The sequence below is a fragment of the Cytobacillus purgationiresistens genome (assembly GCF_030813235.1).
Taxonomy (GTDB): domain Bacteria; phylum Bacillota; class Bacilli; order Bacillales; family Cytobacillaceae; genus Cytobacillus; species Cytobacillus purgationiresistens.
Genome location: NZ_JAUSUB010000003.1, coordinates 1 through 115,343, shown reverse-complemented (window position 1 = coordinate 115,343; position 115,343 = coordinate 1). Strand labels below are relative to the sequence as shown.

Annotated in this window: 116 protein-coding genes, 1 tRNA gene, 3 pseudogenes and 1 riboswitch (1 of these 121 running past the window's edge); of the genes and pseudogenes, 102 read left to right on the top strand and 18 right to left on the bottom strand. The window is 39.4% G+C overall.

The window, feature by feature from the left end:
* The 6 genes and pseudogenes from J2S17_RS04775 to tagH form a co-directional block, all read left to right on the top strand.
* Positions 1–2,459, top strand: the 3' portion of a protein-coding gene (locus J2S17_RS04775; protein ID WP_307472437.1) for a bifunctional glycosyltransferase/CDP-glycerol:glycerophosphate glycerophosphotransferase. Its footprint begins 1,066 nt before the window's first position; only the last 2,459 of its 3,525 coding nucleotides appear in the window; its start codon lies off the left edge, out of view; the stop codon is at positions 2,457–2,459.
* A 380-nt stretch (positions 2,460–2,839) separates the two neighbouring features.
* Positions 2,840–3,238, top strand: a complete 399-nt coding sequence (gene tagD, locus J2S17_RS04770) for a glycerol-3-phosphate cytidylyltransferase (protein WP_307472433.1) — start codon at positions 2,840–2,842, stop codon at positions 3,236–3,238.
* Positions 3,231–4,400, top strand: a complete 1,170-nt coding sequence (locus J2S17_RS04765) for a CDP-glycerol glycerophosphotransferase family protein (protein ID WP_307472431.1) — start codon at positions 3,231–3,233, stop codon at positions 4,398–4,400. Before tagD ends, J2S17_RS04765 begins: the two co-directional genes overlap by 8 nt.
* A gap of 16 nt (positions 4,401–4,416) precedes the next feature.
* Positions 4,417–5,598: pseudogene (locus J2S17_RS04760) on the top strand (CDP-glycerol glycerophosphotransferase family protein); the annotation flags it as partial.
* A gap of 311 nt (positions 5,599–5,909) precedes the next feature.
* On the top strand, positions 5,910–6,716 hold the full coding sequence (locus tag J2S17_RS04755; protein WP_307472429.1) for an ABC transporter permease: 807 nt from the start codon (positions 5,910–5,912) through the stop codon (positions 6,714–6,716).
* A 13-nt stretch (positions 6,717–6,729) separates the two neighbouring features.
* Complete coding sequence (gene tagH, locus J2S17_RS04750; RefSeq protein WP_307472427.1) at positions 6,730–7,533, top strand: teichoic acids export ABC transporter ATP-binding subunit TagH; 804 nt, start codon at positions 6,730–6,732, stop codon at positions 7,531–7,533.
* A 50-nt stretch (positions 7,534–7,583) separates the two neighbouring features.
* On the opposite strand, the gene J2S17_RS04745 is transcribed toward tagH, so the two are convergent.
* Positions 7,584–9,692 carry a bifunctional glycosyltransferase/CDP-glycerol:glycerophosphate glycerophosphotransferase gene (locus J2S17_RS04745; protein WP_307472425.1) on the bottom strand — a complete coding sequence of 703 codons (2,109 nt, stop codon included), beginning with the start codon at positions 9,690–9,692 and terminating at the stop codon, positions 7,584–7,586.
* A 199-nt stretch (positions 9,693–9,891) separates the two neighbouring features.
* On the opposite strand from J2S17_RS04745, the gene J2S17_RS04740 reads away from it, so the two are divergent.
* Positions 9,892–11,214: an O-antigen ligase family protein gene (locus tag J2S17_RS04740; RefSeq protein ID WP_307472424.1), complete on the top strand. Its 1,323-nt coding sequence runs from the start codon at positions 9,892–9,894 to the stop codon at positions 11,212–11,214.
* Between the two features lie 16 nt (positions 11,215–11,230).
* Positions 11,231–13,285: an LTA synthase family protein gene (locus J2S17_RS04735; protein WP_307472422.1), complete on the top strand. Its 2,055-nt coding sequence runs from the start codon at positions 11,231–11,233 to the stop codon at positions 13,283–13,285.
* 17 nt (positions 13,286–13,302) lie between these two features.
* Here the strand turns inward: J2S17_RS04735 and J2S17_RS04730 are convergent, their stop codons facing one another.
* The gene (locus tag J2S17_RS04730; RefSeq protein ID WP_307472420.1) at positions 13,303–14,463 is read right to left on the bottom strand and encodes a glycosyltransferase; all 1,161 of its coding nucleotides are present in this window, start codon (positions 14,461–14,463) and stop codon (positions 13,303–13,305) included.
* On the bottom strand, positions 14,456–15,997 hold the full coding sequence (gene murJ / locus J2S17_RS04725; RefSeq protein WP_307472418.1) for a murein biosynthesis integral membrane protein MurJ: 1,542 nt from the start codon (positions 15,995–15,997) through the stop codon (positions 14,456–14,458). Before murJ ends, J2S17_RS04730 begins: the two co-directional genes overlap by 8 nt.
* 135 nt (positions 15,998–16,132) lie before the next feature.
* Between murJ and J2S17_RS04720 the strand changes: the two genes are divergently transcribed.
* From J2S17_RS04720 to J2S17_RS04710, 3 genes are all read left to right on the top strand, one after another.
* Entirely contained in the window at positions 16,133–16,852 is a 720-nt protein-coding gene (locus J2S17_RS04720) for a WecB/TagA/CpsF family glycosyltransferase (RefSeq protein WP_307472416.1), read from the top strand.
* 78 nt (positions 16,853–16,930) lie between these two features.
* Positions 16,931–18,037 (top strand): glycosyltransferase, encoded by a 1,107-nt coding sequence (locus J2S17_RS04715; RefSeq protein ID WP_307472414.1) that lies wholly within the window; start codon positions 16,931–16,933, stop codon positions 18,035–18,037.
* Between the two features lie 154 nt (positions 18,038–18,191).
* Positions 18,192–19,241: an MraY family glycosyltransferase gene (locus J2S17_RS04710; RefSeq protein WP_307472412.1), complete on the top strand. Its 1,050-nt coding sequence runs from the start codon at positions 18,192–18,194 to the stop codon at positions 19,239–19,241.
* Positions 19,242–19,376: 135 nt separating this feature from the next.
* On the opposite strand, the gene J2S17_RS04705 is transcribed toward J2S17_RS04710, so the two are convergent.
* Both J2S17_RS04705 and J2S17_RS04700 read right to left on the bottom strand, forming a co-directional pair.
* Positions 19,377–20,438 carry an LCP family protein gene (locus J2S17_RS04705; RefSeq protein ID WP_307472410.1) on the bottom strand — a complete coding sequence of 354 codons (1,062 nt, stop codon included), beginning with the start codon at positions 20,436–20,438 and terminating at the stop codon, positions 19,377–19,379.
* Positions 20,439–20,535: 97 nt separating this feature from the next.
* Complete coding sequence (locus J2S17_RS04700) at positions 20,536–21,171, bottom strand: YigZ family protein (protein WP_307472741.1); 636 nt, start codon at positions 21,169–21,171, stop codon at positions 20,536–20,538.
* Between the two features lie 344 nt (positions 21,172–21,515).
* Between J2S17_RS04700 and J2S17_RS04695 the strand changes: the two genes are divergently transcribed.
* From J2S17_RS04695 to hpf, 23 genes are all read left to right on the top strand, one after another.
* Positions 21,516–22,658 (top strand): sensor histidine kinase, encoded by a 1,143-nt coding sequence (locus J2S17_RS04695; protein WP_307472408.1) that lies wholly within the window; start codon positions 21,516–21,518, stop codon positions 22,656–22,658.
* A gap of 108 nt (positions 22,659–22,766) precedes the next feature.
* Positions 22,767–23,450: a response regulator gene (locus tag J2S17_RS04690; RefSeq protein WP_307472406.1), complete on the top strand. Its 684-nt coding sequence runs from the start codon at positions 22,767–22,769 to the stop codon at positions 23,448–23,450.
* A gap of 217 nt (positions 23,451–23,667) precedes the next feature.
* Positions 23,668–24,081, top strand: a complete 414-nt coding sequence (locus tag J2S17_RS04685) for an SRPBCC family protein (protein ID WP_307472404.1) — start codon at positions 23,668–23,670, stop codon at positions 24,079–24,081.
* A 1-nt stretch (position 24,082) separates the two neighbouring features.
* The gene (locus tag J2S17_RS04680; protein ID WP_307472402.1) at positions 24,083–24,406 is read left to right on the top strand and encodes an ArsR/SmtB family transcription factor; all 324 of its coding nucleotides are present in this window, start codon (positions 24,083–24,085) and stop codon (positions 24,404–24,406) included.
* A 273-nt stretch (positions 24,407–24,679) separates the two neighbouring features.
* Complete coding sequence (locus J2S17_RS04675) at positions 24,680–25,657, top strand: nuclease-related domain-containing protein (RefSeq protein ID WP_307472400.1); 978 nt, start codon at positions 24,680–24,682, stop codon at positions 25,655–25,657.
* A gap of 96 nt (positions 25,658–25,753) precedes the next feature.
* Positions 25,754–26,593, top strand: coding sequence for a DegV family protein (locus J2S17_RS04670; RefSeq protein ID WP_307472398.1), 840 nt, complete (start codon positions 25,754–25,756; stop codon positions 26,591–26,593).
* Positions 26,594–26,652: 59 nt separating this feature from the next.
* Entirely contained in the window at positions 26,653–28,146 is a 1,494-nt protein-coding gene (locus J2S17_RS04665) for an ATP-dependent helicase ComFA (RefSeq protein ID WP_307472397.1), read from the top strand.
* Positions 28,136–28,828 carry a ComFC family protein gene (locus J2S17_RS04660; protein ID WP_307472396.1) on the top strand — a complete coding sequence of 231 codons (693 nt, stop codon included), beginning with the start codon at positions 28,136–28,138 and terminating at the stop codon, positions 28,826–28,828. Before J2S17_RS04665 ends, J2S17_RS04660 begins: the two co-directional genes overlap by 11 nt.
* 86 nt (positions 28,829–28,914) lie before the next feature.
* Complete coding sequence (locus J2S17_RS04655; protein ID WP_307472395.1) at positions 28,915–29,316, top strand: TIGR03826 family flagellar region protein; 402 nt, start codon at positions 28,915–28,917, stop codon at positions 29,314–29,316.
* Between the two features lie 131 nt (positions 29,317–29,447).
* Positions 29,448–29,717, top strand: a complete 270-nt coding sequence (gene flgM, locus J2S17_RS04650; RefSeq protein WP_307472394.1) for a flagellar biosynthesis anti-sigma factor FlgM — start codon at positions 29,448–29,450, stop codon at positions 29,715–29,717.
* Positions 29,718–29,732: 15 nt separating this feature from the next.
* Positions 29,733–30,209 carry a flagellar protein FlgN gene (locus tag J2S17_RS04645; protein ID WP_307472393.1) on the top strand — a complete coding sequence of 159 codons (477 nt, stop codon included), beginning with the start codon at positions 29,733–29,735 and terminating at the stop codon, positions 30,207–30,209.
* Between the two features lie 24 nt (positions 30,210–30,233).
* A complete protein-coding gene (flgK, locus tag J2S17_RS04640) occupies positions 30,234–32,105 on the top strand; it encodes a flagellar hook-associated protein FlgK (RefSeq protein WP_307472392.1) in 1,872 nt (623 codons plus the stop codon).
* A 12-nt stretch (positions 32,106–32,117) separates the two neighbouring features.
* Complete coding sequence (gene flgL, locus J2S17_RS04635) at positions 32,118–33,170, top strand: flagellar hook-associated protein FlgL (protein WP_307472390.1); 1,053 nt, start codon at positions 32,118–32,120, stop codon at positions 33,168–33,170.
* A gap of 93 nt (positions 33,171–33,263) precedes the next feature.
* Complete coding sequence (locus J2S17_RS04630; RefSeq protein WP_307472388.1) at positions 33,264–33,842, top strand: DUF6470 family protein; 579 nt, start codon at positions 33,264–33,266, stop codon at positions 33,840–33,842.
* A gap of 16 nt (positions 33,843–33,858) precedes the next feature.
* A complete protein-coding gene (fliW, locus tag J2S17_RS04625) occupies positions 33,859–34,299 on the top strand; it encodes a flagellar assembly protein FliW (protein WP_307472386.1) in 441 nt (146 codons plus the stop codon).
* Positions 34,293–34,511: a carbon storage regulator CsrA gene (csrA, locus tag J2S17_RS04620; protein ID WP_307472383.1), complete on the top strand. Its 219-nt coding sequence runs from the start codon at positions 34,293–34,295 to the stop codon at positions 34,509–34,511. The genes fliW and csrA overlap by 7 nt, the downstream gene beginning before the upstream one ends.
* Before the next feature lie 142 nt (positions 34,512–34,653).
* Positions 34,654–35,622 (top strand): flagellin N-terminal helical domain-containing protein, encoded by a 969-nt coding sequence (locus J2S17_RS04615; protein ID WP_307472381.1) that lies wholly within the window; start codon positions 34,654–34,656, stop codon positions 35,620–35,622.
* A 185-nt stretch (positions 35,623–35,807) separates the two neighbouring features.
* Positions 35,808–36,158 carry a flagellar protein FlaG gene (locus tag J2S17_RS04610; RefSeq protein WP_307472379.1) on the top strand — a complete coding sequence of 117 codons (351 nt, stop codon included), beginning with the start codon at positions 35,808–35,810 and terminating at the stop codon, positions 36,156–36,158.
* A gap of 106 nt (positions 36,159–36,264) precedes the next feature.
* Positions 36,265–38,361, top strand: a complete 2,097-nt coding sequence (gene fliD / locus J2S17_RS04605; RefSeq protein WP_307472377.1) for a flagellar filament capping protein FliD — start codon at positions 36,265–36,267, stop codon at positions 38,359–38,361.
* Positions 38,362–38,377: 16 nt separating this feature from the next.
* The gene (fliS, locus tag J2S17_RS04600; protein WP_307472375.1) at positions 38,378–38,773 is read left to right on the top strand and encodes a flagellar export chaperone FliS; all 396 of its coding nucleotides are present in this window, start codon (positions 38,378–38,380) and stop codon (positions 38,771–38,773) included.
* Between the two features lie 17 nt (positions 38,774–38,790).
* Positions 38,791–39,123, top strand: coding sequence for a flagellar protein FliT (fliT, locus tag J2S17_RS04595; protein ID WP_307472374.1), 333 nt, complete (start codon positions 38,791–38,793; stop codon positions 39,121–39,123).
* Positions 39,124–39,132: 9 nt separating this feature from the next.
* Positions 39,133–39,513, top strand: coding sequence for a DUF8042 domain-containing protein (locus tag J2S17_RS04590; RefSeq protein WP_307472372.1), 381 nt, complete (start codon positions 39,133–39,135; stop codon positions 39,511–39,513).
* A gap of 237 nt (positions 39,514–39,750) precedes the next feature.
* Complete coding sequence (gene hpf / locus J2S17_RS04585; protein ID WP_307472369.1) at positions 39,751–40,302, top strand: ribosome hibernation-promoting factor, HPF/YfiA family; 552 nt, start codon at positions 39,751–39,753, stop codon at positions 40,300–40,302.
* A 52-nt stretch (positions 40,303–40,354) separates the two neighbouring features.
* On the opposite strand, the gene J2S17_RS04580 is transcribed toward hpf, so the two are convergent.
* Positions 40,355–40,636: a YkvA family protein gene (locus tag J2S17_RS04580; protein WP_307472367.1), complete on the bottom strand. Its 282-nt coding sequence runs from the start codon at positions 40,634–40,636 to the stop codon at positions 40,355–40,357.
* A gap of 257 nt (positions 40,637–40,893) precedes the next feature.
* Between J2S17_RS04580 and J2S17_RS04575 the strand changes: the two genes are divergently transcribed.
* The 25 genes from J2S17_RS04575 to uvrA all read left to right on the top strand — a co-directional run bounded on the left by J2S17_RS04575 (position 40,894) and on the right by uvrA (position 69,411).
* Complete coding sequence (locus tag J2S17_RS04575; RefSeq protein ID WP_307472365.1) at positions 40,894–41,958, top strand: YecA family protein; 1,065 nt, start codon at positions 40,894–40,896, stop codon at positions 41,956–41,958.
* Positions 41,959–42,128: 170 nt separating this feature from the next.
* The gene (locus tag J2S17_RS04570) at positions 42,129–42,356 is read left to right on the top strand and encodes a hypothetical protein (RefSeq protein ID WP_307472363.1); all 228 of its coding nucleotides are present in this window, start codon (positions 42,129–42,131) and stop codon (positions 42,354–42,356) included.
* A 368-nt stretch (positions 42,357–42,724) separates the two neighbouring features.
* On the top strand, positions 42,725–45,238 hold the full coding sequence (gene secA, locus J2S17_RS04565; protein WP_307472361.1) for a preprotein translocase subunit SecA: 2,514 nt from the start codon (positions 42,725–42,727) through the stop codon (positions 45,236–45,238).
* A 312-nt stretch (positions 45,239–45,550) separates the two neighbouring features.
* Positions 45,551–46,661 (top strand): peptide chain release factor 2 gene (gene prfB, locus J2S17_RS04560; protein ID WP_307472359.1). Its coding sequence is split into 2 segments (ribosomal slippage): positions 45,551–45,622 and positions 45,624–46,661, totalling 1,110 coding nucleotides; the frame shifts between segments, so codons are not numbered across the junction.
* Positions 46,662–47,095: 434 nt separating this feature from the next.
* Positions 47,096–47,929, top strand: coding sequence for a YitT family protein (locus J2S17_RS04555; protein ID WP_370874953.1), 834 nt, complete (start codon positions 47,096–47,098; stop codon positions 47,927–47,929).
* 54 nt (positions 47,930–47,983) lie between these two features.
* Positions 47,984–48,328, top strand: a complete 345-nt coding sequence (gene cccB / locus J2S17_RS04550; RefSeq protein WP_307472356.1) for a cytochrome c551 — start codon at positions 47,984–47,986, stop codon at positions 48,326–48,328.
* 481 nt (positions 48,329–48,809) lie between these two features.
* Complete coding sequence (gene ftsE / locus J2S17_RS04545; RefSeq protein ID WP_307472353.1) at positions 48,810–49,496, top strand: cell division ATP-binding protein FtsE; 687 nt, start codon at positions 48,810–48,812, stop codon at positions 49,494–49,496.
* Positions 49,486–50,379 carry a permease-like cell division protein FtsX gene (gene ftsX / locus J2S17_RS04540; RefSeq protein ID WP_307472351.1) on the top strand — a complete coding sequence of 298 codons (894 nt, stop codon included), beginning with the start codon at positions 49,486–49,488 and terminating at the stop codon, positions 50,377–50,379. Before ftsE ends, ftsX begins: the two co-directional genes overlap by 11 nt.
* A gap of 103 nt (positions 50,380–50,482) precedes the next feature.
* Positions 50,483–51,871, top strand: coding sequence for a murein hydrolase activator EnvC family protein (locus tag J2S17_RS04535; protein WP_307472349.1), 1,389 nt, complete (start codon positions 50,483–50,485; stop codon positions 51,869–51,871).
* 203 nt (positions 51,872–52,074) lie between these two features.
* Positions 52,075–53,523: a S41 family peptidase gene (locus tag J2S17_RS04530; protein ID WP_307472347.1), complete on the top strand. Its 1,449-nt coding sequence runs from the start codon at positions 52,075–52,077 to the stop codon at positions 53,521–53,523.
* 158 nt (positions 53,524–53,681) lie between these two features.
* A complete protein-coding gene (locus J2S17_RS04525; RefSeq protein ID WP_307472345.1) occupies positions 53,682–54,872 on the top strand; it encodes a PDZ domain-containing protein in 1,191 nt (396 codons plus the stop codon).
* A 234-nt stretch (positions 54,873–55,106) separates the two neighbouring features.
* Positions 55,107–55,751, top strand: coding sequence for an ABC transporter ATP-binding protein (locus tag J2S17_RS04520; protein ID WP_370874962.1), 645 nt, complete (start codon positions 55,107–55,109; stop codon positions 55,749–55,751).
* Positions 55,748–56,506 (top strand): ABC transporter permease, encoded by a 759-nt coding sequence (locus J2S17_RS04515; protein ID WP_307472341.1) that lies wholly within the window; start codon positions 55,748–55,750, stop codon positions 56,504–56,506. Before J2S17_RS04520 ends, J2S17_RS04515 begins: the two co-directional genes overlap by 4 nt.
* A 70-nt stretch (positions 56,507–56,576) precedes the next feature.
* Positions 56,577–57,110, top strand: coding sequence for a PadR family transcriptional regulator (locus tag J2S17_RS04510; RefSeq protein WP_307472339.1), 534 nt, complete (start codon positions 56,577–56,579; stop codon positions 57,108–57,110).
* A gap of 140 nt (positions 57,111–57,250) precedes the next feature.
* The gene (locus J2S17_RS04505) at positions 57,251–58,144 is read left to right on the top strand and encodes a ring-cleaving dioxygenase (protein WP_307472337.1); all 894 of its coding nucleotides are present in this window, start codon (positions 57,251–57,253) and stop codon (positions 58,142–58,144) included.
* Positions 58,145–58,217: 73 nt separating this feature from the next.
* Positions 58,218–58,640 carry a MarR family winged helix-turn-helix transcriptional regulator gene (locus J2S17_RS04500; RefSeq protein ID WP_307472335.1) on the top strand — a complete coding sequence of 141 codons (423 nt, stop codon included), beginning with the start codon at positions 58,218–58,220 and terminating at the stop codon, positions 58,638–58,640.
* Positions 58,641–58,711: 71 nt separating this feature from the next.
* Positions 58,712–59,647, top strand: a complete 936-nt coding sequence (locus J2S17_RS04495) for a ring-cleaving dioxygenase (protein ID WP_307472334.1) — start codon at positions 58,712–58,714, stop codon at positions 59,645–59,647.
* A 114-nt stretch (positions 59,648–59,761) separates the two neighbouring features.
* Positions 59,762–60,358 (top strand): flavin reductase family protein, encoded by a 597-nt coding sequence (locus J2S17_RS04490; protein ID WP_307472332.1) that lies wholly within the window; start codon positions 59,762–59,764, stop codon positions 60,356–60,358.
* 19 nt (positions 60,359–60,377) lie between these two features.
* Entirely contained in the window at positions 60,378–60,983 is a 606-nt protein-coding gene (locus J2S17_RS04485) for an alpha/beta hydrolase (protein ID WP_307472331.1), read from the top strand.
* 11 nt (positions 60,984–60,994) lie between these two features.
* Positions 60,995–61,606: an NADPH-dependent FMN reductase gene (locus tag J2S17_RS04480; protein WP_307472329.1), complete on the top strand. Its 612-nt coding sequence runs from the start codon at positions 60,995–60,997 to the stop codon at positions 61,604–61,606.
* A 64-nt stretch (positions 61,607–61,670) separates the two neighbouring features.
* Positions 61,671–62,279 carry an NAD(P)H:quinone oxidoreductase gene (wrbA, locus tag J2S17_RS04475; RefSeq protein ID WP_307472328.1) on the top strand — a complete coding sequence of 203 codons (609 nt, stop codon included), beginning with the start codon at positions 61,671–61,673 and terminating at the stop codon, positions 62,277–62,279.
* A gap of 266 nt (positions 62,280–62,545) precedes the next feature.
* On the top strand, positions 62,546–63,661 hold the full coding sequence (locus J2S17_RS04470) for an AI-2E family transporter (protein ID WP_307472326.1): 1,116 nt from the start codon (positions 62,546–62,548) through the stop codon (positions 63,659–63,661).
* 342 nt (positions 63,662–64,003) lie between these two features.
* Positions 64,004–64,237 (top strand): CsbA family protein, encoded by a 234-nt coding sequence (locus tag J2S17_RS04465; RefSeq protein ID WP_307472324.1) that lies wholly within the window; start codon positions 64,004–64,006, stop codon positions 64,235–64,237.
* A 305-nt stretch (positions 64,238–64,542) separates the two neighbouring features.
* Positions 64,543–66,522 (top strand): excinuclease ABC subunit UvrB, encoded by a 1,980-nt coding sequence (gene uvrB, locus J2S17_RS04460; RefSeq protein ID WP_307472322.1) that lies wholly within the window; start codon positions 64,543–64,545, stop codon positions 66,520–66,522.
* A gap of 9 nt (positions 66,523–66,531) precedes the next feature.
* On the top strand, positions 66,532–69,411 hold the full coding sequence (gene uvrA, locus J2S17_RS04455; RefSeq protein WP_307472319.1) for an excinuclease ABC subunit UvrA: 2,880 nt from the start codon (positions 66,532–66,534) through the stop codon (positions 69,409–69,411).
* Positions 69,412–69,456: 45 nt separating this feature from the next.
* Here the strand turns inward: uvrA and J2S17_RS04450 are convergent, their stop codons facing one another.
* The gene (locus J2S17_RS04450) at positions 69,457–69,621 is read right to left on the bottom strand and encodes a hypothetical protein (RefSeq protein ID WP_307472318.1); all 165 of its coding nucleotides are present in this window, start codon (positions 69,619–69,621) and stop codon (positions 69,457–69,459) included.
* A gap of 172 nt (positions 69,622–69,793) precedes the next feature.
* Between J2S17_RS04450 and J2S17_RS04445 the strand changes: the two genes are divergently transcribed.
* From J2S17_RS04445 to J2S17_RS04430, 4 genes are all read left to right on the top strand, one after another.
* On the top strand, positions 69,794–70,135 hold the full coding sequence (locus tag J2S17_RS04445) for a hypothetical protein (protein WP_307472316.1): 342 nt from the start codon (positions 69,794–69,796) through the stop codon (positions 70,133–70,135).
* 93 nt (positions 70,136–70,228) lie between these two features.
* Positions 70,229–70,540 (top strand): magnetosome magnetite crystal formation protein family, encoded by a 312-nt coding sequence (locus tag J2S17_RS04440; protein WP_307472315.1) that lies wholly within the window; start codon positions 70,229–70,231, stop codon positions 70,538–70,540.
* Between the two features lie 19 nt (positions 70,541–70,559).
* Positions 70,560–71,669 carry a DUF4097 family beta strand repeat-containing protein gene (locus J2S17_RS04435; RefSeq protein WP_307472312.1) on the top strand — a complete coding sequence of 370 codons (1,110 nt, stop codon included), beginning with the start codon at positions 70,560–70,562 and terminating at the stop codon, positions 71,667–71,669.
* 77 nt (positions 71,670–71,746) lie between these two features.
* Positions 71,747–72,091 (top strand): phage holin family protein, encoded by a 345-nt coding sequence (locus J2S17_RS04430; RefSeq protein WP_307472310.1) that lies wholly within the window; start codon positions 71,747–71,749, stop codon positions 72,089–72,091.
* Between the two features lie 47 nt (positions 72,092–72,138).
* On the opposite strand, the gene nagA is transcribed toward J2S17_RS04430, so the two are convergent.
* Positions 72,139–73,314, bottom strand: coding sequence for an N-acetylglucosamine-6-phosphate deacetylase (gene nagA / locus J2S17_RS04425; protein WP_307472308.1), 1,176 nt, complete (start codon positions 73,312–73,314; stop codon positions 72,139–72,141).
* A gap of 384 nt (positions 73,315–73,698) precedes the next feature.
* Between nagA and hprK the strand changes: the two genes are divergently transcribed.
* From hprK to J2S17_RS04325, 20 genes are all read left to right on the top strand, one after another.
* Entirely contained in the window at positions 73,699–74,634 is a 936-nt protein-coding gene (gene hprK / locus J2S17_RS04420; protein ID WP_307472306.1) for an HPr(Ser) kinase/phosphatase, read from the top strand.
* Positions 74,635–74,678: 44 nt separating this feature from the next.
* Positions 74,679–75,500: a prolipoprotein diacylglyceryl transferase gene (lgt, locus tag J2S17_RS04415; RefSeq protein ID WP_307472304.1), complete on the top strand. Its 822-nt coding sequence runs from the start codon at positions 74,679–74,681 to the stop codon at positions 75,498–75,500.
* Positions 75,501–75,527: 27 nt separating this feature from the next.
* Complete coding sequence (locus J2S17_RS04410; RefSeq protein ID WP_370874952.1) at positions 75,528–76,469, top strand: nucleoside recognition domain-containing protein; 942 nt, start codon at positions 75,528–75,530, stop codon at positions 76,467–76,469.
* Positions 76,462–77,112, top strand: a complete 651-nt coding sequence (gene ppaX, locus J2S17_RS04405; RefSeq protein ID WP_307472302.1) for a pyrophosphatase PpaX — start codon at positions 76,462–76,464, stop codon at positions 77,110–77,112. Before J2S17_RS04410 ends, ppaX begins: the two co-directional genes overlap by 8 nt.
* Entirely contained in the window at positions 77,109–77,654 is a 546-nt protein-coding gene (locus tag J2S17_RS04400; RefSeq protein ID WP_307472300.1) for an acyltransferase, read from the top strand. The genes ppaX and J2S17_RS04400 overlap by 4 nt, the downstream gene beginning before the upstream one ends.
* 329 nt (positions 77,655–77,983) lie before the next feature.
* Entirely contained in the window at positions 77,984–79,165 is a 1,182-nt protein-coding gene (locus J2S17_RS04395; protein WP_307472299.1) for an ATP phosphoribosyltransferase regulatory subunit, read from the top strand.
* Positions 79,162–79,812 (top strand): ATP phosphoribosyltransferase, encoded by a 651-nt coding sequence (hisG, locus tag J2S17_RS04390; RefSeq protein ID WP_307472297.1) that lies wholly within the window; start codon positions 79,162–79,164, stop codon positions 79,810–79,812. Before J2S17_RS04395 ends, hisG begins: the two co-directional genes overlap by 4 nt.
* A complete protein-coding gene (gene hisD / locus J2S17_RS04385) occupies positions 79,809–81,077 on the top strand; it encodes a histidinol dehydrogenase (RefSeq protein ID WP_307472295.1) in 1,269 nt (422 codons plus the stop codon). Before hisG ends, hisD begins: the two co-directional genes overlap by 4 nt.
* Before the next feature lie 15 nt (positions 81,078–81,092).
* Complete coding sequence (hisB, locus tag J2S17_RS04380) at positions 81,093–81,680, top strand: imidazoleglycerol-phosphate dehydratase HisB (RefSeq protein ID WP_307472294.1); 588 nt, start codon at positions 81,093–81,095, stop codon at positions 81,678–81,680.
* Complete coding sequence (hisH, locus tag J2S17_RS04375; RefSeq protein WP_307472292.1) at positions 81,681–82,319, top strand: imidazole glycerol phosphate synthase subunit HisH; 639 nt, start codon at positions 81,681–81,683, stop codon at positions 82,317–82,319.
* Positions 82,316–83,047: a 1-(5-phosphoribosyl)-5-[(5-phosphoribosylamino)methylideneamino]imidazole-4-carboxamide isomerase gene (hisA, locus tag J2S17_RS04370; RefSeq protein WP_307472289.1), complete on the top strand. Its 732-nt coding sequence runs from the start codon at positions 82,316–82,318 to the stop codon at positions 83,045–83,047. Before hisH ends, hisA begins: the two co-directional genes overlap by 4 nt.
* The gene (gene hisF / locus J2S17_RS04365; RefSeq protein ID WP_307472286.1) at positions 83,047–83,805 is read left to right on the top strand and encodes an imidazole glycerol phosphate synthase subunit HisF; all 759 of its coding nucleotides are present in this window, start codon (positions 83,047–83,049) and stop codon (positions 83,803–83,805) included. Before hisA ends, hisF begins: the two co-directional genes overlap by 1 nt.
* Positions 83,802–84,443 carry a bifunctional phosphoribosyl-AMP cyclohydrolase/phosphoribosyl-ATP diphosphatase HisIE gene (hisIE, locus tag J2S17_RS04360; RefSeq protein ID WP_307472284.1) on the top strand — a complete coding sequence of 214 codons (642 nt, stop codon included), beginning with the start codon at positions 83,802–83,804 and terminating at the stop codon, positions 84,441–84,443. Before hisF ends, hisIE begins: the two co-directional genes overlap by 4 nt.
* 1,109 nt (positions 84,444–85,552) lie before the next feature.
* Entirely contained in the window at positions 85,553–87,049 is a 1,497-nt protein-coding gene (locus J2S17_RS04355; protein ID WP_307472282.1) for a tetratricopeptide repeat protein, read from the top strand.
* 210 nt (positions 87,050–87,259) lie between these two features.
* Positions 87,260–88,213 (top strand): thioredoxin-disulfide reductase, encoded by a 954-nt coding sequence (trxB, locus tag J2S17_RS04350; RefSeq protein WP_307472280.1) that lies wholly within the window; start codon positions 87,260–87,262, stop codon positions 88,211–88,213.
* 365 nt (positions 88,214–88,578) lie between these two features.
* Positions 88,579–89,037 (top strand): NUDIX hydrolase, encoded by a 459-nt coding sequence (locus J2S17_RS04345; protein WP_307472278.1) that lies wholly within the window; start codon positions 88,579–88,581, stop codon positions 89,035–89,037.
* Positions 89,038–89,063: 26 nt separating this feature from the next.
* The gene (gene rapZ / locus J2S17_RS04340; protein WP_307472276.1) at positions 89,064–89,954 is read left to right on the top strand and encodes an RNase adapter RapZ; all 891 of its coding nucleotides are present in this window, start codon (positions 89,064–89,066) and stop codon (positions 89,952–89,954) included.
* Complete coding sequence (gene mgfK / locus J2S17_RS04335) at positions 89,951–90,922, top strand: gluconeogenesis morphogenetic factor MgfK (protein ID WP_307472274.1); 972 nt, start codon at positions 89,951–89,953, stop codon at positions 90,920–90,922. The genes rapZ and mgfK overlap by 4 nt, the downstream gene beginning before the upstream one ends.
* A 51-nt stretch (positions 90,923–90,973) precedes the next feature.
* Positions 90,974–91,921, top strand: coding sequence for a DNA-binding protein WhiA (whiA, locus tag J2S17_RS04330; RefSeq protein ID WP_307472273.1), 948 nt, complete (start codon positions 90,974–90,976; stop codon positions 91,919–91,921).
* Between the two features lie 21 nt (positions 91,922–91,942).
* Positions 91,943–92,200 carry an HPr family phosphocarrier protein gene (locus J2S17_RS04325; RefSeq protein ID WP_307472271.1) on the top strand — a complete coding sequence of 86 codons (258 nt, stop codon included), beginning with the start codon at positions 91,943–91,945 and terminating at the stop codon, positions 92,198–92,200.
* Positions 92,201–92,475: 275 nt separating this feature from the next.
* Here J2S17_RS04325 and clpP read toward each other — a convergent pair whose 3' ends face one another.
* Positions 92,476–93,075 (bottom strand): ATP-dependent Clp endopeptidase proteolytic subunit ClpP, encoded by a 600-nt coding sequence (clpP, locus tag J2S17_RS04320; RefSeq protein WP_307472269.1) that lies wholly within the window; start codon positions 93,073–93,075, stop codon positions 92,476–92,478.
* 367 nt (positions 93,076–93,442) lie between these two features.
* On the opposite strand from clpP, the gene J2S17_RS04315 reads away from it, so the two are divergent.
* A tRNA-Arg gene (locus J2S17_RS04315) sits at positions 93,443–93,514 on the top strand.
* Positions 93,515–93,743: 229 nt separating this feature from the next.
* Here J2S17_RS04315 and J2S17_RS28820 read toward each other — a convergent pair.
* The 3 genes from J2S17_RS28820 to J2S17_RS04305 form a co-directional block, all read right to left on the bottom strand.
* The gene (locus J2S17_RS28820; RefSeq protein ID WP_370874950.1) at positions 93,744–93,929 is read right to left on the bottom strand and encodes a hypothetical protein; all 186 of its coding nucleotides are present in this window, start codon (positions 93,927–93,929) and stop codon (positions 93,744–93,746) included.
* 10 nt (positions 93,930–93,939) lie between these two features.
* Positions 93,940–94,209, bottom strand: coding sequence for a tyrosine-type recombinase/integrase (locus J2S17_RS04310; RefSeq protein ID WP_307472267.1), 270 nt, complete (start codon positions 94,207–94,209; stop codon positions 93,940–93,942).
* Positions 94,210–94,429: 220 nt separating this feature from the next.
* Complete coding sequence (locus J2S17_RS04305; protein ID WP_307472265.1) at positions 94,430–94,573, bottom strand: hypothetical protein; 144 nt, start codon at positions 94,571–94,573, stop codon at positions 94,430–94,432.
* 29 nt (positions 94,574–94,602) lie between these two features.
* Between J2S17_RS04305 and J2S17_RS28815 the strand changes: the two are divergent.
* The 3 genes and pseudogenes from J2S17_RS28815 to J2S17_RS04295 form a co-directional block, all read left to right on the top strand.
* A pseudogene (locus J2S17_RS28815) lies at positions 94,603–94,971 on the top strand (dUTP diphosphatase); the annotation flags it as partial.
* A complete protein-coding gene (locus J2S17_RS28810; RefSeq protein WP_370874960.1) occupies positions 94,971–95,141 on the top strand; it encodes a hypothetical protein in 171 nt (56 codons plus the stop codon). The pseudogene J2S17_RS28815 and the gene J2S17_RS28810, both read left to right, overlap by 1 nt.
* A pseudogene (locus J2S17_RS04295) lies at positions 95,086–95,571 on the top strand (DUF1064 domain-containing protein). Before J2S17_RS28810 ends, J2S17_RS04295 begins: the two are co-directional and overlap by 56 nt.
* Before the next feature lie 161 nt (positions 95,572–95,732).
* Here J2S17_RS04295 and J2S17_RS04290 read toward each other — a convergent pair.
* The 4 genes from J2S17_RS04290 to J2S17_RS04275 form a co-directional block, all read right to left on the bottom strand.
* Positions 95,733–95,996 carry a hypothetical protein gene (locus tag J2S17_RS04290; RefSeq protein WP_307472264.1) on the bottom strand — a complete coding sequence of 88 codons (264 nt, stop codon included), beginning with the start codon at positions 95,994–95,996 and terminating at the stop codon, positions 95,733–95,735.
* 93 nt (positions 95,997–96,089) lie between these two features.
* Complete coding sequence (locus J2S17_RS04285; protein ID WP_307472262.1) at positions 96,090–96,224, bottom strand: YjcZ family sporulation protein; 135 nt, start codon at positions 96,222–96,224, stop codon at positions 96,090–96,092.
* Positions 96,225–96,796: 572 nt separating this feature from the next.
* On the bottom strand, positions 96,797–96,973 hold the full coding sequence (locus J2S17_RS04280) for an aspartyl-phosphate phosphatase Spo0E family protein (RefSeq protein ID WP_307472260.1): 177 nt from the start codon (positions 96,971–96,973) through the stop codon (positions 96,797–96,799).
* 703 nt (positions 96,974–97,676) lie between these two features.
* Positions 97,677–98,228, bottom strand: a complete 552-nt coding sequence (locus J2S17_RS04275) for a YhcN/YlaJ family sporulation lipoprotein (protein WP_307472259.1) — start codon at positions 98,226–98,228, stop codon at positions 97,677–97,679.
* A 285-nt stretch (positions 98,229–98,513) separates the two neighbouring features.
* Here J2S17_RS04275 and J2S17_RS04270 point away from each other — a divergent pair, with 285 nt between their 5' ends.
* Entirely contained in the window at positions 98,514–98,759 is a 246-nt protein-coding gene (locus tag J2S17_RS04270) for a hypothetical protein (RefSeq protein WP_307472257.1), read from the top strand.
* A 552-nt stretch (positions 98,760–99,311) separates the two neighbouring features.
* On the opposite strand, the gene J2S17_RS04265 is transcribed toward J2S17_RS04270, so the two are convergent.
* Both J2S17_RS04265 and J2S17_RS04260 read right to left on the bottom strand, forming a co-directional pair.
* A complete protein-coding gene (locus tag J2S17_RS04265) occupies positions 99,312–99,740 on the bottom strand; it encodes an ImmA/IrrE family metallo-endopeptidase (protein ID WP_307472255.1) in 429 nt (142 codons plus the stop codon).
* A gap of 8 nt (positions 99,741–99,748) precedes the next feature.
* Positions 99,749–100,213 (bottom strand): helix-turn-helix domain-containing protein, encoded by a 465-nt coding sequence (locus J2S17_RS04260; protein WP_370874949.1) that lies wholly within the window; start codon positions 100,211–100,213, stop codon positions 99,749–99,751.
* A 204-nt stretch (positions 100,214–100,417) separates the two neighbouring features.
* Here J2S17_RS04260 and J2S17_RS04255 point away from each other — a divergent pair, with 204 nt between their 5' ends.
* From J2S17_RS04255 to J2S17_RS04190, 14 genes are all read left to right on the top strand, one after another.
* Entirely contained in the window at positions 100,418–100,858 is a 441-nt protein-coding gene (locus tag J2S17_RS04255; RefSeq protein WP_307472250.1) for an ArpU family phage packaging/lysis transcriptional regulator, read from the top strand.
* Positions 100,859–101,353: 495 nt separating this feature from the next.
* Positions 101,354–101,656 carry a hypothetical protein gene (locus tag J2S17_RS04250; RefSeq protein ID WP_307472248.1) on the top strand — a complete coding sequence of 101 codons (303 nt, stop codon included), beginning with the start codon at positions 101,354–101,356 and terminating at the stop codon, positions 101,654–101,656.
* Between the two features lie 66 nt (positions 101,657–101,722).
* Positions 101,723–102,118, top strand: coding sequence for a DUF3168 domain-containing protein (locus J2S17_RS04245; protein WP_307472246.1), 396 nt, complete (start codon positions 101,723–101,725; stop codon positions 102,116–102,118).
* A gap of 6 nt (positions 102,119–102,124) precedes the next feature.
* Positions 102,125–102,547, top strand: coding sequence for a phage major tail protein, TP901-1 family (locus J2S17_RS04240; RefSeq protein ID WP_307472245.1), 423 nt, complete (start codon positions 102,125–102,127; stop codon positions 102,545–102,547).
* Between the two features lie 14 nt (positions 102,548–102,561).
* Complete coding sequence (locus J2S17_RS04235; protein WP_307472244.1) at positions 102,562–102,897, top strand: hypothetical protein; 336 nt, start codon at positions 102,562–102,564, stop codon at positions 102,895–102,897.
* Positions 102,898–102,971: 74 nt separating this feature from the next.
* Positions 102,972–103,166, top strand: coding sequence for a hypothetical protein (locus J2S17_RS04230; protein ID WP_307472242.1), 195 nt, complete (start codon positions 102,972–102,974; stop codon positions 103,164–103,166).
* A 39-nt stretch (positions 103,167–103,205) separates the two neighbouring features.
* Complete coding sequence (locus J2S17_RS04225) at positions 103,206–105,632, top strand: phage tail tape measure protein (protein ID WP_307472240.1); 2,427 nt, start codon at positions 103,206–103,208, stop codon at positions 105,630–105,632.
* Between the two features lie 2 nt (positions 105,633–105,634).
* Complete coding sequence (locus J2S17_RS04220; RefSeq protein ID WP_307472238.1) at positions 105,635–107,062, top strand: distal tail protein Dit; 1,428 nt, start codon at positions 105,635–105,637, stop codon at positions 107,060–107,062.
* Positions 107,059–110,745 (top strand): phage tail spike protein, encoded by a 3,687-nt coding sequence (locus J2S17_RS04215; protein WP_307472236.1) that lies wholly within the window; start codon positions 107,059–107,061, stop codon positions 110,743–110,745. The genes J2S17_RS04220 and J2S17_RS04215 overlap by 4 nt, the downstream gene beginning before the upstream one ends.
* A 13-nt stretch (positions 110,746–110,758) precedes the next feature.
* Complete coding sequence (locus tag J2S17_RS04210; RefSeq protein ID WP_307472234.1) at positions 110,759–111,184, top strand: hypothetical protein; 426 nt, start codon at positions 110,759–110,761, stop codon at positions 111,182–111,184.
* A gap of 159 nt (positions 111,185–111,343) precedes the next feature.
* Positions 111,344–111,739: a phage holin family protein gene (locus J2S17_RS04205; RefSeq protein WP_307472232.1), complete on the top strand. Its 396-nt coding sequence runs from the start codon at positions 111,344–111,346 to the stop codon at positions 111,737–111,739.
* A gap of 126 nt (positions 111,740–111,865) precedes the next feature.
* Positions 111,866–112,558 (top strand): N-acetylmuramoyl-L-alanine amidase, encoded by a 693-nt coding sequence (locus J2S17_RS04200; RefSeq protein ID WP_307472230.1) that lies wholly within the window; start codon positions 111,866–111,868, stop codon positions 112,556–112,558.
* Positions 112,559–112,840: 282 nt separating this feature from the next.
* Positions 112,841–113,854 (top strand): DUF3231 family protein, encoded by a 1,014-nt coding sequence (locus J2S17_RS04195; protein WP_307472228.1) that lies wholly within the window; start codon positions 112,841–112,843, stop codon positions 113,852–113,854.
* Between the two features lie 9 nt (positions 113,855–113,863).
* A complete protein-coding gene (locus J2S17_RS04190; protein WP_307472226.1) occupies positions 113,864–114,328 on the top strand; it encodes a hypothetical protein in 465 nt (154 codons plus the stop codon).
* A 414-nt stretch (positions 114,329–114,742) separates the two neighbouring features.
* A riboswitch (cyclic di-GMP riboswitch) is annotated at positions 114,743–114,829 on the bottom strand.
* Between the last annotated feature and the right edge of the window lie 514 nt (positions 114,830–115,343).

Sequence of the window (115,343 nt, the reverse complement as noted above, 5' to 3'; positions counted from 1 at the left end):
CTGAAGAGCTATATAAAATGACTGACGAGCTCCAGCCTGTAATGAAAATAGAATCAGTTCTGTGGCAAGACAGCAAACTGATCGTGAATGGTTATAATTATATCAGCAAGGTAGACATGAAGAAAAAAGGCTTAGTCAGCCTTAATGCATACCTATTAAATCCAGAAACAATGGAAAAGGTAGAAGTACCTGCTGAAATGGCTATGCGAAAAGATATTACCTTTAAAAAGGGGATTCGCATTAGTAAAAGAAGACCTTTAAAAAGATTATATAATTATGACTGGTCTGGCTATGAAGTAGAAATAGATTTCACAGACCCTAAGGTCATAGGGTTAGGCAAAGGCCGTCTAGAACTGTGGTTTACTTTAAAAGTAGATAATATCGAACGTGAATTCAGAGCAGGTAACCCTGTTGCCGGGAAGAAACCAAGACCTTCATACAATACAGGTCTAGGTCAAAGGATTTTCCCTAAATATAATCGTGCCTGGAATTTTGTCATTCAAGCAGATGTGCTATCTTCAGTTATCGATGAAGTTGCTACTAAAGGTAATTTATTAACCATAAAAGGTCAGTCGGTCTATGATTTAGCTGAGATTCAATTCGTCCTGGTCAATTATTCTAAAGGTGAAAAGAAATATTACCCTCTCTCGTCTTCATCTGTGAAGAAGCAAGGTATTGATTTAGTAGCGAATGAATTTGAAGTAACTGTTCCAATCGACTCTTTATATGATGAGGAAAGCAGGAATGAATGGATCAGTTATATTGAATTTGAAGAAGAGCTCATGCCATTGACGGTTCCGAATTATATCGAGAAAAGCAGCACACCATACGGTCAACGAGAGTTTCATATTCAAGCGAGTCCAGCAGGTAACTTAGCCCTGAACTTTAGACAAATTGCGCCTTATTTGGAAGAAACGCGTTTCATTGACAATCAGCTTTATTTAAAAACAAAAATAAACCAAAGCTTTTTTGGTGGTTTAGAGAAAATTGATGAAGTGAGATTGTATTTAAAGCACGCTTCAAATGGCAATGAATATGTCATACCATATAAAACGTATGATGATGAAGCAAGCTCCAACCGTTTCTTCGAAGGAAACGTAAACCTTCTTAGTGATACCGGCATTGCTTTGTTCGAAGTGGGTACATGGAGAGCTTATATGGAAATCTCAGGTTTCTGGGATGAAGAATTCCAAGTAATAAAGAAACGCGTGATGGTAGACAAAAGCAGATATGACTTTGAAGAAAATATTGCATCTGGCATTAAATTGGTTCCTTTTAGAACCACACATGACGGATTTTCGATTAAGTCAGTACTTCATTGGGATTGGATTGAACGGGGTCCAAGGAGACAAGAGATTATAAGAAAAGTTCTTTATCCTTTAATGAGATTGCTGCCAATGAATAAGAAGACTGTAGTTTTCGAAAGCTTCTGGAATAAATCGTATAGTGATAACCCGCGAGCGATTTATGAAGAGATGGAACAAAGCGGAATGGATTACAATTACGTATGGTTCTTCAATAATGAAAACACGGAAGTCAATGGTAGAGCCAAATCTATTCGGAAGAATTCCTGGAAGTACTATTACTATTTAGCAACTGCAAAGTACTTTGTTAATAACGTAAACTTCCCTGATTTCTATGAGAAGCGCAATGGAGCAGTCGAGGTGCAAACCCTTCACGGCACACCGCTTAAAACAATGGGAATCGATGTCCCTGGTGAAGTGGATACTGAAGCAAAAATGAATAATCTTTTGCGTAGATGCGGACGCTGGGATTATTTAATCTCAACAAGCGATTACGTAACAGATTTGACTAGGCGCTGCTTTGTATATAAAAATGAAATGCTCGAAGTAGGCTTCCCTAGAAATGATAAGCTGTTTAGAGAAGATAATGCAGACCGAATCACTCAGTTGAAAGTTGAGCTGGGTATTCCTTTAGATAAGAAAATTGTTCTGTATGCACCTACATGGAGAGTCAAGAAAAACTTTAAATTAGAGCTTGACTTGCAAAGAATGCAAGAGGAATTAAGAGAAGATTATGTCGTCTTGCTTAGACTCCACTATCTTGTTGGTAATTCAATTGATGTCTCTCTATTTAAAGGGTTTGCGTATAACTTCTCAACCTATAGTGATATTCAGGACTTATACTTGGTATCTGATGCATTAATCACAGATTATTCTTCTGTCATGTTCGACTATGCCATCTTAAATCGTCCGATGATATTCTTTACTTATGATTTAGAGCTATATCGCGATCAGCTGAGAGGAATGTATATTGATTTCGAAAAAGAAGCACCAGGTCCTTTGGATAGAACTACTGAGGATATTATCGAATCAATTAAAGGCTTGAATCAGCATCAAGAAAAATATGACGAAAAAATGGACAAGTTTAGACAAACCTATTGTCAGTTCGACGATGGTCAGGCAAGTAAAAATGTAATCAAACAAGTATTTAAATAAAATAGATCTCATTAGAAAAGGTAATCTCGCCTAAGGCGGATTACCTTTTTAATGTTTCACTGCCAATAAAAGAGGGTATATACTAGGTGGATTTAATCTTTGAAAAATAGTATAATAGTCTAAAATTGTTGAAATTTGTAGATATGGATTTGAACTTCCATTTATTATCAATATATGATGATTCCTTGAATGTACAGCTAAAAACCTATAAAATGAATTTTAGTTATACTTATAAAGTATTGTATAAAGGTTGAAAAGGATTTGTTACTAGTCTGTAATCAAAATTAGTTATGATAGAATATAAGAGTTTATTTATTTAATAATATAGAAAATGAAAAAAACATCACTCGTTGTTGATTATTTTCAGGAGGAGATATAGAATGCGTAAAGTTATTACTTATGGAACATTTGATTTACTCCACTGGGGTCATATTAATATTTTAAAGAGAGCTAAAGAACTTGGTGACTATGTAATTGTCGCGATCTCATCAGATGAATTTAATGAACTTAAAAATAAAAAAGCTTATCATAGCTTTGAAAACCGTAAAATGATTCTTGAGTCTATTAGATATGTGGATGAAGTCATTGCCGAGGAAAAATGGGAACAAAAAATTGATGATGTAATTAAGCATGATGTAGATGTATTTGTCATGGGAGATGATTGGGAAGGCAAGTTTGACTTCCTTAAAGATTACTGCGAAGTAGTATATCTTCCAAGAACTGTAGGTATATCAACATCTAAGATAAAAAAGGACCTTTTAAAAGTTAATAATGGCTAGAGAGTGTATCATAACGATTTACTTATTTGTTTTTAAGATCCTATTTAATATCTTTAAGCTGTTTCCGCTAAAGAATAAGACAACGTTTGTCGTATCCTTTGGGGACAATAGCTTGTACGTATATAAAGAGCTAAGAAAAAAAGAATATAGCGGTGATATAGTCTTTTTAAACAGTAAAGGTGTTAAATTCAAGGGATCTGATAAGGAAAACGTAAAGATATACCATTTTGAGACGTATCATGTATTTGATACGTTTTTCTCAATTTATCACCTTGCCACATCAAAGCATATTTTGATCGACAACTATTATGGCTTCCTTTCAACAGTAAAGTTTAAAGAGGGAGTAGTTTGCACACAATTGTGGCATGCGGCTGGAGCTATAAAAAAATTCGGCTTATTAGACCCTTCCAGTGAAACACGGTCAAAAAGGGCAAATAAACGGTTTCTAAAGGTGTACAATCAATTTGATAAAATAGTGGTTGGCTCTGACCAATTAGCCCAGATTTACTATGAAGCATTTGCTGCGTCAAAAGAGAGAATACTAAAAACAGGCATTCCTCGTACTGATTTATTATATGACCAAGCTAAAGGTGAAAAGAAAATGAATAAAATCATGAAGAAGTTTCCGGCATTGGAGAATAAGAAAATTATTCTGTATGCGCCGACTTATCGTGAATCAGACCTGCACTCCTTTGAATTGCACTTAGATATTTCCTTGATGGTGGAGCATTTGGGGGAGGAGTATGTCCTATTGCTGAAGCTTCACCCTGCTGTAAAAGGTCAGTATACGTTGCCCGAGCATTTGTCAGACTCTGTCATTGATTGCAGCGGTCTTTTTAAAGTCAATGACTTGCTTTTTGTAAGCGATTATTTGATAACTGATTATTCCTCTATTCCATTTGAATATGCGATTTTAGAAAAGCCAATGATCTTTTTCCCTTATGATATTGAATCATATGAAAAGGAAAGAGGGTTTTGGCAGGATTATACAGAATTTGTTCCAGGTCCAGTCGCATTTCATACGCAGGAAATCATTGATATTCTTCTTAATCAATCGTTTGATTATGAGGAAATCAGGAAATTTAAAGAAGAGTGGAATGAATATTCACAAGGCAAATCAAGTGAGAATTTAGTTAATACATTGTTCTTTAATGAAGACTAGGAGTACAAGTATGAACTTAGTGAGAAAATTGAAAAAGCATCCTATTATACATTTGATTTATAAGTGGTTGTTTATCTTTGTTGGCAAGTTGCCAGTAAATAAAAACCTGATTATATTTGAAAGCTTCTTAGGTAAGCAATATAGCTGTAACCCTCGTGCCATTTATGAATATATAGAGGCTCATCATCCAGAGTTCGAATTATATTGGAGTGTTGACCCGCATTATATAAAGGAATTTCAAGATGAAAATATTCCATACATTAAACGCTTCTCAGTTTCTTGGTTATTCATGCTGGCGCGGGCAAGATATTGGGTAACAAATAGCCGTATGCCCGTGTGGATTCCGAAGCCCAAGCATACTACCTATTTGCAAACGTGGCACGGCACTCCTTTGAAAAAGCTGGCTTTCGATTTGGACGAAATACAAATGGCAGGGACAGATACAGCTAAATATAAAAAAGAGTTTTATATTGAATCAAGAAATTGGGATTACTTAATATCGCCTAATCAATACTCAACAGAAATATTTAAGTCAGCTTTTAAGTATGACAAGGAAATGATTGAGTCTGGTTACCCAAGAAATGATATTCTACATGCAAATAATTTAGAAAACGTTTCTAATGATTTGAAAATGAAATATAATATCCCGTTGGATAAGAAGGTCATCCTTTATGCTCCTACGTGGCGAGATAATCAATTTCATGCTGTCGGCAAGTATAAATTCGATATGCAATTGGATTTGCAGAAGCTTCGTGAAGCCATCGGTGATGAGTATGTAATCATTTTAAGAATGCATTACCTCGTTGCAGAGAATTTTGATTTAAGCTCGTTTGAAGGTTTTGTTTATGATTTCTCACTGCATGGTGATATAAGAGAGCTTTATCTTATGTCAGACTTACTCATTACTGATTATTCCTCTGTCTTTTTTGACTTCGCAAATTTAAGGAGACCAATCATATTCTTTGTGTATGATATCGATTCATACAGAGATGATTTAAGAGGGTTTTACTTTGATCTGCAAGAAAAAGCGCCAGGTCCACTAGTGAAAACAACAGACGAGATCATTGACGCGATTAATTCAATAAATGATAGTGAGCATCGACCGTCCTATGAAGCATTCTATCAGGATTTTTGCTATCTTGAAGATAGTCAATCGACACGAAGAGTGGTAGAAAAGGTATTTCGGTTAAAGGAATGAAAAAAGCCTTAGCGAAAGCTAAGGTTTTTACATGCTAGAAAGTATCAATGAGACGCAAATGTTGGATTGAAATATTTTTATCCTCTTGAAGAAAGCTAGAAGTCCTTTATTCACCGGTTGGGTAATTTTGGATAATTAAAACAAGAGTGCATATGAACGAGAAGAGATTGAACTATATTTTGCATCAATAATAAGGTCTAAAGTTGTGTCACCAATCACTATTACGTATAATTATCATTGTAGTTTATGATGATAAATGATTTGGGTAATAACTGAATACAGATTTGATTTCGGGAAGGAATTTATAATCTATGAGCTCTATGTTTAAAGTCATAAAAGAACAGATTGAAAGCTTTTATTTAATCAGACGACTTTCATTATATGAATTAAAAAGTACAAATAATAATAATTACTTAGGAATGATGTGGGAGCTGCTCAATCCCGGAATACAGATTGCTATATACTGGTTTGTATTTGGTTACGGTATTAGAGAGGGTAGAGATATAGATGGAGTCCCGTTTTTTCAATGGATGCTTGCAGGGATTGTTGTTTGGTTCTTTATTAATCCTTCGATTTCTCAAGGTTCAAAATCGATTTATACAAGAATACGAATGATATCAAAAATGAGCTTTCCGATGAGTGTCATACCAACTTATGTGATTTTCTCAAAGCTATATCCGCATATGGTATTAGTCGTTATCTCAACTGCTATTTTACATTTTACTGGTTATCCGATTAGTATTTATTTTATACAAATACCTTATTTCTTATTTGGCACAATCGCATTGCTGCTCGCCATTTCATTGATCACATCAACTTTATCGACGATTGTGAGAGATGTCCAGCAAATTGTACAAGCAATATTAAGAATCATGATCTATCTTCTACCCATACTTTGGGTCACATTTAGCTTGCCGGAATGGGTGCAATCTGTGATGAAAGTTAATCCGTTGTTCTACCTAGTGGAAGGGTATCGCCATGCATTGCTTGGGCAAGGCTGGTATATCATATCGGATCCCTACTATACACTCTACTTTTGGCTGATTGTATTCATCCTATTCTGGATAGGTTCAGCATTGCATGTGAAATTTAGAAAGCATTTTATTGATTTCTTATAATGGAAGTGATGATGTGTCAAAATCTGTCATTGTTAAAAACGTGACTAAAAAATATAAATTATATAATAAAACATCAGAAAAGCTGCTTGATATTCTTTTGCCAAAGAGTTATGGAGAAGATTTCTACGCTTTGAGAAATATCAGCTTTGAAGCTGAAGAAGGCGATATTATAGGTTTTGTAGGTGTAAATGGATCAGGAAAATCCACACTTTCCAATGTGATCGCTGGAGTTGTGCCGCAAACAGGTGGTACGGTTGATATAAAAGGCAATGCTTCATTAATTGCAGTGTCGGCAGGGCTGAATAATCAGCTGACAGGCAGGGAAAACATTGAATTAAAATGCTTGATGCTCGGCTTTAGCAAAAAGGAAATTAGAGGCTTAGAACCAGATATTATTGAATTTGCAGAGCTGGATAAATTTATTGATCAACCGGTGAAATCATACTCCAGCGGGATGAAATCGCGTTTGGGATTTTCTATATCCGTGCATACAGATCCCGATGTCCTTATCATTGATGAAGCACTTTCTGTAGGTGACAAAGCCTTTGCTGAAAAATGCTTGGATAAAATGAATGAATTCAAGGCGAGAGGTAAAACGATGTTCTTTATTAGTCACTCGATTGGACAAATGAAGCAATTCTGTGAAAAAGCAATTTGGCTTGAATTTGGACAAGTAAGAATGTCTGGTGATATTAAAGAAGTCATACCTGAATACGAAAAGTTCTTAAATGAATATAAAGCGATGACAAATGAAGAGAAGAAGAATTTCAGAGAAAAAGCTATGCAACAGCAAAGTGAGTCCACTGTGACATCCTGATAAAAAGAAAGGGAGAAGCCGGCTTAACGGCTTCTCCCTTTTATTTATACTCAATCTTTAAATACTGTTTGAACAGCCTTTTCGGTGGCATGTCCTTTTTCCCAGCCGCAAAACTTATTATAAAAGCGTGCGTATTTATCTTCGTATTGTCTTTCAACTTCTTCTATATTGCTGATGGCAGAAATAATTTCTTCCGTAGATTTTAACAGAGGACCAGGTACCTCTTCCTCCATATCAATATAAAATCCGCGCAAGGTATCGCGATACTTTTCAAGGTCATAAGTGTAGAACAGAATCGGCCTTTTTAAATTAGAGTAATCGAAAAAGACAGAGGAGTAGTCCGTAATTAATATATCAGATATTAAATAAAGCTCAGCAATATCATCGTATTTGGATAGATTATAAGCAAAATCTTCGACTCCGGTTGTTTCTATATGATCGGCGATAAAGTAATGCATCCGAAGCAAGATGACATACTCATCACCCAATTCGTTTTTCATTTTTTCGAGGTCAAGCATTAACTTGAATTTATATTTACCTGGTGCATAAAAGTCATCGTCTCTCCATGTTGGCGCATAAAGAATGACTTTCTTATCTGCTGGGATATTCAATTTTTCTTTGACTTTCTTTGCGTTTGTTTCCTTAATGTTAGAATGAAGCATATCATTTCTTGGATAACCGAATTCGAGCATCTGCTTGTCAAACTTAAAGGCTCTTTTAAAGATATCGCTGGAATATTGATTAGCAGATATTAAGTAGTCCCATCTTCTCGATTGCTCAAAAAAGTGACCCTTGTATTTTGGATTAGCAGAATAAACTTCATTCATATCGAATACGAGCTTTTTTAATGGAGTGCCATGCCAGGTTTGTAAGTAAACATTTCCTTCCCTCTTATTGAGATGAAGGGGGATTCTGGAGTTACTTACCCAGTATTTTGATGTCGCTAAATAATAATAATATTGCAGGCTAAAACGCTTGACCTGCTTGGCGTTCCCAGGAATTTCTCTCTTTTTATTAAATATCCAAATAAACTGATAGTCTGGATTGTTTTCAAGCATATATTCATATATGTTCTTTGGACTATCAGAATAATTTTTTCCAAGAAAGCTTTCAAATACGATGCTCTTTTCTTTCAATGGCAGTCTTGTGAAAACCTTTTTATATAAAAAGGTTTTTAGCTTTGTTCGTCCAGAAAGTGCTGTTTTTATATCTTTTAAAAGGATTTCCGTTTCTGTTTGTTGAATGAACTTCTTATAGTTCTCATTTTTCAAGGACTTCCATTGGGCTTTCACAAATGAATTCAACTTTTGTTTAGGCTGAGTACTGCTTTTTTGCACAGCAGCTGAAATTAAAGGCAAAGTGGCCTGGTCTTGATAAAACAGATGATGCTTTAGCTTATAGTATGACAACAAATGATCATCTAAAAACATGTTAATTTGATCGCTGTTTTTATAGTTGTCCTTTAGGAAAAGGTAGACCGTTAAAAAATCAACTGCTTTTTTATTTGCGTCTAATTGGACTAAGGCAGGGTTTGAAATCGGATCATTTCGGACCCTTTTGCTATAGCTTGCCTCTTTTATCATTGGTGTTTCAGTTACGTTCAGATGATGCATCATATCGACAATAAAGGGAAGGTCTGCATAACAAGTGACTTCCTCTGAGAACTTGATTTGATGGCTTTTAATGAAGTCTAATTTTATTAAACGATTTAGTGCTGATATATTGTCAAAGCTCTTTTCAAGTGTCTGGTTTACCCGTGTAGCTTCCGGTTTGATGTCCGTGGATTCAACTTTAGTGGTTGTAAGGATGGTTGATCCGGATATCATGTCATGGTCATTAATGTGATTCACTAATAACTCGAGCGTATGAGGAGGTAAATAATCGTCGCTATCGAGAAAATAGATATAATCATGTGAAGCCTTTTCTACGCCAAGATTACGTGCAAACCCAACACCTTTATTTTCATTTATGTGTAATGGAAGGATTCTAGCATCCTCCTGTGATAATTGTTCAATTAGTTCTGTACATGATTCTTCTGAACCGTCATTGATTAACATTAATTCCAAATGATTATAGGTTTGATTCATTACAGAATAGACGGATTCCTGAAGAAATTCTGCTGTATTGTAAACAGGCATGATGACCGTTATTTTCTTCATATCTTTCTCCTTTTGAATTATTCCTTTCAATTTTATTATTTTATCATGTTTTTTATAGAAAGAAAGGTTAGCATAATGTTTGGTTAACAATGTATGATGAATAATGGCAGATAAGAAAAAATCTGCATATTTACATAAAAAAGTAAATATTTTATCATAAAAGAAGATCTTTCAAAAAACACCGTGAAGAGGTATAAAGATGAAAATATCCCATTCCGCTTTTAGTCAATTGAATCATGTTTTTTTGCTGTTTATTTTACTGCAGCCATTATTGGATTTATTTACGTCATTGTCATTGAGGCTGATTGGAAATGATTTAACGTTTGGTTTGCTTATCCGCGTGCTGTTTTTAGGGGCAGCAGGTTTATATTTAGTGCTCGTTCGTAATCAGGAGCAAAAGAAAAATCTTATTTATTTCACCCTAGTGGTAGTCCTATTCCTTTTGAATATAGTAATCAATTATACTTCAAAGCCTATATTTTTGCCGATGGAGGAAGGTAAGTTTTTAATCAAGATCATCTATTTCAATGTGGCATTATGTTTATATTATGTACTGTTTACCACAACAGACAAATCACTTTGGAGAGAGAGTGCCCTGCGTTATGTAGCATACGCGGTGTTCTTGATTGGTGCCTTGATGACTGCCGCTGGTTTGACTGGTACAGGGTTTGCCAGCTACGAAGGCGGCAAAATGGGGCATGTTGGCTGGTTTTATGCAGGAAATGAGATTGGGGCCATCATGGCCATTGGTATCCCTGTTTGCTTGCTGCTGGCAATCAAGAAGTCGAAATGGTATTGGCTACTGCTATTATGTGTCGGTTATGGATTGTTGGCTCTCGGTACCAAGGTAGGTTTAGGTGCTATCGTTATTACGTTACTGATAGGACTGGTTTTCACTGTTCTGCACGTATGGCGATTCGGCAAAGCAAGCACCAATGATCTTCCTAAGTCTAGAATCGTGATTTTGGCCGTCCTTCTAGTAGGTACGATTTTAATTACCCCATTCACACCTCTTGCTCATAATATGAATATGCATTTATCATGGCTTGGCATCAATTATGAAGAAGAAGAGGTAATTGAGGCGCCGGTGGTGACAGAGGAACAGGTGCAAAATATCGTTTATAGTGGCAGGGAAAAGTATTGGGAGGATTATCAAGCGTATTTTTCCGAGGCTCCTCTTTCACAAAAGCTGTTTGGGATGGGCTATGCTGGGAACTATAATGAAGAAGCAAAAATGATTGAAATGGACTTTCATGATATCTTTTATTCATTAGGTATTATTGGATCAGTTCTATACTTTGGTCCATTTTTGTATATGGTTTATCAGTTAGTCAGAACGTTAATTAAACGGTTTTCGTTTTATCTTGATATCGAAAATGCTTTAGTTTCAGCCGGTATTCTACTGGGGCTTGGCATCTCATTTACTGCAGGTCATGTATTAACAGCACCGGGTGTTAGTTTATATTTGGCTGTGCTGGTTGCATTTTTAGCAGCAAAGGCAAAGAGAGAGTTAGAATCATAAAACAGGAAGAAGGCTAATGATGGATAGAAGGGGCTTTATCAAGTGTGTTTTGTGGACTTTTGCGATGGCAGCCATGGCGGTTATGGTGGTTGAATCTATCCATAGAGGAAGTCTGTTTGCGATGTTTGGCTGGGTTGCCCGCTATCCGACTCAAGCTTTCTATCTATTTAGCCTTTTTTTATTTGGCTTCGGGGTCCTTTTTGTCATGAAACAGAGAGGATTCTTTGTTGGTACAAGCTTCGTACTGATATTATTTTCAGTCTTGGCATTTGCCAGTTATACAAAGGAGCGGCTGCGTGGCGACCCGCTGTTACCGATTGATCTGCTTATGGTCGGTGAAGCAAAGAATATGCTGCAGTTCTTTTCAGCGATGTCTTGGTGGACATGGCTTTTTGCTGTTGCAGGAGTCATTTTGGCCATGGGTGTATTGATCTTCATTTTTAGGAGTTTGGGTAAAGGCCGAAGAACAAAATGGCACTATATTATACCGGCAATCTCGTTTTTTCTCCTCTTATTGCTCATTTTAGTCGACTTTTCACATGGGAATCACCCTGCAAGTGAAAAAGAAAATTATCATGAGAATGGAGTGGTTGTCAGTTTTATAAGAAACATATCAGGGGTGAAGTCAGAACCCCCTGAAGGATATTCTGAAGACGGCTTTGCAAGCTTATTAAAAGAATGGCAGCCAACAGAGGCTGCCTCTAATCGAAAGCCTCATATTATTATGGTGATGAGTGAGGCGTTTTGGGATCCGACAGTCATGAGTCAGGTTGAATATAATCAAGATCCACTGCCAAACTTCCATGGGCTGGCTGATCAATATTCTTCTGGCATGCTTCATGTGCCTGTTTATGGGGGCTCAACAGCCAATACGGAATTTGAGGTGTTAACGGGCATGAGTCAGCAGTTTCTTCCCGCAGGAGCTATTGCTTATAAAAGCCATATAAGCAAGCCTTTGCCTGCATTGCCGCAGCTATTGAAAATGCAGGGTTATGAAACAAGCGTTTACCATACCTATCACAATTGGTTTTATGAGCGAAATACTGCCTATCGCTGGCTTGGCTTTGACCATTTCGTCAGTCTTGAATTTTTCCCGAATCCAGTGCAGGACATGATGTATTATCGCGATAATGAAATCACCGATGAAATTCTTAAAAAAGTAAAGGGTAGTGAAGACCCGCAATTTATTTATGCGATAACGATGCAGAATCATGGTCCTTATCGAACAGATGCGAAGAAGTTCTATGCCACGATGGAGGCACAGCGCAAAGAAGGCGCATTGACTGCAGATGCGAAAAATATCTTAGAGTTCTATGCGGATAATCTTGTGGAGGTAGATAAGGAGCTGAAGCGGCTTGTAACAGAGCTTGCGGAGATGGGCGAGGATAGTATTGTTGTTTTCTTTGGCGACCATTTACCACTATTGGGTGATGATTATCAGGTATATAAAGAAGCAGGCTATTTTCAATCTGATCAGGAATATGATGACTATATGAAAATGTATTCAACACCGCTCCTAGTGTGGGACCCTCTTCAGAATGAAAAAGAGGAGCTGCAAATGAGCAGTCCATTTCTAGGTGCTTATCTTTTGGAGAAGGCTGGCTTGCAGGGCTACTATTTAACGGATTATTTGAATGAATTGAGGAAGAAAGATCAATCTTTGCTGTTAAGGACTGATTTTGAAAAGTTTGGAGGGCTCACAACAGACGAACGGGAAACCTATGAGTTGCTGCAATATGATTTATTATCTGGCGGGAGACAAGGTCTTGCATTAGCAGACCTGCAGCTGGCTGAAAACAAGCAGTATCGGCTGGGCTTGGGTGATCCGCAGATCGATCAAGTTGAACGGACGGTATATAAGGGAAGGCAGGCATTATTGCTAAAGGGCAGTTATTTTACGACCAGTTCACAGGTTTATATTAATAATCAAGCGGCCGATTATACATTTATTAATGAAAATGAGATGGTTGCTTTTGTACCGGATAAGGAAGCTGTGAAGAAGGTGCAGCTGAAGATATACGACAGTGAAGATACGCGCCTGGCTGAAAGCAACGAATATAAAGTGGAATAAAATAAAATCCCAAGCGCTCACTGCGCTTGGGATTTTATCATTTCCTCAACCCTCTGCCATCTTGCATCCCAGGAATTTTCTTTCCCCACTGACTGTCTCTGAGAGATTTTCTCCGAAGCGTTCATGATCTCAGGATCTTCAATCAGCCCTCTCATCACTTTAACGAGCTCGTCCGCATCTGTAACGATGTCAATGACGTCCTTATAGTGAACGACTTCAGGAAGTGGTGTGGATATAACGGGCTTGCCTGCAGATAAATATTCGTACATCTTAATCGGATTCACGCTTTTCGTCAGCTTATTCATGCGAAACGGGATTAAGCAGGCATCAAACGATTGAATATAATTTGGCAGATTCTTATATGGTTTACTCCCTAAGAAGTGAACATTTTTCAATGACTTGAAATGATCTATGGATGTATCAACTGGACCTATCATCACAAATGAGCAATCGGCAAGTTTCCTGGCTGCTTCAGCTATCAGGTCTAAATCGATCCAATCGCTAACTCCGCCGACGAAACCGATGATTGGTTTAGGGATATTTGCGATGTCATGAGGTGTGAGCAGGGTCTCAGTTTGAACCCTTGCAAAATGCTCATATTCCGCCCCATTTTGCACAAGGTGAAAATCGGATGCCCATTCTTGTCGATCCTCTAATAATTGGCGAGCAGTGGCAAAACAGACATGCGCTTTTTCCATGAGCTCCTGCTCCATTGCACTGACGAGTTTGGGATCAATCAGACCAGTGAAAGCAGCATGGTCATCAACGCAGTCATAATAAATACGCGAAAATGAAATGTGCTTAGTCATATCGATGGAGTTTGGCAAGAATGAATAAAGTTCAGCCTGCTGGGCGCCAATTTGTTTCATTGCCTTTTTAACTTCCTTGGCAATCCATCTTTGATTGAGCCGATTCACCATGCGGATTTTATTGCCGAATGGCAAGATGGGCGGCGGACTTAATACGTATAAGTGTTTATCGATTTGCTGGAGCCCGTTTTTCCACCGACGCCAGTTTTGTACGAGCTGTTTGTTCTTGAGCGGCCCGAGCAAGCTGACTGGCGGTTCAATATAAATGACGGTGTGTCCGGATCCGGCAGCCCGTCTCATAAAGTGGTGCGGGCGATGCTGAACGCCTTCCCAATCACCAGCTGAGGTGGTAATCATGACATTATCCATGTTTCTTCCTCCGAATTTTGGATGAAATGAAGGTGGTTAACCATTGCATTTCAGGTATTTTTAATATTGATGCACCGATGGCTGTGAAAGTAAATGCTATGGCTGATGATAATAGAAATGAAAGGATCGGATGGATGCCTTCAAATAATGATTTTGCCATAAACAGAAGGGCATATCCAATAACGAATAGCAGCAGTAGCCTTCCGATACTCCAAAGGAAATTGGTCATTTCCTGTTTTTCTATTTCAGCTTTTTTCGGTAAATACATAAACAAAAAGATCGTTTGCAAGCCCATTGCGATTGAGGTGGCTAAAGCAATGCCGCCTACGCCCAAATAGGGGGATAGTATAATGCTTAAAATAATATTCACTACTATTGACGCGATACTTGCATACATGGTTACCTTTGTTGCCTGAATCGCAATGAAGCAGCGATTGAGAAACTCTTTTAGCGCGATAAATATCATGCCGAATGTATAGAAGAAGAAAGCGGTTGTTGTCAGGAGTGAAGCATCATCATCAAAAGCACCCCGCTTGTAAGCAAGGTCAACCAGTGTTTGACTCTCCACAAGCATGACAATGGTGATAGGAATGCCAATAAGAGCAATTACACTTAATCCTTGAAATACATGCCGTACAAAATGCTTGCTCTTTTCCGCTGCTGCATCGACAATAGATGGGAAAAGAACGGTTATGAATGAAAGCAGTACGATGCTTAAAGGCAGAAACATTAATTTATTCGCATAGTTTAATGCGGAGACGCTTCCCGCTTGCAATCCGGAAGCAATCATCCGATCTACGACTGCATTCAATTGATACGCAATCGATGCAATAATAATGGGTGAGAGCGCTAAAAAAGTATTTTTAAATAATTTTTTATGAGCCTTAAAGTTGAAATTAAGTTTAAGCACTTTGTATTTTCTGATAAAAGGATATTGGACGAAAAATTGACTGATTGCCCCTAATAAAGTGGCAACGGCAATTCCATAAATACCGTAAAAGTTAGTTAAAAAAATAATAGCAAATATAATTAATAAATTTTGCGGAATTGCACCAAATGCAGGAGGTGCAAATGTCTTCTCATATTCCAGTATGCCAGTTGTGACCGCAGATAAAACATAGAAACAAAAGCTTGGCAGCATAATCATTGTTAACATATTTGTCAGCTGCAGCTGCTCGTCACTGAAGCCAGGAGCCATCAGTTTAGTAATGAATGGTGTTAGAAAAAAACATATGACGGTAATGACCACAGCACCAATCAGGAACAGGGTCGATAACACACTAATGATCTCGCTTGCTTCCTCTTTACCTTTTTTCTTCGCTTCTGCATAGAGCGGTACCATTCCGGTTGTAATTGCCATGCCTACCGCTGTAAAAAGAAGAACAGGGATAATCGAGGCAACAAAATAAGCATCTGAAGTGATCGATGTCCCAAAATAAGACGCCATCAGAAGCTCGCGGCCAAACCCTAATATCTTACTCACAATGGCAATTAGTGTAATTGTACCTGCTGCTTTTAAAACGTAATTTTTCATAAAACGCTCCAGATTCTCTTTTAGGATACACTATTATATAATAGGTCCTTCTATTCAAAATTACCAATTTTTAATTCAATTTTATGTAAAAACATGGTATTGTAAATCTGGACAAGATAAAACGAGGTTGAAATAATGAATAAACACGTGGAAATATTAGATATATCTTTTATCAATACAAGTTTTAGTGATATGGAGGAGAAAATTGCCAACCATATAAACAAAGGGGAAAAATCTTTTGTTGTCACAGCCAATCCGGAAATTGTCATGCATGCAAAGGAAGATGCGGATTATAAAGGATACGTTCAATCGGCAGATTATGTCGTTCCTGATGGGAATGGTATTTTGCTCGCTGCGAATATGCTTAAGCAGCCATTAAAGGAAAGAATTACAGGCTACGACTTGACCATTTCGCTTTTACAAAAGGCAAATGCTAAAGGGTGGAATGTATATCTGCTTGGTGGAAGGGAAGAAGTAAATAAAAGAGCAGCTGATCGGATGAAGGCAGATTACCCTTTAATGAATTTAGTCGGCAGGCATGATGGCTATTTTGATTGGAATGATTCTGTGCTTAAAGAGGAAATCGCCTCTTTAAATCCTGACCTGATTCTAGTTGCACTCGGTTTTCCGCGTCAGGAAAAATGGATAGCCGAGAACATTGCTTCTTTTTCAAAAGGGGTGTTCATTGGTGTCGGCGGGAGTATTGATGTAATTGCAGGAGAAGTAAAAAGGGCACCACAATTTTGGCAAAGGCTTAAGCTGGAGTGGTTTTACCGTTTGTTGAAGCAGCCATCACGCTGGAAAAGGATGATGGCCTTGCCAAAGTTTGTCATCGAGGTAATGAAAACAAAGTAAAAAAATAATTGCAGTTGCTTGCAACCTTTCATGACGGTGCACCGTCTAATATTATGACAATACAAAGGATGGGTTACCATGAAGGTGCTTCATTTAAATGCTGGAAACGAAACAGGTGGAGGGATGTTCCATATTTTGGATCTATTGGAGACCCTTGACCCAACCACATTTATTTTAGGAGTTTTTGAATCTGGTCCGATGTTTGAAGAAGCAGTAAAACGGGGAATTAAAGTACATCTATTTCAAACAAAAAGACGTTGGGATTTTTCAGTTGTTTATAAAATCATTGATTTTATTAAGGAAGAAAAAGTGACCATGCTCCATACTCACGGGGCAAGGGCCAATTGTTTTGGTTATTTCTTGAAGCAAAAGCATCGGGAGTGCTCTTGGATCACAACTGTTCACAGTAACCCCCACGACGATTTTTTACAAAAAGGTTTAAAAGGCCGATTTTTTACGCAGCTTCACCTTTGGGCGTTAAAGCGACCGGATTACTATTTTGCCATTTCTAACCGTTTTAAGGATATGTTGGTTTCGCAAGGCGTTCAGGAGAATAAAGTCACCACCATTTTTAATGGCATTGATTTTTCAAAAAGAGAGCCGTCTACGATAGTAAAAAGAAGTGATCTGAATTTGTCTGAGAAGGATTTTGTAATTGCAATGGTTGCGAGGTTGACTCCAGTTAAAGGTCATACGACAGCGTTAATGGCGTTAAAGGAAATTGTCACAGACTATCCGCATGTAAAACTTTTATTGATTGGCGATGGCTTCTTGGAATGGGAGCTGAAAAAGCGGGTCGAAGAGCTGGAATTGACAGATCAAGTGTCCTTTCTAGGTTATCGGAAGGATGTAGATGCACTTTTGCAAATCTCTGATCTTAAGCTTCTTACTTCATATAGTGAAAGCTTTCCCCTTGTGTTGCTTGAAGCAGCGAGAGCGAAAAATGCGATTATCACCACCGATGTAGGCGGGGTAAGGGACCTCATCCCTTCCCAGGAATTTGGCTGGGTAATCCCTGTTAAGGATCATTTCGCACTGACGGTCGCTTTAGTGGAAGCGATTGAGCAACAGGCCACTGGAGAGTTGGCTGAAAAAGGTGAACGCTTATATGAGCGCGCTTCCGCCTTATTCACAGTCGAGCATTTTCGTGAAAATGTGATAAAAGCTTACAAAAAATGGGTGTGAAATATTACAGTTTTTGTCGAAAAAGATACAAACGTAATAGCAGCTTGTGTGATATAATGGGGACATTATGTATACGTACGTGTAAAATTTTTTTGTAAAATATGCCTGATTCCGTGTGTGAGAAAGGGGCATTCTATTCATAGGGAGGGTCTTTATGATTTATTTGACCTTAATATTATGTTTTATATGCTCCGTTCTTCTAACACCGTTAGTGAAAAAGCTAGCCTTCAAAGTAGGAGCAACCGATAAGCCTAACAATAGGAAAGTTCATGAAAAGGTCATGCCTCGTTTAGGCGGATTAGCGATCTATTTGAGCTTTCTTATAGGGATATTAATTTTTCAGCCAAGCCAAGATCATCACTGGCCAATTATGGTTGGTGGCCTCATTATCATTGTTCTTGGTATGCTCGATGACATTTTTGATCTCCCGGCAAAATTAAAGTTTGTAGTCCAGATTGCTGCGGCGCTTGTTGTTGTCCTTTGGGGCGGGGTTCAGGTAGACTTCATCAATAGTCCATTTGGTGAAGGCGAGATCAACTTTGGTTATTTTACGATCCCGATTACTATTTTATGGATTGTTGGTGTGACAAACGCGATTAACCTCATTGATGGTCTTGATGGCCTTGCAGCCGGTGTTTCATCGATCGCCCTATTTACGATTGCGGGAATGGCCGTATTCATGGGTAATACGTATGTCATTGCCGTCGCATCATTGCTGCTCGTTGCTACTCTGGGATTTTTAATTTTTAATTTTCACCCAGCTAAGATATTTATGGGGGATACCGGGGCGCTTTTTCTAGGTTATATGATTGCAGTGCTCGCTTTATTAGGCTTTAAGAACGTTACGATGATTTCCTTTATCATCCCTGTTCTGATCCTCGGTGTGCCGCTCTCTGATACGTTCTTTGCAATATTCAGACGAATCTTAAATAAACAACCGATTTCAGCACCGGATAAGTCGCATCTGCATCATTGTTTATTAAATGCAGGCTTTACACATAGACAAACAGTATTGCTCATTTATGCAATTGCGGCAAGTTTCGGTTTGGTCGCGATCATCTTTTCTCAAGCCAAAATATGGGGCGCGCTCTTACTGATTGGTGTCGTTCTCCTCCTGCTTGAGCTTTTCGCAGAAATCATCGGTTTGCTCGGAAAAGATTATCAGCCGCTATTGAAACGGTTGAAAGGTAAAGGGAATACCTAGGAAGCTAACAATTTTTGTTGGCTTCTTTTTTTGCGAATCTTTAAGATTAGTAGGGAAATTGAGAGAATAAAAGGATGCAAAGATTGTATATAGAAAAAGAAAAGCACGCTCTGTTGAGTGTGCTTTTCTTTACTTTTAATATTCAGTATTAGGCTCTTCTACTTGTGCCTCGTCCTGATAATTTTCACTTTGGCCAACATTGGTTGTGCCGAGCTCTAGATGTCTTTTTAACTCATTACTTACTCCACTTAGGCTCACTTCATCTATTTGATAGTAGTAGACATTATTACCATTAGCATTTGGTAAATAGAGGTCCTGACCGTCAATATTCAAGTTTTCGATATTGAGAGATGTTCCTGCGGATGCATAGTCGATAAATGCTTTCATTTGATCGAAGGAAAGATCGGTCTCCATATTGTTTCCTACCGCTTCGATTACATTCCCATATTTGGAAACGGATCCGAATGAAGCAGCTCTTTTCACTATGGCTTTGATGATTTCCTGCTGCCTTTTGCCACGGAATACATCGCTGTCCATTTTACGCGTTCTGGCCAAGGCTAATGCTTCTTCACCATCTAATGTTTGGTAGCCAGCTTCAAGATTAATAGCGTTAGGTACATCATTTGAATCTTGTTCAGAAAATGCGTAAGGCACTTCAATATCGATGCCGTCTAATGCATCAATAATTTCGATAAATGCATCAAAATTAACTTTTACATAGAAGTCAATGGGCATGTCCAGCATTTCTTCAACAGTCTCAATCGTTGTGATAGGACCACCATTTGCATGCGCATGTGTGATTTTATCCTGGTAGCCTAGTTTTGGGATATGAACGTATGAATCTCTCGGGATGCTTAAAAGCTTAATAGACTTTGCTTTTTTGTTAAAAGTCGCGACCATAAGTGCATCTGAACGGGATGATGTGCTAAAGCCCCTTTTACTGCTGTCATCGACTCCGATAATGAGTAATGAGATATTATCAATGTCTGGTTGGACAGCTGTTGTTCTTTTTGACTCGCGGTCCAGCGGGTTATAAGAACCGTTCATGGCTGTTTCGGCTTTATTAAATAAATAAGCGCCATATGCAGTAGCACTGAGTAAGAGGACCATCATCGGTAATAAAATCCAAGTAAATATTCTTCTTCTCTTTTTTGATTTGCGCTTTTGTTTAGTCATAGTACGTCTATCATGAGACATCAGATTTCTCCTTTTAATATTGTGAATGTTGAACATCGTTTCGTTAACATAGTTAATATTTATTTTACAATTTATTAGAGCATTCGTAAAATGTAATCTATTTTTTTGTCGATTCTAGGTAGAGTGTGTCGCCTTGGCTAATGGTGGCTTGTCCGTTTGTCAGTTCTACCATCCATTCACTAAATGTATCTGATTCATCTTCTTTTGTATAGGTCTCAATTTCAACGAGATCAGAATAGTGGATATCCTTAATCGTGTAGACGGAAGAGCGAAGTTCATTTTCGAGCTTTCCAAGAAAGGTGTAATCAACTTTCGTATGCATCACTCGCATTAATTGTCGTTCTACAATACCTGTTGTGCGAATCCCTTCGGAAGTGGCTTTTCCATATGCGCGAATAAGACCCCCGGCACCTAACTTGATGCCGCCGAAATACCTTGTAATCACCACAACCGTATCTTTTAATTGCTTCTTCTTTAATACTTCGAGGATGGGTACTCCTGCTGTCCCACTGGGCTCCCCGTCATCATTTGCTTTTTGGATGTGATCATTCTCGCCAATGAGATAGGCAGAGCAGTTATGCGTCGCGTCCCAGTTCTGCTTTTTCATCTTTTGAATGAAGGCTTGGGCCTCTTCTTCCGTCTCCGCTCTGGAAACATAGGCGATGAATCTGGATCTCTGGATGTTGATTTCATGTTCTCCGTAACCTTGTACTGTTAAGTAATGGGGCAGCAACAATACCGCTCCTCTCTTTATTTTTCTGCTTCTTTCATTATAATTCGACATTTATCGGAACAACATCATTATTAACAGTTTGTAAAGAAACTTTAATATTGTCGTATATTTCACATGTTATAATGGGTATTACTCATGAAAATGACCTTTTTCGATGGAAACCAAGATTTTTTTTAATATAAAAATAGGATATAAGACACTGAAGGAGATTTCAAGTCTAAGACTATTTATCGAATTTTAGCGTGATTGGTATATTTTTCTGCAATGGAACATAGTATAACAGCTCTTTTCAAGGTAAAATAAGGAATAGCAGCTAAAGGGGTTTTTCCCTTGGAGGAATGCGAATGAGTATAAAAAAGTTTGATACAAAAGCGCTTGATTTGATTGTTGGAAAAATGATTGAGACAGTAGGAACAAGCAAAAATGAAATCTTTCGTATTGGTGAACAATGCCGCAAAGACTATGAGACGCTGACGGAGGAATTAAAAGACGTCAAGCATATGGTCATTAAAGTCATCGATGAAGGAGATCGCCTGGAGGGTCAAACACGATTTGCCAGGAAGCGCCTATCTGAAGTCAGTATGCATTTTAAGGATTACACTGAGGCCCAAGTTCGAGACGCGTATGAGAAGGCGCATCAGCTGCAAATGGATTTGTCGATGAACAGACAATTAGAAAAGCAGCTGAGGGATCGTCGGGACGATATCGAAAGACGTCTTGTTGGGGTAAGTGATACGATTGAACGAGCAGAGCATCTCATTTCTCAAATTACCGTCGTTATGAATTATTTGATGAGCGACATTAAACAAATGGGAGAAATGCTGGAAGATGCGAAGATGAAGCAGGAATTTGGCTTAAAAATCATCGAAGCGCAGGAAGAAGAGCGTAAACGACTGTCCCGTGAAATTCATGATGGCCCCGCTCAAATGATGGCAAATGTCATGATGCGTTCCGATTTAATTGAACGTGTATATAAAGAGCGTGGTACAGAAGATGCCATTACGGAAATTAAGAACTTGAAGAAAATGGTTAGAAGTGCACTGTATGAAGTACGGAGAATCATTTATGATTTGCGCCCGATGGCTCTTGATGATTTAGGCTTGGTTCCGACACTAAAGAAATACCTGCAAACAACCGAAGAATATCATAAGCGGACAAAAATTGAATTTAATAATATAGGTAAGGAAGTTAGGCTGCCTAGCCAATATGAAGTTGCGCTGTTCCGTCTCATACAAGAAGCTGTTCAAAATGCAATCAAGCATGCAGAGTCTAGTGAAATTATGGTAAAGTTAGAAATTAACAGGATGAGGGTGGCTGTTGTCATAAAAGATGATGGCAAAGGCTTTAATATTAATGAAAAGAAGGCCCAATCATTCGGTATCATCGGTATGAGAGAAAGAGTAGAACTTCTTGAAGGACAGCTTTCCATTGATTCAAAGATTGGAAAAGGGACGATTGTGATTATCCAAATACCACTTAATTTTTAACAAGTTCCTGTAAAGAGCCCATTGGCGGCTGTTCCTACATCATGATAAACATAATGCAGCAGAGTAGAAAGAGAGAATAATTAACCGGAGATTTGGGAGGCGAAGTACTTGAATACAAAGATTGTCATAATTGATGACCACCAATTGTTTAGAGAAGGGGTTAAACGAATTTTAGATTTTGAAAAGTCCTTTGAAGTAGTTGCTGAAGGTGACGATGGCAGTGAAGCAATCGGCATCGTTGAGGAACATCAGCCAGATGTCATTATTATGGATATTAATATGCCAACTACAAACGGCGTGGAAGCAACTCGCCTGCTAGTTGAAAAATATCCAGACTCAAAAGTTATCATCCTATCTATCCATGATGATGAAAACTATGTAACACATGCATTAAAAACAGGTGCAAGCGGGTATCTATTAAAAGAAATGGATGCAGATGCGCTAGTTGAAGCAGTTAAAGTTGTAGCTGATGGCGGATCATACCTGCATCCGAAAGTTACACATAATCTTGTAAACGAATATCGTCGTTTGGCTTCAGAAGGGACAGGTACTACGGGTGCTTACGGACAAGTAGAAATCCGTCGCCCACTACACCTTCTTACACGCCGTGAATGTGAAGTCCTTCAGCTTCTAGCTGACGGAAAGAGCAACCGCGGAATCGGTGAAGCTTTATATATCAGTGAAAAAACCGTTAAAAACCATGTAAGTAATATCCTGCAAAAAATGAACGTCAACGACCGTACACAAGCCGTCGTCGTCGCAATCAAAAATGGCTGGGTTGAAGTACGCTAACACAGGTCAAACCCATAAACATGCAGTGAACCTGAATATATAGCACGCACAGAACACATTGGTGTACTGTGCGTGTTTTTTTTGTGGTGGAAGAGATGTCGAAATGGTTATGGGTGCCTGTCACCTCCATATTTCGACAAAGTTTTGCAAAGTGACACCTTTGGGTGTTATAATCTAATTATACTTTTAAAGTTCAATCATTTGAGGAGGTATGGTTATGGAAATTCAAGAAATTCGCAAGTCGGTTATACTGAATGCTCCAATTGAAAAAGTGTGGAAAGCGGTGGCGACATCGGAGGGGATTGCGGCTTGGTGGATGCCCAATACATTTGAACCTATTGTGGGCAAAGAGTTTATTCTTCATGCAGGTCATTTTGGTGACTCACCTTGCAAAGTGACTGACATTGAGCCAATGAAGCTTGTTAGCTTTAGTTGGGGAAAAGATTGGCAACTAACTTTTGAATTAATCGAGCTTGAAGCATCGAAAACACAATTCACATTGATTCATGCAGGTTGGGATGAATCCAAAGTGACGGAGTTTGGCAAGCCTCATTCTGTCATACGTGGAATTATGAATGGTGGATGGGAAGGCATCGTCAAAGGGCAGCTAGTGAAGTATGTAGAGGCATAGAATGGGGATTCCAGCTGCAACCAAGCATGATGTTTTTCATGCCATCGCAGATCCAACTCGCCGTAAAATGTTAAAACTGCTTGCTGATCAAGAAATGCCGATTGCTGCAATCACAGATAATTTCCCAATCACACGAACTGCTGTTAACAAACATCTTCATGTTCTTTTTGATGCAGGTCTCGTTAGCAGTCAAAAGGTGGGGAGAGAAACTCGGTACAAACTCCTGCCAGAACCACTTGTAGAAATAAAAGACTGGCTAACCTTCTTCGAAACCTATTGGGACGATAAACTGGCTGCGCTTAAGAGCTTTGTGGAAGATGACTAATTGGAGGTGCCTGTCACCTCCAAATTTCGACAAAATTCGAGGATGTTGTGGTTCATATTTTGGATAATTAAGGTAATGTGCCGGATTGTGTGTGGTTTTCGTCGGATTCTCATTCGGATTTGTCGGATTAAGTTACAGGCTCGCCGAATTATTTGCCTTTTTCGCCGGATTAATAAAAAAACTTCCGGATTCCCTCAATCCACCCTCTTAATAGAAGGAATTAACAAATTAAAAGTCGAACTAAACGTTAATATATTTAAGGAGGGAAGATGATTGATTGCAAAAGAACGGACAATTCCTATAAAAGTAGTAAAAATGGAGGTGCTTTTAAAGAGAATTGCTCAGAATCATCCTAAAAGACATCTAATCAAAGAAGAACTATTAAAAAGAAGAGCTGGACATAGAGGTGAACAAGCAATAGACTTCTATCTCAGTAAACTATCACCGGATGATTTCTACATTTTTCATAATGTACGTCTATCCAATGGAAAGTATTATTTTCAAATGGATACACTGATTCTATCTGCACAAACAGCACTTATTTTGGAAGTGAAAAACTTTGCTGGGACGATCTATTTTGATCCAGTTTTAAATCAATGTATTCAAACTCTACCAAATGGAGAAAAGAAAGGCTATTTAAATCCAATAGAGCAAGTGAGGCAACAAAAGAATGAACTGCTTATTTGGCTAAATAAAAGAAAAATCACCCTTCCGATAGAAACCCTCGTAATCATCAGCAAACCAACCACAATCATAAACGCAGAGAACTCCAAAATGCTGCATAACGTAATCCATTCACAGTATCTTACTTCCAAAATCCAAACCATCATGAGATACTGTAAAAATGCAGTGACTACACAGAAAGAATTGAAAAAGCTCACAAGAACCATTTTAAGAGAACATGTCGATGAATCATTCGATATTTTAAGCTATTTCAAGATTGCATCTGCTGAAATAATAAGAGGGGTATACTGTGTTAAATGTAATCAATATACAATGAGATATTTTAGTGGCTATTGGCAATGCCTGCTTTGTAAACAAAGTGAGAAACAGGCTCACAAGCAAGCGATAACTGATTATTTCCTTCTTAATAATAATCTTCCTATTTCTAATAAGCAGTTCCGTGATTTTTTTCAAATTCACTCTGAACATATCGCTAAGTATCTACTCAAGTCCTTAAACCTCCCCACCACAGGAACAACCAAATCCAAACGCTACCATTCACCAACTTCACCTCAACAAATAAAGTAATGATTCCACCGTAAACTTAATGCAATTTCCACCACTTTCATATAAAATGGTTACAAGACATATAGTAGAGAAAAAAGAGAAGGAGCAACTCTATTTATGAAAACGGCCGTTTTAACAGATAGTACCTCTTATATCCCTAAAGAAATACGAGAGAATCTTAATATACATATGATCCCTTTGAGCGTTATTTTTGGAAATGAGACGTATAAGGAAGAAGTCGATATTACTGCTGACCAATTTTATGAAGAAGTGAAGCATAGGCAATTGCCGACAACTTCACAACCTTCTGTTGGTGAATTTGTCGAGCTATTTGAAAAGCTGGCAACCGAGTATGATGCGGTCATTTCCATCCATATTTCAAGCGGAATTAGTGGCACCTTCCAAGGAGCTGTGTCTGCAGGCAATATGGTAGAAGGAATTGAAGTCTATCCATTTGATTCGGAAATCAGCTGCATGGTCCAGGGCTTTTATGTATTGAAAGCGGCAGAAATGGCTGCAGAAGGAAAGGCTCCTGACGAAATCATGGCGCAGTTAGATGAAATGAAGAAATCCATCCGTGCCTACTTTATGGTGGACGATCTTTCCAATCTTCAACGCGGAGGCAGATTATCTAGCGCGCAAGCCATCATAGGCAGCCTACTTCAAGTGAAGCCATTGCTTCATTTTGAAAATAAGCTCATTGTTCCGTTTGAGAAGATCCGCACACGTAAAAAAGCAATGAAGCGAATTGTTGACTTGCTTGGTGAAGATGCCAAAAGTGGCGAACCCTTTCTCGCATCCATCATTCATGCTAAGCGTGAAGATGAAGCGATCAAATGGAAAGAAGAGCTTGAAGCGATTTATCCAAATGTAGAATTTTCGATCAGCTATTTTGGTCCTGTGACTGGAACACATCTTGGTGAGGGGTCCATGGGCCTTGGCTGGGTGAAAAAATAAAGACATTCAAGCCATTTCGTTTTTCCTGCGAAATGGCATTGTTTTAGAAAGGAAGTTATATGCGCTTTATCGTAAAAAACAACCGATTACACCCCGTTTATGAAAAAACCGCCCAGTCCTTCATCCTATCAAATGCACCAAGCATCCCGCAGCCTCAAATGAACACGCAATATCCCATCAACGAAGACCTGCAAACACTTCTCCAAGGCAAACAGCTGCTTCATGACGACCTCACACATCCCTATGAACTTATCCAAGAACACTATGAAAATGGTTATCTTCAATACCGTAAATCTATCGCATTTGAAAAAAACAAACCAGTCTGCAGACGTTGCGGCAATACTAATCCATCATTATTTGCACAATTCCCATGTGCTCGTTGTCAAGAAGAGGCATGCACTTACTGCCGAAATTGTTTGATGATGGGCAGGGTATCCAGCTGCACGCCGCTTTTATCCTGGGCCGGACCAATTATCCCGCCTGAAACAATCGATTCCCCTTTACAATGGGACGGTCAGCTCTCTGCAGGACAAAAAAAGGCTTCAAATGAAGTCACACAAGCCATCATGGAAAATAAGAATTTTCTTGTTTGGGCCGTCTGTGGTGCGGGCAAAACAGAAGTGTTATTTGCCGGTATCAATGAGGCAATCAGACAAGGAAAAAGAGTATGCATCGCCACACCAAGAACGGATGTTGTACTCGAGCTCGCCCCACGCTTCAAAAAAGCTTTCCCGACCATCCCAATCGCCGCGCTGTATGGAGGAAGCGAAGATCGGCATCTGCATGCACAACTTACAATTGCGACTACACACCAATTATTTCGTTTTTACCAGGCCTTCGACAGTTTGATTGTCGACGAGGTCGATGCTTTTCCCTATTCAAATGATGAAACGCTGCAATATGCGGTTCAGCAAGCACGCAAGCCGACATCTTCTATCATCTATCTCACAGCGACACCAAGTGAACAATGGCAAGGTGAATGCCGAATAGGAAAAAGGGCATACGTTACCATTCCGGCAAGGTTTCATCGAAGCAGCCTGCCTGTACCGGGATTCACCTGGTGCGGCAACTGGGAAAAAGCGATTAATAAGAATGTCCTTCCTTCAAGCGTAAAAAGGTGGCTGAAGGAACGCATCGATGCTGACAAACAAACCCTCCTTTTTCTGCCGAAAATCTCGAACATGAAAAAAATCCTGCCAATTGTGCAAACCCTCCATCCAAAGGTTGCCGCTGTTCATGCGGAAGACCCTGCCCGCAAGGAAAAAGTACTGTCGATGAGAAAGAAGGAAATACTCATCCTTCTCACAACAACGATTCTAGAACGAGGTGTGACTTTACCTAACATTGATGTGGCTGTTCTAGGTGCGGAAAATCGGATTTTCACTGAAAGCGCCCTGGTGCAAATCGCAGGTCGGGTAGGCAGAAAAGCAGAAGCTCCAACGGGAACCATTACTTTTTTTCACTATGGAAAAACCAGAGCGATGGTCCGGGCAAGAAAGCAAATTGTGAACATGAATATTGAAGCGAAAAAGAAAGGGCTGATTGACGATTAATTGTCTCATTTGCCATGCTGAATTGCTGCCGTTACTGGGATGGAGCGCGCTCTTCTTAAAAGAAAAGCCAAGATACTTATGCGATGTATGCCAAGCAAAATGGGAGAGAATTAATGGGCATACATGCAAGCGATGTGATCGGCCGATGTCCGAGGAAGACGGGGATACTTGCTTTGATTGCATTCGTTGGGAAAAGGATGCGGTATGGGCTGACTGCCTGACAAGGAACCATTCAATCGTTGAATATAATGATTTCTGCAAGGAAGTCATCGCCCGGTTCAAATATCGCGGCGACTATATTCTCGCCTACCCGATTGCCGAAATGATGAAGGGAAGCCTATTAACCATTGAATATGACTTCCTCGTAGCTATTCCCTTAAGCACCGAACGGCAATATGAAAGAGGATTTAATCAATCAGAGGCAATAATCACAGCTTTAGGTGAACAGTCGCTTTCTGTATTAACAAGGATTCATACCGAAAAGCAATCGAAAAAATCACGGGCCGAAAGAATTCATTTACCGCAAGTTTTTCAGCTTGTGGAAAGAGCCGTCATCCAAGAGAAAAGCCTTGTCCTTATCGACGATATTTACACGACTGGCTCGACATTAAGGAACGCTGCCAAGCTTTTAATAGAAGCCGGAGCTAAGAAGGTTTCTTCACTTACCATTGCCCGTGGCTGAAAATTTTGTAAATCTTTACTTTTCAAATTCGCACTGTCGAGTATAATGGAAGAAAAGTCAGAAAAGGTTGGCAGAGGTGAATAAAATTGGCAGAACTCATGAACTGTCCAAAATGTAATGCGCTGTTTGTGAAGAATCAAATGAATGTAATGTGTAATACTTGCTTTAATGAGGAAGAGAAAGCGTTTAAGACGGTTCACCAATTCCTGCGGAAGCGAGAAAACCGAGCAGCGACAATGGATCAAATTGTCCATGCAACAGAGGTGGAAGAAGCCTTGCTGCTTAAATTCATTAGAAGCGGACGTCTCAAGATTACCCAGTTTCCAAATCTCGGATATCCATGTGATCAATGCGGGCATCTCATCAGAGAAGGCAAGCTATGTGATCGCTGCATTTCAGAAATTAAGAAGGAACTTGAGCTTCATATGCGTGAGGAAGAGAGAAGAACGGAACATCAGAAAACCTATTTCTCCATTAATAAAGACTAGAAAAGCCATGTACCAATTACATGGCTTTTCTATGTAATTTTTACTAAATCTGATAAAAGATTTAAAAAAACCTCATCTATAACCGATAATAGATGTAGAAATAAGGCACGTGACGAAAGTGAGGAATGACGATGAAAATTAATCATTTTGGACCAACCAATAATGTAAATCCCTATCAGCGTCAATTAAATAAAGTCAATCAGACCGAGCAATCGGGAAAGAAAGCTTCAGATAAACTGGAGATCTCTTCAGCGGCAAAGGAAATGCAGCAAGTATCTCAATCTGCATCCAGCCGCCAAGCGAAGGTCGATGAGCTGAAAATCCAAGTCGAAAATGGCACATATACAATCAATCCGAAAGAAATCGCTAAAAGCATTGTTAACTTTTACGATAAACGATAATAAGGAGGGGATAACATGTCCACCGAAGCACTGATCACCTCAATGAACAACCTGCTCATGCTCCACAAAAGCCTCAATGAGCTCGCCATCAAAAAAACAGACATCATCAAAACGGGAGACATGGAAGCCCTCGACCAAATGATGAAGGATGAGCAGAAGCATGTGGCGGCGATTGGGAAATGGGAAGAAAAACGGAACAGTATCGTACAAGCAATTGTCCCTGATCAGCCTAGTCCGACATTATCAGACTGTCTACCAGCGGTTTCAAATGAGCAGCAGTTGAGAGCAATGAAGGATGAGCTTATAGAGATTGTTGAAGAGCTGAAGGAACGGAATCAAATGAATCAGCAGCTCGTGTATCAGTCGTTGCAATTTGTTAATATGTCACTAAGTTTAGCCAAGCCGCAGCAAGCATCGCAAAATATGAATTATGTACATCCGCAAGCAGCTAAGCAGAAGCAGTCCAGCGGCATGTTCAATTCTAAGGTGTAGGCCAAAATAGATGGAGGAATTAGAATGAGATCTACATTTATGGGATTAGAAACCGCCCGGCGTGCCATTTTCACTCAGCAAAGTGCGCTTTATACGACGAGCCATAATATAGCAAATGCCAATACAGAGGGTTATACACGTCAACGCGTTAATTTCACACAAACAAAAGCCTTTCCATCCGTTGGAATAGATACTGCACGGCTTCCAGGACAAATGGGTACGGGTGTACAAGCTGGATCTGTTCAACGTATAAGAGAAGATTACTTAGATGTACAGTATCGCAATGAAAATAACAAATTCGGATTTTGGAACGCACGCAGCAATGCATTAACTAGAATTGAGGATGTGATGAATGAGCCATCCGATACAGGCTTGGCTAAAACCCTCGACAAATTCTGGAATGCTTTGCAAGATTTATCTGTAAATCCTGAGGATTCAGGAGCGCGTTCTGTTGTCAGGCAGCGTGGGATTGCCGTAGCTGATACCTTTAATTATTTATCTGGACAGCTTGAAGCACAGCGTGGAGATCTTGGAAACCAGATTGATTTAAATGTGAAATCAGTCAATTCTTTGTTAACGCAAATCAATCAAATCAACGAACAAATTTCCAGCATTGAACCGCACGGATATTTGCCGAATGATCTATATGACACCCGTGATTTATTGGTGGATCAACTATCGAGTCTCGTCAATATTAAGGTTTCTTCTGATCCGAGCGGTGGCCTTTCCAGCAGTATGGCAGAGGGTAAATATACAATCGAAATGGTCGACTCAGCTGGGAAAGTGATCGGTACACTGGTAGACGGTAAAAATGGTCTTATTAATGAAGTAAGTGTTTCGAAGGATCCTACTACTCAAGCAGTGACAGGGGTCAAGATTGGCGATAAGGCAATAGATGCGGTCCAGTTTTCATCCAAAGGCGATTTATTAGCGAATATTCAAGCTTACGGCTACCTGGATGCAAACGGGAAACAAACCGGCGATTATCCGGATATGCTTGCTTCATTGGATTTAATGGCATTTCGCTTTGCGCAAGCTTTTAACTCCGTTCATCAAAGCGGTTGGAGCATTACAGAGATTAACAATGGTCAAAAGCAAGGCTTTGATTTCTTCGCTTTTGAAGGCGGGGACCTGCAATCACCTGAAGGGGCAGCTTCAAAATTAAAAGTGTCAGACGACATTTTAAAAGAGTTGAACAATATCGCTGCTTCTTCGAGCGGAAAACAATATACAGGCTCGATTATAAAGGATGCCGGGAATCAATCCACTGGTAATCCGACCATTTTAGGAGCTTTTAGCGGAATCACGACTTATGAAAATCCGCCTGTAACCTTTGATCATGCAAAAATAGAATTAACCTACGACGGGGCTGCATGGAAGTATTCAGCGTACGATAAGGAAGGTAACCCGATAACAGGTCACCAAAATCAAGCGGTGAAAGATGATATGAAACTTTTCGGCCTAAAAATAGACCCTACAACGATTACAGATTTGAAGCCGGGCTCAAAGTGGTCATTTGAGCTGGAAGGAATCGGCTTAAACCCATCTAGTCAATCTTCTATCGGTGACGGTTCAAATGGACTGGCTCTTGCCAATGTGAAGGATATGATGCTTGATTTCAACGGATCATCCACAAGTATTATGAGCTTTTACCAAGGCGTAATCGGTGAATTAGGTGTAAACGCACAGGAAGCTAATCGAATGACAAGTAATTCGATAAATCTTGTCGATACCGTACAATTTAATCGTTCATCTGTCAGCTCAGTCTCATTGGACGAGGAAATGACAAATATGATTCAATTCCAACATGCTTATAGTGCAGCTGCTAGACAGATTACAGCAATTGATGAAATGCTCGATACGATTATCAATGGCATGGGACGAGTTGGAAGATAAGGGGGAAAATAAATGCGCGTTACTCAATCAATGATTTCAAATAATTCACTCCGCCATATCCAAAATAGCTATCAAAAGCTCGGCAAGCTGGAGGAACAGCTCATAACGGGAAAGAAAGTCAATCGTCCGTCAGATGACCCCGTTGTAGCGATGAAGGGAATGAGATATCGCTCTCAAGTCGTCGAGGTCGAACAATTCCAGCGCAATTTGGGAGAGGTTTACAATTGGATGGATAACACGGAGGCTGCATTGGACGAGGTTAACACTGTTATGCAGCGTATCCGCGAACTGACGGTTAAGGCTTCAACTGATTCATACGATGCAAGTCAGCGTAATAATATCGCCAGCGAGATTAAGCAGCTCCGCACACATCTTGAATCGATTGCTAATACGAAGGTTAATAATAAATATATTTTTAATGGTACTGATACATCAGGCAAGCCTGTGGATTTGAGCAAAATTGATCAATCGATTGACATCACAACTATCGACAAGAATAATGCCAAAGATTATATCTTGTTCTCTGAAAGCGGCCAGCAGCTTCTATGGGATGAGTCAGCTGAAGCTTTTAAAGGAAAAGATGGATCTTCGGTAGGTATTCCGGTGACGGGTGACTTCGTAGCTAAAGAGCTTGGAGCAGTATCGGTGAATACAGAGTCCGTCAACATCGAAGTATCAAAAGGGATTAATCTTGAGGTAAATACAAAGCCTCAGGGAGTGTTTTCGCTAGATCTATTTACCGACCTGGGAAAACTTATTAGCGCACTTGAATCGCCCGACACTTCTGGAGCGGATTTGACAAATCAAATCGATGTAATTGACGGACATATGAACAAAGTTATTACTGAAACCGCTGAAATCGGTGCAAAATATAATCGCGTTGAAATGGTAGAAAACCGTTTGCTCAGCCAAGAAATCATCGCCAAATCAACGATGTCTCAAAATGAAGATATTGATGCAGAAAAGGTCATCATCGAACTGACTTCTCAGGAAGCACTCCATCGTGCAGCTTTGGCTGTTGGAGCGAGAATCATTCAGCCTTCCTTGGTAGACTTTTTGAGATAATCTATTTAATAAGAAAAACTAAAAACTGTCATGATTAAGCTATCTTCATAAGATAGCTTTTCTTTCTATTCTATAAGAAAAAGTGGTGAGACGATGAGCATGCCTTATTTGGAAGCCCATATTAGAAATGCCCAAATCGGCATTCAATATGACCAGCCGAATATGAAAATAAAACAGCCGCAAGCGGATTTGCGCATACAGCAGCCGGCAGCTGAGGTGAAAATCAGTCGAGAAGCATCCTCGCTGCATATTGATCAATCGGAAGCCAGAGCGGACGGTGATATTAAAGGTACATCCAGAAGAGTTCAAGAGTGGGCAGAAAAGGCGAAGCATACCCTTACAGAAGGAGTAGCAAGAAGAGTCCGCCAAGGCGATCAAATGATGAAAATCGAAAATGGCGGCGGAGCCATTCCTAGAATTGCGAAGGAGAATGGTCAGCCTGCTCCCAAGAGTATTGGTATTGGATTTATACCAAAGAGTCATTTCAGAGTGCAAATCGATTATGATCCCGGAAAGGTGGATATCGAAGTCATTCCTCATGAACCGATCATCGATGCACAAATCAATAAGCCAATCATTGATCATGAAAACTGGAAAGCAAATATTTATTTGCAACAGAAGGAATCCGTGTCATTTGAACTGAAGAATTTCAATGTCGACGAGTATATATAAGGAAGTGTTTAAAAAAATGAAAGTAGAGACAAAGTATCAAGGAGAAATGGAGATTGCCAAGGAAGACATCGTTATTTTTGCCTCGGGACTGCCGGGATTTCAGGAGGATAATGAATTTGTATTGTTGCCCTTTTTAAAGGAGCTGCCTTATTTTATTTTGCAGTCTGTTAAAACACCTAATTTAGCTTTTGTGGTGGTTGACCCGTATCCTTTTTTCCCTGACTACCAATATCAATTGTCTGATGCAAACATCCATTCATTGAAAATAAATGCCCCGCAAGATGTGGCAACGTTTGTGATTTTGACTTTAAAGGAGCCGTTTGCGCTCTCGACAGCAAACCTTCAAGGTCCCCTTGTCATTAATGTGAAGGAACAGTTGGGAAAACAGCTTATTCTGCAAGGTCCTGCCTATCAAACGAAGCATCCACTCTTCCCACAGGAGGGCTCTGCATGCTAGTTTTGACGAGAAAAAAGGATGAATCAATCATTATTAATGATGAAATAGAATTAACCATCATCGCGGTTGACGGCGACCAGGTTAAGCTGGGCATCAAAGCACCACGAGAAGTGGAGATCCACCGCAAGGAAATCTATCTCCAAATTAAAGCCGAAAATAATGAAGCCTCCCAGCTCCCGCAAAATTTATTGAATATTTTACAAAGAAAATAGGAAAAATTTCAAAAATAATATAAAACTATTGAACTACTTGACGATATTATTTATGAAAGAGGGAAAGATCGGCCGAACTTCTCCCTCTTAGTAAAAGAACCACATGGATGTGGGACAACCAAACTCAAGGAGGAAACAAATCATGATTATCAACAATAATATTTCTGCATTAAACACTTACCGTCAATTAGGCGTTAACAACGGTGCAGGAGCAAAAGCAATGGAAAAATTATCTTCTGGTCTTCGCATCAACCGTGCTGGAGATGACGCTGCGGGTCTTGCTATCTCTGAAAAAATGCGTGCTCAAGTTCGTGGATTAGACCAAGCTAGTCGTAACTCTCAAGATGGTATCTCTATGATCCAAACTGCTGAAGGTGCTTTACAAGAAACTCAAAACATCCTTCAACGTATGCGTGAGCTTGCTACACAAGCAGCTAATGACACAAACGTTGGTGTTGACCGTAACGAAATTCAAAAAGAAATTAATGAATTGACTACTGAAATCAACCGCATTAGCGAAACAACTGAATTTAACTCACAAAAAATGTTAAATGATAAAGCTGATGCAGCTAATGGATTCTCAGCTACTTTCCAAGTAGGTGCGAACAGTGGACAAAGCATGACAATCAACATTCAAAACATGAGCGCAGCAGCTCTAGGTTTAACAGGTGCTGTTGACGGAACTCATACTCAGGGTTCATCTGTTACTAACCACCTTGGAGACACCGATTACGGTGATGTAACAGGTGCAGTATACGCTTCTAGTGCTGGTGTATCAACAGAAGTTGCTGGTGACGCTAAAGTTGCTGGACTTTCAGTAGCTGATCATGATTCAGCTTCATCTGCTGTTAAAGCGATCAACGATGCAATCGAAACTGTATCTGCTCAACGTTCTAACCTTGGTGCATTCCAAAACCGTTTAGAGCACACAATTTCTAACTTGAACAACTCTTCTGAGAACCTTCAAGCTGCTGAATCTCGTGTACGTGACGTAGATATGGCGAAAGAAGTTATGGAATTAACTCGTACTAACATTCTTTCTCAAGCTTCTCAAGCTATGCTTGCTCAAGCTAATCAAAAACCACAAGCGGTTCTTCAATTACTTGGATAATTTGACAGCTTGATCAAATGGAGGCCTCAGATAATGGGGCCTTTTTTTGTTTGATAGGCTATTCGTACCAGCTAAGACCTTTTCCTTCATAATAACTTTAGCCGAACTTAGATCGATTGATTCATTAAAAGGAATCATTGTTTTCCGATATAAATATAAATAGTTTATATTAGGAGAGAATATTTATGAGAGTAGAGTCAGAGGTTTTGATGAAGCCGATTTCTTCCTCATTATTTAGAATGGAGCGACCTGAGAAAGAACAACCTGTGGAGGAAAAAGAGAAAGAGGCTGTAATATCAATAAAAGAAACAAAAAAAGATTATGTGGAATCAAAGGTAAATGAATTGAATGAGCGGTTTGAACATAGCTTTACCTCGGTTAAATTTCAGCTGCATGAGGATCTGGATCGCTACTATGTTGAGGTAGTGGATTCTATGACCAAAGAGGTTGTGCGTGAAATCCCGCCAAAAGACTTTCTTGATATGATAGCTAAGATGACGGAGTTTCAAGGATTGATGATTGATAAAAAAGCATAAATGTCTTTAAAGAAGAGTCTAGCGCTCTTCTTTATTTTTTTCTTCAAATCACTAGAAGCAAGCCGATATAATGAGTAGATAAGGATTGGAAGAAGGGACGGATAATATGGCGAATTTTCGTATAGGCGGGTTAGCGTCGGGACTTGATACACAAAGCCTAATTAATGATATGATGCGGGCGCAGCGACTTCCTGTTGATAAACTGAATCAAAAGAAACAAACATTGGAATGGCAGAGGGATGCCTATCGCGACATCAATCTGCAGCTGAATTCGTTTCGTGATATGACGCTCAATATGCGTTTGCAATCTACTTTTTTATCAAAGGTGACAAGCTCTTCAAACTCGAATAAAGTGACGGCAACAGCGATAGCGTCTGCCGGAAATGCCTCTTTTACCATGTCGAAGGTTACTCAATTGGCAACATCTGCAACGAATTCTAGCTCCAATGGAGTTTCTAAAGATAGCAATAATAAAATTAACTCAACTGCAAGACTCTATGAATCTCAAGATAAATTTCAAGATGGCGCTTTTGAATGGAAGGATACAGGCACTGGTATTAAGGAGTCTCTTTCTGTCGATAAAGCTGGAAAAGAATTTAACTTAAAGAAATTGGGATCAAGCGCTGTTGAAACGGTTACAAGCATTAGCGTTTCTGGCGAGGCATTTTCGGTAGTGAGTAATTTAGAAGACTTAGATAATGAGCAAAATCAAGTTTTTATTGATCAATCAACTGGAAAAATGACTTTTAGCAAGCAAATTGCTGCCGGCAGCAAAATTGATGTTGAGTATACAGGAATTCATAAAGATACCATTTCTATCTCATCTGCTAATATAAAAGAAGTGCGGCTTTCGCATGTTGGCATTACGGACATAGGAAATGAAATAACTTTTTCATGGAATGAAAGGGACGAAGATGGAAAAGTCATTAAAGATGATGACGGTAATCCCATAGTTAAGTCTGAGACTTTTACTAAAGCGGCGAGCCCAGATAACCTAGGAGAAAATGAATTTTACGTTGACCAAGAAACAGGAAAAGTTACTTTCGGCAAGGAATTAGAACCTGGTTCAAGAGCTGAAGTTTCTTATCATCATAAATACTTTGAGATAGATATGACAACTCAAACATCAAAAGGGGAAGTTACTGAATCGTTTAGATTCGATGGAAGAGATTCATTGACATCTGTCATTAATAAGATAAATTCTTCTAAACTAGGCTTGAATGTATTTTACGATGAACAATCTGATAAGATCACGATGTCAAGAAATGAAACTGGGGATTATAATTCAGGCGGAAAAGAAATTAATTTTCACAATAGCAGTTTTTTAAATATTGGACTGAAGCTATCCGAACAAAATGAAACCGGTGGCGACAATGCGAAATTTGTCCTTAATGGTTTAGAAACTGAACGATCTTCTAACACCTTTACGATCAGCGGGGTAACATTTAATTTAAAAGATAAGTTTGATACTGATTTAGGAGATCCGCCTGTTTCTATCTCAATCACAAATGACACATCTAAGGCCATTGATAATATCAAAGAATTCGTTAAAAAGTATAATGAGTTGATAGATAATTTACAAGGGAAATTGAAGGAAGAAAAGTATAGAGACTATGCACCTTTGTCGAAAGAGGAAAGAGATTCCCTTTCTGATAAAGAAGTGGAGCGCTGGGAGGAAAAAGCCAAAAGCGGCTTGCTGCGTTCTGACCAGCAGTTAAATAGTCTGTTAAGTAAAATGAGAATGGATTTTTATACTCCTCTTAATAGTGCTACAAGTGATTATAATCAGTTGTCGACCATTGGAATTAACACAACAAAGAATTATCTTGATGGAGGAAAGCTTGAGATTAATGAAGATAAGCTAAAGGAAGCTTTAGAAAAAGATCCTGACGCAGTGTATAATCTATTTGCAGCAGATGGAGAAACACCAGGGGAACAAGGGATATCGCGTCGATTGCGTAACTCTGTAGATCAAGCGATGAATAATATAACTGAAAGAGCCGGCAATGGATCTAAAACCAACAGCCAGTTCACAATCGGAAAAAACCTCGATGATATCAATTCACGTATCGTTACAATGGAAGCAAGGCTAAAGGAAAAAGAGCAAAGATATTGGACGCAGTTTTCTTCTATGGAAAAAAACATGCAGAAAATGAATGAGCAAATGAACTATATGATGTCTCAATTCGGATATTCGTCTTAATTGAAGGAGTGAAAGTATGGCAGTGAATCCATATCAGAAGTACCAGCAAGCCTCTGTGAATACGGCAACGCCTGCAGAGCTTGCGCTTATGCTTTATAATGGCTGTCTGAAGTTTATTAGTCTTGCGAAGAGGGCGATTGAACAGTCTGAGGTGGAGAAAAGAAATGAATATATCCAGAAATCGCAGGATATCATTCAAGAATTCATGGTTACGTTGAATAATGATGTGGCGATGTCAGCGGACTTGATGCGTATATACGATTTTATTTTAAGAAGGTTAATTGATGCGAATACGCATAGTGATTTATCGGCTTTGGGCGAGGCTGAGAGCATGGTGCTTGATTTGCGCAATACCTGGAAAGAAATGATGGCTAATCAAAAGAAACTGCAAGTAATCGGAAGTGAACGCTAATGGCAGGGGCCAATGATTTGTTACGATGTAATGCTGCCTTTTTAATACATCTGCAAACCGGTCTGCCTGAAGATGGACGGGAAGAGTATATATCAGCGACGGAGCAATTTCTTGAAGAACGCGGAGAGATGCTGCCTTTAATCGAATTTGCCAATGCGGAGGCAAACCGTTTGAAAGAGCAGCTTATTCAGCAGGATCAAGAGATACATCGCATACTGCAGGCTCATCAGGCGTTGATTAAAGAGGATATTAAACAACTCAAGCTTCAGCGTGAAAAAAAGAAACACTACGCAAACCCTTACCAATCCGTTCAGCAGCATGACGGTACATTCTATGATAAAAGAAACTAGGTGACACCATTGTTAACAGAGGAACAGTATCTGCTTGTCAGGGAATATTGTTCAGCACTTAACTCGGTTGAAGAAGGGTTCGAGTATGTAGTGGAGAGTTTTACAGACTTGGATAAAACCGATGGCGATCAGCTGCTCGTGAATATTTTTGATTCGTTCTCGCAGATCGTAAGTGTGAATGAGCAGTTGATGAACTTATTTCCTGAAAATGACTCAATTATGCAGATTTTAGATGTTTTTGATGCAGTCTTGGAAAAAGCAGAGGAAGTCGAATGGAAGTTTGAGGATGCTCATGTGAAGCAAATGGTGATTCGCGAGCAGTTTTATCCTGTTTTTGCTGCCTGGCATCGGATGATAGATCGTGAATTAAAACCTTATATTGTTTCTTGAATAACCCGCTGTTTGTTTTGAACGATTAACAAACGGCGGGTTATTTGTGTTGGCTGAGTTATTAAAGAAAGAATTTTTTAGAATTGTGTCGAATAGTTTCAGAAGGACTTTTAACGGGTAGTATAGAAGTATAACCATAGTCTTAATTTCATAAGACTGGGCTAAATTTCGCAGACGCGCTGGACAAGCGCTGAAAGGTGAAGGCGGCCAGTACAATAGAGAAGGAGGAGTTCACTTATGAATTATAACATTCGGGGTGAAAACATTGAGGTAACTCCAGCAATTAGAGATTATGTGGAGAAGAAGATCACGAAGTTGGAAAGATATTTTACTGAAACTCCTAATGTAAATGTAAATGTAAACTTGAAAACCAATAATGATAAAACATCTAAAGTCGAAGTAACGATTCCAATGCAGAACTTGGTGCTTCGTGCAGAGGAAGTTCATAATGATATGTATGCTGCGATTGATTTAATCAATGATAAGTTGGAGCGGCAAATTCGCAAGCATAAAACGAAGGTGAACCGAAAGTTCCGTGAAAAGGGAAGCCTGAATGAAATGTTTGCTACCCTTGAGGAGCCAGGTGAGCATCCTGAGGAAGAGGATAATGATCTTGAAGTGGTAAGACAGAAGCACTTCGACCTCAAGCCGATGGACAGTGAAGAGGCGATTCTGCAAATGAATATGCTTGGTCATAGCTTCTTCGTATTTACGAATGCGGCGACGAGCTTAACGAATGTTGTTTATAAGCGTAAAGACGGGCGCTATGGATTGATTGAAGCGCAATAATGATAAAACCCCCGCTTAAAGGCGGGGGTTTTATTGTGTGATTTTTATCCTATTATTTCATCAAAAGCTCATATTTTTCCTTCAACCGGTCAGGTGCGTATTTCACCATGGTTTGTAAAAGGAATGTGGTAAATAATATATCGTCGGTATAGCCAAAGAAGAACAAGAAGTCCGGTATCAAGTCAATCGGTATGACGATGTAGACGATAGATATGGCAAGCGGGAGCACTTTTTTCCATATGGATAATTCTTTAGCGAATAAATAGTCTATTAAAAAAGGGATGAAGCGCCAAAAAGTAAAGACGAATTTGATTCTTTTGAAGAACTTCTTCATGGTTCATCTTCCTTTCCGATGTCTGTATTGCTGTGATACCATCATAACGGTTGTGGCTGAAGTTGACAATTCTTAATAATAATCGTCACATATTTTTAAATTTTCTATTAAATGACCGCGATGAATGATTGATGTTACTATAATAGAGCGATAAATCTTATTGGAAAATAAGGAATTGGAACCAGAACGATGAGAATATATAAAGATATAAATAATAGATTAGATGCTGGTCCGAGATTACGAGAGGAGAATATATATTGCAAACAGCTAAAGTGAGCAGAAACGAACCGTGTCCATGCGGCAGCGGGAAGAAGTATAAGAAGTGCTGCGAAAAAAAAGAAACCGTATCCATTACAGAGTTAATTGATAGTGAGATCTTTGAGCTGCAAAAAGAATTGCGTATTTTTGCTTATCAAAGATACGGCAATGCAATGAAGCAAGAGTATCAAACTTTAATGACTAAATTAACTGAAACAGATGAAGAGGATAAGGAATTCTTTGAGTTTATGCAGCCGTTTTGGTATATCCATTTCATGCCGCTAGACGACGGCGAAACCATTTTGCAAAAGTTCATTCATTATAAGCTTCCTTCCATCGTACGTCCAAGACTTCAAGAAATCTTACAATCCTGGACTACGGCTATTCCAGTTGCAGGAAAGGTTGTTGGCCTTGAAGGGAAAGATATTCAGTTCATCGATGCTTTGACAAGTCAATCATATAGCATCGCCCTTTCTGAGCAAATGAGTGATTTTGAAGAAGGATGGTTTGCATTCGGTATTTTACTTCCTTATGAAGCGAAATATACCGCTTTCCCATGTTTATTTGAAATCTCTGAAGGCCAAGCAGCGGATTACGACGGATTCATTAAGTCAGAATACGCAGAGTCAGGCTATCGACATCCACATCAATTCTTAGCAGATCGCTTTCTAGAATTGATGCATAAGACCCCACAGGCTGCCGCGAGTGTTGATATGGAGTCTTATGAGTGGCCAAGTGAAGGCGCAAAGGAAGTTGCTTCCCAGTTCGAGAAGGACATGGAAGGAGCAGGCGAACTCCAATGGATCATTAATCTTGGCATTGGTGTCTGGGTTGATTTCTGTAAGAAAACGAATAAACGTATTCAGAAACCTGGCAACTATGTTGCGGCGCTCCGTTATCTTGTATCTATGGTTGCCCCAACTAAGGAGCAGCTGACACAGAAAGAGCTTGGTGAAAAATACGGACTATCCGCTAGCAGAGTATCAAGCTACTACAAAGATATTCATACGCAAGTGGAAGACTTGATAGAGGATTTACTGAATCAATCTAAAGAATTGGTATAAGCGAAAAGAGCGAAGGAAAACGATAAGTTTTCTATTTGCTCTTTTTTGTATATAAATAAACCGTTTTTTAAAAACCCGTGTAATAGTGAAATGAATTGGAGAAAATACGGAGGTTTTGAGATTATGTTGTTTTTCGAACCTACCTAGTGTTGATACGGGAGTTCCATTTTTTGGCACAGTTGAAAAAAGCGGGTGATTCAACTGAAGAAGAAAAAGGTAGAATTATGCAATTGCAATTGTTCAATATGATATGCAGCCTTATTTATTCCGTTTTCTTCATCGGTTTCTTTGTTTATATTTTTTTGATTTTTATTGTTGGCTGGTATGCGCTTGCTGGAGTATTGGTCAGCCTTTTAATGGTCTCGCTATTAAGAGTTGTGCAAAAAAAGCTTACTTAAATCGGCGTGATGCAATCATTAAGAATGATTTTTCTCTAATTAAACCTTGAGGTGGGGAAAAAGAATTTCGGATCTAAGTGAAAAATTTTAATCTATCACTAAAGGCTTTGTGTGTTCCTTTGTACTTGGCAATGTTTAAATAAACTTTAAATGGATTAATTAATCTGAACAATAACAAGATGATTATTTCTAAACGATAGAAGGTGTTTCAAGTGATATGGTAGAAATGCCAACTCATAAATATCTTCTCTCCGCAACTGACAAAAGTTGTCTCCCCCTTTTGGAAGTGGTAATATTAAAAGGTATATCATGATTTTTAAAAAATATTTTATGAAAATATATTTGTCCAATATAAAGGAGCGTTTTATATGCTTGGGATTTTAAATAAGGTTTTCGATCTAAATAAACGCGAACTAAAACGCCTAACTAAAACAGCTGAAAAAATTGAGGCATTGGCTTCTAGTATGGAAAGCTTAACGGATGATGAAATTCGTGCAAAAACAGAAGAGTTCAAAGCCCGTTATCAAAAAGGTGAAACACTTGATCAAATGCTGGAGGAAGCATTTGCGGTTGTGCGTGAAGCGGCTAAGCGCGTGCTTGGCTTATACCCATATCCCGTGCAATTAATGGGGGGCGCTGCACTTCATGAAGGAAATATCTCAGAGATGAAAACAGGGGAAGGTAAAACGTTGACTTCAACGATGCCTGTTTACTTGAATGCAATCTCTGGTAAAGGCGTGCATGTCGTAACTGTCAATGAATACTTGGTTACTCGTGATGCGACTGAAATGGGCCAGTTATATGACTTCTTAGGACTTTCAGTTGGTTTAAACTTAAATGGACTTTCTAAAGAAGAAAAGCAGGCAGCTTATGCGGCTGATGTCACTTATAGCACGAATAATGAACTTGGTTTCGATTATTTGCGCGATAATATGGTGCTTTATAAAGAGCAAAAGGTTCAGCGCCCGCTTAATTTTGCCGTTATTGATGAGGTTGACTCGATTTTAATTGATGAAGCGCGTACGCCGTTAATTATCTCTGGGTCTGCTCAAAAATCGACAAAGCTTTATATTCAAGCTAATGCGTTTGTGAGCCGGTTGAAGGTAGAGGAAGATTTTACTTACGATGAAAAAACCAAAGGGGTACAGCTGACTGAGGATGGGATGACGAAGGCTGAGCAGGCATTTGGCATCGATAACCTGTTTGATGTGACCCATGTGTCTTTGAATCACCATATTACGCAAGCATTGAAAGCACATTCAAGCATGCATAATGACGTGGATTATGTTGTACAAGATGGAGAAATTATCATCGTTGACCAATTTACAGGCCGTTTAATGAAAGGCCGTCGTTATAGTGATGGTCTTCATCAGGCAATTGAAGCAAAAGAGGGTCTGGAAATTCAAAATGAAAGTATGACACTGGCATCGATTACATTCCAGAACTATTTCCGTATGTATGATAAGCTTTCAGGTATGACAGGTACGGCGAAAACAGAGGAAGAGGAATTCCGCAATATTTATAATATGAATGTGGTGAGCATTCCGACAAATCGTGAAATCACACGTGATGACAAAGCCGACTTAATCTATTCATCCACTGATGGGAAATTCCGTGCGGTTGTTGAAGATATTGCCGGGCGCTATTTTAAAGGTCAGCCGGTGCTTGTTGGTACGGTTGCAATCGAAACGTCTGAAATTATTTCAAAGTACTTAACGAAAAAAGGTATTCCGCATAATGTATTGAATGCGAAAAATCATGGACGTGAAGCAGAGATCATCCAGGATGCAGGTACACAAGGCGCGATTACGATTGCAACGAACATGGCAGGTCGTGGTACTGACATTAAATTAGGCAAAGGCGTGAAGGAATTAGGCGGACTAGCTGTGCTTGGTACGGAGCGTCATGAGAGCAGACGGATTGATAACCAGCTGCGTGGTCGTTCCGGACGTCAAGGGGACCCTGGTATTACTCAATTCTATCTGTCGATGGAAGATGAACTAATGCGTCGTTTCGGTTCAGATAATATGAAAAACATGATGTCGCGCTTAGGTATGGATGATACCCAGCCGATCCAAAGTAAAATGGTATCCAAAGCGGTTGAATCAGCTCAGAAGCGTGTTGAGGGTAATAACTTTGATGCACGTAAACAGCTTCTTTCTTATGATGATGTTCTTCGTCAGCAGCGTGAGATTTTATACACGCAAAGAAATGAAGTGCTTGATTCTGAGAACCTAAGAGCAATCGTTGAAAAAATGATTTCTTCATCTCTTACTCGCAATGTTGCCGCTTTTGCTTCTCAGCAAGAAGAGGATGAGCAATGGAATTATTCCGGTTTGATTGATTTTCTGAACGGTAATCTTTTACCAGAAGGCGATATCAAGGTTGATGACATTCGCGGCAAGGAAGCGGATGAAGTAACCGAATTGATTTTTGCTAAAATCATCGAGCGTTATGATGAGAAAGAAGAGAATATGCAACCTGATCAAATGCGTGAGTTTGAAAAGGTTATTATGCTTAGAGCGGTTGACTCCAAATGGATTGATCATATCGATGCAATGGATCAGCTTCGCCAAGGTATCCATCTTCGTGCATACGGACAAATTGATCCTCTTCGCGAGTATCAGCAAGAAGGATTTGTCATGTTTGAGAACATGATTGCAGCGATTGAGGAGGATGTAGCTAAGTACGTCATGAAAGCGGAAATCCGCAATAATCTCGAGCGCCAAGAGGTAGCAAAGGGACAAGCGGTTAATCCGAAGGAAAATGAAGGCGGAAAGGCTGCTAAGAAAAAGCCGGTAGTGAAGCCAATGGATGTTGGTCGTAATGATCCATGTATTTGCGGCAGCGGAAAGAAATATAAAAACTGCTGTGGAGTTTAATGTTTTATTAAGAGTAGCCTGACTTTTAGAGGGAGCTGGCAGAGCCGATTTAAGATGCTTTGCCAGCTCTTCTTTGCTGTTGGGACTACTTTTGATTATGAGCGAACTGCCTGTTTTCTCGTTTTACTGTCTAAATTTTATTTTTTTGAATAAGATGGAAGGTAGCGAAATTTTTTTCTTGTAAATAAAGTTTCGATTTGATCAAGGAAGATATATAATATATAAGTTCAATTGTAGTTCGTAGAGGATTTTCAGACTGCTGGATTTGATAAAAGCAGTCTTGGATTTTAAATAATTTTTGAGGTGACGGAAATGGAATTAGCAGATATTCGTAATGAGTTAGAAAAAACAGCTAAGATTTTAGCTGACTTTAGGGGGTCTCTTTGACTTAGAAAACAAAGAGGCGCGCATTGCTGAGCTTGAGGATGAAATGAGCCATCCGGGCTTCTGGGATGATCAGCAAGGTGCACAAGTCGTTATTAATGAAACAAACGCTTTGAAGGATCAAGTCGTTGAGTTTCACGAGCTATTCGAATCGTTCGAAAACCTGGAATTGACGTATGAGCTTGTAAAAGAAGAAAGCGATGCAGAACTTCAAGAAGAACTTGAAGGAGAACTGACTGAGCTTTCCCAGCGTTTGAACCAGTTTGAGCTTCAGCTTCTGTTAAGTGAAGAGTATGATAAAAACAATGCCATTCTAGAGCTGCATCCCGGTGCAGGTGGAACGGAATCTCAAGACTGGGGTTCAATGCTTCTTCGCATGTATACACGCTGGGGAGAGAAGAAAGGCTTTAAGGTAGAGACGCTTGATTATCTACCAGGGGATGAAGCGGGCATTAAGAGCGTTACCTTAGCTATTAAAGGGCATAATGCATACGGCTATTTGAAGGCTGAGAAGGGCGTTCACCGTCTGGTACGCATCTCGCCGTTTGATTCTTCAGGACGCCGCCATACTTCCTTCGTATCTTGCGAAGTCATGCCGGAGTTTAATGATGAGATTGAAATCGATATTCGCACGGAAGATTTAAAAATTGATACGTATCGTGCCAGCGGAGCAGGCGGTCAGCATATCAATACGACGGATTCGGCTGTTCGTATTACTCACTTGCCGACAAATGTGGTCGTTACATGCCAATCAGAGCGTTCTCAAATCAAGAACCGTGAGTCTGCAATGAAAATGCTGAAGGCTAAGCTTTATCAAAAGCGAATCGAAGAACAGGAACAGGAATTAGCTGAAATTCGTGGAGAGCAAAAGGAAATTGGCTGGGGAAGCCAAATCCGCTCCTACGTATTCCACCCTTACTCAATGGTCAAGGATCACCGTACCAGCGCTGAATCAGGCAACGTCCAAGGGGTCATGGACGGAGACATCGACAACTTCATCAACGCTTACCTTCGTTCTAAACTAAGCTTAAGCGAATAACTTTTAGCTAAAACTCCACCGTAGGGATATACGGTGGGGTTTTTTTGGTGCCTGTCACCCCCACATTCCGACAATTATCGACATTCCCTATGCGATCCAGATGAAAAACCCCACAAATCCACATACTTCTCTATCGAAAAACACATGCTAATCCCAAACAAGCTTTGGTCATTTAACCCTTTAACACAGCAGACCAATGCCATTTACACCACGATAGACCACATGCTATACTCACTCTCGGAAAATACGAAGCGTGAATGTCGGTGCCTGTCACCGTCAAAATTCGACAACCGTTTGTCGGTGCCTGTCACCGCCAAATTTCGACAAACAAATGGGGGTGCCTGTCACCCTCATATATCTGCATGATTCGACATGATGAGGGGTAGGTTGGGGATATGGGTAGGAAGAGTAGGAGAAGGGGAGCTGTTGAGAGTATGGGGGCTTGGAGGGTTTTGGATTATGTTTATGTGTTGGTGGGTTCGGCTTTGGTTGCGATTTCTTTTAATTTATTTTTGCTTCCTAATAATGTGGCTTCAGGCGGGGTAAGTGGGATCAGTACAATATTAAAAGATTTATTGGGCTGGGAGCCGGCTTATGTGCAGTGGGCTTTTAATATTCCGCTCTTTATAGCGGGGGTGATTTTCCTTGGCAAGCAATTTGGAGTTAAGACGTTGATTGGAACGATTTTTCTTCCGTTTGTCGTTTTCCTGACGAAGGATATAGAGCCTTTGACGACTGATCCATTACTGGCATCTTTATTTGGCTGTATTGGTGTTGGTTTAGGGTTAGGAATTGTTTTTCGCGGAAAGGCATCCACCGGCGGGACAGATTTGGCTGCACAAATTATCAATAAATATACGGGTCTCACTCTAGGCACTTGCGTCGCCATGATTGACGGCTTAATTGTTCTTTCAGCTGCAATTGTTTTTGATATCGAGCTTGGCCTTTACGCTCTGATTGGTTTATATGTAACGAGTAAAACCATTGATTTGGTGCAGATTGGCCTTGGTCGGACGAAAATGGCATTGATCATCACCAATAATCAAAATGAAGTTCGTGAAGGAATTTTGCATAAAATTGATAGAGGTGTGACAAAACTATCAGCATACGGTGGTTATACTGACCATGAGCGTCCGGTCCTCATGTGTGTCGTTGATCAGACTGAGTTCACAAAATTGAAACAACTGGTGAAAACAATTGACCCATCAGCTTTCATCATTGTTACAGACGCTTCAGAGGTACATGGTGAGGGTTTCAAACGGGCTTAACGTTGGTATAATATAACTGTATTATGAACATTTTCCTTAAGGGGGCTAAATGGAATGAAGAAGAAGCTTCTAGCACTATTATTCGGTTCTGTACTTGTTCTTGCTGCTTGTGGCGGCGGAAATAACGATGCGACAGAAGACAATGGAACAGACAATGGCGGCGAAACAACAACAGCAGATGCTGGAGATGCCGAAAAGCTGTATGAACAAAGCTGTATAAGCTGTCACGGTGGAGACTTATCTGGAGGAGCTGGTCCTAACTTGCAAGAAGTAGGAGCAAAATACTCTAAAGATGAAATTCTTGATATCATTGAAAATGGTAAAGGCGCAATGCCAGGAAATCTTCTATCTGGTGACGAAGCAGCAGAAGTTGCAGATTGGTTAGCTGCAAAAAAATAAACAAATGAAATAGGACAAGGAAAAAATGCTCTGATTAATAGTCAGGGTATTTTTTTGTGGATGAAATTCCCATATTTCTTTTATTTTGAAAAATCTATGAATAAAGAAGGATAAATATACCAGAGGAGGATACTAATTCTTTGAAAAATCTACATTGATAGACAAAAAGTCCTATAAAATTATCAGTTTGAAAAGAAACTGTAATAATTTTATCCGTTATTTTGACAAAATTTGATGTTATAATGAGTGAAGTAAATAGCAAGAATCGAATTTATCCCTCATGTCATTGGTTGAAAACCAATAGATGTCACTTCTTATGAAGACATCTATTTTTAATTTTTTACACCCGTTTATTGTCCCCGCCTGCCCATTCAACTTTCATTAACCCTTATCAGGAGGAAACGAAACTCTTCTTTTTGGTTATTGAAGGATGGCGTGTGCAATTTTTCGAAAATACAATCTAGATAGCTAGGTGATATAAATGATTGAAATGAAAAATGTATATAAGAAATATCGCAACGGTGTTACTGCAGCGAACGGTATTGATGTGAAAATCAAGCAAGGTGAGTTTGCTTATATAGTTGGTCCAAGTGGTGCTGGCAAATCTACCTTCGTCAAAATGATGTACCGTGAAGAAAAACCAACAAGTGGCACAATCACATTAAATGGCATTAATTTAGGGGAATTGAAAAATACTAAAGTTCCTCTTATCCGACGTAATATTGGTGTCGTATTCCAGGATTTTAAATTACTTACAAAATTAAGTGTTTATGAAAATGTTGCTTTCGCGCTTGAAGTAATTGAAGAGCAGCCAAAGAATATCAAGAAAAAAGTAATGGATACGCTTGAGCTTGTTGGCTTAAAGCATAAAGCTCGCATGCTACCAACCGAACTATCTGGCGGAGAACAGCAGCGTGTATCGATTGCACGATCGATTGTTAATCAACCGAAGCTTGTAATTGCGGATGAGCCGACAGGAAATCTTGACCCAGATACATCCTGGGAGATTATGAATATTTTTGAAGAAATCAATACTAGAGGAACGACGGTTTTAATGGCTACGCATAACAAGGAAATTGTTAATACAATTAAACATCGTGTCATTGCCATTGAAGGTGGAAGAATCGTCCGTGATGAACAAAGAGGTGATTACGGATATGAAATCTAGAACATTAGCTAGGCATTTTAGAGAAAGTTTTAAAAGCCTTGCCAGAAATGGCTGGATGACATTTGCATCAGCGAGTGCAGTTACAGTTACACTCATTTTAGTCGGTGTATTTTTTGTCATAATGATGAACTTAAATCAGGTGGCAACAACCATTGAAGAGGACGTTGAAATCCGCGTGCATATTGATGTGGCGGCTGCTGAAGAAGATCAAGAGAACTTGAAAAACGAGATCGAACAGCTTCCGCAAGTGGCTTCTATTGATTATTCTAATAAAAAGGATGAGCTTTCCAACCTAATAGATAGTCTTGGTGATGAAGGAGAAGCCTTTAAGTTATTTGAACAGGACAATCCATTGAACGATGTCTTTGTCGTCAAAGCGAAGAACCCAGCTGATACAATGGGTATAGCTAAACAAATTGAAGATATGGAGTATGCATCAAAAGTCAAATACGGACAAGGTTCCGTTGAGAAGCTTTTCTCAGTGATTAATCTTAGCCGTAATGTCGGACTTGTTTTGATTATTGGCTTATTGTTCACTGCTATGTTCCTAATCTCCAATACGATTAAAATTACGATCGTTTCAAGGAGTAAAGAAATTGAGATTATGAGATTGGTTGGCGCAACGAACTCCTTTATTAGATGGCCATTCTTCTTAGAAGGTTTGTGGCTGGGGATTTTAGGAGCAATTATACCGGTTGCTGCTGTAAGCACCATCTACTATTATGCTTATGATTATTTGGAGCCAAGGCTGCAAGGTCATTTCATTCAGCTATTGGAAGTCTCGCCATTTATTTACCAAGTAGGTGCTTTATTAATCATCATGGGTGCACTTATTGGTGTTTGGGGAAGCTTAATGTCAGTTAGGAAGTTTTTGAAAATATAAAAGCAACGAGCGGCCGCCCAAATGGCTTTCGGCCGCACATGCTTTTCGATAGATCCATACATACAGAGTCTTTGGATAGTCATAGGAGAGGAGATATCAGAAATTGAAAAAAAAGATAGCTACAATGTCTTTAGTTGCAATGATGAGTGTCGGTGCAATCTCCGCAACATTACCAACAAACGTAATGGCGGATAAGTTGAATGATCTTAATAATCAAAGCGAGAATCTCAAAAAAGAAAAGACTGGAATCGATTCACAATTAAACAAGGCAGATTCTGAGATTAACAGATTAAAAGGTGAGCAAAAAACAGTAGAGTCTGAGTTAAAGCGTCTAAATGAGGAAATTAAAGCTACAGAAACGAAAATCACTGAAAAAAATAATCAAATTAATTCTACAAAAACAGAAATCGAAAAGCTTGAAAAGGAAATTGAAATATTGATTGACCGTATTGAAAAGCGTAATGAGCTTCTTAAGGACCGTGCTCGTTCTCTTCAAGAAACGGGTGGCGTAGTCAGTTATATGGATGTATTGCTGGGCGCACAAAGCTTCAGTGACTTTATTGGCCGAGTGGGTGCTGTTGCAACGATCGTAGAAGCCGATCAAGGCATTTTGAGAGAGCATCAAGCAGATAAAGATCAGCTTGAAGAAAATCAAGCAAAAGTGAAAGCAGAACTTGCTTCATTGGAAAAAATGCATGAAGAGCTGAAGAAAATGAAATCCGGTTTAAGTGCACAAAAGGCTGAGAAAGATAACTTAATGGCGTTTCTTCATGAAGAGGAAGAGCATCAGCATGCAGCAAAAGTTGGACTTGAAGAAGAGAAAAATATTCTAGCTTCTCAAGAAAAAGCGATTGCAAAAGCAATTGAGCTTGAAAAAGAAAGACAAGCTGAAGTAGCAAAACAACAAGAGGCAGCAAGATTGGCTGAAATAGCAAAACAAGAAGCAGCGAAAAAACAAGCTTCTGCATCAGCACCTCAAAGTAATAATAACAGCAGTAGTAGTAGTAATAGCGGCGGTGGAAGTTCAAGTGGCGGCGGAAGCTCAAGCGGCGGTGGACAAGCTGTTACACCTCCACCTGTGTCTGGCGGACAATGGACAAAACCAGCGGCAGCTGGAGTTTTGACATCAGGATTAGGCCAGCGTTGGGGATCCTTCCACGCAGGTGTTGATCTTGCAGCTAGCGGAACGGTTCCAATTCTTGCAGCATCAGATGGCGTCGTGATTAATTCCTATTATTCTAGTAGTTATGGCGAGGTCGTCTTCATCGCTCATTCTATCAATGGTGTAACCTATACAACTGTTTATGCACATATGCGCAGTGGTTCAAGATCCGTGAGCAACGGTGCAACGGTTTCTAAAGGCCAGCAAATTGGGCTTATGGGTAATACTGGTGATTCGCAAGGCCAGCATTTACATTTTGAATTGCATAAAGGCGGCTGGAATGCTGCAAAATCCAATGCGATTAACCCAGTGGGTATCGTGCCACTATAAAATAGATTGAAAGATTCAAGGAGGAGGCTAACGCTTCCTCTTTTTCTTTTACCCAAATAGGCTGTTTTTAACCTTTTTATATGAGATTTAAGGGAAGATTCATAACTTGTCCGCACGCTACATATATTTGTTAGAAAATCAGGTGATTGATATTTCGCGCATGAGCCGCTTAATACAATATGCGAAAGAAAGGGCGGATTAAGATGAATAAAAAATGGGTTGGGCTATTAATGGCCATTTCACTGCTAGTGGGGGCAGGTTGTTCCTTTGCAGGCATGCAATGGAGTTTAAAGCAAAAGTCGGCTGAAGAAGGGCATAGTATGATGGAATCTGCTGGCGGAAGCGGTGATCTGGATGCTGACGGTTTAGAAAAAATTAGCGCAGCCTACCGTTTGATTTTCAAAAATTATGTTGAAAAGGTGGATGGGGACAAGCTGACTGAAGGTGCTATTCAAGGAATGCTTACCACACTCAATGATCCTTATTCTGTATATATGGATGAAAAAACAGCGAAGCAATTTAGTGAAACGCTTGAATCCTCCTTTGAAGGTATTGGTGCAGAGGTCAGCTTAGTTGATGGCAAAGTGATGATTGTATCTCCATTTAAAGATTCACCAGCTGAAAAGGCGGGTCTCAAACCTAATGATCAGATCGTGAAAATTGATGGAGAGAGTATTGAAGGGTTAGATCTATATGCTGCTACATTAAAAATAAGAGGAGAAAAAGGAACAACAGTGAAGCTTCAAATTAGAAGGGATGGATTGAGTGAGCCATTGATTGTAGATGTGAAACGGGATGAAATTCCTCATTTGACCGTTAACTCTGAAATTAAGATGCATAAAGATGAAAAGATAGGTTATATGGAAATCACTTCTTTTTCACAGGAAACAGCGAAGGAGTTTAAGATTCAGCTGAAAGATCTGGAGGAAGAGGGAATCGACGGTCTGCTCATTGATGTACGCGGCAATCCAGGCGGTTTGCTGACAGCAGTCGATGAGATTTTAGAAGAGTTGGTTACAAAAGAAAAGCCATACGTGCAAATTGAGCAGCGCAGTGGCGAAAAAATGATGAATTTTTCCAATCTGACTAAGAAAAAAGATTATCCGATTGGTGTATTAATAGACAAGGGCAGTGCTTCAGCTTCAGAGATTTTGGCAGGGGCATTAAAAGAAGCTGGCGGGTATCCATTAATCGGTGAAAAAACGTATGGAAAAGGAACTGTCCAACAGCCGCTGCCAATGGGAGATGGCAGCAATATTAAACTGACGCTTTATAAGTGGCTTACTCCTGACGGCAATTGGATTCATAAGAAGGGGATTGAACCAAGTCTCGAAGTGAAGCAGCCGAAGCTTTATCACACACATCCTCTGCAAGTTGAAGATGTCCTGCAGAAGGATATGAATAATGAACAAATCAAAAATGCGCAAGACATGCTCGAAAGCTTAGGATATGGACCAGGCCGAACCGATGGCTATTACAGTGAAGCAACAGTCAAAGCCGTCAAAGCATTCCAACAACATAGCGACCTGACACCAACTGGACAAATAGACACAAAAACAGCCTCAACGCTAGAACAAGCCATCATCACAGAAATGAAAAGCGACAAAAATGACCTCCAACTCCAAAGCGCCCTGCGCCTAATAACAAAATAAAAAAATGGGTGCCTGTCACCTCCAAACTTCGACATGAAATGTCGATATTTGGAGGTGACAGGCACCCTATGCTTTAAGGGTTAGATTTGGTAGAATATAGTTAGATTAGTAGGTTGGGTTAAGTGAGGTAATATAGTTGAAAGAGGTTGGTGGAAGATTTGGCTGAAGTTTGGCTTGTTGAGTTTTTGAAGGGTACGGGGAAGGTATTATTGAATCCAGTATTTTATTTAGTCTTTTTAGCAGCAGCTTTTTATGGTGTGCAGCGGGTGAAACGGGAACGACAGCATTTTTCAGTGAGGGCTGAAAATGCTTACTTTGAGCTGCGGCAGCTTGTTCCACTTGGTTTATTAATTGGAATTGGGCTCTCTGTCATCACCATTACAGCTGGCCTAGTCGTCCCAATGGAGATGGTGGTCTTTACTGCCGCCATTACAATGCTACTTATGCTCACACCTAAAGTACGGTGGCTTGCACCTGCATATACTCTAAGCCTTGGGTTGCTGGTTGCCTATTTCGCGATCGAACAGCAATGGCCGCTCCCAGCTTTCTTAACATCATCGGGTGTGACACAAAGCATCTATCCGGCAGCAGCCGTGCTTATCGCGCTAATGGTGATAGCAGAGGGGATGCTCATTTCAAGGAACGGAAAAAAAGGAACCTCCCCTCGTTTGATGAAAAGCAGACGTGGACAACAGATAGGAATGCACGAAGTGAAGCGCCTTTGGTTATTGCCGGTATTCCTTCTCATTCCAGGAGAAGCTCTGACGCTCACTTCTGATTGGTGGCCTGTATTTTCAATTGGCGGCAATGCTTATTCACTGATTTTAGTGCCATTTGCGGTTGGCTACCAGCAGCAAATCCAAGGATCACTGCCTAAAAAAGCAATTGAAGCATACGGTAAGAGAGTAATCGTCTTCGGCATATTATTATTGCTGCTCTCAAGTGCGGTTTATTTGTATCCAATTGCAGCGCTAGGCATCGCTGGGCTTGCGATCATCGGCAGAGAGTTCCTTAATTACAGACAAAGAGTGACCGAAAAAAATGCAGCATTCTTTTTCTCAAAACGGAATCAAGGACTGATGGTCATTGGAATTGTCCCTGATTCACCTGCAGATAAAATGGAGCTCCAAGTCGGTGAGGTTGTCACGAAAGTCAATGGTTTCAAAGTCAATGATGAAAAGGGCTTTTATGACTCACTGCAAAAAAATGCGGCACATTGTAAATTAGAGGTTTTAGATGTTAGTAATGAAATCCGCTTTGTGCAAAGGGCATTATATGTAACGGATCACCATGAACTTGGCATCCTATTTATCAAGGATGAAATGAAACGTGGAGAAAAAGCGGGATAATATAGATTCACACACCCAAAAAGCTATCTGTTCCCAAAACAGATAGCTTTTTTTCATGCCTAAATCCTTTTAATTAAAAGGGTATTTACTTTCATCAACATTTCATCTACAATTAAATCAAAATAAAATATTCAACGTTGACTATTCATTGTTAACTAAAAGGAGGAATCGAGTTTGTATATTCAAGCTAAAGAGATAGAAAAAAGAATCAATGGAAGAATCATCATTAATAAAATGGACATTGCTATCCGCCAGCAAGAGATTCTTGCCATAATTGGTCCGAATGGTGCTGGGAAGACAACTGCACTGGAGCTGCTGTTGGGACTACAAACAGCAGATAGTGGTAAAGTTCATTACTGGTCAGACGATTATAAAAAGCATCTAGGGGTTCAACTGCAGTCTGTCCCATTTTTTCCTGGACTTTCAGCAATCGAAAACTTAAAACTATTTGCTGCCTTCTATAAACAAGTAATAGCGACGAATGAAGCACTTGCAATGTTAAACAAGTGCGGATTGAGGGATAGTGCGTATACGGAGGCTGGAAAGCTATCAGGCGGCCAGCAAAAAAGGCTGGCGATTGCCGCAGCACTTGCACATCAACCCGAGTTGCTAGTATTGGATGAACCTTCTGCTGCTCTAGATCCACGGGCAAGGCAGGATATCCATCAATTGATTCAATTACTGCATAATGAAGGCAATACTGTTGTTTTTACATCTCATGATATGGATGAAGTTCAAAGACTTGCACATCGAATCATCATGGTTGTGCAGGGTGACATCGTTGCACAAGGGACTCCAGAAGAGTTATGCAGGGAGCATCGGGTTGCGAGCCTCGAACATCTCTATTTAAAACTATCCGCAAAGGAGGAGACAGCATGATTACAGTTATATTGCGCTCGATGATGATTACGTCGATCAGAGACAAAATCAGCCTGTTTTATGCATTGGTGTTCCCGCTCATCATCATGGTTGTGTTAGCCTCCTTTTTTGATAAAAATCATGCAAATGTCACTATATTAACGAGCGTGACAGCAATAGGAACCATGTTTTGGGGGATGCAGGGTATCGCCTTTCAAGTCTTTTCGCAAAAGAACAAAGGTGTGTATCAATTATTAAAGCTTACGCCTGTTTCACCTATAATATTTATTTCCATAATGATTTTAGCAAGGACTGCAATAGGAGTTGTGCTGAACATGGGGATATGGATTATTGGGATGATATATTTTAAATTGGATTTTTCCTATCAGTCCATTCTTTTGCCAGTGCCAATCATCATTATTGCTACTTTATGCTTTACTGCATTTGGTTTTGTTATCGGTCATTTGGCAAAGAATGAAGGGCAAGTGAATATGTTGGCAAACTTCATACAGCTTCCTCTTCTATTCCTTAGTGAAGCATTCTATTCACTGCAGCAAGCGCCAGAATGGATTCAAGCAATTGCGAAGATACTGCCATTTGGCTATTTTACAGAAGGATTGAAGGGTGCGGTGACAGCCGGACAAGAAGAAGTTCTTTTAGGCATGTTAGTCCCGTTTATTTACATGCTTTTTGCTTTACTAATGGCTGTATTTACTTTCAAAAGGGGCATAAACTTCGGTAATCAATCTTTCCTTAAGAAAAAAACAGCAGGGTAGTTTTCATAAATAAAAAGGTTATGATACAATTTTACTCAATGTTGAATATTTTTCATTGAGGAGAGAAAATATGGCACGCTTAATGGTTTTAGGATTACTGCAAATGAAACCAATGACAGGATATGAGATACAGCAAATCATGCAAACAAGCAAAACTGATTTATGGGCTGGAATTTTACCTGGTTCCATCTACCATGCACTTAAGAAAATGGAGAAGGAAGGACTGGTAGAAATTGAAGAGGTGAAACAAACAGGCCATCGTTCGAAAGCGATATACAAAATTACTGAACACGGTGAACTAGAGTTTCTCAAGATGGTTAGTGATTCGCTCAGCAACCCTTCAGTTATCCTACCCTCTGAGCTATACACTGCTTTAAGTTTCACTAGGCATCTGCCAAATGATACCGTCATTCATTCTTTAAAAAAACAAAAGGAAATCATCGAACAAGGCTTAGCCACACAAAAGAATGGCATGGATAAAAAAAGAGAAGCAATCGGAATACTGGATCCGCTGTCAGAACTGACTGCCCAAAATATTTATAATCAATACGAACTTCAAATCGATTTTATTCAAAAGCTTATTAACTTTTATGAAGTAAAATAATGAATGACCACTCCACTCATCGGAAACGAAGTGGAGTTTTTTTATTGAATTAGATAATTGACAATGATTTATTTATGGTTTACAATTATCTCATATTCAAGATTCTTTAATTCAAGACAACTTCGAAAAGGAGACTTGTCATGTTAAAAACAACTGGAATCCACCATATCACTGCTATCGTCAATGATCCGCAAACAAACATCAATTTTTACACACATGTTTTACAATTACGCTTAATAAAGAAAACAGTCAATTTTGATCGTCCAGAAGTATATCATCTCTATTTTGGCAATGAAACAGGCGATCCTGGCACTGTCATTACTTTCTTTCCATGGCCAAGTCTGCCCAAAGGTCGAATTGGCACCGGACAAGTGGGGGTAACAAGCTTTGCTGTTGCACCGGGTACGCTCCCTTACTGGGAAAATCGCTTAAATCAAAGCCATATCGATTTTACCCACATTACGCGATTTAATGAAAAATCCATTCAATTTTCTGATCCAGACGGCCTGCTGCTGGAGATCACCGAGCGCTCTGGTTTAAAAGAAAACATTAACGCGATTCAAGGGTTTGCTGGAGCTACACTCTTTTCAGCTAAACCTAACAAAACGGCAGAGGTATTGGAAGAGATATTAGGTATGGAATGCATCGGACAAGAAGGAGAATATTTACGATTTAAGGCGAGGGGACATCTTGGGCAAATCATAGATATTAAGCTGTCGCCTACTGTACGAGGTTTGGCGGGAGCAGGGACTGTCCATCATATCGCCTGGAGAGCCGAAGATCTAAAGCAGCATAAAAGCTGGCATGAGCGCTTAACGACTGAAGAGTACTTTCCAACTGAAATATTAGATCGAAACTATTTTAAAGCATTATATTTTCAAGAAGACGGCGGCATACAATTTGAACTTGCCACAGATAGTCCTGGATTTGCAGTAGATGAGGAAATAGCGCATCTCGGTCAAAAGTTAATGCTTCCTCAATGGCTGGAAAATCGCCGCGGAGAATTAGAAAAAACTTTACCGAAACTTGGTTGACAAATTGATACAAACGAGATAATATTATCTCATATTCGAGATATCTTAATTAAAAACAATGTGAGGCGATGGAATGGTAGACAAAATCACGCTCGATTCATTTGCCGCTTTTACAAAGGCCTCAAGATCTATTCAAGAACAAATCAAGCAGAAGCTTAGTTACTATAAACTGAATCCAACCGAATTTTCAGTCCTGCAAGTATTAGCAGAAAAAGGTCAGCAAACGGTTCAGCAAATTTCAAACCAAGTACATCTTACAAGCGGTTCAATGACATATGTGATCGATCGGCTGCAGGAAAAAGGCTTGCTCACAAGAAGCGACTGCCGAGAGGACCGACGGGTGGTCCATGTGAAAATATCAGATAAAGGTGCTCTTCTAATGAAGGAAATCGTCCCGGACTATCAAAACTTTATAAGGGAAATGTTTAAAGAAGTTTCGCAGCAAGAACAAAGGGAATTAATAAGTATTCTTGCAAAAATAGGGGAAAATAAATAAAATCTTGTCTAATGCCTCAAATTCGAGATACTTGAAAGTTAGATAAACGAAATGAAAGGATGTCGTCTATTATGTCAAAAAAAACATTGGGTATTCATCATATCACTGCGATTGTTGGTCACCCGCAAGAAAATATAGATTTTTACGCTGGTGTACTTGGTTTGCGCCTAGTTAAACAGACGGTTAACTTCGATGATCCAGGAACTTATCATTTATATTTTGGTGATGAAGGTGGTAAACCTGGCACAATTATTACGTTTTTTCCTTGGGCGAATGCTTATCAAGGCATCATCGGTGATGGCCAGGTAGGAAGTACATCTTATGCAGTGCCAACTGGTGCCTTACCTTTCTGGGAAGATCGTTTAACTAGCTTGAATATTGCTTTTGAAAAAGTCACATGCTTTGATGAAAAAGTATTGAATTTCAACGACCCGCATGGACTGAAGCTTTCACTTGTGGAGAGAGAAGCAGGTGAGAAGAATCAAAGGACTTTTAGCGGAGTCACACCAGACGTGGCGATCAAGGGCTTTGGCGGAGCCGTTTTACTATCGGCAAATCCAGAAAAAACTGCTGAGCTTTTGGCAACGATGGGGCTTGAGAAAATCGCAGAAGAAGGAGAATATACTCGGTATCGCGCCATTGCAGATATCGGTAATATTGTTGATTTGAAAATGACAACAGGCGGTGCTGGCAGAATGGGCGTCGGGACTGTCCATCATATCGCTTGGAGAGCCATCGATGATAGTGATCAGCTTGATTGGAAAGAATATATCGAAAGCAATGGCTTCGGCGTAACGCCAGTTCAGGATCGAAACTATTTTAATGCGATATATTTTCGTGAATATGGAGAAATCCTATTCGAGATAGCAACAGATCCTCCAGGGTTCGCGCATGATGAATCACAAGAAACAATGGGAGATAAGCTAATGCTGCCTGAGCAATATGAAGAATATCGTGCTCAATTAGAAAAACAATTAATCCCCATTCAGGTGAGAGAGCTAAAATAGACCGAATTAGGATTTGAGTTTAAGCGGATCAATTAGTAGTTATCATCAATAGAATCTCCATCTTAGAGCCGAAGTTTGCTTCGAAAAACTTTTTAGATAGAAGGAGGATATCCATTGGCATCCATTGATCCAGAGGCACTTACGGAACGAGAGAATTATAAACTTTTAACTGGCAGTATCATCCCAAGACCGATTGCATTTGTGACTTCACAATCGGAGGAAGGGATCATCAATGCAGCGCCGTTCAGTTTCTTTAATATCGTGTCATCGAATCCGCCGATGGTTTCGTTGTCGATTGCAAGGAAACAGGAGAAAATGAAGGATACAGCGAGAAATATCACAGCCCTGAAAGAATTTGTTGTTCATATTGTTGATAATGAGAATGTCAGGAAAATAAATGAAACTGCAGCTAGCTTGCCGCCAGAACAGAGCGAGCTGGACATTGCAGAACTGAATTCAATTCCCAGTGAAGTAATTTCTGTTCCGGGAATTAAGGAAGCAAAAATCCGGATGGAATGTATATTAGAACAATCATTAGAGCTATACGGGAACACAGATCTTCTCATTGGGAAAGTCGTTCGATTTCATATAGAGGACGAAATCTTAGAGAATGGGAAAATTGATGCCCAAGGCCTGGGAGCAGTCAGCCGATTAGCAGGGCATAATTATGCCAGAATTGGCGAGATTTTTGAGATAGTCAGGCCGAAATAATATTTGGAGGGGAATTTGCATGAAACATATTTTCGAAAAAGGAAAGGATTCATCAAAACCAACCTTACTTTTACTCCACGGGACAGGTGGAAATGAGTTAGATTTACTTCCGCTGGCAGGGAAAATTGATGAAGATGCTTCTGTATTAAGTGTCCGTGGCAATGTATCAGAAAATGGCATGCCCCGCTTTTTTAGAAGACTTGCTGAAGGTGTTTTTGATGAAGAGGACTTAATTTTTCGCACGAAGGAGCTTTACGAGTTTCTGGATGAAGCCGCTGAAAATTACGGATTCGATCGTAAAAACATAGTCGCAGTCGGCTATTCTAATGGAGCGAATATCGCGGCAAGTATGATGTTCCATTATGAGGACGCGTTGAAGGCGTCAATTCTTCATCATCCAATGGTCCCGCGCAGAGGAATGGAGATGCCGAATTTAGATGGCAGCGCCGTATTCATCGGTGCAGGCACCAATGATCCCATTTGCCCTGCGCAGGAATCAGAGGAATTAAAAGCATTATTAGAACAAGCAGGAGCAAAGGTGCATTTGCACTGGGAGAATATGGGCCATCAGCTTTCTTTCAATGAAGTTGAAGAGGCTGCTAAATGGTATAAACAAAACATCTAGAGGTGAACAGCATGGGATTTTTAAATAAATTATTTGGCAAAACCAATCAAGAGGAGGAAACAACAATGGAAAAATTAAATATTGGCATCATCTTAGGGAGCACAAGACAAGGACGCGTTAGTCCACAGGTGGGAGAATGGGTGAAAGGCATCGCTGATCAACGCGGTGATGCAAATTATGAAATCATTGATATAGCTGATTTTAATCTGCCGTTTTTAGGAACAACAGATGGTACAGAGCCAGGAATTACAGCTTGGTCTGATAAATTGGCAAGCATGGACGGATTTGTATTTATCGTTCAGGAATATAACCATAGCATAAGCGGCGCATTAAAAAATGCAATTGATTTTGCTCGTGATGAATGGGCAAATAAAGCAGCAGGTATTGTCAGCTACGGTTCAACAGGCGGAGCGCGTGCAGCAGAGCATTTACGCGGTATCCTTGGTGAGCTTCAAGTTGCGGATGTACGTACACATCCAACATTATCTATGTTCACGGATTTTGAGAATTTCTCAGAGTTCAAGCCGCAAGATTTGCATCAAGACAATATGAAGATGATGTTAGATCAGGTCAATGCTTGGAGCGGTGCATTAAAAACATTGAGATTCGCTTTTAGTTTATAGGATAAAACTTTGTGGAAAAGACACAATATTAAAGTGTAATTTTTATAATGGGAGGATTTTTCAAATGAGTATTAAATTAGCGGTCATTTATTATAGTTCAACAGGCACTAACTATCAAATGGCTCAATGGGCTGAAGAAGGCGGGAAAGAAGCTGGAGCGGAAGTTAAAGTTTTAAAATTTCCGGAAACAGCGCCTGCAGCAGCGATTGATTCAAATCCTGCATGGAGAGCGAATGCGGATGCAACGAAGGATGTTCCTGAAGTGACATTGAGTGATTTAGAATGGGCAGATGCTATTGTATTCAGTGTTCCTACTAGATTCGGTAATATCGCATCTCAAGTACAAGCATTCATAGACACTGCTGGCGGATTATGGGCACAAGGCAAGCTTGCGAATAAGGTGGTCAGTGCTATGAGTACGGCAGGAAATCCACATGGCGGTCAGGAAGCAACGATTCTTTCACTATATACAACCATGTACCACTGGGGAGCAATTGTTGCAGCACCTGGATTCACTAATCAAAGCATCTATGCTGCAGGCGGTAACCCTTATGGAACAAGTGCTACTCAAGGACAAGATGGAAAAATCGTTGAAGATGTAGCAGCAGCGGTTAAGCATCAGGCTAAGCGCACAGTCACTGTTGGTGAATGGGTGAAAAAAGGAAATCAATAATTGTTTACGTAGGCTGCCGATACCGGCAGCCATTTTTTTTTGTGTTGGAAGATCTTCTGCTAAAAACAGCCAGATTTACAGAGAAAGTATTTTGAAATAGCTGAGAAGCGACATAAATCACGAGAACGTTTAAAATAGAGAGGAACGTTTCATAATAGGTAAGGTTTTAATATTAAAAAAATCGGGAACTTAATTGGTCATGCATTGAGTTTCATTCAGTGTATTCTGATATAATACATACAAATATATTTGAAAAAGGTGAGATTGTGTCAAAGAGGAAATTCCAGTATTGGTCTTTTCAATTTTTAATCATCCTAACAATCATTTTAGTAGCTTCCAAGATATCGTTTTTGTTTGAACCGGTTGGAATATTTTTTACCACCTTATTCTTCCCGATTATTATCTCTGGGTTCCTATTCTTCATATTGAATCCATTTGTTCATCTGATTCAGCGGGGAAAGGTGCCAAAAGTAATAGCAATATTGATTCTCTTTGCAGTCGTTATCGGATTGTTTGTATTAGTAATCGGTAACATCGTTCCTACTATCTCAAAACAATTAGCGGCGTTAATGAACGATCTGCCTGGTTATGTGAAGAAAACAGAAGCGTTTTTTAATAGTTTTTCTCAATCAGAAGGCTATCGATGGTTTATGACGCAGGATTATGTGTCGCAGAAAGAAATTATGGCTTATATTGTGGATTATGCGAATACGCTGCCAGAGAGAATCACAAGTGGCTTAAGCGGATTCCTCGGCGTGGTTACGAATATTGCCATTACCATTATTACTGTACCATTCTTGTTATTCTTCATGCTGAAGGATGGAGAGAAGTTCCCGGCAGCTCTAGGAAAGTTCATCCCAAAATCCTATCGTGCAGAAGCGATTAACACATTAAAAGATACAGGCAATACATTATCATCTTATATTCAAGGGCAAATTACTGTTGCTCTTTTTGTAGGGACACTGTCGTTTATCGGTTTCTTTATTATTGACTTGCCATATGCGATTGTCATGGCACTGATTATTGCGGTCACTAATATCATACCGTATGTCGGTCCGATTATAGGTGGAGCGCCGGCTGTGATTGTGGCTTTATTCGAATCGCCAACTATGGCATTTCTGACCTTGCTTGTCATTCTGATTGCCCAGCAGCTTGAAGGCAACTTGATTTCACCGCTTATTTTAGGAAAAACATTGAACACACATCCAGCGACAATTATTCTACTCTTATTGGTTGCTGGTAACCTGGCTGGCATCCTTGGTATGCTCCTGGCAGTCCCAACCTATGCCGTAGTCAAAACAATCGTGCTTAATAGTATGAATTTCCTAAAGGCCAGAAAGATGGCGAAGGAAGTAGAGCAGGAGAATCCGAATCCGCTCTAGCTGCCAAGCCGCTACCAGAAAACGATAACCTTACATTATTAATAGTTACCTTTCCCTAAACATGATTCAAACAAATAAATAATGCATACGATATAACTATTTTGACAAAAAAAGTAAGAACCAAAAATCGAGCAACCAAACAACGCACACTCTTACAAAGAAAAGCAAAATCCCTCTTCTAACCACAAAGAAGAGGGATCTTTTATTATATTTGAGAAAATGTCGAAATTTGTAGAAATTTGAGGGTGACAGGCACCCATAAGTGGTCTGTGATATTCTTATAGTAGAAGAGGGCGGAACGATAAATATCTTGTAATTGGATATGGGTGAGAGGGTGTTGGTGTGGGGCTGAAGTATTTGTTGGCGTTTTTTGTGCCGGGTTTGCTGGTGTTGTTTTTTACGAGGGTAACTTATAATCGCATGCTTGCTCTTGTGCTGACGGTGGCTTTAATTGCAGCTTCTGTGTATAGAGGATACACCAATTCCTACGGTTTAATCATTGTTGATGCTTTATCTTTAACGGTAGGGTTTTGGCTTGCGGATTATATGAAGAATAAACTGAAAAAGGTAGCTTGAGCTCCTGTTGATCCAACCATGATCGGCAGGTTTTTTATTAGGAACATTAAACCTAATCAGTTTGAAAAAAACCATTAATCTCAACCATCTTTCTTCAATCAAACGTTTGATTAAACATCAAAAAACAAAAAACGAATATCCGTTCGCATATTGTTGGTTTGTTTAGCTGTGTTTGTGGTAGAATGATGATATGAGCTTTAAGTAAATAACTGTCAAAACAGCTGCAATATCGGTACTATAAACCGTCAAGGCAGATTGTCATTATATATAGGTATTATGATTTTTAATTGAGGAGGTTTCAAGCAGTGAGTGAACAATTTGAACTCGTATCAAAATATTCCCCGCAAGGCGATCAGCCCGCAGCCATTAAAGAGATTGTAAAGGGCATTCGTGAAGGGAAAAAATATCAGACGCTTTTAGGTGCAACAGGAACAGGGAAGACCTTCACAATTTCCAATGTGATTCAAGAAATCAATAAGCCGACCCTTGTCATCGCCCATAATAAAACTTTGGCTGGGCAGCTGTACAGCGAGTTTAAAGAGTTTTTTCCGAACAATGCAGTAGAGTATTTCGTCAGCTATTACGACTATTATCAACCGGAGGCATATGTGCCCCAGACGGATACATTTATCGAAAAGGATTCTAGCATCAATGATGAAATTGATAAACTTCGCCACTCTGCGACCTCCTCCTTGTTTGAAAGAAATGATGTGATTGTCATTGCCAGCGTTTCATGTATATATGGTTTAGGTTCTCCGGAAGAATACAGCGAGATGGTCCTTTCGCTGCGAACCGGAATGGAAATTGAGCGCAATCAGCTGCTGAGAAAGCTCGTCGATATCCAGTATGAGCGCAATGATATGAACTTTATTCGCGGAACGTTCAGAGTTAGAGGCGATGTTGTCGAAATATTTCCGGCATCGAGGGATGAACACTGTATGCGAGTGGAATTCTTCGGAGATGAGATCGACCGAATTCGTGAAGTTGACGCGCTTACTGGAGAAATCATGGGAGAACGCGACCATGTTGCCATATTCCCGGCATCCCACTTCGTAACCCGAGAAGAGAAAATGAAAATCGCCATTGAAAATATTGAAAAAGAGCTGGAGGAGCGATTAGCCTATCTTAATGAAAATGGGCATCTGCTTCAAGCTCAGCGATTGGAACAAAGAACACGATACGACTTAGAAATGATGAGGGAAATGGGCTTTTGCTCCGGGATTGAAAACTATTCGCGCCATCTTACATTAAGACCGGCAGGATCAACTCCATACACGCTTCTGGACTATTTTCCAAAGGACTTTCTGATGGTTGTAGATGAATCTCATGTTACACTTCCGCAGGTTAGGGGGATGTATAACGGTGACCAAGCCCGGAAAAACGTCCTTGTCGAGCATGGATTCCGTTTGCCTTCAGCATTGGACAACAGACCGCTCACTTTTGCGGAATATGAAGACCATATCAGTCAAACCGTCTATGTCTCTGCGACTCCTGGACCCTATGAGATCGAACATACGCCACAAATGGTAGAGCAGATTATCCGCCCAACAGGATTGCTCGATCCGATTATTGAGGTTAGACCGATAGAAGGGCAGATTGATGATTTAATAGGAGAAATTCATGACAGAGTCGAGAAAAATGAGCGAGTGCTCATCACGACCTTGACGAAAAAAATGTCAGAGGATTTAACAGATTACTTAAAGGAAATCGGCATTAAAGTGCAATACTTGCATTCTGAGGTAAAAACGCTGGAACGGATTGAAATCATCCGTGAGCTCCGGCTTGGAAAATATGATGTGCTTGTCGGTATTAACCTGTTGAGAGAAGGTCTCGATATTCCTGAAGTTTCACTCGTGACAATTCTTGATGCGGATAAAGAGGGATTCCTCCGCTCAGAACGTTCATTAATTCAAACGAGCGGCCGTGCTGCCCGTAATGAAAACGGAAAGGTCATCATGTATGCCGATAAAATGACAAAATCTATGGAGCTTGCAATCAGTGAAACAAAGCGGCGCCGTGAAATTCAAGAGGCATATAATCTAAAGCATGGCATCACACCAAAAACGATTCAAAAGGATATCAGAGATGCGATTCGTGCGACACATGCAGCGGAAGAGCCGGAAGAATATAACGCAACAGAGAAGCTTGGCAAGCTCAACAAGAAAGAAAGAGAAAAACTGCTGGCCAATATGGAAAAAGAAATGAAGGAAGCGGCCAAAGCACTCAATTTCGAGCGGGCTGCAGAGCTTCGTGATTTAATATTAGAATTAAAAGCGGAAGGATGACGAAATGAAATGGCAATGGATAAACTGATTGTAAAGGGTGCCAGAGCGCATAACTTAAAAAATATCGATGTAACGATACCAAGAGATCAGCTGGTTGTCTTAACCGGACTTTCCGGCTCAGGTAAATCCTCCCTGGCATTTGATACGATCTATGCAGAAGGTCAACGTCGTTATGTGGAGTCATTATCTGCTTATGCACGGCAGTTTCTTGGTCAAATGGATAAGCCGGACGTTGATACGATTGAAGGCTTATCACCAGCCATATCAATTGATCAAAAAACGACCAGTAAAAATCCGCGCTCTACAGTGGGTACCGTAACGGAAATCTATGATTATTTACGACTTTTATATGCAAGAGTAGGAAGACCAACTTGCCCAATCCACAATATTGAAATCTCATCGCAAACGATTGAGCAAATGGTCGACAGAATCATTGAATTCCCTGAAAGAACAAAGCTTCAAGTATTGGGTCCGCTTGTATCAGGCCGAAAAGGTACACATGTTAAGGTCTTAGAAGAAGTGAAGAAGCAAGGTTTTGTTCGGGTGCGTGTGAATGGAGAAATGCGCGACCTTGGAGAAGATATTGAACTTGAAAAAAATAAAAAACACTCCATAGAAGTAGTCATTGACCGCATCGTTGTCAAAGAAGGCGTTGAAGCAAGGCTTGCCGACTCCCTAGAAACAGCTTTGAAGCTAGGAAGCGGTAAGGTCATTGTGGAAGTGATAGGTGAAGAGGAATTATTATTCAGTGAAAATCACGCATGCCCTCAATGTGGTTTTTCAATTGGCGAGCTAGAGCCTAGAATGTTCTCCTTTAACAGTCCATTTGGTGCCTGTCCAGATTGTGATGGACTCGGAGCAAAGCTCGAAGTAGATCCTGACCTAGTGATACCGAACAAAGGATTATCATTGAAGAAGAATGCAATCGCACCATGGGAGCCAAGCAGTTCCCAATACTATCCGCAGCTATTGGAGGCTGTCTGCAGTCACTATGGCATTGATATGGATGCACCTGTAAAGGAGTTACCAGAAGATCAACTTGAAAAAATATTATATGGGTCCGGGAAAGATAAGATCTATTTCAGATATGAAAATGACTTTGGGCAAATACGTGAAGGAAATATTAAGTTTGAGGGCGTTATGAACAATATACAACGCCGCTATAAAGAAACAAGCTCTGATTATATCCGTGAACAAATGGAGAAATATATGGCTGAGCATGCGTGTCCAGGCTGTAAAGGCTACCGTTTGAAAAAAGAAAGTCTTGCTGTCCTAGTTGATGGTCGCCATGTTGGTAAAATAACATCACTGTCAATTGAAGAGGCTTATCAGTTTTTTGAACACTTAAAGCTGTCAGAAAAAGAAATGAAGATTGCTAATCTTATTTTTCGCGAAATAAAAGAACGACTTGGGTTCTTAATAAATGTTGGACTCGATTATTTATCTTTAAGCCGTGCAGCTGGAACATTATCAGGAGGAGAAGCGCAGCGGATTCGGCTCGCAACTCAAATCGGCTCCCGGCTAACTGGTGTACTCTATATCTTGGACGAGCCTTCAATTGGACTTCATCAGCGTGATAATGAACGTTTGATCGAAACCTTAAAGAATATGAGGGATATCGGAAATACGCTTATCGTGGTGGAGCATGATGAGGATACGATGATGGCAGCCGATTACTTAATTGATGTCGGACCGGGTGCTGGCGTCCATGGTGGCGAAATTGTTTCGGCTGGTTCACCACAGCAAGTAATGGAAGATCCAAAATCACTAACGGGTCAATATTTATCCGGAAAAAGGTTTATTCCCCTGCCGATTGAACGCAGAAAAGGCGACAGCCGTTTTATAGAAATAAAAGGTGCAAAGGAAAATAACCTTAAAAATGTAAATGTGAAATTCCCACTCGGCATTTTTACTGCAGTTACAGGCGTGTCTGGTTCAGGGAAAAGTACATTAATCAATGAAATTCTCCATAAAAGCCTTGCTCAAAAGCTTAATCGCGCAAAAAGCAAGCCAGGAGAGCATAAAGAAATCAAAGGGATTGAGCATCTTGAGAAGGTCATTGATATTGACCAATCTCCAATTGGGCGAACACCAAGATCAAACCCTGCGACATATACAGGTGTATTTGACGATATTCGCGATGTATTTGCCTCAACGAATGAAGCGAAGGTTAGAGGCTATAAAAAAGGCCGCTTCAGCTTCAATGTCAAAGGCGGGCGCTGTGAAGCCTGCCGCGGTGATGGAATCATAAAAATTGAGATGCACTTTCTTCCAGATGTGTATGTGCCCTGTGAAGTATGCCATGGGAAACGCTATAATCGTGAAACACTTGAAGTGAAATATAAAGGGAAAAATATTTCCGAAATTCTTGATATGACGGTTGAGGTTGCACTAGAATTCTTTGAAAATATCCCAAGAATAAGCCGTAAGCTGCAAACGATATATGATGTAGGACTGAGCTATGTGAAGCTTGGTCAACCTGCAACAACGCTTTCAGGTGGTGAAGCGCAACGCGTTAAGCTTGCATCTGAATTGCATAGACGGTCTACAGGGAAATCATTTTACATTTTAGATGAGCCAACTACGGGGCTGCATGTTGATGATATTGCTAGATTATTGGTTGTTCTTCAACGTTTAGTTGAGAATGGCGATACTGTCCTTGTCATTGAGCATAACCTTGATGTGATAAAAGCAGCGGATCATATTATTGACCTTGGTCCAGAGGGCGGAGATAAGGGCGGTACAATTCTAGCGACTGGATCACCGGAAGTGATTGCTGAAACAAAGGCATCCTATACAGGGAAATACTTAAAGCCAATTCTAGAACGGGACCGCATGCGCATGAAAAAGCAGATTGAAGAAAAAGAGGAAGCCGTAACAAATGCTTAAATAAAGAGGAACAGCGCAATCAATGATGCGCTGCTCCTCTTTTGTTTATACGATGCCCAGCAAACCTATAATCAAAGGTGTAAGAATTAAACTGATCAGCAGCGTTGTCAAACAATGCTTCTTCTCTGTCATCTTAAACATGATATTAAAAAATGAACTAATGCCAAATAATAAAAAGAAAACAAACAGTGAAGTAATTTCATTCCACATAAGTAAACCCTCCATTTATACAAAATTACCATAATTTTATAGAAAATAAAATAGTGAAGCGAATTTAAAAAGACAACTCTTTGTAATCAGTTAGAAAAAGGCATGTAACTATTTTCATTTATAATAAAACGAAAAAGTACATATAGCTAAAAAAATTAAATAGGAGGTAATTATGGAAGATTATTTGGAGAAGTCATTAGAAGAGTGGAAGGAAGACATTTCTGAAGTGCTTAACCAGATCAACGAGGAATTTGAAAATATCAAACTAGATTTGAAGCTATATTCTTATAAATATGGAATTACGAAACAAGTCATTCAGTCGACGGTCAATGAAGAGATCATTGAGAACATTCGTGAGAGATACCATAAACCCTTTGAGGAGAAATACAATGAGCTTAAGGAAAAAGCAAAAGAGCTAGAGGAGAAGCGCAAAGTATTCCAAATGTTTGTGAATAAAATTGATGAAGTGAAACGAAAAGAAACACCAAGAACTGACTTTGCAGCGTATAAATAAAAAACCGTCTAAGACCTCAGACGGTTTTTTGTTTGTAAATGAAACTTTCTCCGCGCTCTTTCGTAAGTATAATTATAGAGGAGCTGAAGAAAAATGGACACGAATAAAATACTTTCAGCGCTTAGCTACTTTAGTATATTGTTTGCCGGCGTTATTTTTCCCATCATTGTTTATTTTGTTGTTGAGGATCAAAAAACGAAGGAACACGCAAAAAAAGCTTTGATTTCACACCTAATTACCTTTATACCACTAATAATCGTCATCGCAGGCGCGTTTACCTGGATAAATAATGTAGAACAAATACCCATTCTTTTTATAACTGGTGGCGTCCTAAGCATAATAATTAGTCTAGCGGTACTAATATGGAATATGATTAAAGGAATAAAGGTTATTTCGACAAATTGATTAATTTGGAGGGGTTATCATGCAAGCAGAAAAAAAACGAATTTTGAAGATGGTAGAGGACGGGAAACTATCAGTGGACGAAGCGCTCACATTGATGGAGGAATTGGAGAAAGCGAGTAAAACAGCACAAGAGAAGCAGGAAGATATCGTAAAGGACCTTTCTACAGCCGTTCACTTTGAAGAGGCTAAGAAGGAAGAGCCATTTAATTATAAATTTAATTCAGCGAAGGATAAAATAATTGATTTCGTTGATTCTGCTTTTAAGAAAATTAAAGAAGGGGACCTTGATTTTAATTTCGGTCATTCTGTAGATATTTCACATATTTTTCAGCAATCGGATGTATATTTAAAGGACATGGAGATTGATATCTCAAATGGATCTGTAAAGGTTCTTCCCTGGGGGCAAAAGGATGTCCGCATCGAATGTCAGGCGAAAGTGTATCGTGCAGAAACGCAAGATGAAGCACGCAAAAACTTTCTGGGTGATGTCGTTTTCACAATCAATGAAGAAAAACTACGATTTTCTACTCAGCAAAAGTGGATAAAGTTAAATGTAATTATCTATGTTCCTGATAAAAATTATGAAAAATTAAAGGTTCGGACGTTTAACGGACCAATTGAAAGTGAAAATATAAGGGTAGAATCATTTAAAGCAAAGACAGCGAATGGTAAAATAAATGTCCAGCATTTGCATAGCAAGCATGCAGAAATGGAGACTGTTCACGGTCAAATCTCTGCAGTGAAAAGTACGATTGATCATTTAGAAGCAGAAACAATTAACGGTACGATTAAAGTAGATGGAGATTACGAAAAGGTGGATATCCACTCTTTTAATGGAGATGTTTATTGTTCAGTTAGCGGTTCAAGATGTGAATACGTTGAAGCGAAGGCAACAACGGGCAGCTTGGATATAGAACTTCCTCATTTCAAACCTGTGAACGGAGAACTGAAAACCAATTTAGGCAGTTTCAATGTTCATCTTGATGGGATTGAAATTATTGAAGAAAAAAGCGATGTTATTCAAAAGGTCCTGCACTTTAAATCGCTTAAAGACCCGCAGAGTGGACTTAAGCTAGACGCTGATACAAAAACCGGCTCCATTACAGTGAAGAAATCCAGCTCTTTGTAAGCTTGCGGACTGGCAGGCTCAAAAGGCTTGTTCCTGCGCATACTGTTCGTGTCAATTGAAGAGGAGTTTATAAAAGTATGAGATGGTTAATTGGGATTTTAATTAATGCCATATTATTTATGGCAATTGCAGGTTTTTTTGAAGAATCCTTTTATTTATCAGGATTCGGGGCAGCTATAGGTGCAAGCTTTATTCTATCCATCCTGAATATTCTTGTTCGCCCGATTTTAATTATATTAACCTTGCCTATTACAGTGCTATCGTTAGGTCTGTTTTTATTCGTCATCAATGCGGTCACATTACTCATTACTGATGGCTTAATGGGTAGCTCTTTTGAAATAGCCGGGTTCGGTACAGCGGTTATTGTATCGATCATTATGTCTATTGCAAACGTGATTATTCAAAAAGTAGTTTGGCGTTAACCAAAATGGTCAGTCATCGCACTGGCCTTTTTTTGTTTGTGATTTGTTTAGCTCTCACGGGAATAACCAATTTCTCCTCTGCAAATCGTCATGACCACATTAAGGTGCTTATCCAGCACGACCAGGTCCGCATCTTTTCCACTGGCAATACTTCCTTTGCGGTCATAGATTCCTAAATTTTTGGCAGGGTTCATACTTGCAGATTGAATGGCTTCCAATGCATCCGCCCCGGCAAATGCAATGATATTTTTAACCGCTTCATTCATTTTGAGTATACTGCCAGCGAGTGTGCCATCAGCTAATTGTGCTTTTTTATTTTTGACAGTGACCCGCTGGCCACCGAGGTCGTATTCTCCCTCCCGTAAATACTTAGCTCTCATACTATCAGTGATAAGAAGAATTTGATCCATTCCTTTTGTTTTGTATACGAGCTGAACCATTTCTGGGGTTACATGGATGCCGTCTGCGATGATTTCTGCTGTAAGCTCTTCAATTAGGAGTGCAGCACCTGCCACACCTGCTTCTCGATGATGCATACCGCGCATACCGTTAAATAAGTGCGTCACGTTTGTTGCGCCTGCGTCCACTGCTGAACATACTTCGGAAAACTGGGCATCAGAATGTCCGATAGAAGCAATCACTCCTCTGGCTGCTAAGTAGCGGGTAAAGGCCATGTCAATATCTATTTCGGGTGCGTAAGTGACAACCTTAATTTGGTTATCTGCAGCGGCTTGCCACTTTTTAAAAAGCTGAATATTTGGCTCTACCATATATTCACGAGGCTGAGCCCCGGCTTTATTTTGATTAATAAAAGGGCCTTCAAGGTGTACACCCAATATTTCAGCCTGTCCTGGAGGACTATTGAAAGCGGAACTGTTTATTAAAGCTGATTCTATTTTGTGATGCTCCTGTGTCATAGTCGTAGCAAGAAAACTTGTCGTGCCTTCTTTAGGCAGCATTTGTGCTATCGTGTTTAAAGCTTCCTCAGTAGCATCCATTACATCTGCTCCGCCTGCACCATGAATATGCATGTCAATAAAGCCAGCGCTGATGAAGTAATCAGGTTCTAGATCAATGACCTTTGTTTTCGCCGCATCCAAGGCGGGCAGGTCTATCATCCCTCCTGCTTGAACAATGATATGATCTTCTATTAACACAAAGCCATTAGGAATCAGTTTCTCTACTGTAATGACTTGGGCGTTTTTTAGTAAGGTTAAGGTCATTAGGAACGCTCCGTTTCAAAAGGATTGAATAAAATTATCTTATCACTTGAAAGACTTTTGCGTGATTATCTTTTAATATAGCTTTAAGGAGAAAAATAATCATCATTCATTTCGGTTCTATTGAAAAAAATGCTAAAATAAAGTGCATATAATGAAAAAATAGGCTCTTTTCTAAAGGATTGTTGTTTTTTCATAGGTTTTGATAAACCGTTGATAAAAAAGTTGATTGGAACGGGTGTGCGGAAAGCGAGCACCTGGAGAGGAAATCAACCACTACCTGCGAAAAGCAACAAAGTATACGATAACAGCCAAAAAATAATAAAACGGCCTTATTTTTCTTTTTTATAGATGAATCGAATTTCTGATCAAAGGAGGGGAAGTCATTTGCCAAAGGTACGGACGAAGGATGTTATAGAGAAATTTAATTTAGAGTTGATCAGCGGTGAAGAAGGAATCAATCGTCCGATAACGACGAGCGATATATCAAGACCAGGAATTGAGTTAGCGGGGTACTTTGATTATTTTCCAGCTGAGCGCATTCAGCTATTAGGAAAAACAGAGCTTTCCTTTACGGAAAAGCTGAATCAACTTGAACGTGAGGTTAGATTGGAGCGCCTATGCTCGGATATTACACCCGCGATCATCGTCACGAGAGATCTTGAAATCCCGCTGGAACTAATTGAAGCGGCTGAGCGTGAAGCAGTGCCAATTCTTCGTACAAAGCAAAAAACAACAAGGTTTTCTAGTTTATTAACCAATTTTCTTGAAAGCAAGTTGGCACCAACGACGGCCATTCATGGTGTTTTAGTGGATATTTATGGTGTCGGCGTATTGATTACTGGAAAAAGTGGTGTAGGTAAAAGTGAAACTGCGTTGGAGCTCGTTAAGCGCGGGCATCGCCTTGTGGCGGATGATTGTGTGGAGATACGCCAAGAGGATGAGGACACACTAGTGGGAAGCTCACCAGAATTAATAGAACATTTGCTGGAAATTCGCGGCCTAGGTATCATTAATGTCATGACACTATTTGGGGCAGGAGCTATCCGCCGATTTAAGAAAATTTCGATTGTGATGGATTTGGAAATATGGGATTCAAAGAAGCAATATGATAGACTTGGCCTTGATGAGGAAAAGATGAAAATTATTGATACGGAGCTAACGAAGCTGACGATTCCAGTTCGTCCTGGCCGAAACTTGGCAGTCATTATTGAGGTAGCGGCCATGAACTTCCGTTTGAAACGGATGGGAGTTAATGCGGCTGAACAGTTTACAAATCGCCTGTCAGATGTGATTGAAGATGGCGATCATGAAGACCGCTAAAGCGGCTCTCTCTAGAGAGATTACATACAGAAGGAGAAGTGATTATGCTACTGACGATAACACCAATTGATCCGATTGCCATTTCCTTAGGGCCATTGGAGGTTAGATGGTATGGACTCATAATCGGTATCGGTATAGCTTTGGCGCTGATTGTTGCGATGAGGGAGTCGGAAAAAAGAGGGCTTGGAAAAGATATCATGGCTGATTTAATGCTTTGGGCGATTCCTATTTCTATTATCTGTGCCCGCCTTTATTATGTCATATTTCAATGGGATTATTATATTCAAAACCCCGGAGAAATTATTAAGATATGGAATGGCGGAATAGCGATTCACGGTGCACTCATAGGGGCTGTCATTACGGCTTATATTTTTGCGAAAAAAAGAGGGGTTTCCTTTTGGAAATTGGCCGATATTGCGGCGCCAAGTATTATTCTAGGTCAGGCCATTGGACGCTGGGGCAACTTTATGAACCAAGAGGCGCATGGTGAAGAAGTAACGAGACAATTTTTAGAAAATCTATATTTGCCTGAGTTTATAATTAATGGCATGTATATTAATGGTGCGTATTATCACCCTACATTCTTATATGAATCATTATGGAATTTTGCAGGGTTTTTCTTATTGATTGCCTTGAGACGAGTTAACCTGAGAAGAGGAGAGCTTTTTTTAACCTATGTGATTTGGTATTCGGTTGGCCGCTTTTTCATCGAAGGCATGCGTACAGATAGTTTGATGGTAACAGAATTCCTGCGCGCGGCACAAACGATCTCAATAGTGTTGATCATCGGTGCGATTGCCTTGTGGATTTTTAGAAGAGTGAAAGGCTATTCGAAGGAAAGATATTTAGATAAACCGAAGAAATAGTGAGAAGGAGATCGGGGGAGAGACATCATGCTTCATTCTGTTAAAGAGGGCTTGAAGGTTGGTTTAAAGACAACTTGGACTTTAGGGAAAATCATCTTTCCCGTAACCTTGATCGTTGCTTTGCTGCAGCATACACCTGTTTTGCCGTGGATAATCGAGTTTATTACACCGCTGATGAGTATATTTGGTTTGTCAGGGGATGCGGCGATTCCGCTAGTATTGGGGAATTTTCTGAATGTATATGCAGGGATTGGCGCCATTTTAACACTGGAGCTCTCGGTGAAGGAAGTATTCATTATCGCGGTTATGCTTTCGTTTTCCCATAACTTGCTGATTGAATCTAGTGTAGCGATTAAGGTAGGTGTGAAGCTGTGGATTGTGCTCGCTGTAAGGCTTGGTCTGGCAGCGATCTCTGGGATTATTATTAATCTGGTCTGGCAGGGTGGCACTGAAATTGCGAAATATGGATTGGTTCAAGCGAGTGAAGAGCAAGTATCTGGATGGATGCAGATACTAATGAATGCAGTTGAGAAGGCATCCCTTGGCATTTTTCAGTTGGCGATGATTGTGATTCCTCTAATGATTGTGGTTCAGATTTTAAAAGACCGCGAGTGGTTAAAGGTGTTTTCAAAATGGATGACACCTTTCACGAAGATGCTCGGAATGAAGGAGAATACTTCAACAACATTAGCTGCGGGGTTAATGTTCGGTCTTGCCTTTGGTGCTGGAGTAATGATTCAGGCGGTGAAGGAAGATGGCGTGAGTAAGAAAGATGTGACTCTTGCATTCATTTTCCTGGTTGCATGCCATGCAGTGGTAGAGGACACGTTAATCTTTATTCCATTAGGCATACCGATACTGCCGCTATTGCTGATTCGGTTAGTGGTGGCGATTATATTGACCGTAGTTGTGGCTTTTGTTTGGAAGAGAGCAGAGACTAAGCCTAGAAAGGAAGCATCTTATGGCTAAAATTGATACAGTATTATTCGATTTAGATGGCACACTGATTGATACAAATGAATTGATTATTTCTTCGTTTCTTCATACGTTGAATCATTTTTATCCAGATCACTATAAGCGTGAGGATGTTCTTCCATTTATGGGACCGACCTTGCAGGAATCGTTTGATTCTGTTGATCCTGAGAAAACTTCAGAAATGCTGTTAATGTATAGAAGCTATAATAAGGAGCATCATGATGTCCTTGTTAAGGAGTTTGACGGCGTATATGAGACAGTAAGAACATTGCAAGAGTCAGGATATAAGCTTGGAATCGTGACGACGAAGATGTCTGATATCGTTGAGAAGGGCTTAAAGCTGACGAAGCTTGATGAATTTTTTGATGTGGTTGTGGCTATTGATCATGTGGAGCTTCCGAAGCCTGATGCAGAACCGGTTTTAAAGGCGCTTGAGCTGTTGGATTCAAGACCCGAATCGGCGATCATGATTGGTGACAATCATCATGATATTCTCGGCGGGAAGAATGCAGGAGTGCGGACAGCGGGTGTCGCATGGTCCTCAAAGGGCAAAGAGCATTTATTGCAATTTGATCCAGATTATATATTGGAAAGTATGGCTGATTTGCTTGATATCGTTGAGGGTGAAGAAGGATGAGACGAACGGAGCGCTTTCCTGTTGAAGGAGCGAACTCACTATGGCATGTTTATAAAACCGTTCCTTTTTGGAAGGTAGTGAAGAATTTTGTTGTGATTCAGGTTGCTCGATATACACCCTTCTTAGGTTTAAAAAGCTGGCTGTACCGTACATTTTTGCGCATGACGGTAGGGGATCAAACATCCTTTGCACTAATGGTTATGCTGGATGTAATGTTCCCTGAAAAAATCAGCGTTGGCCGCAACACAGTCATCGGATACAATACGACAATTCTTGCGCATGAATATTTGATTAAGGAATATCGTTTAGGTCCAGTAGAAATCGGCAGTGAAGTAATGATCGGCGCCAACTGTACCATCCTCCCAGGGGTGGAAATTGGTGACGGCGCCATCGTCTCCGCCGGAACACTCGTTCACAAAGACGTCCCAGCAGGCGCCTTCGTTGGCGGAAACCCCATGCGCATCATCTACACAAAAGACCAAATGACCCAGCGCTGGGCAGAAGACCCGATCTATTCAACAACCAAGACAACACCAGAATAACTAACTTAAAACAACAAAACAACAAAAAAGCTAACATTTCCCATGTGAAATGTTAGCTTTTTTGTTGTTGTCGAATGGAGTGGGTGCCTGTCACCCCCATCATTCGACAACAACAAAGTCGAAATATGTAGAAATATGGGGGTGACAGGCACCCTAGTCGTATCATAATATGATTTTTCTAAAAATTGTGTGTAAAGTGGTTGACTAATGGGTTTATTGAGCGTAAACTACTAATAACTTCATTTTACTACCACGTTAGCGAACTAAAGGATATTGAAAGAGTGGCCTATTAGTACAATGGAACTTTTTATCATAAGAGGTGAGCTTCCTTGAGTCGGTTATTTATGTTTGAAAAACCATTAGGCATGCGGGATACCCTGCCTAATTTATATGATATGAAACACAGTATTCGGACAGTGATGGCAACGGAAATGAAACAATGGGGTTTTCAATTTATTGAAACACCAACATTAGAATATTACGAAACAGTTGGTTCAGCATCTGCGATTCTCGATCAGCAGCTGTTCAAGTTATTAGATCACGAGGGGCATACGCTCGTTTTACGTCCAGATATGACGGCACCCATTGCTAGAATTGCGGCATCAAAGCTCTTAAAAGACAATATGCCCATTAGATTAGCCTACTCTGCCAACGTCTTTCGAGCCCAGCAAAGAGAGGGTGGACGCCCGGCGGAATTCGAACAAATCGGGGTGGAATGCATTGGGGACGATACAATTAGTGCCGATGGGGAAAGTGTGGCCCTCATCACCTCTGTTATTCAAGCGGCAGGACTCGAAAATTTTCAACTTTCAGTCGGTCATATCGGCTTTGTGCGCGCGTTTTTCCGCCAGATCCTTGGCACGGAAGAAAGGGTAGAGGCATTAACAAGATACTTATATGAGAAAAACTATGTCGGCTACCGCATGCATGTAGGCGGTCTTGCACTCTCTTCCATCGATAAACAGCGTCTTCTCCATTTCCTAAAACTTCGGGGGGGAGAAGAAGTCATTTCAGAAGCTTATAGTTTAATAGAAAATGATCAAGGAAAAGAAGCATTATCAGAGCTGCAATTATTATGGGAAATCATTACGGATTACGGCCAGGAAAAGAGCGTCAAATTTGATTTAACCCTCGTCAGTCATATGAGCTATTATACGGGGATATTATACGAAGTCTACGCTGGCAATGTTGGTTTTCCGATTGGAAGTGGCGGTCGGTACGATCTCTTGCTTGAAAAATTCGGTAAGCCCTCCGGTGCGACAGGCTTTGCCATCAGACTTGATCGGCTGCTCGAATCTCTAGGAATGAACGAGCCGATAGAGCAGGTCATATGCATCGTATTTAGCTCAGAAAGAAGGAAAGAGGCGTACAGGCTTGCCCAAGAGCAGCGCCAGATAGGGAAAAAAGTTGTACTTCAGGATATTAATGGCGTCAAAGACATCGACGCTTGCTCCAACCAATATAATGACATTACCTTTTTAGTCGGAAAGGCAAAGGAGGCAATGAAATGAACGATATATTAACAATCGCCATGCCAAAGGGACGTATTTTTACCGAAGCTGCCTACATGCTCAGACAAGCCGGATTCCAGCTGCCTCCAGAATTTGATGATTCACGCAAGCTCATTATCGATGTTCCAGAAGAGAAATTCCGCTTTATTCTAGCAAAACCAATGGATGTCCCGACATATGTCGAGCATGGTGTGGCTGACCTTGGCATTGCCGGAAAAGACGTCATGCTTGAAGAAGAAAGAGATGTCTATGAACTGCTAGACTTGCAAATTAGTGCCTGCTATCTTGCAGTTGCAGGTATCCCAAATACAAAAATGAACGATGTTGCACCTAAAGTGGCAACGAAGTATCCAAATGTTGCTGCCGCTTATTTTCGAGAACAAGGTGAGCAGGTAGAAATCATCAAGCTGAATGGCTCAATCGAGCTTGCTCCGCTCATTGGTCTTGCTGATCGAATCGTCGACATTGTATCTACAGGCCGAACATTAAAAGAAAATGGCCTCGTGGAATATGAGGAAATCGTAAACATTACATCGAGATTGATTGTGAACCCGGTCAGTTATCGAATGAAGGATGCTCGCATTAGCGAGGTTGTCGAGCGGTTAACGGAAGTAATCAGCGGGATAAAGGCAGGCGAAACCGGATGAAGATTATTCATGCAGATCAAGCAGTATCGATAAAAAGATCGGTTGATAACGGAACGGAAGTACAGCGTCAAACAGTCAAAGTGATTATTGAAACGGTCCGTGCTGAGGGAGATCAAGCCTTAATCAACTACACCGAAAAATTTGATGGCATTGCCCTTCAGAACCTTAAAGTATCAGAGGAAGAAATAGCAGAAGCCTATCGATTACTCGACGAAAATATGCTTTCAATCATAAAAGAGGCAGCGAATAATATCCGCTCTTATCATGAAAAACAGCTAAAAAACTCATGGATGACAACAGAGGAAAACGGAACGATTCTTGGACAGAAAATTACGCCACTCGATTCAGTTGGCCTATATGTACCAGGAGGAAAAGCGGCCTACCCATCCTCCGTTCTCATGAACGTCATCCCAGCTCAAGTAGCAGGTGTGAAGCGAATCGTAATCACTTCACCCCCTGATCAAAAAACAGGGAAGCTTCCGCCAGCCGTCCTCGCAGCAGCTCAAATTGCAGGTGCAGCTGAAATCTATAAAGTCGGCGGTGCCCAAGCGATTGCAGCGCTGGCATATGGGACAGAAACCATTAAACAAGTCGATAAAATCACGGGACCTGGCAATATTTTTGTTGCATTAGCAAAGCGAGAAGTATTTGGTGATGTTGCCATTGATATGATTGCAGGCCCGAGTGAAATTGCCATTCTGGCAGATGAATCAGCGATACCGGTAGAGGTGGCAGCAGACCTGCTCTCCCAGGCAGAGCATGATGAAATGGCTAGCAGTGTCCTTGTAACCTCTTCGCAAAGTTTGGCAGAGGCTGTACAAGCAGAGGTTCACCGACAACTATCAACGCTGCCAAAGTATGAAATAGCCAGTCAATCTGTTGAAAATTATGGGGCCATTTATGTGACGGAAACAATCGATCAAGCGGTGGAAAAGATCAATCAGCTTGCTCCAGAACACTTAGAGATCTTAACGGAAAATCCAATGGAACTGCTCGGAAGTATTCGCCACGCCGGTGCGATTTTTATCGGCAGATACAGTCCTGAACCAGTTGGGGATTACTTTGCTGGTCCAAATCATGTGCTGCCTACGAATGGTACCGCCCGTTTCTCCAGTCCGTTAAGTGTGGATGAGTTTCAAAAAAAATCTAGCATTCTTTTCTATAGTGAAAAAGCATTAAAGCAGAACGGAGAAAAAATCGCAGCGTTTGCAAGGCAAGAAGGCTTAGAGGCTCATGCAAGATCGATTGAAACAAGATTAAGATGATGGGAGAGATGCGAAATGGCAAGAACGTCAGAATTGAGAAGAAAAACAAATGAAACCAACATTCAGCTATCACTGAACATAGATGGGGAAGGCGACAGTGATTTAAATACAGGCGTGCCATTTATGACCCATATGCTTGACTTGTTTGCAAAGCATGGCCAGTTCGATTTGACGATCGACGCTAATGGTGATGTAGAAATCGATGATCACCATACAACGGAAGATATCGGCATCTGCCTCGGTCTTGCGATTAAAGAAGCGGTCGGTGATAAACGAGGTATCAAACGATATGGCAATGCATTTGTACCAATGGATGAAACACTGGCACAAGTCGTTGTTGATCTAAGCAATCGCCCTCACCTTGAAATACGTGCAAAGTTCCCGAACCAAAAAGTCGGTACTTTCGATACTGAGCTTGTCCATGAATTCCTGTGGAAGCTTGCTCTTGAAGCAAGAATAAATCTTCACGTCATTGTTCACTATGGTCATAATACGCACCATATGATTGAAGCTGTTTTCAAAGCGCTGGCCCGTGCGCTTGATGAAGCAACAACGATTGATCCTCGTATTAAAGGGGTTCCTTCGACGAAAGGGATGTTATAGATGATCGGCATTATTGATTATGGAATGGGGAATCTCTTCAGTGTGAGTAAAGCACTTGAACGTCTTGAAGTCCCCTATTTGATATCCGATGAGCCGGTTGCGCTAATGGAAGCTGACGGCCTCATCTTACCAGGGGTTGGCGCGATTAAGGATGCGATGGAGCTGTTGCATCGCACCGGTCTCTCCAATACAATCATAGACTTTGCCGCTACAGGAAAACCGCTCTTAGGCATCTGTCTTGGGATGCAGCTATTATTTGAAGAAAGCGAAGAAAACGGTGGAACAAGAGGTCTCGGTCTTCTTCCTGGTTATGTAAAAAAATTTCCGGGAGTCACTGCTGAGGGCATTTCCTACAAAGTTCCGCATATGGGATGGAATCAACTCAAGTTCATTAATGAATCCCCTATATTAAAAAAGGTAGACGAAGATTTTGTTTACTTCGTGCATTCATACTACGCAGTAACCGAAGCTGCTGACGTCCTGATTGCAAGCAGCCAATATGATGTGGATGTGCCTGCGGTTGTTGGCAAAGAAAATATATTCGGCACGCAATTTCATCCGGAAAAAAGCAGCAAAGCCGGAATGAGAATCTTGCTTAATTTTACAAAGATGGCTGAAGAAAGGATGGGCGTATCATGACCTTTACGATTTTTCCTGCAATCGATATGAGGGGCGGTAAATGTGTTCGCCTGTTGCAAGGTGACTACGATCAAGAAACGATTTACGGAGATTCTCCATTTGATATGGCGAAAAATTTCTCGGCTGATGGAGCGAAATGGATTCATATGGTCGATCTTGATGGTGCCAAAAACGGGAAGAGAGTCAATGATTCCTACGTGATTCAAGCCGCAAAAGAGCTTCGTGCAAAAATTCAGATCGGCGGTGGAATCCGCACGGAAGAGGATGTTATTCACTATTTGGAAAACGGTGTTTCTCGTATCATCATTGGCAGTGTGGCCATATCCAATCCTGAGTTTGCCGTAAAGATGATTCAGACATACGGAGACTCGATCGCGGTTGGTATTGATGCTAAGAACGGCTATGTTGCTACACATGGCTGGCAGAATACTTCGGAAGTCAAAGCTGTGGATGTTGGTAAAAAATTCGCTGACGTGGGAGCGGAGACATTTATATTCACAGACATTGCAACAGATGGCATGCTTTCTGGTCCTAATATTGAGGCAGTTCGTCAATTGGCAAAGGAAACAGGGAAAAATGTCATCGCATCAGGCGGAGTAAGTGCGCTGAATGATTTAACCAAGCTCCAGCAATTTTCTAATGAGGGTGTGGTTGGTGCGATTGTTGGAAAAGCGATATATGAAGGGCGCTTTACTGCTCGGCAAGCATTAGAAGCGGTGCAACTGTAATGCTGACTAAAAGAATCATTCCATGCTTAGATGTGAAGGATGGCCGTGTTGTGAAAGGCATCCAATTTGTCCAGCTTCGTGATGCGGGCGATCCAGTTGAGCTGGCACGCTTTTATGATGAACAAGGGGCAGATGAGCTGGTGTTCCTTGATATCTCAGCCTCACATGAAGGCAGGAAAACGATGGTTGAGGTTGTCAAAGCAGTTGCTTCAGAGCTAGCTATCCCTTTTACAGTTGGCGGAGGCATTAACACCCTTGAAGATATGAAAAGAATTCTAAGGGCGGGGGCCGATAAAGTTTCCTTGAATACAGCAGCAGTGAATCGCCCTGAATTGATTACCGAGGGATCGAATTACTTTGGTGCTCAATGCATTGTTGTTGCTGTTGATGCGAAGTACGATCCAGACCTAGAATCATGGACTGTCTATACACATGGCGGTCGCACTCGAACGGAACGAGATGTGATGGATTGGGTTAAAGAAGCGGTCGACCGAGGTGCTGGGGAAATTCTGCTGACAAGCATGGACTCAGATGGAGAGAAAAAAGGCTTTGATTTAGCTTTAACAAAAGCCGTTAGCGAAAAGGTTTCCGTACCAGTTATTGCATCAGGTGGCGCTGGAAATGCAGATCATTTTGCCAATGCCTTCACAAAAGGCCAAGCAGATGCTGCACTGGCCGCCTCCATATTTCACTATAAAGAAACATCAGTAGCAGAAGTCAAAGCCTTTATAAAAGAAAAAGGAGTGTTCGTCAGATGAATATAGACACCGTAAAATTCGATGAAAAAGGCTTAATCCCTGCGATCATCCAGCACGTCGAAACAAAGGATGTGCTGACACTCGCTTATATGAATCACGAATCCTTGCAGAAGTCTATAGAAACAGGTGAAACCTGGTTTTTCAGTCGCTCCCGCAACGAACTTTGGCATAAAGGAGAAACGAGCGGCAATACACAGAAGATTATCGAGATGAAATGGGACTGTGACCAAGATGCGCTCGTTGTGTTAATAGACCCTGCTGGACCAGCCTGCCATACTGGAGCGGAAAGTTGTTTCTCAGAAAGCATTTATCGAGCAAATGATGTGCCTGTTGCGGATTACAGCATTCTCCTTAAGCTAGAGAAGATTATCGCAGAGCGTGAGCTGGAACGCCCTGAAGGCGCCTATACAACCTATCTTTTTGAAGAAGGCGTAGATAAAATTTTGAAAAAAGTCGGAGAAGAATCAGCAGAAGTCATCATCGCTGCCAAAAACCGAGATGCCGAAGAACTCAAATGGGAATCTGCCGACCTGATCTATCACCTTCTAGTCCTCCTGCGCGAACAGAAGCTGCCAATCAAAGACGTATTAAAAGTGTTAGAGACCAGACACGAGCAGAAAACCGTTTCCTCTGATTGAGAGGAAGCGGTCTTTGTTTGGGGATCTAGAAAAGTTAGTAGAAAGGGCGTGCCTCACTTAAATGAAATCTGATTGACAATCTAGTCAATAAAGTCTTTATTTGGTAGTTGGTTCAAATAACTTTTCGCGTTGTCATTTCAAAACCTACAACTATTATTAATTTGGGATTATTATCGCTTTTTTTCTACCTTCCCCGACATTATTCACCTTAGATCGGGATTATTATCGCTTTTTTTCTACCTTCCCCGACATTATTCACCTTAGATCGGGATTATTATCGCTTTTTTTCTACCTTCCCCGACACTATTCACCTTAGAATGGGATTATTATCGCTTTTTTTCTACCTTCCCCGACATTATTCACCTTAGATCGGGATTATTATCGCTTTTTTTCTACCTTCTCCGACATTATTCACCTTAGAATGGGATTATTATCGCTTTTTTTCTACCTTCTCCGAGATTATTCACCTTAGAATGGGATTATTATCGCTTTTTTTCTACCTTCCCCGACACTATTCACCTTAGATCGGGATTATTATCGCTTTTTTCTACCTTCTCCGACATTATTCACCTTAGATCGGGATTATTATCGCTTTTTTTTCTACCTTCCCCGACATTATTCACCTTAGATCGGGATTATTATCACCTTTTTTCTACCTTCCCCTATCTTTTAGACGGCAGTTATATTCTGATGGTAAATCGGTTCTCGCCCTAAAGGAGTTAAGAAAAGTTCTCTTTTATCCGTTTTACTTAATGCTCCCAATGCTTGCATGGTTTGTAATAAGTATTCAACTGATGCCCATATGAATACGGTAAAGGTTAATTTCCTCCTATATAATAAACTGCTCACTTATTTTAGAGTTAGAAAGTTTATCCAGTTATCTTCCCCCGATACTGCGTATGGAATGTTGCGAAATAAGAACCTCCAAGCTTTCGAGTCTTATAAAAACAGAACTTACTCTTCCCCTTCACACTTTCTGTTTATAAAAAGATTTACCAGATGATTTCATGAAAATCACTGGGTAATTCCCATTTATTACAACAGCCCCTTCCTGATGAGCTTGCTCGTATGATATAATAGTTGGGTTAATATATTTTATGGAGGATTTCATGAGTAAAGACTCTAAAGCACGATTTCAGAAGGGTAAGTTACTAACATTTATCCCGACAGGTGAGTATTATTTCTCAAAAGGATTGAAGGCTTACCATCGACGGGATTTTCATAAAGCGAAGAAATATTTACAGCGGGCGATGCAGCTTGAACCAGGCGAGCCGATGATTGTTTGTCAGTTGGCGGTTGTTCATGCGGAGATTGGAGAACATCCAGAATCAAATCGGCTGCTTCATCTTATTCTTGAGGAGCTTGATCAAGAGATGGTGGAGTGCCATTACTTCTTGGCCAATAACTATGCTCATCTTGGTTTTTTTAAAGATGCTTATCATCATGCGAAACTTTATATGGAAATGGAAGAGGACGGCGAATTTGCTGAAGATACAGAAGAGCTTCTGGAGCTTTTGACGCTTGAGACGGATGAGTTAGACGAGGAACTATATGAACAGGATGATCTCATAAACAAGCAGGAGCAGGCACGGGAGCTTTTGGAATCAGGTCATTTTCCGAAAGCGGTTGAGTTGCTGACTTCGGTGATTGATGAGTATCCGGAATATTGGTCGGCGTACAATAACCTAGCATTGGCTTACTTTTACTTAGGTGAAGTTGAGAAGGCAGCCGATATTCTTGCAAAAGTATTTGAAGAAAATCCAGGGAACCTGCATGCGCTTTGTAATAAGCTCGTCTTTTCTTATTATGAAGGCGACTATAAAGAGGTCCATCTGTTAAGAGATGCGCTGAAAAAAATTAAGCCGATGTCCGTTGAGCATCAATATAAGCTAGGCGCAACGTTTGCGCTTATTGGTGAATATGAGCTGGCGTTCGGGTGGCTTCGCAAATTGCAAAAACAAGGTTTCGACGGAGACGGTCCGTTTTATTATTGGTTGTCGTATTCAGCGTATTATAGCGGGTTGGAGAATTTGGCAAGATCAGCCTGGAAAAAGGCATTAGAAATGAATCCGGATAAAGCTGGCTTTGAGCCATGGAATGAAGAACGTGAGTCCATTAATGGGTTTGAAGATCACTATGCCTCCATTCAAAAGAAGCTCGACAGTGATCATATGGAGGAGCGTCTTTTCGCGTTATTTTTAACAGCTGTTTCAAGCAAGAAAAATGATCTGCTTTCATCTGCAAATATCAAGAAAAACCTTAAATTTTCACAGCTTGAAAAGGATTACTTGGCATTTGTTCAATCAGGCAATCATACGTACTATACTTCAGCTGCTCACGATATCGCAGGGCTGTTATACAAGAATTATCGTCCGGTTGGCACAGTAGAAGCCGGTTTGTATCTGATGTGGTTCTCTGCATTTGTTGAGATGGTGAAGGCCGGTCAAAAGATTAACAATCCGCAGGCTCATGCAGGTGCAGTTTCGTACATTTGGCATAAACTAAGAAATGATAATGTGTCACAAACAGAAATTGCTAAAAACTATGGCGTGTCCACTTCAACTCTGAGGAAGTACATCCAATCAATGAATGACTATCTGCATTGAGCAAATTTTTGGACGTTTCCTGTAAGATTTTATAGGATAAGTATAGGATGGCAATAATAGATAAAACTACTTTTGGAAAAATGACTGACTTTCGAGCTGTCAAGAAGCGTAGATAAGGGCTTGTTGCATGAATATTGATCCTAACGTTGTCGATTTCTGCACTGCCAATTGACACTTTTTTAGAAGTAGGACTGAAGGAGTGGGAAAAACATGACTGAAGAAAAAATTTATGATGTTATAATTGCAGGCGCTGGTCCTGCAGGGATGACAGCAGCTGTATATACCTCTCGTGCAAACCTTTCAACATTAATGCTGGAACGCGGGGTCCCCGGTGGCCAAATGGCTAATACAGAAGAAGTAGAAAACTACCCGGGATTTGAACATATTTTAGGACCTGAATTATCAACTAAAATGTTTGATCATGCAAAGAAATTCGGCGCTGAATACGCTTATGGCGACATTAAAGAAGTCATTGATGGCGTGGAATATAAAACAGTTATCGCTGGATCGAAAGAATATAAAGCGCGCGCGGTTATCATTACTGCAGGTGCTGAATATAAAAAAATGGGCATACCTGGCGAAAAAGAACTTGGGGGACGAGGAGTATCTTATTGTGCGGTATGTGACGGTGCATTCTTCAAAGAGAAGGAACTAGTCGTTATCGGCGGCGGGGACTCAGCTGTTGAAGAAGGCGTGTATTTAACTCGCTTTGCAAGCAAAGTAACAATTATTCATCGTCGAGATGAGCTTCGTGCGCAAAAGATTCTTCAAGACCGTGCATTTAATAATGAAAAAATTGATTTCATTTGGAACCATACAGTGAAAGAAGTAATTGAAAAAGACGGTAAAGTTGGCGGCGTAACCATCGTGTCAACTGAAACGGGTGAAGAAAAAGAATTTAAAGCAGATGGCATGTTTGTGTATATCGGCATGAATCCTCTTTCTAAACCATTTGCAAGTCTTGATATTACCAATGAAAATGGCTACATTGAAACCAATGAAAAAATGGAAACAAAAGTAGCTGGCATCTTTGCTGCCGGTGACATTCGTGAAAAAACATTGCGCCAGATTGTTACGGCAACTGGTGATGGAAGTATTGCTGCACAGGCTGCACAACATTACATTGAAGAATTGCAAGAGAGCTTAAAAGCAACTGCCCAATAAGTAAATAAATCCAATCAGGCTAAAATTTACAAAAAGTCATTTTGTTTTAACTCTCCTGTAACGTTCATGAAATAAAATTCGGGTATTATATAAATAGAAATTGACCCCCTTTTAAAGATATATTCCTTTGTACAGCACAGGCTAACTCCTGTGCTCTTTTTTTATTTTCAAACCGCTCTTTCCTCTTAGAAATTAGGTAAGCCCAATCTTTATCATATGGACTATGGAATATAAATCTCTCCATCGTTGTAGAGGTATAGTAAAAATAGTATAATGAAATGAATAAATATAAGCAGGATTTGTTTTTTTACGGCATTCAATATGTCTTATAAATAAAAATATAGACAGCAATAGAGGTGAATGAGATGCAGAGGGTCACCAACTGCGTACTATTAAAAGATGATCAAGTATTGTTATTGCAAAAGCCAAGACGAGGCTGGTGGGTAGCACCAGGCGGGAAAATGGAGCCAGGCGAATCAGTGCGGGACTCTTGCATCCGAGAATATAGAGAAGAAACAGGGATCTATTTACGGAATCCCAATATTAAGGGAATCTTCACCTTCATCATGAAAGAAGGAGACAAAGTTCTTTCTGAATGGATGATGTTTACATTCTTTGCTACTGAAGCAGATGGTTTGAATGTGGACGAGTCAGATGAAGGCAGATTAAGCTGGCACGCAATCGAGCAGATAAAGGATTTACCGATGGCGGCTGGAGATCATCATATTTTAGAATATATGTTGCGAGGAAATGGAATGATTTACGGTACCTTTACGTATACACCAAGCTTTGAGCTGATTAGTTATCGCTTAGATCCAAGCTGAATTTTTTCAAAACAGGGGGAATCATAATGAGTTCGAATACGCTCAATGAGACACAAATGGTTATCATTACAGGTATGTCAGGTGCCGGAAAAACGGTTGCCATTCAAAGCTTTGAGGATTTAGGCTTTTTCTGTGTTGATAATCTTCCGCCTACCCTGTTGCCGAAATTTCTTGAACTGATGAAGGATTCCGGGAATAAGATGAATAAGGTCGCATTAGTGATGGATTTGCGCGGCCGCGAATTTTTTGAGCACCTCTTTAAGGCATTGGATGATCTTGCCGACAAGTCATGGATTACGCCAGAGATTCTGTTCCTTGAAGCGGATGATTCGACTTTAGTTCGCAGGTATAAAGAGACAAGAAGATCGCATCCGCTTGCACCGTCCGGGCTCCCTATGGAAGGAATTAAACTGGAGCGCGAGCTGCTTGAAGATTTAAAAGGCAGAGCACAGTTAATCTATAAGACTTCGGATATGAAGCCGAGAGAGCTGCGCGAGAGGATTCTGACAGAGTTCTCTGTGAATAAACAAACCATTTTTACAGTAAATGTGATGTCCTTTGGTTTTAAACATGGATTACCAATTGATGCCGATCTGGTTTTTGATGTACGCTTTTTGCCCAACCCTCATTATATAGAACATATGAGACCGAAAACAGGTTTGGACGAAGAGGTATCAACGTATGTCCTTAAATGGAACGAAACGAATAAGTTTTTAGAAAAAGTCACGGATCTATTAGCGTTCATGCTTCCGCATTATAAACGAGAAGGAAAGGCGCAACTTGTGATTGCCATCGGCTGTACCGGCGGCCAGCATCGATCTGTCGCTCTAACCGAATACATCGCAAATCATTTTAAAAATGATTATAATACGAGAATCACTCACCGTGACATTGAGAGGAGAAAAGAAACTACATGAACAGACAACCGAGGATAGTCATCATCGGTGGGGGCACAGGCTTGCCAGTATTATTGCGGGGTCTTAAAAAATATCCCGTAGATATTACAGCAATTGTGACAGTGGCCGACGATGGCGGCAGCTCGGGTAGGCTGAGGGAAGATTTAAATATCCCTCCTCCTGGTGATATTCGCAACGTATTAGCTGCACTATCAGATGTAGAACCTTTAGTCGAGGAAATGTTTCAGCATCGCTTTACGACATCAAATGAGTTGTCTGGTCATTCACTAGGCAACTTAATTCTAGCGGCAATGACCTCCATTACAGGGGACTTCGTCCACGCGATTCAAGAGATGAGCAAAGTGCTGAATGTCAGAGGAAGAGTACTGCCAGCTGCCAAACAAAGTGTCGTTTTACATGCTGAAGTGGAAGATGGAACCATTGTATCAGGTGAATCCAAGATTCCGTATTCAGGGAAAAAAATCAAACGGGTATTTTTAACTCCTGAGAAAATAAAACCGCTTCCAGAATCGATTCAAGCCATTCGGGAAGCTGATTTAATTATCATTGGACCTGGAAGTTTATATACGAGCATCCTTCCAAATATGCTTGTTCCAACATTAGGTCAAGAGGTATGCGATGCAAAAGCAAAAAAATTGTATATCTGCAATTTAATGACTCAAGCAGGGGAAACGCTAAACTATCGGGCGAGTGACCATGTTCAAGCCATCTATGATCATATGGAATGCGCATTCATTGATACGATACTCGTTAATAGAGAGATGATTCCTCGCCAGATTCAAGACCGCTATATAGAGGAAATGGCAAAGCCTGTACACTATGATATGGATCGGCTTTACGAGCTTGGTCTCGAGGTCATACAAGGTGAAATTGTCAGCCTCGAAAACGGTGCAATACGACATGATACAAATGAAGTGGCGAAAATGATCTATCATCTTATTTTGGAAGAAACAAATAGAATAAGATGAGAAAAAAGCAAATGTTCCACTAGAGACCATTCGCATTTAGGGGGTGAAGGTATGTCTTTTGCGTCGGAAACTAAAAAAGAATTAACGAATCTCGAGACGAAAGACTGCTGCGGGAAGGCAGAATTGTCGGCGCTCATCCGGATGAATGGATCCCTCTCTTTTTCCAATAAGAAGTTGATAGTGGATATTCAAACCGAAAATGCGGCCATTGCTAGAAGAATCTACACACTCATTAAAAGAAATTATGAAGTGCAAGTAGAGCTTCTGGTCAGAAAAAAAATGAGATTAAAGAAAAATAATGTGTATATTGTCCGTTTGGCAGAACAAGCTAGCAAGATACTGGATGATCTAAAAATAATAAGCGAAGGATTTGTGTTTAGGCATAATATCTCTTATGAGCTTATTAATAAGAAGTGCTGCAAGCGTGCTTATTTGCGTGGAGCATTCCTTGCAGGAGGTTCGGTTAATAATCCTGAGACATCATCCTATCATTTGGAAATCGCATCGCTTTACAGTGAACATAATGAAGCGCTCAGTGAACTAATGAATACCTTTGACTTGAACAGCAAAACGCTTGAACGGAAAAAAGGGTTTATTACTTATCTTAAAGAAGCTGAAAAAATCACAGAGTTTTTAAATATAGTTGGTGCCCATAGTGCACTATTAAGATTTGAAGATATTCGGATTGTCCGAGATATGAGGAACTCTGTCAACCGGCTTGTCAATTGTGAAACTGCGAACTTAAACAAAACCATCGGAGCTGCACTTCGTCAAGTGGAAAACATACGCTATATTGAACAGACGGTCGGTCTTAAGGTTCTTCCGGATAGGCTAAGAGAAATTGCTGAACTGAGAGTCGCTTATCAAGATGTGACATTAAAGGAACTTGGAGAGATGGTTTCTGGAGGAAACATCAGTAAATCAGGAATCAATCATCGTCTACGTAAAATAGATGAAATTGCAGAAAAGCTAAAATCAGGCGAACTGAATTATTCTTAATTTGTTTAGGGAGGTAGAGTCATGGTAGAAAGACAAGTGGAGGTCAAATTAAAAGCTGGTTTGCAAGCCCGTCCTGCAGCACTATTCGTTCAGGAAGCCAACCGTTTTTCCTCGGATATTTTTCTCGAAAAAAGCGGAAAAAAAGTCAATGCCAAAAGCATTATGGGACTCATGAGCTTAGCTGTAAGCTCCGGATCAACGGTAAAGCTTATTGCAGAAGGCAAAGATGAAAACGAAGCACTCGATAAGCTAGCATTATATATTCAAGAGGAAAATTAACATCATCGCATCCAAAAGGGTGCGGTGATTTTTAATTCCAGCGTTTTTGGGGCACATTGGAGAAGTTTCAAGCAAAAAGAAGCAACATTTTGACCACAGGTAATTAGATTTTGGTCAAAACCATCTCTTTTTAGTTACATATTTCATTTATTAGTCACTTAGGCGATTATTAGTCACTTGTATGCATTTAATAGTCACTCTACCCCAGTTTTTAGTCCATCGACCCAATAAAAAAGCAGCAACCAGGAATCCTGGTTGCTGCTCTTTAAATCAAATTATTTCTTTTCGATAGCCGCGTTACTTGTAATGATTTTATCAATCAATCCGTATTCTAAAGCTCTTTCAGCTGTCATGAAATTATCACGATCAGTATCTTTAGAAATGATGTCTAGCGGCTGGCCAGTGCGCTCTGCAAGAATTGTATTAAGCTTATCACGTAGGAAAAGAATGCGTTTTGCAGCAATTTCAATTTCAGTTGCTTGACCTTGAGCACCACCAAGCGGTTGGTGAATCATTACTTCACTGTTAGGAAGAGAATAGCGTTTGCCTTTCTCACCAGCTGCAAGAAGGAATGCACCCATGGATGCAGCCATTCCAGTGCAGATTGTTGAAACATTAGGCTTAATGTATTGCATTGTGTCATAAATCGCCATACCAGCTGTGATGCTGCCGCCAGGGCTGTTAATGTATAAAGTGATATCCTTATCAGGATTTTCAGCTTCAAGGAATAATAGTTGTGCGACAATCGAGTTTGCTACGTTGTCGTCAATCCCACTCCCAAGCATAATGATACGGTCTTTTAAAAGACGGGAGTAGATATCGTAAGCGCGTTCCCCTCTGTTTGTTTGTTCGATTACTGTAGGGATTAAGTTCATTTTCCAATTCCTCCTTTAAAGGTAAAAATTCAAGTGAAAAAAATAAATCACTTTTCACCTTGGTAAATGTATGTAGTTTTATAATACACGGATGGTCAATTAAGGTCAAACGAATCGGCTCTCATAAATAAAGGAATCGTTCGACATAATTCTGACGCTAGTTGTCCCGTTTCCATCATACCCACTATACGCTTCCTTTAAACAAAGAATACTTGCAAACTAGCGTATTTTAACATATAATAAGTAATCGTAACACTGAACAAGGAACGCAAAAAAAGAAAGCATAAGTTGAAGGAAATCCCCTTTTCTAAAACCAACCATCTTTTTCATGGCTTCCGTAAAGTTCATCATAGATATTCCATACCATGCCCTCGTGGTGCAACGGATAGCACGTGAGATTCCGGTTCTTAAGATGTGGGTTCGATTCCTGCCGAGGGCGCTAACATGTTGATATATAAAGGTTTTTCGATTGTTTTTGGAAAGAGTGTCCGACTTTTGTCCAACTACTTCGAAAAACCTTTATTTTATTCTACTCTATTTTCTCTTACCACCTTCTCATGAGTTGGTTTACTTTATCATTATTTAGTTGCTCTGATCTCTTAGACATATGACCATAGGTATTTAATAAAATTGATTTATCAGTGTCACCTAATCTGGCCCCGATATAATTAATATTTAGAAATATTTGATTCCCAGAGCATGGTTTCATGAGTATGCCTAAACATATGAGGGGAAACCTGCATTAGTCCAGGTCTTTTACATAAAGTTTCTAATATATCTGCATAGTTTGCCATCTTGACCAATTGACACATAGGGCTGATAAATAAGAATTCTGGCCTTTCCTTCGATTTCATTATCCATTCTTTAAGGCATTCTATGGGTGAAATCATCAAGAGCAATTGTTCTTTCTCCACTTTCTCCTATTTTTGTTGTGGGTTTTACGACATATACACTGGACTCTCTTATGAGGGTTTTATCTATTTTGAGCATTTTATTTCCTAAATCAATATCTTTCATTGATAATGCACAAACTTCCCCTATACGTGCCCCAGTTGCTACTAAAAGGTGGGTGATATAAAGGTATTGGGGGTATTCATTCTTAGCGTTTAGGATTAACTCCAAGTATTCTTCCATTTCTAAGAACTTTTGCTTCTTTACTCCCTTTTTTGCTAACTATTTCTCCAGGGTTCTTATGTAAAATCCAAATCCATTGCCTCTTTAAAAGCTTCATTATAATAGCATTCATACGTTGAATTGTACTTCTTGAATAGTGCGATGAAAGCTCATTGATGAATTTTTGGTAATTTGGCCTTGCTATTTCCTTGAAACCCAAATAACCTATACGTTTCTTTAATCATACTAATATGAAAACGAATATTTTTTTCGTACCAAAAGTAGTTGTTCCTTTTTTATATGTTTCGAACCACCACTCAAGGTATTCGCTAATTGTTTGATCAGCGTTACCAGGATCATAACCTCTTTTGATTTTCTGTTCCATTTCAGCGGAGAAATCTGATTGAATTAGCTGATAGATTTGAAAAGCTTATTTTAGCCCTACAGGTTGAGTTAGGGGAATGTGCGAATGAATGGCGCAGGTTTAAGTTCTGGAGTGTGGACCAGGAGCCGAGAACAAGAAAATATCTAACCAATTATACCGTACAAGACACGATATTAGGTTCAGGTGCACAATGGGGAAACCCACTCCTTGAAGAATATGTGGATGGTTTTCATTTCATTTTAGAGCTTGGTATAGAAATACTCTTTGAGGATTTTGAAATGATCTACCTGTTTACAGAGGGTGATGAAGAAGGAGAAATTGAGAAGCGTATTAATAAGGTTTTCTCTTTAATGTCAAGGTTTACCCTTTATAAAAATGAGTTCGCTTTTATCAATTAATCTCTAAATATAAGATTTTAGGTGGATTACTCGGCTTCTCTCTTGAACAGATTGAGGAAGCATATTATCAAAAAAATACAGTGAATTACCACAGGCATTTAATGAGGGGGACTGATAGCAGCAAGCAAATACGGCAACAAGAAGCTGCATATGGACAGATATACCTTTGACAGCAAGGCAGAGGCTAAATATTACGAACAATTAAAGTGGATGCAGATGGGAAAGTAAATCAAATCATTCAAACTGCAGCCGCGGTATTTACTCCAGGAAGCTTTTAAAAAGAACGGTGTTTCCTTTCGGAAAATTGAATATGTGGCAGATTTTGAAGTCGATAATTTAGATAGTAGCACATAGGTCATTGATGTAAAAGGTGTTGAAACAAAAGATTTTAAGATTAAAAGAAAACTATTTGAATATCGCTACTTAGATAAACTAACTGTTCTTGGATATGATGAGAGCCTTGGATTTATTGAATTAGAAAAGTTGAATAAGCTAAAAAGCAAGGCTGTGGAGAAAGTTGCGAAGCGTAGTAATCGCAGACGATCCTCCAGCGTGAGTCAAGCGAATAGAAAAGGTGATGGCTTGTATGTCCCATTGTAGTCTGTATAGATTTTGCTCATCTCGTATGGGTAGAGATTGTAAGAATCTCGGAGGGTCCGAGATTCCAAAAGTGAGAGGATAATTAACTGGATTTGTATTATGTTTAATAGTTTATTTTGGAATATAAAAAAGCACTAAGAAACTTAGCGCTCCATCCAGTATTAAGGTCCACAAATCTGATTTTTATCGCCAAAATAACTCCCACAGGCAGCAGATGCTTCAGAAGAGAAAGCAGGAGTAACTGATACAGCAAATACAAAACCGCAAGCTAAAACTATGTAAAGCAATTTATTTTTCATTGTTTCACCGCCTTCAAAGCTAATACCAATATTATAACAAATATTAGTATTAATGAGAGATAAAAATTTCAAAAAAATCTGACAAATATTTAGTTTATTCGCCAAAAGAATTATCATGTTAACCATGAAAAGGAAGCACCTGACGGTTAGAGTGCTTCCTAAACATAAAAACAGCTGGTTTTAAAGGCTAGTGTAATTCAAGTTAATCCGGGGACAGCATTAATATCCTCCGCCGCCCATAAATGATGCACCAATAATAATAAGCAGAATAAATAAAACAACAACAAGCGCAAAACCACCGCGATGTCCATTTTCTCTTTCAACATATTCTGACATAAATTTCACCACCTTCATAATTTAATACATTGTATGAAGGTTGTATTATTTTGGAAATGGACAAGGGTCTAATTTAGAAGAAGAATGAATGTATTGCCTAAATAAATAGAAAAGAGCCCTTTCAGGCTCTAATCAAAGCACGGCAAAAATAATGTAATCACCAAATTTTATGTAAATAGTTTCAAAGGGGTTGGAATGGTGTTGGTGCAAGGCATTATCCAAGTGGATGTACCCACGGTGATCAGTACCTTGCCCAACATTTTTATTATATTTCCAAAAATTAAATGTATGCACAAAGCTCAAAAGTCAATTATTGATCGATGGGAGAAAAAAATCATCCCAAGATCAATAAAAATAAGATTTATTTCCCCCATAATTTTTTGGAATCAATTGGTACAATTTCTAATCCATCTATTCGCTTTTGAATAATAGGGTTTTGGAATGTAGTAGTAACGGCTTCTATCAATGAAGAATTTGACTATTTTTTTGATAATAGATAGATGTTAAAAACATAATGATATTTAATTCAATAAAAAAAGACCTTTAATGGTCTTCTTTAAGAGAATCATCAATCTATTTGATTAACTAGGTTAAGCTTTTGTCTGTTTCAGAACTTGATAAGTATAAATAAGCTTATCTAACTTCTGACTGCAATTTAATGTGCTAGTACTATTGATTCCTGAATTGTTAGAAATACTTATCATTTCTATTCTAAGCTTATTAATTTTCTCGATTAGTTTAAGTTTATTTACTTCATTGTTATTCATAATAAATATCCTTTTCAAAAAGTTTTCGGAACGCTATTTAAACTCATAGATATTATTATGAAAAAAATAAGTAGTAATGTACAGACATTCGACAAAACATCCAAAAACATTACACTTTTCGTAGTAAACAAAAGGATAAAAACGGAATTAAGACTAATTCCGTTAAGGATGGTCTTGTTTTGTTTATGAGGAGGTTTAAATATGCCTGAAATAAATTCACCAACAAAGCAACGCAAGATGAAATTAAGACTCAACAGGGGCAGATAAAGGCTAAAACTGATTTAATTGATGTCTCTAATTCAGATATCTTCGCGAACTTCAGTTTTAAAAGGTGGTTGAATGATTAAAGTTAATTCTTCTACATCTTTGTCTAAAATTATCCAATAGCCACCAAGTTTGCCCTTCTTTAGTTTCTTTACCTAGAGAATTTTCACCTATATTACCTTTGAATAACAACATGCTCACCTGTATTTAACTGACTTTAGTCCCCGTAGAAAAAACACCTCACATTAATTTGTAGGTATTCAATACCCACTTTTCAACGAAAGGTGTTTTTATTGCCTCATTTTTCTAGGTCATTCCTTTTGATTAGCAGCTTTCTCTAAATCACAACACAAAAGTCATTCAGTATAATTTGTCAAAATAAGATTTAATTAATCCTGTACCTAATGATAAGAATACAGTAGAAGTTAGTATGAGCTAATTATTCTTTAAAATGAGTAGGAAATACACTACGTACTGCATCTTTAAATTGCTCATAGAAGCCTTCCACTGGTTTACCACGTTGGACATCATTAGAGAAATTATGCATTCTACCATAAAAATCAGGGTTAACCGAGATATAAACATTCTCAATATCAGGATCAGCTGCTTTCACTTTATCCGAAATTTCTCTTTCAACGTCTTTTGAAAGGTGGTTATCTTCATTATTTAGTTTAGCAGCTACATATGCATGATGATCAGTTACAAAAACATGAGCATTGTCAACGTCCTTAATTTTAACAAGTTTAGCATCAATATGATCAGCTGTTTTCACATTAGGTGTTTCGTTTTTAACACGAGTGGGGTTATTTTGAACCTCTCGTTTATTATTCAAATGTAAATTGTCATTTGAACGATGATTCACTTTTGCTGGTTCGTTTATATTACGATTTTCTTTAGCTGAATCTGTTGCTCCATTATTATTAAATCCACACGCTGAAAGGGCTATCGTTGTTAATGCCAATGTCACTATTAGCTTTCTTTTAATGTTCATAAGTATCCTCCTTTTTATTAATCCTTAATATGTTGCCTCTTTTCCTCAGTAGTATTCAAAAATTTTTCTGTTTTTCTGTGGATAGCCTATTGTTGTCGGCAAACTATTCGGTTTTTTAGATTCTTGCTTTCTCGTTCACATTACGTGGAATACAATTTTCATAAAAGAAGAAAGGGTTTATAAATTGGGAAGAAGAGCATCCGAGGACCTTGAGAATAATAAAGACCGCTTCATAATTGGACTGTTTAGTTTTTGTTACAGGGTATTTGAATAGAAGAAAATGTTGTGCTTAATGAAGAAATTTATGGTAAAATCTATAAAAATGTAAAATATATGGGTTTCAGTAAAGTTTTTAAAATAATTGAAAATGATACCGTTAAACCATATCTTATATCCTACACCCCTAATAAAGAAAATTATTACGAACTGATAAAAAAATGTAGAAAAGATGGTTTGAAGCAAGTGATCATTAATTATGAAATTATGAATGAATTAATGTTTAAAACAATATCAAGTGATGGTTTTATTTAAGATATTAGTTTCACTGACACTACAGATGAAATTGTAAAAAGTAATATTGAAAACATTATGTCTGTTTTACAACACAACAAACCTTTTTTGTAAAACTAAAGTTGAAAGATGAGTACAACTAACTTTTGAAAAGCAAAATATCTATAATGGCAGTTGTTTAAAAGAAGAAATTAAAAAAGGTTTTTCAAAGTAGCTGGATAAAAAGTCGAAAACTTTTCTCACAGATACTCGAAAAACCTTTTACACAACAGAACTGTAACGCCCACGGCAGGAATCGAACCCACAATATAAGTATATATAATATGTCAAAGAATCTAACGAAAAAATAATAAACTGGAAATGAATACTCACCACCTGGGTCAGAGTTGACTATAATCCTTCGCCTTCACTTCTATTACATCCCGGATGAAGGACGATCATAGCAACTCCCCGGAAAATGAGTGATGAGGGTTTAACAGCTAAGACAATGCAGGAAAACGAAGATTATTATGTGGTCATATACACTCATTAAATAAAAGTGATTAAGTGAATTGTCTGTCAAATTTGCTTTAATTAATGGCCTTTTAAATTATTGGATATCACTTTTTTAGGTATACCGTATCGTTCAACAGCTTCTTTAATACTTAGTTGCCCATGGTACACGCCTGCTAAAAATAAAAGTCTTAATGCGAAGAGGTTGGCTTCCTGTTCCATTTTATCTGTTGAATACAATGTGAATTTCTTCAGGAAAGGAGTATTGGCATGAGGGTGCAAGATAGCATGGCCTAATTCATGCGCACAAATAAATTGCTGCTTCTCTTCACTTGTATTTTCGTTAATATGAATAATCTTAATCCTAAAATGTTGATTAAAGTATCCCAAGGTGCTTCCAAGGTCTTCATATATTACATGGATCCCCAATGCACTAGCGATTTTAAATGGACAATTCGTATTAAATCGAGTAATTAATTTTTCTACTTCTTGTATAATTCCAGATGACATATAAACACCTACTCGCGGTACTTGTTTGGAGTGAATTTTTGTTTAGCTAGTCTTTTTGCTAATCTCAGTGAATTCTCTAGACTTGCTATTAACAGCTCTTTATCTTCTTCTTCCATGTCCTCAAGTGTTTGTCCATCAAAGGCAGCATAGCCATTTTTACCAGATAATCCGTCTATCATTTTTTGTAGTTCCTTTTTTAAATCTTTTTCATCTTTTGCATTCAGCTCAGGTAGATGGATTGGTGATTGATCTGCTTCGATATTTTCTCCTAAAGCCATTCGTTCTAGATCGTCGGTAGTTATTCCAAGTCCTTTGCATAATTTAGTAACGTTATCCACGGATGCGTTCCCTATGCCTCTTTGTAGTATTGAGCGCAAGGTGGTATAAGGCAACTCAACTTTTTGGGCAAATGCCTTTTGATTAAGGCCAGACTCAATAATTAATTTTTTGACTATTTCCGCTCTCTCGTCCATTTTCATTCTCCCAACATTTATATATACGAAGTATCGTACCCTAATAACATCATTATAATGTATTATTTCTTGGAGTAAACAATAATATGTGAAATTGCGTATTTTATAATCAAATATTATTGACTATGTATGAAATTGAGCATATTATTTAATTATAATACGAAATTGAGTACATTGGGATTATCTTTAAGGAGGAAATATATCATGGAAAAAGGTGTGGAATTTAAGCTTCCTTCAATTAACCGAAAAGGAACACAGTTAAAAGTAGAAGAGGCAATTGAAACCTATCGGATGTGTCTTTTGACTATTCCAGATGAAAGGCTTCCAAAAGTAACAGCTTCCTATTCTCTTGTTCCACCTTCGAATACTAATTCATTCTACTCAGCAACAGAAGAAATAGCGATTGAACGGGCTGATGAAGAACAGGCTCGCGGTGAATACGTCGAACGGTTTCGAAAAGCTGTCAATCGGTTAGCGCCAAAAGAGCGGGAAGCAATGTATTTAAGGTATTTAGGTGATGAAGAATTATATGATTATGAAGTATACAATGAATTAGGGATGAGTGAATCTTTTTATCATCAAAAGTTTAAACCGAGGTTATTCTATAAAATGGCTTTAGCTTTAAAGGTAGCTGTATATCAATGAAAAAGAGGGATTGGCATTTTTGGCACGTCACTGGACGTGTCTTTTTTCTATCCTGAATGATTTCGAAACGGAACAAAAACGATATTGTGATGAATATGGAATGAGCATTAGGTTCCTAGAGTGATAATATGATATTAACGAAAGATATCAAGAGGCGCCTTCCTAGGAAGAGCGTCTTTATTTATGGATTATGTCCATTAATATTGTGTCTTTCAAGAAATGTTTAGGAGGTGATTGAAATTGAAGAACATAGTTGCTGGCCTAAGAAGCCGAAGTATTGAACTGAGATGACCCATGGATGAATATTAAAAATCCAGCATGATAAAAATAGTTTCATTTTTATCATAGATAATGCTTGTTCTGTTCGGGAGAAGTTGCTTTCTGTTGATTATTTTTAAAAGATAAATTAAATGTTATATCTTTAGCAAATAGGCACTGCTTTGCATAAATTGTTGTCATAGCTATCAGTCTATAAGGATACCTCAGAAGGAAGGCATGACAGTAATGAACAATAAAGACAAGGTATCACGCTTAATTGAGTATCTAACAATATTAGAACGATTGTATAATAGGGACAAGAGACCGCTGATTACATTACATTCTGATTTTTCAATAAGGATAGCAAAAAGTATTTCATTGACCATGCAGGAGATTGAATTGTTGCTATTTGAACAAGAAAAAGGGGAAGAGTTTAAAAAAATCCTAAAAGTTGATCCTAACATTTTAAGTGAAGAGGTTTTAAAGGAATTGTTAAAGATTATAATCAAATTAATTGAGGTAAAAGATGATTTTGAATGAAACTTACCCATTCTTAGCAGACTTGCCTTATCTGTCAATTTTATTCGATTGGAGTGATAGCGATTCGTGGCGTTACTTATTAATGCCTATAGGGCACTTTTTGACCGACTGTCAAATGATGAGGTTTTAGCAGCATTCGTTCAGGGGGTTTTCGATTATGTACCAGAAGAATCTGAATTCCCATGTGTAGTTATTAGAGAATTCAATTCTTCCCCGTTTACTTCAAAAACCTCAAATGGCAAACGGATAGAATTTACGATTGAAGTATGGAATGTTCTAACAGGTAATCAAGAAATGATTAGAATTATCGACCATATTGAAGCATTGCTCGTATCAGAATTGATAATCGAGGATGCTTTTTTTATTGCACAAGAAATGAAAAGAATTGAGTTATTGAAAGATGAAGAAACAAGCTTAAATCAAGGGAAAATGATGTTTGAACTAATAATAGAATCGGAGTGATATGCAATGGCAAAAATGCAAGGTATGAAATGTTTCGTGAAAATTATGGATTTATCAGATCCTAACAGCCCAAAGGTGTTGGCAGGTCAGCGTAATGCCACACTAAATCGATCAGCTGAAACCCTGGATGCTACGTCAAAGGATACAGAGGGCTACTGGAAGGAGAACCTGCAAGGATTTAAAGAGTGGTCAGTGGATTGCGATGGAGTATTAGTCGGGTCAGATAGTGCATTAGCTATTTTAGAGGATCAATTCCTCAATTCAGAAAATGTTGATGTGGTCATCGAACTTGCGAGCGGCACAACTTATCAAGGAAATGCTGTAATTACTGACTTTCCGATTGATATGCCCTATGACGACCTCGTTACGTACTCATTATCATTAACGGGATCGGGTGCTTTAGCTAAAAATACAACATCATCAGTTTAATGGGGGATAATTAAATGAAAAATTCAGTATTAAAAACAAATAGAGATACTTACTTTTTGCGCTTTACCATTAATGCACATTGTGAGGCAGAAGAGATGCTGGGCTATCCAATTACTCAGCTTAGTGAAAAATCGGCTGGAATTTCTACGCTTCGAACTTTGCTTTTTGTAGGCTTGAAAAACAGCGGGAATCCGGTCTCTTTAGATAAAGCAGGCGAGATTATGGAAGAAGTAATTGCAGATCGTGGAATGGAGTACTTCTCCACTCAAATTAGCGAAGCTATACAAAAAGGCTTGAATCAGCAATCAAGTCAAAACTTTAAAGATAATCATAATAAAAAAAAGTATTAACCTATGAAGAAATCATTGCTGAGGGTGTTTTAACATTCGGTTTATCTCCAAAGGAAGTCGGGCTGCTGACTTATTTGGAATTTGGCATAATGATGGGGATGCATAATGAAAAACTGAAAAGAGAGTATGAAATGCAGCGGAATGTTATTTTCAATGCGATTATAAATGCCAATCGCAAGAAAAATTCCAAAATCATACCTCTTTTTAATGATAGTAATGAAAAAACAGCAGCGGAAATGATGGATGAGCGAGAAGAACTATTTGGATGATGATAGTTCTTCTTTTATGTTTCAAAGGGGGGTGAAAATATGAGTACAGCTAACATCACTGGTGTAATAAATAAAATAGCTGTTGAAATTGAATCTTTTGACTTGGTTTTAAAATATTTTAATGAAAATGTCAATAAGAATTTAACCTTGGTGGGTGAAAGATTTAAGCAGGTAGGCGCAACTTTGAGTAGTTCTATTACGGCACCATTAAAAAATATAGGTGCCTCTGCAATTAATCTAGGAATGGAATTCGAAGCAGCAATGTCCAAAGTCGCAGGTGTGACAGGTGCATCTGGATCAGAAATGGAGGCATTTGAAGAGAAGGCAAGAAAGCTGGGGACAACCACGCAATATAGTGCAGCTGAAGCAGCCGGCGCGTTTTCTGATATGGCGCTGGCTGGTTGGGAAACGGGAGATATGCTCTCAGGGATAGATGCAGTAATGGCATTAGCCTCTGCTTCAGGAGCAGAATTAGCGGCAGTCTCCAGTCAAATGAAGGATGGAATGACTGCATTCGGATTATCCGCACAAGATAGTGGGAAATACGCTGATTTGTTGGCTGCGGCATCCCAAGATGCCAATATCAATTTAGCTAGTCTTAGTGAATCCATGCAGGTGGCTGCTCCTGCGGCTGGTTCATTAGGATATTCAGTCGAAGACACGGCAGCTGCACTAGCACTTATGGGAAAATCAGGCATTGAGGGCAGCGAGGCGGGAAATGCGCTGGCTTCAATGATGACAGGACTTGGAAAGCCGACAGAAGCTGCTAAAGGCATTATGGATAAATTTGGGATATCGTTAAAAAACAATGATGGAACGATGAAAACCTTCGATGAAGTGATGCAGGATTTAAGAGGCTCCTTTTCCGAGTTAGATGATAGTCAAAAGGAAGCCTATGCGACAACTTTATTCGGCGAAGATGCAATGGCAGGCGCTCTCGCTGTTATTAATGCGAGTGAAGAGGACTATTTGAAGCTATCAAGTGCAATCAACGAAAGTGAAGGCGCAGCGAAAAGCATGGGCGATACAATGAATGATAATCTTGCCAGCCGGCTGGAAAACATGAAATCTGCTTTTCACGAAGTGGGTCTTGTTATTTACGATACCTTACAGCCTGCGCTTGAAATACTGGTGGACTTCGGAAAAAAAGTAGCAGAGACATTCAGCTCAATGAATCCGAATATCCAAACATTCATTATTGTATTAGCTGGAATTGTTGGTGCTATTGGACCAATTCTTGTGGGTATCGGCGCATTGTTATTATTGTTTGGGAAACTATCAGCTGTGTGTTTTTCGTTAGGCATTACCATGGCAGCTGCCTTCTGGTGGGTGATTGCTATTATAGCGGCATTAGCTGCGATTGTAGCTGTTGTTGTTTATTGGGAAGAAATCAAAGTGTTTTTCATGGAAATGTTTGCAATCTTAAAACAATTCTTTTCAGAGACCTGGGAAGCAATAAAAATAAAAACATTTGAAGTGTGGGCAGCGATTAAAGAATTCCTCGTGCTCGCATGGCAATCGATTATGGAAACAGTAATAGCCATTTGGAGTTCGATTTTTGAGTTTTTTGTTAGTGTTTGGACTAGAATCAGCGAGTCTGTTTCGCTATTTGTAGCAGGTTTTGCTGCTATCTTGATGGAAGGTTGGAACTTCATAACTGAAGCAACGGCAGCTATTTGGAATTGGATAAAAGAATTAATCTTGGTTATTTGGAAAAGCATCCTTGCGGGAGTCTCGCAGATAGTACAAAGCATTTCCAGCTTCTTAACAAACAGTTGGAATGTCATTGCAAGCACTGCATCCGCTGTTTGGACTTGGATAAAGTCTATTTTAATTACAGTATGGAACTCAATTAAAGAAGTATCTATATCTGTTTGGAACACAATCAAAAATGCAATGGTGACTACTTGGAATACATTGAAATCCACAGCGGCGACTGTATGGAATGGGTTGAAGACTACAATAATGCTTCCTGTGAATTATATCAAAGATAATGTAGGCAATGCATTTCAAGGGATGAAAACCACTGCTTTAAATGCTTGGGAAGGATTAAAATCCGGGATGAGGACAGTTATAAATGGAATCATTAAGTTGATCAACCGATTTATTAATGGGTTTAACTCTCCGGCAAAGCTGTTAAATATGATCCCAGGTGTAAATCTACCTTTCATTCCAACGATTCCACAGCTGGCAACAGGTGGCAAACTATTCGGCAGCGGAATGGCGATTGTTGGCGAGGCCGGACCGGAATTGGTGCAAAAGAGCGGATCTTCTGTAAAGGTTACCCCATTATCATCACAGGAAAAGACTGGGGGTATAAGCAGAGCGCTAGGTGGAGCTTTGGAGTTGAATCTAAACTTATCTAATAATATTGAGGGCAGAGAGGCAGGAAGGTCGCTTTATAAAATTATTACCGAATTCCAAGAAATGGAAAAAGGTAGAATGGTAGCAATCGGGAGGGCGTAAATATGAATTTTTCATTTAATGGAATAAAAAAAGATTATATATCTATCGATAATAATGAGAAGCGGCCCTCTTGGGCTCCTTTACAAAGAAATTTACTTTATGTAAAGGGAGTAGAAGGTGCCAATTTAGAAAGCACAGATATAAGAGAACGTATTTTGTCTGTTCCAATACAAATAAGATTTAAAGGTTCATCTGATTTTCAGAAATTGAAGGAAGAATTAGCATCCTGGTTATTATATGAAGATGAAAAAGAACTTATTTTTGATGACGAGCCTGATCGAGTATATTTTGCCTTAGTCGATGGACCTTTGGATTTTGATGAGCTGGTAAGGTTTGGACGTGGAACGATCACATTTATCTGTCCTAATCCGTATAAATATGGTCATAAAGTTATTTCTCGTATAGATCCTGCTGAACCAGCCATTATAGTGAATCAAGGGACATCCAACACTAAGCCGATTTTCACGTTTAATACAATTCAACCTACTACGTTTATAGATATTGTTAAAGATGATGATTATATGTCAATTGGGCGACCTGTCTCAGTAGATGATGAGGTATTTGACCCTAGGTCAAGGAGATTGAATGATGAAATGAGAACAACAGCGGGTTGGGGTGAAGCTTTCTTTCAACCGGATGGTGGAGCAAAGTCAGGTACAATGACTATATTGGGTGAAGGAGAAGAGTTTGGTGCAACGAACTATGGTAGTGGACTTGCATGGCATGGACCAATGCTTCAAAAGACTTTTGATCCGTGTGATGATTATTATATTCGTGTCCGTTTTAATGTAAGGACGAATAATTCGAAGCAGAGGGCACGAGGGGACATGTATTTTTTAACAACAGACGGCTCGCAAATTGGTAAAGTGTCTGCGATTATCCGCGATACATCTATGAAAGCAACGATTGAAGTGAGATTGCAAAATGGATTAAAAGTTCATTACCCAATCAATAGATTAAATGCTTTCGATAAAGGGTTTTATGGTTTTGTAGGCATTGCAAAAGAGGGGACAAAATTCACTTTTGAAATTGGAGTGGAAGCTGTAAAAAGCAGTGGTGGTTTTAATGTTGTCAAGAAGGAAGTGCATCATTTTGATGACATCAACGGTGATTTTCAGCTTCCGCTTGCAGGAGTAGCTTCATATGTAGCAACGTGGGGAAACAGTCCCTTGCCTCATAGAGCGAGGCTGCGTTCAGTAATTGTAGATAAAGTAAACCAGCAAGTAGGTGTCCCTTACATCGTAAAACCTGGAGATGAAGTGAAGATAGATTTTAAGAATGAATTAATCTTAATAAATGATGAATTGAGAAATGATCTTAAAGACTTCGGGGGCAATTACTTTTCTCTTCCTCCGGGTGAAACAATTTTGGTTATTAATCCTCCTGATGCATTCACAGCTACTGTTGAATGGAGGGATTGTTATAAATGATACACATTCTTGATAAACAAACTGATTCTATTATCTCCTTTTTAAGTAAAGAAATCACAGCAGCCGAACATAATGAAAGCCTGGATAATCAGGAGTTTTTGGACTTCACGGTCCGGGTGGGGGAGAAATCACAATATGTAAAAGAAAGAAATAGAGCCATCATTCTCGGAGAAGATGGTACTTTTCGCGAATTTATCATAATGAATTCAGAAACATTATCAGATGAAATTCATATTAAAAGCAATGCATCATTTTTCGACTTGGACAAGCAGCGAATTATTTCACCAGTCGTTCTCGAAGGCCAACTATTAGAGAGTGCCGCTGCAAGCATATTAGCTGGAACAGAGTGGAGAGTGGGAGTAGTTGAGTTTTCGGGTTCCGAAAGAGTCGTTTTCGAGGATTATTTGGGAGCATTCCAAGCCTTGAAAGAAGTCTCGTCTCTTTACGAGGTGGAGATGCGCTTTCGTGTTGAGGTAAAAGGAAATAAAATAGAGGGTCGCTTCGTGGATTTCTTTAGAAGAAGAGGGAGAGTCGCAGGAAAAGAGGTTGTATTCGGAAAAGATTTAATTGAGATAAGGAGAATAGAAGATAGTCAAAATATTGTTACAGCTTTATTTTGTATTGGTCCTGAGAAAGCGGATGGATCAAGAATGACCACAGCTGTTTTTGATGATGTTGCCCTTCAACGATGGGGAAGAAACGGCCGTCATTTGTGGAGCATTTACGAAGCTGATTCATCTGATCAAGAAATGACTCTTTCTCGCCTCACCGAAATGGCTCAAGAGGAACTAGAAAAGAGACTCAATAGCCTTGTTAAATATGAAACGACTCAAGCTGTCTTAGACAATCTTCCGGGATCTGATCATGAGAAAGTTTTGATTGCAGATACAATTCGGATTAAGGATCTACATTTTACTCCACCTTTGTATGCGGAAGCTAGAGCATATCAGGTTCGACGTAGTTTATTAGATAAATCTCAAAAGGAGTACGTCCTTGGAGATTTTATTCAATATTCCGAAGATCATGTAAGAAAACGGTTTAAAGAACTTCAGAAAGTATACGGAGTAAAAGTGATTAAAAGCCCTATGGCGCCTACGGGAAAATACAATATTATTTGGATTGATACCTCTGATTCTGTAGAAATCATAAAAACATGGAATGGTATTGCTTGGGTCAAAGCTACACCTACACGTGCCGAAGAAATTGGAGCAGAAACTCCACAGGGTGCTCAGCAAAGGGCTGATAAGGCTAGAGAAAAAGCTCAAGATTATGCCGATGAGAGAGATGAATTGCTGCAAGTAATTATTAGAGATGAAATAACTGAAGAGGGAAATAACGCCTTAAACGAAGCAAAGCTGCGCGTTGAAGAATTAAAAATGTCTGTCGACAAGGATATTTTAAACCTCAATAATGAAGCTGATAATTTAATGAGAAGAGTATCTGAATCAGAAAAAGACCTGGAAGATGCTGCTGGCACAATCATTAGTATTGAACAGGATATGGATACCTTAAATGGCGCTCTTTCAACGACTATTAGCCGATTATCAAATATGGATGGCGTCTTGTCAGAGCAGCAGGCATCCTTGCATTTCATTGCAGGTGAATTGGAGGCTAAAGCTTCTCAAACAAGTGTGGATGCAATAACAGGTAGACTGACTTCTGCCGAGACAACAATCTCTCAACAAGCAACTTCTATATCGCTTAAAGCAAATGTATTGGATGTATACACAAAATCACAAATGAATACACAGCTTAACGAAAAATTGGATTTTACAATATATAATAATAAAATGACTCAGCTTGATGTGTCGATCGCAGGCATTACAGGAAGGGTGGAAAATACTGAGCTAACTATCAATGATTTATCTGGGGCAGTAACATCCGCAAATCATCATCTTTCAACCTTAGAGCAAACCGCAGATAGCATTACCTCCAGAGTTTCTTCATTGGAAACAGATCTTGATAATGTAAATGGCGGATATAATTTTATTCAAAACAGTCAATTTAGAGGCGGTTTTCAAGGGTGGATTATCGGAAATGGGACTTGGACTGTAGATTCCAGTAAAAAAATATTGGGTGAGGATTCAGTTAAGTTCAACCATACTGCAGGGACATACCCAATGTTGAGAAGTATTATGGTAGAAGTGCAAGGGACTGAAATAATAGGTAAAGATGTTACATTGTCTGTTTATATATTCGTTCCAAATGACTTAACATTTTCTTCAGGAAATAATCCATACATCCAAATCTGTGGATATAGTGATCCAAATAGTACGGCAAATGCATCATTTAAAACCTTTATTGTCCCCAATGATATCGCCAGAGATAAGTGGGTTAGAATTTCACTTACAGCAACTATAGGATCAAAAGTCGGGACTGTTGATCCTGTAAAATATATTGCTGGCCTGCTTAGGTTTAACGGTACAGAATTACAGCGAGCATCAACCTTTTGGTACGGGCTGCCACAGATGGAGATAGGGAATAGGGCGACAAATTGGACGCCCTCGCCGAAGGATTTGAGCAATCGTGTAGATTTGGCAGAAGCAGAACTTTCTATACATGCTGGCGAAATTAGCAGTAAAGTATCATCACTTGATTATTCTGGAGCAAATATCGTATCGATGATTAATCAAACTGCCTCTAATATTAAGATAGCTGCAGAGAATATTGATTTGGTAGGTAAAGTCACGGCCACGATGCTGAATGTTACAAGTTTATCCTCAATATCTTCAAATATAGGAACGGTTACAGCAGGTACAATAAATGGGATATCTTTGAATTCAGTTACCATTAATACTACAAGGGACATAACGGTTGGAAACAATCTCTTACTAGGTACATCTGCAAGCAATGCAGTAAAAAAAATTACTTTTAATGGAACAGCAGCTACGTCTATTCAAAGCGACGGATATAATTTCACTATAAATTCTGGTGGAAAAATGATTCTTAGTGTTTACCAGGAATTATACTTTGACACTAATATTTTATACACGAGTGCTAATAGGCATTTTCATAGTGCCCATTTAGATTTCGGTGGTGGGAATTCAAATATTGAAAACGTCAATAATATATACACCCTTGGTGATAGAGTTCGGATACAAAACAATACCGCACATTTTATGGGTAACGGAACTGTTAACTTAAACAGTATGGCTACAAATGGCGGTATTTTTTCTGTAGGTGCGGATAGTACAGGTGCTCGTGTCTGGTCTATGAGTATTTATAATAGAACATACTCAGCAAATTCCAGTGTTGTACCAGTTGTTATAACTAATCAAGGAACATTAGGAATACAATCTTCAGCAGCTAAGTATAAATTGGCTATTGAAGAAATGAGAGATGTTCCATATAAAAATATTTTGAACTTAGCACCAAAAACATGGTATGACAAAACAGCTTCAGAAACTTATTCGGATTTGTTGGCACGAGAAGCAGATGGAGAAACAATCGATTGGGAAGAAATTGACTTACCTGAAAATGTAAGGTCTATCGGTTTTATTGCAGAGGACATTTATGCGGAAGGTTTGGGGAAATTTGTAATTAGAAACAAACGAAAAGAAATAGAAAGTATTTCATACAGCACTTTATGGATACCCTTAGTGCCCATTGTAAGTGAGCATGAGGATAAGATAAGCAAGCTTGAGAAGAGAATAATAAAATTGGAAAATATCAAAGAGGATTAGGGGGCATCACATAATGAAATTGGTCATTAAACAGTCATATATTCCAGAAGTAATTGAATTCATATTCAATATATCTTTAAAAGGCAAACAATCACGACATCGTACACGTTTTATTAAGTTGCTGCAAGAAAAATGGAAACTAGTGTGCGAAGAAGAAGTGATTCTTCTAAAAGAGTATGCAGATCTTGATGAAAGTGGTCAACCTCAAAAGAAAGAAAACGGGGATTTTATCGTAAAAGATGTAAACGGATTTAAAAAGCAGCAAAACTTACTCTTAGATGAACATTTCATTATTAATGGAGAGGATTATAACGGAATGTTAACAACTTTGAAGGAAATTGTATTTAGTTTTGATGAAGAGGTAAGTGGAAAAAAAGCAATGGTTTTTGATTATCTTTGTGAAGCCTTTGAAAATGTGGATCAAGGAAATGAAGCATAGTGTATGCAGAAATTTTTAGCAGAAATATCATCTATAATTGGTAATGTTAATCCGTTTTTTTAAAATAGAGGCTAGAAATAAATTTAAAGCAACTTTGTATAAGTGATTAATATAAGATTAGTAAGAAATCTAAGTATTCTTTAAAAAGGAGCGTGAATTTTGGAAAGCGTACTCAAATTCACTATTGCATGTGGAGGTACTGCAGCATCTTATCTATTTGGGGGGGGGACTACTTTGTTGCAGATTCTACTAGTATTTGTCATCTTGGATTATGCAACTGGAATCATCGCCGGTGCGTATGGTTCAGGGTTAAGCAGCAAAGTAGGATTCAAAGGAATTGCAAAAAAGGTAATGATCTTCGCTCTTGTTGCAGTCGCTCATTTAATAGATACCGTATTAGGAGATAACCATCTTATCAGGGATGCAGTTATCTTTTTTTATTTAGCAAATGAAGTAATTTCAATTATTGAAAATGCAGGAAAGATAGGGTTGCCAGTACCATCTGTGATTACTAGAGCTGTGGAGGTTCTTAAATCAAAAAGTGAACATCGATAAGCCGCCGAGATTAGGTGGTTTTTTTATTTTGCAAAAAAAGAGGGTGATACCTATGTGGAAATTAGTTCGCACGTACAATCCTTCTATTAACTACTTTAATAAACTATCTCAAAGGAGAGATGCAAAATGGTGAAAATTTTTATAGATCCTGGTCATGGTGGAACAGACCCGGGAGCAGTAGGAAATGGATTGCAAGAAAAGGCGCTGACTTTACAGATTTCTACTAGAATCCGAGATATGCTTTTAAGTGAATATAATAATGTTTCAATCCTAATGAGCAGAACTGGGGATCAGACTGTCTCATTACCTGCTCGTACAACTGCAGCAAATAATTGGGGAGCGGATTATTTCTTATCTGTTCATATTAATGCTGGGGGCGGGACAGGCTATGAAGACTATATTTACCCAGGATCTGTTGCACCTGTAACGACCATTCAGAATCTTATTCATGAAGAAGTGATGAAGCAAGTTGATTACAGTGATCGCGGCAAGAAGCAGGCGAATTTTCATGTGCTTCGTGAATCCATTATGCCGGCTATCCTAACGGAGAACGGATTTATCGATACTGTTGCTGATGCCAATAAATTAAAACAGGCATCTTTTATTGAAAGAATCGCCCGTGGACATGTAAATGGTTTAGTGCGCGCATATAACCTTCCAGCAAAAGGTGGAGCTGCAATTTACCACACTGTTGTGGCAGGGGACACTGTATACTCAATAGCGCAAAGGTATGGCAGTACCATTCAACAAATTCGCGATTGGAATGGATTAGATGCCAATTATACAATTCGTGTTGGACAAGTACTGCGAGTAAAGTGATTTTTTGAAATACCCTAACTATTTTATCCGTTTTTACGAAGGAAGATAATAAATAACATAGTAAGTAGCAGACCAAATCGCCTTTTGATTTGGTCTTTTCTACCAGAAATACATTGATTTAAACCACGAAATCATCAAGCAATTCGTGAAATATGAAAAAAATCCGACAAAATAGATGAAAATTACACCATTTTTTTTCAGGAAAAAAATCTGTAAATAATATGGGAATGATTTCAAGCCTACTAGGAAAACCTATAGTTAATCTTTCATAGGGGGGTTCATATGACTGAAATGGATCAGCGCTTAACCTCGGCAGAAATGGCTCAACTTTGGAATGCATACATGAACAATAACATGTATATGTGTGTATTGAAGTTCTTTAAAGAAAAAACCGAAGATAACGATCTATGTGCTATTATTGATTTTGCTATTGAAACATGCGAAAAACTAGTTAATGAAATTATTGGGATTTATGAAAAAGAGGATCATCCAATCCAAAAGTCGGTAACGGTCGAAGAGGATGTTAATCTCCAAGCTCCTCTTTTATATTCTGAGGTCTTAATGCTCAGTTATATTCATGATATGACAAGGTACGGAATGATTGGATATAGTACAGCCGTTTCGATTGCTGTGCGTTCGGATGTGCTGGAACTTTTTACTGAATCGCTTCACTTAGACATTGAACTTTATAAAAAAGCGTTGAAATTATTACAGGATAAAGGTGTTTATTATCGAAATCCATCTGTACCGATTCCTGAAAAAGTTGAAATCGCTAAAAAAGAAGGTTATCTAAGTGGCTTCATCGGTGAGCAAAGGGCGCTAACTGTGATAGAAATTATGAATATTTATAATGACATGCAGAGAAATGCCTTAGGTAAAGCGCTGCTTTTAGGATTCAGTCAAACGGCGGCTTCTCCTGATGTAATAAAATTCATGACTAAAGGCGTCCGGTTATTTAATGAAAGTGTAGAAGAATTTACCAAAACACTTATTAAAGAAAATATTTCAGTTTCATCTACTTGGGATTCAGAGGTGTTGAATTCGACCACCCCGCCTTTTTCAGATAAGTTAATGATGATGCAAGTTGTAATGTATATTGCTACAATCTCCGGCTTTTATGGAACTGCTTTAGGGACTTCAAGCCGAAGAGATTTAGGTGTAATGTATGGAAAACTAATGGCCGAAATACTGAGTTTAGGAAATGAAGCAGCAAAGATATTAATTACAAACGGATGGCTAGAGCAAGCACCGCAATCTATTGATCATAATCATATAGCCAAACTAAAGAAGAAATAGGGATCATACGTGAATAAGAATGCGCTTGAAAAACTATTCTGGTCTATCGCATTTCCTGGATTTGGCCAATACTTAAATGGAAAAGTATTTAAAGGGACTGTGTTTCTCGGCCTAGAAATTTTATTTAATGTCCAAGCAAATTTTAATGAAATCATCATGCTTAGCTTTCAAGGGAAAATTCAGCAGGCTGCTGAGCTTGCGAACTATGGATGGCTTATGTTTTACCCGTGTTTATACTTTTTTGCGATATGGGACGCCTATAAGGATGCTGGCGGGGGAAAGGATCGTTATGCTTTTTTGCCCTTTGTTTTCTCAGCATATTTCGTTACGGTGGGACTGATGTATTCAACAGAGGTAACATTGTTTGGCGTGCTTTTTGGACCTGTATGGCTACCCATCCTCTCCGTCATACCTGGCGTTCTCATAGGTTGGATTATAAGAAAAATATTACTCAAACTGACATCAGAATCATAAAAACCAACCCGAGTTATTGTAACAGGGTTGGTTTTTATATTGAGAGAGAAAAAGGGGTGCTCGAAAACAGCGCCCCTTTTTTAAATTTTATTTTTTAGCGTTGCTCTGCATGAAGGACAAGTGATTTTTTCATTTGGTTTAAATTGAATCTTTTTCAAGTCCCTTTTTGTAAATGTAGCAAAGACATTGTACTTAAATCCGCAAAAACAAGAGTGTTGATCTTTTACGATATGAGTCAAATTGGTTTCTTCGCTTTGTACAGTTGGTAGAATCATGTTACACACCTTTCCTTCAGCTAAAATTAGGCAAATTAGAAAGGAATTGTGAATAATGTATGCTTTTTAATAAAAGAGAAGCTTTTGTGATGAGGGTGTGCTAAAAAAGCGAAAAATACTAATGTAGTATAACCCAGCACTGTGCAACCCGGCTGCCATGACATCTTCATGCTTTAGGCCCGTGGCTTTGCGTCTTTTACTTTCGTAAAATTTGCCCAATAAAAGAAATTTTATCATATAAATGAATATTTATGTCGATTATTCTTCAATTGTAATTAAAGAGAAAAGGTTCTGAAAAATTAAAAAATATAAGGAGGTAGACTTTTTTATCTAAATTTATATTTCTTTTAAAAATGTATAATTACAATATTTAACTGTATATTCATGACTTGAAGAAAAAAGAAAATAGTTCGTTTAACTTCGAGCTATTAAGTTTGTTGCCTGCCTTTAAATTCTGTTCTTTCCAGCTGTAGGGAATAGCCCTCGAGATCTTAAGCTTGTCGGGGCTGACCAAGGCCCCTCCGCTTTTCGGGTTGTCCAGCTGCAGGGCCTAGCCCCTCGAGGTCTTAAGCCACACAAGAATTGAAGGAAAGACCACCTTCATTTCTTGTGCGTCTTAAGCTTGTCGGGGCTGACCAAGGCCCCTCCGCTTTTCGGGTTGTCCAGCTGCAGGGCCTAGCCCCTCGAGGTCTTAAGCCACACAAGAATTGAAGGAAAGACCACCTTCATTTCTTGTGCGT

Bases quoted from the DNA above. Each gene is read 5' to 3' on its own strand.
- tagD (WP_307472433.1), top strand. From the start codon at position 2,840: ATGCGTAAAGTTATTACTTATGGAACATTTGATTTACTCCACTGGGGT.
- J2S17_RS04765 (WP_307472431.1), top strand. From the start codon at position 3,231: ATGGCTAGAGAGTGTATCATAACGATTTACTTATTTGTTTTTAAGATC.
- J2S17_RS04755 (WP_307472429.1), top strand. From the start codon at position 5,910: ATGAGCTCTATGTTTAAAGTCATAAAAGAACAGATTGAAAGCTTTTAT.
- J2S17_RS04745 (WP_307472425.1), bottom strand. From the start codon at position 9,692: ATGAAGAAAATAACGGTCATCATGCCTGTTTACAATACAGCAGAATTT.
- J2S17_RS04740 (WP_307472424.1), top strand. From the start codon at position 9,892: ATGAAAATATCCCATTCCGCTTTTAGTCAATTGAATCATGTTTTTTTG.
- J2S17_RS04735 (WP_307472422.1), top strand. From the start codon at position 11,231: ATGATGGATAGAAGGGGCTTTATCAAGTGTGTTTTGTGGACTTTTGCG.
- J2S17_RS04730 (WP_307472420.1), bottom strand. From the start codon at position 14,463: ATGGATAATGTCATGATTACCACCTCAGCTGGTGATTGGGAAGGCGTT.
- murJ (WP_307472418.1), bottom strand. From the start codon at position 15,997: ATGAAAAATTACGTTTTAAAAGCAGCAGGTACAATTACACTAATTGCC.
- J2S17_RS04720 (WP_307472416.1), top strand. From the start codon at position 16,133: ATGAATAAACACGTGGAAATATTAGATATATCTTTTATCAATACAAGT.
- J2S17_RS04715 (WP_307472414.1), top strand. From the start codon at position 16,931: ATGAAGGTGCTTCATTTAAATGCTGGAAACGAAACAGGTGGAGGGATG.
- J2S17_RS04710 (WP_307472412.1), top strand. From the start codon at position 18,192: ATGATTTATTTGACCTTAATATTATGTTTTATATGCTCCGTTCTTCTA.
- J2S17_RS04705 (WP_307472410.1), bottom strand. From the start codon at position 20,438: ATGTCTCATGATAGACGTACTATGACTAAACAAAAGCGCAAATCAAAA.
- J2S17_RS04695 (WP_307472408.1), top strand. From the start codon at position 21,516: ATGAGTATAAAAAAGTTTGATACAAAAGCGCTTGATTTGATTGTTGGA.
- J2S17_RS04685 (WP_307472404.1), top strand. From the start codon at position 23,668: ATGGAAATTCAAGAAATTCGCAAGTCGGTTATACTGAATGCTCCAATT.
- J2S17_RS04680 (WP_307472402.1), top strand. From the start codon at position 24,083: ATGGGGATTCCAGCTGCAACCAAGCATGATGTTTTTCATGCCATCGCA.
- J2S17_RS04670 (WP_307472398.1), top strand. From the start codon at position 25,754: ATGAAAACGGCCGTTTTAACAGATAGTACCTCTTATATCCCTAAAGAA.
- J2S17_RS04665 (WP_307472397.1), top strand. From the start codon at position 26,653: ATGCGCTTTATCGTAAAAAACAACCGATTACACCCCGTTTATGAAAAA.
- flgM (WP_307472394.1), top strand. From the start codon at position 29,448: ATGAAAATTAATCATTTTGGACCAACCAATAATGTAAATCCCTATCAG.
- J2S17_RS04645 (WP_307472393.1), top strand. From the start codon at position 29,733: ATGTCCACCGAAGCACTGATCACCTCAATGAACAACCTGCTCATGCTC.
- flgK (WP_307472392.1), top strand. From the start codon at position 30,234: ATGAGATCTACATTTATGGGATTAGAAACCGCCCGGCGTGCCATTTTC.
- flgL (WP_307472390.1), top strand. From the start codon at position 32,118: ATGCGCGTTACTCAATCAATGATTTCAAATAATTCACTCCGCCATATC.
- J2S17_RS04630 (WP_307472388.1), top strand. From the start codon at position 33,264: ATGAGCATGCCTTATTTGGAAGCCCATATTAGAAATGCCCAAATCGGC.
- fliW (WP_307472386.1), top strand. From the start codon at position 33,859: ATGAAAGTAGAGACAAAGTATCAAGGAGAAATGGAGATTGCCAAGGAA.
- csrA (WP_307472383.1), top strand. From the start codon at position 34,293: ATGCTAGTTTTGACGAGAAAAAAGGATGAATCAATCATTATTAATGAT.
- J2S17_RS04615 (WP_307472381.1), top strand. From the start codon at position 34,654: ATGATTATCAACAATAATATTTCTGCATTAAACACTTACCGTCAATTA.
- J2S17_RS04610 (WP_307472379.1), top strand. From the start codon at position 35,808: ATGAGAGTAGAGTCAGAGGTTTTGATGAAGCCGATTTCTTCCTCATTA.
- fliD (WP_307472377.1), top strand. From the start codon at position 36,265: ATGGCGAATTTTCGTATAGGCGGGTTAGCGTCGGGACTTGATACACAA.
- fliS (WP_307472375.1), top strand. From the start codon at position 38,378: ATGGCAGTGAATCCATATCAGAAGTACCAGCAAGCCTCTGTGAATACG.
- hpf (WP_307472369.1), top strand. From the start codon at position 39,751: ATGAATTATAACATTCGGGGTGAAAACATTGAGGTAACTCCAGCAATT.
- J2S17_RS04580 (WP_307472367.1), bottom strand. From the start codon at position 40,636: ATGAAGAAGTTCTTCAAAAGAATCAAATTCGTCTTTACTTTTTGGCGC.
- secA (WP_307472361.1), top strand. From the start codon at position 42,725: ATGCTTGGGATTTTAAATAAGGTTTTCGATCTAAATAAACGCGAACTA.
- J2S17_RS04555 (WP_370874953.1), top strand. From the start codon at position 47,096: ATGGGGGCTTGGAGGGTTTTGGATTATGTTTATGTGTTGGTGGGTTCG.
- cccB (WP_307472356.1), top strand. From the start codon at position 47,984: ATGAAGAAGAAGCTTCTAGCACTATTATTCGGTTCTGTACTTGTTCTT.
- ftsE (WP_307472353.1), top strand. From the start codon at position 48,810: ATGATTGAAATGAAAAATGTATATAAGAAATATCGCAACGGTGTTACT.
- ftsX (WP_307472351.1), top strand. From the start codon at position 49,486: ATGAAATCTAGAACATTAGCTAGGCATTTTAGAGAAAGTTTTAAAAGC.
- J2S17_RS04530 (WP_307472347.1), top strand. From the start codon at position 52,075: ATGAATAAAAAATGGGTTGGGCTATTAATGGCCATTTCACTGCTAGTG.
- J2S17_RS04520 (WP_370874962.1), top strand. From the start codon at position 55,107: ATGGACATTGCTATCCGCCAGCAAGAGATTCTTGCCATAATTGGTCCG.
- J2S17_RS04515 (WP_307472341.1), top strand. From the start codon at position 55,748: ATGATTACAGTTATATTGCGCTCGATGATGATTACGTCGATCAGAGAC.
- J2S17_RS04510 (WP_307472339.1), top strand. From the start codon at position 56,577: ATGGCACGCTTAATGGTTTTAGGATTACTGCAAATGAAACCAATGACA.
- J2S17_RS04505 (WP_307472337.1), top strand. From the start codon at position 57,251: ATGTTAAAAACAACTGGAATCCACCATATCACTGCTATCGTCAATGAT.
- J2S17_RS04500 (WP_307472335.1), top strand. From the start codon at position 58,218: ATGGTAGACAAAATCACGCTCGATTCATTTGCCGCTTTTACAAAGGCC.
- J2S17_RS04495 (WP_307472334.1), top strand. From the start codon at position 58,712: ATGTCAAAAAAAACATTGGGTATTCATCATATCACTGCGATTGTTGGT.
- J2S17_RS04485 (WP_307472331.1), top strand. From the start codon at position 60,378: ATGAAACATATTTTCGAAAAAGGAAAGGATTCATCAAAACCAACCTTA.
- J2S17_RS04480 (WP_307472329.1), top strand. From the start codon at position 60,995: ATGGGATTTTTAAATAAATTATTTGGCAAAACCAATCAAGAGGAGGAA.
- wrbA (WP_307472328.1), top strand. From the start codon at position 61,671: ATGAGTATTAAATTAGCGGTCATTTATTATAGTTCAACAGGCACTAAC.
- uvrA (WP_307472319.1), top strand. From the start codon at position 66,532: ATGGCAATGGATAAACTGATTGTAAAGGGTGCCAGAGCGCATAACTTA.
- J2S17_RS04450 (WP_307472318.1), bottom strand. From the start codon at position 69,621: ATGTGGAATGAAATTACTTCACTGTTTGTTTTCTTTTTATTATTTGGC.
- J2S17_RS04445 (WP_307472316.1), top strand. From the start codon at position 69,794: ATGGAAGATTATTTGGAGAAGTCATTAGAAGAGTGGAAGGAAGACATT.
- J2S17_RS04440 (WP_307472315.1), top strand. From the start codon at position 70,229: ATGGACACGAATAAAATACTTTCAGCGCTTAGCTACTTTAGTATATTG.
- J2S17_RS04435 (WP_307472312.1), top strand. From the start codon at position 70,560: ATGCAAGCAGAAAAAAAACGAATTTTGAAGATGGTAGAGGACGGGAAA.
- J2S17_RS04430 (WP_307472310.1), top strand. From the start codon at position 71,747: ATGAGATGGTTAATTGGGATTTTAATTAATGCCATATTATTTATGGCA.
- nagA (WP_307472308.1), bottom strand. From the start codon at position 73,314: ATGACCTTAACCTTACTAAAAAACGCCCAAGTCATTACAGTAGAGAAA.
- lgt (WP_307472304.1), top strand. From the start codon at position 74,679: ATGCTACTGACGATAACACCAATTGATCCGATTGCCATTTCCTTAGGG.
- J2S17_RS04410 (WP_370874952.1), top strand. From the start codon at position 75,528: ATGCTTCATTCTGTTAAAGAGGGCTTGAAGGTTGGTTTAAAGACAACT.
- ppaX (WP_307472302.1), top strand. From the start codon at position 76,462: ATGGCTAAAATTGATACAGTATTATTCGATTTAGATGGCACACTGATT.
- J2S17_RS04400 (WP_307472300.1), top strand. From the start codon at position 77,109: ATGAGACGAACGGAGCGCTTTCCTGTTGAAGGAGCGAACTCACTATGG.
- hisG (WP_307472297.1), top strand. From the start codon at position 79,162: ATGAACGATATATTAACAATCGCCATGCCAAAGGGACGTATTTTTACC.
- hisD (WP_307472295.1), top strand. From the start codon at position 79,809: ATGAAGATTATTCATGCAGATCAAGCAGTATCGATAAAAAGATCGGTT.
- hisB (WP_307472294.1), top strand. From the start codon at position 81,093: ATGGCAAGAACGTCAGAATTGAGAAGAAAAACAAATGAAACCAACATT.
- hisH (WP_307472292.1), top strand. From the start codon at position 81,681: ATGATCGGCATTATTGATTATGGAATGGGGAATCTCTTCAGTGTGAGT.
- hisA (WP_307472289.1), top strand. From the start codon at position 82,316: ATGACCTTTACGATTTTTCCTGCAATCGATATGAGGGGCGGTAAATGT.
- hisF (WP_307472286.1), top strand. From the start codon at position 83,047: ATGCTGACTAAAAGAATCATTCCATGCTTAGATGTGAAGGATGGCCGT.
- hisIE (WP_307472284.1), top strand. From the start codon at position 83,802: ATGAATATAGACACCGTAAAATTCGATGAAAAAGGCTTAATCCCTGCG.
- J2S17_RS04355 (WP_307472282.1), top strand. From the start codon at position 85,553: ATGAGTAAAGACTCTAAAGCACGATTTCAGAAGGGTAAGTTACTAACA.
- trxB (WP_307472280.1), top strand. From the start codon at position 87,260: ATGACTGAAGAAAAAATTTATGATGTTATAATTGCAGGCGCTGGTCCT.
- J2S17_RS04345 (WP_307472278.1), top strand. From the start codon at position 88,579: ATGCAGAGGGTCACCAACTGCGTACTATTAAAAGATGATCAAGTATTG.
- rapZ (WP_307472276.1), top strand. From the start codon at position 89,064: ATGAGTTCGAATACGCTCAATGAGACACAAATGGTTATCATTACAGGT.
- mgfK (WP_307472274.1), top strand. From the start codon at position 89,951: ATGAACAGACAACCGAGGATAGTCATCATCGGTGGGGGCACAGGCTTG.
- whiA (WP_307472273.1), top strand. From the start codon at position 90,974: ATGTCTTTTGCGTCGGAAACTAAAAAAGAATTAACGAATCTCGAGACG.
- J2S17_RS04325 (WP_307472271.1), top strand. From the start codon at position 91,943: ATGGTAGAAAGACAAGTGGAGGTCAAATTAAAAGCTGGTTTGCAAGCC.
- clpP (WP_307472269.1), bottom strand. From the start codon at position 93,075: ATGAACTTAATCCCTACAGTAATCGAACAAACAAACAGAGGGGAACGC.
- J2S17_RS28820 (WP_370874950.1), bottom strand. From the start codon at position 93,929: ATGAAATCGAAGGAAAGGCCAGAATTCTTATTTATCAGCCCTATGTGT.
- J2S17_RS04310 (WP_307472267.1), bottom strand. From the start codon at position 94,209: ATGGAAGAATACTTGGAGTTAATCCTAAACGCTAAGAATGAATACCCC.
- J2S17_RS04305 (WP_307472265.1), bottom strand. From the start codon at position 94,573: ATGGAACAGAAAATCAAAAGAGGTTATGATCCTGGTAACGCTGATCAA.
- J2S17_RS04290 (WP_307472264.1), bottom strand. From the start codon at position 95,996: ATGGTTAACATGATAATTCTTTTGGCGAATAAACTAAATATTTGTCAG.
- J2S17_RS04285 (WP_307472262.1), bottom strand. From the start codon at position 96,224: ATGAAGGTGGTGAAATTTATGTCAGAATATGTTGAAAGAGAAAATGGA.
- J2S17_RS04280 (WP_307472260.1), bottom strand. From the start codon at position 96,973: ATGAATAACAATGAAGTAAATAAACTTAAACTAATCGAGAAAATTAAT.
- J2S17_RS04275 (WP_307472259.1), bottom strand. From the start codon at position 98,228: ATGAACATTAAAAGAAAGCTAATAGTGACATTGGCATTAACAACGATA.
- J2S17_RS04265 (WP_307472255.1), bottom strand. From the start codon at position 99,740: ATGTCATCTGGAATTATACAAGAAGTAGAAAAATTAATTACTCGATTT.
- J2S17_RS04260 (WP_370874949.1), bottom strand. From the start codon at position 100,213: ATGGACGAGAGAGCGGAAATAGTCAAAAAATTAATTATTGAGTCTGGC.
- J2S17_RS04255 (WP_307472250.1), top strand. From the start codon at position 100,418: ATGGAAAAAGGTGTGGAATTTAAGCTTCCTTCAATTAACCGAAAAGGA.
- J2S17_RS04250 (WP_307472248.1), top strand. From the start codon at position 101,354: ATGACAGTAATGAACAATAAAGACAAGGTATCACGCTTAATTGAGTAT.
- J2S17_RS04240 (WP_307472245.1), top strand. From the start codon at position 102,125: ATGGCAAAAATGCAAGGTATGAAATGTTTCGTGAAAATTATGGATTTA.
- J2S17_RS04235 (WP_307472244.1), top strand. From the start codon at position 102,562: ATGAAAAATTCAGTATTAAAAACAAATAGAGATACTTACTTTTTGCGC.
- J2S17_RS04225 (WP_307472240.1), top strand. From the start codon at position 103,206: ATGAGTACAGCTAACATCACTGGTGTAATAAATAAAATAGCTGTTGAA.
- J2S17_RS04220 (WP_307472238.1), top strand. From the start codon at position 105,635: ATGAATTTTTCATTTAATGGAATAAAAAAAGATTATATATCTATCGAT.
- J2S17_RS04215 (WP_307472236.1), top strand. From the start codon at position 107,059: ATGATACACATTCTTGATAAACAAACTGATTCTATTATCTCCTTTTTA.
- J2S17_RS04210 (WP_307472234.1), top strand. From the start codon at position 110,759: ATGAAATTGGTCATTAAACAGTCATATATTCCAGAAGTAATTGAATTC.
- J2S17_RS04200 (WP_307472230.1), top strand. From the start codon at position 111,866: ATGGTGAAAATTTTTATAGATCCTGGTCATGGTGGAACAGACCCGGGA.
- J2S17_RS04195 (WP_307472228.1), top strand. From the start codon at position 112,841: ATGACTGAAATGGATCAGCGCTTAACCTCGGCAGAAATGGCTCAACTT.